We start from the raw sequence: 112,665 nt of genomic DNA on the forward strand, positions 1-112,665 counted from the left end.
ATTACTTCACCACCTTCAAACTTGGCCGACCGCTGGGCCGCGGCGGCTCGCTATCCGGCGGTGGCAGATCGTCATCCGGCTCGATGTCATCCTCTTCTTCGCCCATAGGCGCTTCCAGATCGAACACCATGCCCTGACCGTTCTCCCGAGCGTAGATGCCCAGGATCGATGCGATAGGCACGTACAGCGTGTGTGGCACGCCACCGAAGCGCCCTTCAAAACTGACCGCTTCATTATCCATGTGCAAATGGCGCACGGCTTGCGGCGATACGTTCAGGACAATCTGTCCATCGCTGGCAAAACCCTGCGGCACCTGCACCGAGGGATACTCGGAATTGACCAGCATGTGGGGTGTGCAGTCGTTGTCCACAATCCACTCGTAGAGCGCGCGGACCAGATAAGGTCGACTGGAGTTCATAGCGGCTCCTTAAGCCTTAGCGCATATCGCGTTCGACACCAGACAGACTCGCCTGGAAAGCCTCACGCGCAAACGAGCGCTCCATGTAATCAAGCAGCGGCTTGGCTGGCCGCGGCAGTTCTATACCCAGAATCGGCAATCGCCAGAGTATTGGCAATAGGCAGCAATCCACCAGGCTTTGTTCCTCACTGAGGAAAAATGGCTTGTCAGCAAACAGTGGCGACACGCCCGTCAGGCTTTCACGCAGCTCTTTACGCGCCACCACACGCGCCGCTTCCTTGGTCCGTGAATCCAGGATCAGATCCACCAGACCACACCAGTCACGCTGAATACGATGAATCAGCAGACGGCTGTTGGCACGCGCCACCGGATAAACCGGCAATAGCGGCGGGTGCGGGTAACGCTCATCCAGATACTCCATCACCACCGTTGACTCCCACAACGCCAGGTCACGATCGACCAGGGTGGGCAAGCTGCCATAAGGGTTCACTTCGATCAGTTTAGGCGGCTGACGGCCAGCTTCCACGTAGATGATCTCGGCGCTGACACCCTTCTCTGCCAGTACAATTCGCACTCGGTGGGAATAGTGGTCGGCGGGGTCGGAGTAACAGGCCAACCGATTGGTCACGCCCATGGCGATCCTCCTCGCTTGTAGAAATTATCGGGAGCGGAAAAACGAGCGCGCCCAGAGGACGCCTCCCGTAACGCCTGGATCACCAGGCTCGTTACACCTTCAGAGGCGCCCTTGGGCGCGCGCGATTAACAGCAATTGCTTGAAGCTTTATCAGTGCACATCTTTCCAGTATTCGCGCTTGAGCAAATAAGCGAATACGAAGAAGAACGCCAGGTACAACAATACGTACGTACCGATGCGCTGATGTTGCAGCTTAACCGGGTTAGCCGAGTAAGCCAGGAAGGTTACCAGATTCTTGACCTTCTCATCGAACTGCTCTTCGGTGAGGGTTCCGCTTTTCGGCACGATGGTCAGTTGATCGCACGCTTCATGAGTCAGCGCAGTACCGGTCAACGGATCATATTGCTTCTTGCCGTCTTCGACGATCTGAACCTGTTTGCATCCGACAACCTGACGACCTTGCAGGCCCACCAGGACGTTAGGCATACCCACGTTCGGGAAGACCTTGTTGTTCACACCCCATGGGCGCGACGGATCTTCGTAGAACGACTTCAGGTAACCGTAGAGCCAGTCAGTACCGCGGACGCGAGCCACCAGGGTCAGGTCGGGCGGTGCAGCACCGAACCAGGTCTTGGCGTCAGCCGGCTGCATGCCGATGTTCATGTGGTCGCCGATCTTGGCGCCGGTGAACACCAGCTTCTCCAGCATCAGTTCGTGAGGAATACCCAGGTCATCGGCAACACGCTCGTAACGCTGGAACTTGGCGCTGTGGCAGCCCATGCAATAGTTGGCGAAGGTACGCGCGCCGTCCTGCATGGCAGCTTTATCGGAAACGTCGATGTCGACTTTTTCCAGCTCCGGCCCACCGTGTTCAGCAGCGAAAGCGAACACCGGCAGCGCAGCAAGCATCAATACAGCAAATAGTTTTTTCATCAGCCAGTCACCCTTTCCGGAACCGGTTTGGTCTTCTCGAGCCTGGTGTAGAACGGCATCAGAATGAAGTAGGCGAAGTACAGGAAGGTACATACCTGCGACAGCAGCGTACGGCCCGGAGTCGGAGCCAGAACACCCAACACACCCAGGATCACGAACGAGATGCAGAATACCCAGAGCCAGATCTTGCTCAGCCAGCCTTTGTAGCGCATCGACTTGACCGGGCTACGGTCCAGCCACGGCAGGACGAATAGCACAGCAATGGCCGCACCCATGGCAATAACACCCAGGAGCTTGTCCGGAACCGCGCGCAAAATCGCGTAGAACGGGGTGAAGTACCAGACCGGAGCGATGTGCTCGGGGGTCTTGAAGGCGTTCGCCACTTCAAAGTTCGGCTTCTCGAGGAAGTAACCACCCATCTCCGGGAAGAAGAACACGATCGAGCAGAAGATGAACAGGAACACCACCACGCCGACGATATCTTTCACGGTGTAGTACGGGTGGAAGGCGATGCCGTCCAGCGGAATACCGTTTTCGTCTTTGTGTTTCTTGATGTCCACGCCGTCAGGGTTGTTCGAACCGACTTCGTGCAGCGCCAGGATGTGCAGCACCACCAGACCGAGAATCACGATCGGCAAGGCAACGACGTGCAGGGCGAAGAAGCGGTTCAGGGTGATACCGGAAATCAGGTAGTCACCACGGATCCACTGGGTCAGGTCGTTACCGATGACCGGGATCGCACCGAACAGCGAGATGATCACCTGGGCACCCCAGTAGGACATCTGGCCCCATGGCAGCAGATAGCCCATGAAGGCTTCGGCCATCAACGCCAGGTAGATCAGCATGCCGAAGACCCACACCAGCTCACGCGGCTTCTGGTACGAACCGTAGAGCAGGCCACGGAACATGTGCAGATAGACCACGATGAAGAACGCGGAAGCGCCGGTGGAGTGCAACAGACGCAGGATCGAGCCGTACTCGACGTCGCGCATGATGTATTCGACAGAAGCAAACGCTTCTTCCGCCGACGGGGTGTAGCTCATGGTCAGCCAGACACCGGTGACGATCTGGTTGACCAAAACGAGCAGCGCGAGGGATCCAAAGAAATAGAAGAAGTTGAAGTTCTTCGGGGCGTAATACTTGCTGAGATGGTCTTCCCACATTTTGGTGGCGGGAAAGCGCGCATCAACCCAATCCATGAACTTGCTCATCACGCTTTCTCCGTATCGACGCCAACGACAATGATGTCATCGGTCTCATAGGAATGCGGGGGAACTGGCAGGTTCAAAGGCGCAGGTTGCGACTTGTAGACGCGACCAGCCAGGTCGTAGTGGGAGCCGTGGCAAGGGCAGAAATAGCCACCTACCCAGTCCTTGCCCAGGTCAGCGGGGGCGACTTCAGGACGGAATGTCGGCGAGCAACCGAGGTGCGTGCAGATACCAATCAGCAGCAGAACCTCAGGTTTGATCGAACGGGTTTCCGGATCGACATAGGTTGGTTGAGTCGAGTTCTTGGAGGTCGGGTCAGACAACTGGCCCTCGATCTTCTTCAGATTCCCCAGGATTTCCTGCGTACGGCGGACGATGAATACCGGCTGGCCGCGCCACTCAGCAATCATCTGCTGGCCTGGCTCGATTTTGCTGACATTCACTTTCACCGGTGCACCTGCGGCTTTCGCCTTGGCACTGGGAAACCATGACCCCACGAACGGGACCGCAGCCCCCACCGCTCCTGCAGCACCCACCACGGATGTGGCTGCTACCAAGAAGCGACGCCGGCCTGCATTCACGCCGTCATTGCTCATTCAGTCCTCTCCCATCAGCTTTGTGGCCTGTTAAATCAGGCATCTACTAAGTAAATCTATGTACTTATAAAAATTTTGCCGAATGGTAATGAAAAGCCCCAATTCTGACAAGGTAATTACCCCGAGGCGCCACTCCCAAGCCTTGCAGTATAGGGGCTCTGCGCGTGTGGCAAGTTGTCACAGCGCAATTCTTTGATAAATCGCACGCATAAAAAAACGCCCAGCTCCGTGAGGAAACTGGGCGTTCTTTTTTTGAACGTGGAAACGAATTAACGCTTCGAGTACTGCGGACGCTTACGCGCTTTACGCAGACCAACTTTCTTACGTTCAACTTCACGTGCATCGCGGGTTACGAAGCCGGCTTTACGCAGAGCGCTGCGCAGAGTCTCGTCGTAGTCCATCAGAGCGCGAGTGATGCCGTGGCGGATTGCGCCAGCTTGACCACTTACACCACCGCCGATCACGGTGACGTAGATGTCGAACTTCTCGACAGTCTCAGTCAATTCCAGCGGCTGACGAACTACCATGCGGGCAGTTTCGCGGCCGAAGAAATTATCCAGCGAACGGTTGTTGATGGAGATGTTACCAGTACCCGGACGCAGGAAAACGCGTGCGGTTGCGGTCTTGCGACGGCCAGTGCCGTAATTTTGAGTCGCCGACATAATGTACTATTCCGTTAAAACTTCAGTTCTTGGGGCTGCTGAGCAGTATGTGGGTGTGCAGCGCCCGCATAGACTTTCAGCTTACGGTACATGTCGCGACCCAGTGGGTTTTTAGGCAGCATGCCTTTAACCGCGGTCTCGATCACGCGCTCAGGGGCCTTGGCGATCAGCTTTTCAAAGTTGATCGACTTGATGCCGCCCGGGAAACCGGAGTGGGAGTAGTACATTTTGTCAGTGGTTTTAGCACCGGTAACACGGATCTGCTCGGCGTTGATTACGACGATGTAGTCGCCGGTGTCAACGTGAGGAGTGTACTCAGGCTTGTGCTTGCCACGCAGACGGCTCGCGATTTCGGTGGCCAGACGACCCAGGGTCTGACCAGCAGCGTCGACGACAAACCAGTCGCGCTTTACTGTTTCTGGTTTAGCAGTAAAAGTTTTCATTCTTTATAGCCTCAGGGGCCGCCCTGTAAATTAGACGGCGGATCTTACTGAATAGTGCGTACTTTGACAAGTCAAAGGCAGCCGGATACAGACGCTTTCGGGGGCTCGGGTCGGCGCGTCCGTTCAACGGCAAGATTCTTCGGCGGCGGCGCATCACTTCCACTGCAGAAAGAGGTGCGCAATTATGCAGATTGCGAAAAATAATTCAACCTGCTTTTATGATTGTTTTGCCCAAGGAGCACCCGATGGACTATCGCCAGCTAGGCCGGACCAACCTCAACGTGAGTGCCATCTGCCTCGGAACCATGACCTGGGGTGAGCAAAACACGGAGGCTGAAGCCTTCGCCCAGATCGAACGGGCCAAGGAAGCCGGGATCAATTTCATCGACACCGCCGAAATGTATCCGGTGCCGCCCAAGGCCGAAACCTACGCCACCACCGAACGCTACATCGGCAATTACTTCAAGAGCCGTGGTGATCGTGCCGACTGGATCCTGGCCAGCAAGATCGCCGGACCCGGCAACACCATCGACTACATCCGCGACAAGAACCTTCGGCACAATCGACAGCACATCACCGAAGCGGTGGACGCCAGCCTCAAGCGCTTGCAGACCGATTACATCGACCTGTACCAGTTGCACTGGCCGGAGCGCAGCACCAATTTTTTCGGCCAGTTGGGCTACAAGCACAAGATCGAATCCAACCTGACGCCGCTGGAAGACACTCTCGAAGCGCTCGACGAACAGGTCAAAGCCGGCAAGATCCGCCACATCGGCCTGTCCAACGAAACCCCGTGGGGCACCATGCGTTTCCTCGCCCTGGCCGAAGCCCGTGGCTGGCCGCGCGCGGTGTCGATCCAGAACCCGTACAACCTGCTCAACCGCAGTTTCGAAGTCGGCCTGGCGGAAATCGCCATTCGCGAACAATGCGGCCTGCTCGCTTATTCGCCGCTGGCGTTCGGTTTCCTGTCGGGCAAGTACGAAGGTGGCGCCCGTCCGCCGAAGGGGCGCCTGAGCCTCTACAGCCGCTTCAGCCGCTATTTCAACCCGCAGTCGGAAGCTGCCTGCAGCCGCTATGTGGCATTGGCCCGCGAGCACGGCCTGGACCCGGCGCAGATGGCACTGGCCTTCGTGACGCAGCAGCCGTTCGTGACCAGCAACATCATTGGTGCAACTACGCTTGAGCAGCTGGACAGCAACATCGCCAGTTTCGACTTGAAGCTGTCGGAGGAAGTGTTGGAAGGGATTGAGGCGATCCACAAGGATCATCCGAATCCTGCGCCGTAAGCCGTACCTGTAGGAGCCGGCTTGCTGGCGATCAAGCCGACGCGGTGCCCATTCGGACCGCGCCGCCCCAATCGCCAGCAAGCTACCTTCTACAGAGACCTGGCAATAATCTCCTTCATGATTTCATTGGTCCCCGCATAAATCCGCTGCACTCGCGCATCCGCCCATGCCCGGGCAATCGGGTATTCCCACATGAAACCGTAGCCGCCATGCAACTGCACGCACTCGTCGAGCACCTTGCATTGCAGGTCGGTGCCCCAGTATTTGGCCATCGCCGCCGTCGGCACGTCGAGCTTGCCTTGCAGGTGCAGTTCCAGACAGCGGTCGACAAACACCCGGCCGATCTGAATTTCCGTTGCCATCTCCGCCAGTTTGAATCGAGTGTTCTGGAAGTCCGCAATCGCTTTGCCAAACGCTTTGCGCTCACGGGTGTAATCCAGCGTCCATTGCAGCGCAGCTTCAGCTGAGGCCAACCCGCCAATGGCCACGGTGAGGCGCTCCTGGGGCAATTCCTGCATCAGATAGGCGAAGCCCATGCCTGCCTGCCCCAGCAGGTTTTCCTTGGGCACGCGGACGTCCTGAAAGAACAACTCCGACGTGTCCTGGGCTTTCATGCCGACTTTTTCCAGACGCTTGCCCTTGTCGAAGCCCGGCGTGTCGGCTTCCACCAGAAACAGACTGGTGCCCTTCGCACCCGCCTTCGGATCGGTCTTGGCAACGACAATCATCAGATCGGCGAGGAAGCCGTTGGTGATAAAGGTTTTCGAGCCGTTGATCACGTACTCGTCGCCATCCAGCACCGCCGTGGTCTTCACCCCTTGCAGGTCGGAACCGGCGCCCGGCTCGGTCATGGCGATAGCGGTGACCATCTCCCCGGAGACCAGTTTCGGCAGGTACTTGTGCTTCAGGGCTTCACTGCCGTAATGCAGGATGTACGGCGCCACGATGTCCGAATGCAGGGAGAAACCGATCCCGGTCAGCCCCAGGCGCCCCACCTCTTCGATCACCACCGCGCTGTAAAGAAAGTCCGCCCCCAACCCGCCGTACTCTTCCGGCAAGTGCGAACACAACATCCCCGCCTCCCCTGCCTTGTTCCACAGTTGACGGTCGATGTAGCCCTGTTTTTCCCATTGCGCATGAAACGGCACCGCCTCTTTTTCGAGGAACGTTCGCACGCTGTCGCGAAAAAGTTCGTGCTCGGAACTGAACAAGGTTCTGGGAATCATGCGGCACCTGTCGTTATTTTTAGAAGAAGTGGACCTTCAGAGACTAAGCCCCGCGTCCGATACAGGACACTGGACACATCCGACAAAAAATAAGACGATCCAGCCGTCTGGTGACCACTTTCCCCTATAAGAATAAAGTTGAATTATGTCTAACCAAGCCTCCACGCCCCTGCGGCGCGTCTGCATCCTGGCCTTCGACCGGGTATTCGCTTCCACCCTCATGCAAGCCAAGGATTTCTTCCATCTCGCCAGCCTGCGCTACGGCAAACAACTGGGTCACGGCCTGACTCCGGCGTTCGAAACACGGCTTGTCAGTCCCGACGGCAAACCCGTGAACACCTTCAGCGATGTCGTTATCCCCGTGGACGGCGGACTGGAGAATGCGGACATCATCGTCATCCCCGCGTTCTGGGACGACTTTGAAACCCTGTGCCAACGTTATCCACAAGTCCTGCCTTGGCTGCGCCAGCAACATGCGCGCGGCGCGGTGCTGTGCGGCGAGGCCACTGGCGTGTTCTGGCTGGCCGAGGCAGGGTTGCTCGACGGCAAGGAAGCGACTACGTACTGGCGCTTCTTCAACGCCTTCGCCGAACGCTTCCCACGGGTTCAGCTCAATCAGGACAAACACCTGACCGACGCCGACAACCTGTATTGCGCCGGCGGCACCACCTCGGCATGCGATCTGTACGTCTACCTGATCGAACGTTTCTGCGGTGCCAATGTGTCCCAGGCCGTAGCGCGGGACATTCTTTACGAAGTGCAGCGCAGCTATTCGCCGGGACGAATCGGCTTCGGCGGGCAGAAGCTGCACCAGGACGTGATCATCCTGCAGATCCAGCATTGGCTCGAAGAGCACTTCGCCGACAAGTTCCGCTTCGAAGACGTCGCCCGCGAACACGGCATGAGCATCCGCAACTTCATGCGGCGATTCCAGACCGCCACCGGCGACAAGCCGCTGCACTACCTGCAACGCCTGCGTATCGAAACCGCGAAGGGCCTGTTGTCCGGCAGCCGCAAGAGCATCAAGACCATCAGCTATGAAGTCGGCTACGACGATGCCAGCTTCTTTGCGCGGCTGTTCCGCCAGCACACGGAACTGTCGCCGAACCAGTATCGGCAGCAGTTCCAGCAAGCGGCATAAACACATAGCCCGCCTCCTGTAGGAGCGAGCCTGCTCGCGATAGCGATTTATCAGAAATATTAGTGTCGACTGACACACCGCTATCGCGAGCAGGCTGAACTCCTACAGGGGCCTCGGTATTGCTCACTTTCCTACGCAAAAAACCGAATGCGGAGGCCTGAAGAAGCCGATTTGGCTCATGTACGCCAACCCGCAAAATCTCCAACATTTCTCCCTGCAAACACCATCAGTGCTGACAGGGAAGATCAACAGTGACCATCGGATCAAGCTACAACTACCCCGCATACGTGACCAGGGACGGCGCGCGCATCAAGCGTTCGACCACCAACAAATGGGCTGCCCGTTTCCCCAACCCTCCAGACTTGTGCTTCGACTATCGAGCACTGGTCGAGCAGGAAAACGGCATCGCCAGGGCAACGGACCCAAGCCATAGGATCTGCATCATTGGCGCCGGTGTAACCGGCCTGACCGCCGCCAGGGAACTGTATCGCTGCGGTTTCACCCATATCACCCTCATCGAACAATCGACGCGCATTGGCGGCAGGCACCTGACCGTTCCTGGCAGCCCACACTCCACGCAAAGCCATACTCCGTTCGAGATGGGCGCCATGCGCATGCCGTTCTTCAACCGTGCGGACGAGCCACCGACCGAAGGCCGGTCGCTGATGGCTTACTACGCCAAAACATTCGACCTGGCGTTCTCAGACTTTGCCAACCCCGGAAGCCAGTGGGTCCACTCGACCGGCATTTATCTTCGGGAGGGCAGCATGGGCGGCGGAGCGACGCCGCAGATGTTGATCTGGAAGAACGCCGATGGATCTACCCCGCCTCCCGGCAAAGAATTGCAAAGGGTCTACGCCAAATGGAAGGCTTTTGCCGATCGCATGACCCGGCACGTGGCCGAGCTTTACGCCAGTCAGGAATGGGAAGCCATGTGGGCCGCCATCGTCAAAAAATACGAGAGCGTTTCGTTCCGCGACCTGGTCAGCATGCCGGCCCTGGAGGCCTGGGATAAGCATTCACCCGGCGACTTTGGCGGCATGGGTATGTCCGCAGAAGAGTCAGCGATTTTCTATGCGATCGGCATTGGTGACGGCAGTTGGGGAGCCTTTTACGACGTCTGCTGCCTCTATCCGTTGCGCACGGCCATTTTTGGCTTCAGCAGCCAGTTGCAACTGATACACGGCCGGGTCGACACCAACGGTGATCCCCTGACCTCACCGCACCTGCACAGCGAAGCGGTTTTTGATTCGACAGGGAGGAGTTTCGACAAGCCCCGCTACATCGGACTCGCCGCGCTGGATGAATGTTTGCTATTCATGAATCTCGACGAAACCGGAAAGTCCGTCTACGACCATAGCCGCGAACGAAGCAACGGATTGCTCACCGACTCATCCGTCACCAAACTAAAGAAACTGAGCAACCAGAAAACACGCGTCTACTTCAACTGGAAACACAGCCAACCCGAGCAAACCCAGGAACACTTCGATGACTTTGATTCGGTCATAGTGACGCTTCCCTCCTGGCTGATCGAAACACGAATCACGCTGGAAAACTTCACCCAGGAAATGCTGCCGTTCGAGACCATCAATGCCTATAAAACCGCTCACTGGGAGACCAGCTGCAAAGTCTATGCACCGCTGAAAAAATCATTTCTGTCTAAGAACACCAACATCCCGCAAGCCATCGTCACCGACAGTTTCATTCACGACGTCTACACCTACCGCTACAACGAAAACTACAGCTATGACTGCATCCTCCTGAGTTACACCTGGGAGGACGACGCCACCAAACTCGCCTCATTCAGTGACAAGGAACTCGTGAGCAAATGCGCCAAAGAGCTGGATCGCATCCTCATGAACGCCGCCAATATCCGGGAGAAAATCTCGCCTTACATCGGCATTGATCAAGCTGTGGTCCAGCGCTGGATCACCGATAAAAATGCGCTGGGCTGCGCAAAGCTGTATCGCCCCGGCACCTACTTCGACGCAGTCAGCCTGATGAAGTACAACCGGGACTTCGCGCATGTTTCAGGCCTGTATTTTTCCGGCGAATCATTTTCAGTCGACGCCGGATGGACCGAGCCGTGCTTTCGCGGCGCCGTCGATGCGGTCATTCACATTTGCAACAAAACCGCTGCGACGTTCAACGGCGGGTTTTCCATGAGTGACTACCCGCACTACCAGCTCAAAGCCTGACCCATCACCTGTCCAGAGCCATGCACGACGTGCATTGGCTCTACCTGCGCGCCTCTTCTAGGCGACCCCTTCAAAGCGCCCGCCGATGCATCTTCGGATAAGGACTACAGCCTTACCGGAAGCTGCTGACTTACGCGCAACACCCGATTCAACTCTTATAAACAGGCAGTTCAACAGCGTGAATAACAATAAAAAAGAGGTTATCGGGAATGAGTGAGCCAACAAGCCCTGTTCGTGTAGCAGTCGTGCAATTCGATCCACAAGTCGGCGTTGAAAAACGTGAAGGCAACCTGCGTCGCAGCTTGGAATTGGCGCTGGAAGCCGTAAACGGCGGCGCTAATCTCATCGTGCTCCCCGAGCTCTCCAGCACCGGGTATTTCTTCAGCAATCGGCAGAATGCCTTTGACCATTCGGAGGCCGTCCCCGGCGGGCCGAGCGTAAAGGCCTGGATGGATTTCGCCCGCGAGCACAGTGTCTACCTCGTGGCCGGTCTGACTGAGCGCGATGGCATGCAGCTCTTCAACACCGGCGTTCTGGTCGGGCCGGACGGGTTTATCGGCAAGTACCGCAAAGCCCATTTGTGGAACCTGGAAAAGCTCTGGTTCACCCCGGGCAACGTCGGTTTTCCGGTTTTTGACACGCCCATCGGCCGTATCGGTTTGTTGATCTGCTGGGACATCTGGTTTCCGGAAGTGCCACGGATCCTCAGCCAGCAGGGCGCCGACATCATTTGCAGCCTGAACAACTGGGTCTGGACACCGCCGCCGCTGTTCGACGATGCCGGCAAGTGCATGGCGTCGTATCTGACGATGACCGCCGCCCACGTCAACAACGTGTTTATCGCGGCGGCGAGCAGGATTGGTGAGGAGCGCGGCGCTCGGTATCTGGGTTGCTCGCTGATCGCCGGGACCAACGGCTGGCCGATTGGCGAAGTGGCCTCGGCAGATCAGCAGGAAATCCTGTTTGCCGATATCGACCTGACCAGCTCCCGCAGCGCCCCGATCTGGAACAACCTGAACGATCTGCATCGCGATCGCCGGGCCGATCTCTACGATCAAATGCTCGGTTACACCCAACACCCATGTCTCCCACGTTGAAACAGGAGACATACAACATGGACATCACCTCCGAGAAAAACCGGCTCGCGCACCGTTCGCCCGTTGATACGGCGATCATCCTGCTGATGATTGGCACGGTTCTGCTGATTGTCTGGCTGTCTTTCAGCAACCGTTCTTTCTGGTCGGCCCACTGGCCAGGCTACAGCGACATGGTCTCAGCATTTCCCGAGCCGAGCGCCTGGTTACGCTGGGTACTGGGCGACATCAGCGAAGTTGCTTTCTACAAACACGAGTTCGCCTCTATCGGGTTGTTGGCGGGCGCCTATCTGGCCTACTGGGCGAACCGCACGGGAAAACCCTGGCAAGGTTTTGCCATTTGCTACGGGACCGGTTTGTGGCCATGGCTGATCACCAGCTCACTGCTGGGCCTGCTGCTGAGCAATCTGCTGTGGGGCTGGACGATGACGGCCAACAGTTGGCAACCGACCTTTGTCGCGTTTGTTTCACTGCCAGCGGCGATGGTGCTGATGTTTGGCGGTGGCTGGAAGGTCACGATCAACGGCGCAATCATGGGTGCCGTTCTCGTCACGCCGATGTGTTTGCTGATCGTCAACTACGTGTGCAACCCGCTGGGTTTGCCCGTGGTGATCGGCAATGTCACGGGCATGGCGGTCGCCAGCGTGTTTGCCTTTCTGCTCTGTCGTTACCTGCCGAGCCTGGTGAAGTCCGTGCATTCAGACCTTGCCGAGAAGCCTTCCGACCCGGCCCCCACGATCACCCGGACGCCAGACTACGGCGTGTTCTGGACCCTGCGCCGGATCCTCGCCGACTTTTCCGAGGCGCCGTTCTTCGGCAATGAGCTGGCCAGCCTCGGATTGATATTGGGTGCATTACTGGCTTACACCTTGAACCCCATGAGCCCGGTTTACGGCTCGGGCCTGCTGCCCCAACTGATCGGCGCCCAGGCGCTGACCTCGGCCATCGGCATCATGATCTGGCGTCGACAGTGGATGTTGCGTGGCTGGTATCCCACCTACATTCCACTGGTGTCAGTAGTACCGGCGGCGCTGTTGACCCATGGCGGCAGCTGGCAGGTCATCGCTTCAAGCGCACTGCTGGGAGCGTTGATCGCCCCGCCCCTGGCGTGTGCGATTGCCAAGCGACTGCCGGCCGACATGCATGCCTACATCGGTAATGTCCTGTCGATGGCCATCAGCACGTTGCTGATCATTCCACTGATCGGATGGCTGATCGCCAACTGACGCACCCTGCCCTTCGGCTGTATCGCAGCCTCATCAGCGGATACAGCCCTTTTTCATCACAAACATGCGAGGTATCAAATGGACCTGCCCAAACTGGCGATCGCGGCGCTCGGCGGTACGGTGAGCATGCAAGCCAGGAATGCCGGTGAAGGCGTAATTCCCACCGTCAGCGGCGAAACCCTGCTGGCCGCCGTACCAGAATTGTCGGCGCTGGCCCGGGTCACCGTCGAAACACTCGGCCTGCTGCCTAGCGCTTCATTGAGTTTCGAGATACTGCTCAGCGTCCTGTCCTGGGCGAAATACCAGGTTGAGCAAGGCGCTCGTGGCGTTGTCATCACCCAAGGCACCGACACCCTCGAAGAAACAGCGGCGTTTTTCGATTATCTGTGGGACTGCGACGAACCCTTGGTTCTAACCGGCGCCATGCGTTCAGCCAAACAGGCAGGCGCCGATGGACCAGCGAATCTGCTGGATGCTTGCCGTGTCGCCCTGGCTGATTGCAGTCGACAACGCGGTGTTCAGGTCGTGATGAACGGGCAAATTCATCAGGCTAGCCACGTTCGCAAAACCGATTCCCTGGCGTTGCAGGCGTTCTCTTCGCCCGTTTTCGGCCCCGCCGGCCTGCTCGTGGAAGACGTCGCGCGCTATTTTCGGCAGCCCGCCGAGCGCATCTGTTTACCCTTGCCGCAATACGCCATTCAGAAAGTCGCGCTGCTGGAGGCGTCGCTGTCCGCCGATACGCTGATATTGGAAAACATCCCCGAACTGGGTTACGACGGACTGGTAATCGCCGGCTTCGGTGCCGGGCACGTCTCGCACAAATGGGCCGAAGTGATCGAGCACATCGCCGAAAAAATCCCCGTGATCATTGCGTCCCGCACCGGCTCCGGCTCTACCGCGCAATCCACCTATGGTTTTGTGGGCAGTGAGATGGACCTGAGTCGCAAGGGTGCACAAATGGCGGGATTTCTGTGCCCGCGCAAAGCAAGAGTGCTGCTTTGGTTGCTGCTTGGCTGTCAGCGGCAGCATGAGGTGGCACGCTTTCTCAGCCATTCTCTGTAGGAGCAGGCTTGCCAGCGATGGCGGTGTGACTGACACACCGCGTCGTTGAAATCGCCAGCAAGCCGGCTCCTACAGTTGCGGTCGAGTTAGCAGCAAGGGGGACAAGGCATAAAAAAGGCCTGCAATCGCAGGCCTTTTCATTTTCCGAATTATCCTACGGCTTATGCGCCCGGGACAGGAATTCGTGGGACTGCATTTCCAGCAGACGGCTCAGGGTACGCTGGAACTCGAAGTTCAAGCGGCCACCGGTGTAGAGGTCCTTGAGCTCGACTTCAGCAGAAATGATCAGCTTCACGTTACGGTCGTAGAACTCGTCGACCATGTTGATGAAGCGACGGGCGATGTCGTCAGTGGTGACGCTCATCTGCTCGACGCCGCTGAGCAACACGGCGTGGAAAATCTTGCCGAGTTCGATGTAATCGTTCTGGCTGCGCGGGCCATCGCACAGTTCGCGGAAGTCGAACCAGGCCACGTCATCGCAGGTGCGCACGGCGCGGATTTCGCGGTTTTCGATCATCAGCACGTCGTTTTCGACCGCAGCGGTGCATTCCGGCGTCAGTGCGCGGAAGCTCTTGCGCAGGCTTTCGTGGGAAGCTTCATCGAGCGGAAAGTGGAACAGTTCCGCTTGTTCGAGGTGACGCAGACGATAATCGACGCCGCTGTCGACGTTGACGATCTCGGTGTTCTGCTTGATCAGCGCAATGGCCGGCAGGAAGCGCGCACGTTGCAGGCCGTCCTTGTACAAGCCGTCCGGCACGATGTTCGAGGTCGCGACCAGGGTCACGCCGTTCTTGAACAGCTCTTCCATCAGCGTGCCCAGGATCATCGCGTCGGTGATGTCGGAAACGAAGAATTCATCAAAGCAGATCACCCGGGCTTCGGTGGCGAAACGCTTGGCGATGATGGTCAGCGGGTTTTTCTCGCCGCCCAGGGTCTTCATCTCTTCGTGCACGCGCTTCATGAAGCGGTGGAAGTGAGTACGGGACTTTTCCTTGAACGGCAGCGCCTCAAAGAAAGTGTCGACCAGGTAAGTCTTGCCGCGACCTACGCCGCCCCAGAAGTACAGGCCCTTGACCGGGGTCTGATCCTTCTTGCCAAACAGTTTGCCCAGCAGGCCCGGTTTGTTCTGCTCGGCCGCGACCAGGTCGTCGTACAGGCGCTGCAAATGACGCACAGCCGTTTCCTGCGCAGCGTCATGGAAGAATTCCGGGCGTTTCAGATCAGCTTGATATCGTTCTAGGGGCGTCATAATTCGTTAGCAAGGCAACAAAAACGGGCCGTCACTGTAGCGATGGCCCGTGGGAATGGCAATCAGCCCTTGGTCGGGCCGAGCCGTTGATTATTCCTGAACCGGTGTCAGAGCAATCCGCAAGGCTTCGATTGCAGCATCACGGGCGGTGCTGTCAGCGAACGCCGGGCTGTCGCCGACGCACTCGCCTTCGAGCCAGACGCTGAAGCTCAGGTCTTCACTGCGTACGTCCAGTGGCTGGCCCGATTGCAGTTGTTTGGTCACCTGGCCTGCGGTTTTGCCGTCGGCAAAGTTGCGCGACAACAACAGTTGCTCGCCATCAGCCGCCAGCAGACGGAAGCGGAAACTGCCGTCGTCTTCGCGGAAGCTGACGAAACGCGCGGCTTTCACGGCTTTCTTCTTAGTCGTGGCAGCGACTTGGGCCTGGGCCACGAAAGAACGCAGGCCCACCGCCTCGCGCAATTCGTTGAGGAACGGCGTCGCGACCGCACGGGCCTTTTTCGCACCGTGTTGCAGGATGTCTTCCAGGTCTGCCGGACGCTCGATCAACTGGTTGTAGCGCTCGCGGGACTCGCCCAGTTCGTTATCCAACAGTTGGAACAGACGGTTCTTCGCCTCGCCCCAACCCAGACCACCCAACAATTCACTGCGGAACTCGTCAGCCTGAGTCGGGGTGGCGAACGCCTGGAACAGGGTGAACAGGTGCGAGTTGTCCGGATCTTTCGCTTCGCCTGGTGCACGGGAGTCGGTGACGATCCGCGAAATCGCGTCCTTCATCTCTTTGGCGCTGCTGAACAACGGAATGGTGTTGTCGTAGCTCTTCGACATTTTCCGGCCATCGAGACCCGGCAGCGTGGCCACGCTTTCTTCGATCAGCGCTTCAGGCATGGTGAAGAATTCTTTGCCCTGACCGAACAGGTGGTTGAAGCGCTGGCCAATGTCCCGGGCCATTTCCACGTGCTGGATCTGGTCGCGACCGACCGGCACCTTGTGCGCGTTGAACATCAGGATGTCCGCGGCCATCAGCACCGGGTAGCTGTACAAGCCCATGGTGATACCCGCATCCGGGTCTTCGCCGGTTTCGACGTTCTTGTCCACCGAAGCCTTGTAAGCGTGGGCGCGGTTGAGCAGGCCTTTGGCGGCAACGCAGGTCAGCAGCCAGGTCAGCTCAGGGATTTCCGGGATGTCGGACTGGCGGTAGAACGTCACGCGGTCCACATCCAGGCCACCGGCCAGCCAGGTCGCGGCGATTTCCAGGCGCGAGCGCTGGATGCGCAGCGGGTCATCGCATTTGATCAGGGCGTGGTAGTCGGCCAGGAAGTAGAACGAATCGGCATTGCTGTCACGGCTGGCGACGATCGCCGGGCGGATGGCGCCAGCGTAGTTGCCCAGGTGCGGCGTGCCGGTGGTGGTGATGCCGGTGAGGATACGGGTACGAGTCGTCATGGGTAATCGCTTGTCAGACTGCAATCAATTCGAGAGACGCGGCAGGATCAGATCCTTGAGATCGGTCAGCTTGCCATGAAAAAAGTGTCCGCATTCTGCCACTTTCAGCAGCTCATGGGGACGTTCGAGCTTGTCAGACCATTCGTAAACCAGCTGCGGATCGATCACTTCGTCGGTTTCCGGCTGGATCAAGGTCAGTTCGCCCTGCTGCGGCAGTTGGTCCTGATCCCCCAGGCGCATGACCGCCGGCGCGACCATAAACAAATGCTTGAGCTGCTCGCCCTGCGCTTCCAGACGTCCGCCGAGACTTGCTGCAACAAATCCGCCGAAGGAAAAACCGAACAGCGTCAGCGGCAATTGCGGGTGTTTGGCGCGAATCCACTCGGCGACAGCCTGGGCGTCATCGACTTCACCGGTGCCCATGTCGTGCGAGCCTTCGCTGGCGCCGACGCCACGATAGTTGAAGCGCAGGGTGATCAAACCGGCGTCGCGCGCGGTGCGCTGCAGGGTCGAGACCACTTTGTTGAGCATGGTGCCACCTTGCACCGGGTTCGGATGGCAGATCAGCGCGAGGCCGCGCGGTTGTTCACTGTCCAGGTAAAGTGCTTCCAGTTGGCCGACCGGGCCATCAATCACTACAGGGGTTTCGCGCATAAGCAAGGAAGGAACTCCGTGACCTCGAATCGGGTCGACTCGTCTAGCAAATTGTCTGTAGCTGTCTATTGCGAGTGAATCGCGGTATACAGCGCAGGTTCGAGCCGTTAACGTAAAGCAAAGCCGTTTATAGAGGAAGGACTCGTGGAACACTCGCTCTTAGTTTGGTTGTTGCCGACTCTTGCCCTGGTTGTGGGTGTCGCCATTGGATTCCTGATCGCTCGCCTTGCGCCGAATGCCGCGCCTAGCAGCACGCAACGTCAGCTGGACGATATTCAGGAACGTTTCGACAGTTATCAGAACGAAGTGGTGACCCACTTCAACAGCACAGCAACACTGGTCAAGAAACTGACTGCGAGCTATCAGGAAGTGCAGGATCATCTCGCCGAGGGTGCCAACCGCCTGGCTCTGGACGAGCAGACCCGCCAACGCCTGCTGGCCTCCCTGCACGCCGACGCGACGCAGGCTCCACGGGAACGCCTGACGCCGCCGCGCAATCAGGAACCGCCGCGCGACTACGCGCCAAAAGCCCCGAACGCTCCGGGCATGCTCGATGAGCATTATGGCTTGAAGAAGTAAAAGCCCCTGTAGGAGCTGTCGAGTGCAACGAGGCTGCGATCTTTTGATTTTTAGAAGCTCAAGAACAAAAGATCGCAGCCTGCGGCAGCTCCTATAGGAAACGCGAGCATGTCCCGACACAAAAAAACCGCCCGATCTGTGAAGATCGGGCGGTTTTTTTACGGCTGAAGCTTATGGGTACTGCTTAACCGAACCTTACTGCTGAGCACCGTACTGCTGACCAGGAATCGCCTTGAGGTTGACCTCGACGCGGCGGTTCTGCGCGCGGCCATTGACGTCACCGTTGCTGGCAACCGGGTTATCCGGCCCGGCGCCACGGGCGCTCAGGTTGGTGCCGCTCACACCTTGCGAGGTCAGGTAGGTCGCCACGCTCTGGGCGCGACGCTGCGACAGGTCCATGTTGTGCTGGCGGGCGCCGGTGCTGTCGGTGTAGCCGACGATTTCGATCTGGTTCTGGTTGAACTCTTTCAACGAACCGGCCAGGTTGTTCAGCGGCTGGTAAAAGCTTGGAGCGATATTCGCCGAGTCGGTAGCGAACGTGATGTTACCCGGCATGATCAGCTTGATCTGATCGCCTTGGCGTTGAACTTCAACACCAGTGTTGGCCATGCTGGCGCGCAGTTTCTTTTCTTGCTGGTCAGCGTAGTAGCCGTAACCGGCAGCGGAAGCACCGACGACGGCAGCACCAATCAACGCCCCCTTGCCACGGTTATCGTGGTTGATGGCCGCACCGGCCAAAGCACCGGCGAGAGCGCCGAGGCCACCGTATTTGGCAGTTTTGCTCATACCTTGGGAGCCGCCATCAGCTTGACCCTGGTTGTCGTAAGGGTTAGGCGAGGCGCAGCCAGACAGCAAGGCCACAGCGGTAGCGACAATAATCAAACGACGCGTGGTGAACATGAAGAGCTCCTACTTTTTGCATTCTATGGTGCAAGGGACTTAAGCATTGGCCCTTTGCGGGCGTTGGATCGCTTTGCAGGTCAAAAATTCCGCCCGTTACAAATCAGGCGCGAACAAACGGATTCTCACGCATTTCATCGCCAAGACGGGTGTCTGGACCGTGGCCGGTCACCACGGTCGCCTCCTCGTCGAGCGTGTATAAGCGCTGCTTGATCGAGCGCACGATGGTGGCCTGATCCCCACCCCACAAATCCGTACGCCCTACCCCACGTTTGAACAGCGTGTCACCGGCAATCAGCAGCTTGGCGTCGGAAAACCAGAAGCTCATGGAGCCCGGTGTGTGACCCGGCGTGTGCAATGCCACGCCGCAACCGCACGCCAACTCTTCATCGTCCGCCAGCCAGCGGTCCGGCGAGGGCACCGGCGTATAGGGCACACCGAACATCTGGCACTGCATTTCCAGATTGTCCCAGAGGAATTGATCTTCCTTGTGCAAGTGCAGGGTCGCGCCGGTTTTCTCTTTCAGTTGGCCGGAGGCGAGGAAATGATCGAGGTGCGCATGGGTATGGATGATGCTGACCACTTTCAGGCCGAGGGCATCGAGCCGAGCGAGGATCAGTTCGTGATTACCACCCGGATCGACAACGATGGCCTTTTTCGTTACCGGATCGCCGATGATCGTGCAGTTGCACTGCAACGGGCCGACGGGGAAGGTTTCGCGGATAAGGGCGGGTTGCTGAGACATCGGTGGGTGCTCGATAAACAGGGATGGGCAATGTTCGCACAAATCGGCACCCGACTATTTATCGCAATCTGTAACTTAAATTTCACCCCTAGCCCAACACCCCCAACTCTTTGGCCCGCGCCACCGCCTGCGTACGCCGCTCGACCCCAAGCTTGCTGTTGATGTGGCTGGCATGGGTTTTAACCGTGTGCAGCGAAATAAACAGCTGATCGCTGATTTCCTGATTCGAGCAACCTTGGGCGATAAGGCGCAGGACGGCCAATTCCCGGGTGCTGAGTTGTTCGGTCGCCGCAGCCGGTTCCATCGCCTGGCGCGCCGCCACGGTCGGAAGTTTTTCTGCGAGATCTTGGGATACGGTGCTCGCTGCACAGATTTGAAGTTGCCCACGCAACCAGTCCGGATGCTCGGTCAACAAGCCGTCAAACGGTTGCAATACGCCGCCGGCGGCGGCATCCAGTGCCAGAGCCAGCGCCTTGCGCGCCTCGGGTTCACGACCGCTGCCCAGTAACAGCGAGACTTTTTGCGTGAGCGCCATCGCACTGAGCAATTGCCGGCCACTTTTCTGACCCTGTTCGAGCAGCGCATTCAGACGCCCTTCGGCCAGCATCGGTTGCGCCTGAATAACCTCCAGCAACGCTTGTTGCAATTCGATATGCAGCGGCAATTGCGGGTGGAATTCCGGAGGCGCTGCCGGGTGTTCGCCGTTATACGTCTGACCTAATCGTGTCAGCCAGGCTTCCGCCAGGTCCGTACGCCCCTGGGCCAACCAGAGCTCGCATTTGACCAGGGTGATCATGGCCAGATAGTAGATCGGCGGCACGTCCCAGATGTGCATCAGCCGTTCGGCTTCGGCGAGCTCGGCGAAGGCCTTGGCGAATTCGCCGCTGCTGCCTTCCAGCCGTGCGATCACGCAATGGCCGATTAGCACGCTGATGTCACGACAGGCACGCGCTTCGCTCAATCCAGCCTGCAAACGCACTCTCGCCGCTTGAGGCTGCAAACGCAGCGCCAGCAAAAACCCTTCGTACAAGGTGAGGCGGGCGCGCACCGCATAGAGCCTTTGCGGGGATAACCCGTGCAAGCGTTGCAGTCCCTGTCGGACTTCATCCAGCGAACGAAGGATTTCCCCACGGGCTTGCAACACGCGCGCGCGGTCATAATGGGCCAGCGCTTCGAACAACGGGTTGCCGACCCGTTGCGCCAACTCCAGGGAATCACGGTTCAACCCGCGCGCACGCCACAAATCGCCATCGGCAATGGCCAGGTTGGACAGGGTCGAGAGGCACATCAATCGCTGGCCGTAACGCTTGCACGGAAGGCTATCCAGCGCTTCGGTGCAATAGCGCAACGTGAGTTCGCGGTTGCCACGCCCGCGAGCGATGATCCCGCTCAAGGCCAGCCACTGCGCCAGCATCGACTTCTGCGCAGTGGCCGACGGGGCCGGCAGGAAGCGACTCAAATGGCTGGCCAGCTCCTCGGCGGCATCCAGTTGGCAGGCCAGTCCCAACGCCCAGCTGTAGAGCACGATCAACCGTGGTGTGCTGATCAGCAAGCTGTCGGGCAAGTCCATTTTCCAACGCAGCAACATGCCGACGTTTTGTTCGGCCAGCAGTTGTTCTTCGGAAAGGTTTTGCACCAGGTTCGCCGCGACGTCCAGATGCCCGGCACGCAACGCCTGCTCTACCGCTTCATCGAGCAACCCTTGGGCGTTGAACCAGCGACAGGCGCGCAGGTGCAGGCTGGCAGCCGGCACCATTGTCTGAGCGGTCGGTCGAGTGCGCAAAAGATCGGAAAACAAATGGTGATAGCGATACCAGTGGCCATGTTCGTCCAGCGGCACCAGGAACACTTGGTGAGCCAACAGGAAACGCAGAATCTCGGCGCTGTCATGGGCGTCGCGAACGGCGTCGCACAATTCGCTGCAAAAACGCTCCTGGGGTGCGGTGTCGTAGAGAAACGATTGCACCTCGGCGGGCAGACAATCGATCACCTCTTCAAGCAGGTAATCACGAATCAAACCTTCCCCGCCGTGAAGTGCCTGCGGTAACTCGCCGTGGTTGCCCGCCTCCGACGCCGCCAGTAACCAGAAGCGCAGCCCGGCGACCCAACCTTCGCTACGCTGGATCAGGCTTTCCAGTGCTTCACCGCGCAACGAACTGCTGTGCCGGTCGAGCAGGCTCAACGCTTCATCGTGGGTCAGGCGCAAGTCCTGCTCGTGAAGCTCCAGCAATTGTCGCGACAGCCGTAGCCGCGCCAGATGCCAGTCCGGACGCTGTCGACTGGTGACCATCACCAGCAAGCCATCGGGAAGGTGATTGAGGAAAAATTGCAGACAGCGATCGAGAACCGGCCCTTGGGCCAGATGATAATCATCGAGTACGAGTAACAGTGGTGTCGCCGTCGACAGGTGTACGGCCAACTCGTCGAGCAAACCATCGAGCCATTCTTCGAAGGCAAATGGCTGATGCCGCTGGCGCATTTTCAGCAAGCCGAGGGACTGCCTGCCCAGTTGCGGAAAAAAGTCCTGAAGGCCTTCAAGTAACCGCTCGAGGAATCGGCCGGGGTCACTGTCTCGTGGACTCAACCCCAGCCAAAGACTTTGCCAATGCGCCGGTAGTGACTGGCAAAATTCCACTGCCAACGAACTCTTGCCGAAGCCCGCCGGTGCACTGACCAACAACAGCCTGCCACCGAGCCCCGCACTCAAGCGCTCGCACAAACGCGGCCGCAGCACATGGCCGTCGGGCAATGGCGGTCGGAAAAAGCGCTCGTCCAGCGCCGCGACAGCAACGCTTGCAGGACCTGGTAACGGGGACAGATCAGTCATGGCCGGCTCTTGTTTGAATTGCGGGTGGCGGCGTTGCAGATGTCCGCAGACTAGCGGTAAACGGCGAGGGAATGAAGGTTATTGCTACAAATGGCTACAAAAAGTCTACGAACAAAAAGATCACAGCCTCCGCAATACCTGTAGGAGCCGGCTTGCTGGCGATGGATGCGCCGCGTTTAACCAGACCACACGCGTTATCGTTAACGACCATCGCCAGCAAACCGGCTCCTACAGCGTGTAAAACGCAAAAAAAACGCCCCGAACCAGTCGGGGCGTTTTAGAGGATGCGGCCTCAGCTCAGTAAGCGTTAGCGAACGCCCTCCTGACGCAATGCTGCCGGGGTGAAGTCGCTGGTGGTGGCAGTGAAGCCGAAGTCATACGCCGACTTCTCTTCGTTCTTCATCCCCAGCGCCAGGTAACGACCCGACTGCAAGTCGTACAAGGCTTCGAGGGCGTACCACGGCACTTGCTTGTCGTAGTAGTTCTCGGCATGCGCCTCGGCAACGCGCCACAGCTGGTTGCGACCGTCGTAATGGTCGATTACCGCTGCTTGCCAGGTGTCTTCATCGATGTAGAAATCACGCTTGGCGTAGATATGGCGCTGACCTTCCTTCAGGGTTGCAACCACATGCCAGACGCGACGCAGCTCGTAACGAGCCAGGTCCTGGTTGATGTGACCGGCCTTGATGATGTCGGTGTACTTGAGGTTCGGATCGTCGAGCTTGTAGGCGTCGGAGGCGATGTACATCTCCTTCTTGCCTTCGAGTTTCCAGTCGTAGCGATCCGGTGCACCGTTGTACATGTCCAGGTTGTCGGAGGTACGCAGGCCATCGGCGGCGGTACCCGGCCCGTCATAGGACACTTGTGGTGCACGACGCACACGACGCTGACCGGCGTTGTAGACCCACGCCGAACGCGGCTCTTTCACCTGGTCGAGGGTTTCGTGCACCAACAGCACACCACCGGCCAGACGCGCCGGCGCGGTCACTTTCTGCTTGAAGTAGAACAGGATGTTGCCCGGGTTCGCCGGATCGTAATCCTTCATCTTGTCGCGGAACACGAACTGGTCCTGGAAGTAAACCAGGCTGAACGAGCCGTTCGGCTGCGGCGTGGCCTGGGTTACCAGGCGGGTCACGCTGCCACCGCGATAGCGGGTGATGTGGTTCCAGATAACTTCAACGCCGCTTTTCGGAATCGGGAACGGCACGGCGGTTTCGAAGTTTTCCAGGCCGTTACCGCCGGACACCAGGTTGGTGTTGGTGGCGTTCTTTTTGATAGCGGCAAACACGTCATCCGGCACGGTAGCGCCGCGATGGGACGGGTAAACCGGCATCTTGAAGGTTTCCGGGTAACGCTTGAACATCGCGTACTGGCCCGGGGCGAGTTTGTTCTTGTACTGATCGACGTTCTGCGCCGTGATGGTGAACAGCGGTTTTTCGCTGGCGTATGGATTGGACAGGAAACCCTTGCTGTCAACGGTACCGGCGTTCTTCGGCAATGGCTTCCAGGCCGGGATCGAACCGTCGGCGTTACCCGCCATTTCGGCGCCCATCGGTGTCAGGCTCTTGCCCAGTTTGTCCGCTTCGGCCGCAGGAACCGCTGCCATGACGCTGGTCGCCAGCAGCGACAACCCCAGGACACCGGCGTGGAACAGACTCTTTGTTATTTTCATGTGTGTGATCGTCCTGAAAATACAGTGCTTAGAAGTTCACGCCGAAGCTGAGCGCAACGAAGTCGCGGTCATCCACGGTGGTGTACTTGCCGTCGAAGAAGTTGGTGTACGCCAGGCTTGCGGTGTAAGTGTTCTGGTACTCGGCGTCGACACCCAGGCTGACCGCTTTGCGACCTTCCTCGAAGTTGCCGCCAGGACCAGGCGAGTAACCTTCCACGTCATGGGACCAAGCCACGTTCGGCTTGAGGTTCACACCGGCGAATACGTCGTTGTATTCCCAGATGGCGCGACCGCGGTAGCCCCAGGAGTTTGCGGTGGTGAAACCGTCGTTTTCGCAGTAACGGCTTACGTTGTTTTGCGCGCCGCCCGCCAGGGTGGAGGTGTTCAACGCCACACACTGGTTGTTCGGCAATGGGCCAGGGCCGTAGCTCGGGTCACGGCCATAACGCGCCTTGGAACTGTTTTCCAGGCCGCCGACGTGGGTCCAGCCAACCTCGCCCACCAGGGTCAGACGCTCGGCGCCCATCACTTGGTCGAAGAAGTGAGTCAAAGTGGTCTGGAGCTGGGTGACTTCCTTGCGGCGATAGCCTTGCTGGTCTTGCCCAGGCGCACCCTGGAGCACGGAAACGCTTGGGTTCAGTGGCGTCAGGCCAGAGTAGAGGATATCGGTGGTGTTGAGCTGAACCGGAGCATTCGGCCGATAGCTGAGTTCACCACTCCACGCAGTACCTGTAGGCAACGTGGTGGAGAAGCTCAGGCCATACAGGCGAATGTCTTCAGGGTATTCGACGTAGTAGCTGGAGTTACCCGCCACTACCAATGGCAGCAAGGTTGGAGCAAGGCCCGCCGCGACACCGACCGGAACGCCGGCACCGACCAATCCGCCCACCAGGCCAGCGCCACTGTAGGCGCTCGCCGGTGCGCCGTGACCGCTGAAAATCGGCGCACGGCTGTGGTAGTTCATGAAGTAGGCACCGAACTCGGTGTCCAGCGGATCGAACATGTACTTGAACGACACACCAAACTGACCGCTGTCACGGGCATCGCGGTCCGGGCCGCGACGAACGATCACGCCTTCATCCGGGTTACCCCAGGTCACGCCGCGGGCGGCGAGGGTGTTGAGGGTCGCGTTGCGCAGTCCGGCCGGCAGACCCGCCGCCCCGAGTGCACCGTTGAGCCCGTTACGGGTGCGCAGTACCGCGAGGTTGTTGTCGCAGCCATCGGCGATGACGTCCGGTTGCGAGAAGAAGGTGCCGCAGTTGTCGGCGACGGTCTGGTCCCATTCAATCTGGTAGAACGCTTCGGTCGAAAGGTTCTCGGTCAGGCTCTGGGACACGTAGAACATGTTGACCGGGATCAGGCCTTCCTTGATCTCGGCGCCAGGACGACGGAACGCGGACACGTCGATCGGGTTGATCGAGTTGATGCCGCCGCCGATGAAGGTACTTTCACCCCAGCTCACTACCTGCTTGCCCAGACGCACGGAGCCCGGCTGATCGGCAATGGCGTAGTTGTGGTAGACGAAGGCGTCGAGGATCTGACCACCGGAGGATTTGGCGCCTTCCTTGCGATTGTCGTCGCTGATGTCCTTGAACGGACGGCTTTCGTCCTTCAGTTCAAAGTCGTACCAGTATTTGCCTCGAACGAAAATGCCGGTGTCGCCGTACTTCAACTCGAGGTCATGGATGCCCTTGAAGATCTTCGAGAAGGTATCGCCGCTCTTGAAGTTCAGGTGACCGTCATCGGAGGTCTGGGACAGGCCGCGGCCGCCGTTGTTGACGCCGATGAGGTTCTTGTTGGCACTTTCAGTAGACCAACTGGCACCGATCGACAGGGATGAGTCGAACTGACCTTCGATTTCACCAACGTTGAAACTGACGCCGAATGCTGGCCCGGCGAGCGTAGAGGCAAGACTGACGGCCAAAGGCAGTTTCGCCCGGCGCCAGAACTGGTTTACTGAAGTCATCGACGCTTCTCCATGTGCATTATTTTTATGGCAGTGAGCACTTCTAAAAACGTTGTGGATGACAGGGAGCCAAGGCTTCCCAAAATCATTCCAAAATTGCATCGCCCCGTTTTGTGCGTTTGCTCCGTTCTTAAAAATCCTTGAGCGGACTATAGCCAGCAGGTAGTAGTGCTTGATCCCTCTAAAGTGTGATTTGCAGCTGCCAGCCACTCTGGAACAGTCCTTTCGCCAGGCCGACAACCGTCGGCGCGACAAGGATGGCTGAAAATTCGGATTTGACAAGCCAAGCGCTTGCTTGGTGGGGCTGGCGTGCCTTTTTGGGCACGCCAGAAGGCACTTAAAGCGTCGAAAGGAAGGTGCTGTTGTTGGCCTGCCATTCGGTGATGTCGACGCGAATCCGCTTCTTGTCGAGTTTGCCGACACTGGTCTTGGGAATTTCAGTAACAAGGGCGATCTGGCTCGGGATGGCCCACTTGCTCAGGTGCCCCAGCTCCACGAATGGCTTGAGGTGTTCCTTGAGTTCTTTGGCCCCAATCTCATGGCCTTCGCGAAGCACCAGCAAGGCAAATGGCCGTTCGCCCCACTGCGGATCGGCGATCCCGACCACTGCTACTTCGCGTACCGCCACGTGACGACTGATCAGGTCTTCGAGGTCGAGGGAGGAGATCCATTCGCCACCGGTCTTGATCACATCCTTGATCCGGTCGCGGATGTCGATCACGCCCATGCTGTCCAGGGTCGCCACGTCGCCGGTGTGCAGCCAGCCTCCGGCCCAGAGCTCGGCGCCCTTCTGCGGCTCGTTGAAATAACCTTCGGTGAGCCACGGCGCTCGCAGCACCAGTTCACCCTGGGTCTCACCATCGGCGGGCAGGAAGTTGCCGTCAGTGTCGACGATCGCCGCCTCGACCAATGGCCCCGGCACGCCCGCCTTGATCCGGTACGTAGTGCGTTCGTCTTCGGTGCCGGCCATGAGTTCATCGTTGAGGTGCGCGCACGAAACCAGCGGCCCGGTTTCCGACATGCCGTAGGCGGCGGTCAGTTGAATGCCTTTGGCCTTGGCCGCTTCATATAGGGCCCGATTTAGCGCACTGCCGCCGATAACGATTTTCCAGCCGCCGAAATCGGTGCTTTGTGCGGCCTTGGCGTTGAGGACCATTTGCAGGATGGTCGGCACGCAGTGGGAGAACGTAACCTTTTCCTTGCGCCACAGCTCCACCAGGTATTCCGGGTCGTAGCGACCGGGATAGACCTGCTTGAGCCCGAGCATGGTCGCCACATAAGGCAGGCCCCAGGCGTGCACGTGGAACATCGGTGTGATCGGCATGTACACGTCGCTGGTACCCAGCAGGCGCACGCTGTCGATCGAACCCATGATGGTCGACACACCCATGGTGTGCAGCACCAGTTGCCGATGGGTGAAGTACACGCCCTTTGGGTTACCGGTGGTGCCTGTGGTGTAGAAGGTCGTTGCGACCGAGTTTTCGTCGAAATCCTGAAAATCGTACTGCGGGCTCGCGGCCGCCAGTAGTTGCTCGTATTCACCGATGAGGTTCGGCAGATCAGCGGATTTTTCCGGCAGGTCGGTCAGTAGGAGGGTTTTTTCAACCGTGGTCAGGTGCCCGGCAATCGCGTTGTAGAGCCCCACGAATTCGCTGTTGACCAGCACGAAGCGGTCCACGGCGTGATTCATGGTGTAGAGAATCTGTTCTGGCGACAGCCGCACGTTGATGGTGTGGATCACCGCACCGATCATCGGAATGGCGAACATGCATTCCAGATAGCGATGGCTGTCCCAATCCATCACCGCCACAGTATCCCCGGGCTTGACCCCGGCCGCGGTCAGCACATTGGCCAACCGCGCGACCCGTTCGATCAGGGTCGGATAGCTGTAGCGCAACTGGTCGCGGTAAACGATCTCGCGGGTTTTCTCATAACGCGCGCCGGACATCAGCAGCCGTTTGATCAGCAGCGGATACTGGTAAGCGCCTTCGGCTGGGGGGATAACGCGAGTCTGCAACATAAGAATCCCTTTTCTGACTGCACGGTCGTGGCTGAAAGCAAGCACTGTAGTGCCCTTGATCGCCCGCCAAATCAGCCAAAGGAATGATTTGTAGAGCCGCGCAAATACTAGCTTTGCGCCATCATCACTTACCTTTCAAACACAATCTTGTGATGGATGCTGCAACCTCTTTCGTGCGAGCCTGTGTATCCTTTCCGAAATAATGAGCCTGACGGCAGGCTGCCCCTGACCAGTCTGCCGCTTCCCCTCAGCGTCGGATACTGTTCAAGGCATGTCTCGTCAATTGCGATCGGTACTGCGAACAACAATGAACACTCAAGTGACGTCCCCTACAGATAACCCCAAGACGCAAGTGCCTCTGGTTTCCATCGTGGCGCCTTGTTACAACGCGGAAAAGTATCTGGAAGAGGCCATTCAAAGCATTTTTGGCCAGGAATATCCGAACTTTGAAGTGATCGTTGTGGACGACGGGTCTACCGACAACAGTGTTGCCTTGCTCAAGCAACTTCAGAAAACCTATGACTTCCAGCTGTACACGCAACCGAATCAGGGCGTGAGTGCAGCGCTTAATCACGGCTTGCGGTACGCCAAGGGTGACTACGTCTCGACGCCCGATCTGGACGACATCATGCTCCCGCAATCCCTGCGCATTCGAGTCGATTATCTGAACCCACGCCCGAACGTCGGTTGCGTCGGGGCGCTGATCATTTACATGGATAGCGATGGTAAAACCATCAAGCAGCAACAGCGCGATCAAATTCGTACGTACAACTTCGATCAGATTCTCAGCCAGGCCGTGGTGATTGGTGCTCCTGTGGCGCTCTATCGCATGAGTGCAATGCGCAGTGCCGGTTTCTATGCGCCGCACCTGCGGGTCCAGGATTTCCAGATGACTTTGCGGATTGCCCGCCTGGGTTATGAAGTCCATGAACTGCCGGTGTGCGTGACCCGTTATCGCCGACACCCCAACAATCTGTCGAGAAAGTACAAGGTATTGCTGCAGGCGGACCTTGAGGCCATCGAGCCGTACCTCAGCCATCCTGCCTATCAGAGCGCCCGCACCCAATTGTTGAACAAGGCGCTCAAATATGCGGTGGTCGAAGACAAAAAAGAGGCCTGGAAACTACTGCGTTCCATCCCCTGGCGTCACATGAACCGAACCAGTTTCAAACGCCTGAAGCGATTGTTGTTTCATCGCTAGGACGCCAGCTACCCGGTATTAACTTTCCTGTTTCCCAGGCCTTGCCAATGAAATTTCTCGAAAAACTCAAAGAACGAAAAACCAGAAAACACCTGAAACGTCTGGAGAAACTGCACAGGGCTCCGGAGAAAATCCGTTTGCGTTACCCCCGGTATGAAATCGGCGTAGGCACTTACGGTATCCCGGAAGTCGTAGAGTTTGGCGATGACACGATTCTGAAAGTCGGCTCCTACACCTCGATTGCCGAAGGCGTAAAGATTCTGTTGGGCGGTGGCCATCGCACCGATTGGGTCAGCACCTATCCTTTCCCATTGATGATTGATGAAGCCCGAGACATTCCCGGCAGCAATCCGACCAAGGGCGATGTCGTGATCGGCAGTGATTGCTGGATCTGCGCCGACGTCATGATTCTGTCTGGCGTGACCATTGGCCATGGGGCGGTGGTGGCGGCAGGCGCGGTCGTGACCCGCGATGTCGAGCCCTACGCGATCGTTGGCGGCAACCCCTGCCGTCACATCCGCTGGCGGTTCGAGGAAGACGTGCGCCGTGAGTTGCTGGCGTCCGCGTGGTGGGACTGGCCCATGGAAGAGGTCAAGGCTGCGTCGCGCATTTTGAGCAGCAGCGACATGCAGGGTTTTCTGGAATACGCCCGCCAACGCCAGTCGTCGACTGTAGCGGTCGGATAATCCCGAGTTCTGGCCGCGACGGGGCATGTCGCGGCCATCTCAAGCAGGACTCAATGCATCTCGGTCAACGCGAGTTTCACACCGATAGCGATCAGCACCGCGCCCATCGTGCGATCGAACCAGTGGCCCATGCGGGCAAAACCGGCGCGCACGCGCTGTTGGCTGAACAGCATCGCCACCAGGCAAAACCAGACAGCCGTCGCTACTGCCAGGTAGACCCCGTAGCCCGCCTGCACCGCCAACGGCGTGTGCGGGTTGATCACTACGGTGAACAGCGACAGGAAAAACAGGGTGGCTTTCGGGTTCAGCCCGTTAGTCACGAAGCCTGAGGTAAAGGCACCACGCGCCGTGCGTTCACCCGCTTCTTTGTGCAGGTCATCGGTCACCGGTTTGGCGGGTTGCGCACGCAATGCCTTGAAACCGATGTACAGCAGATACGCGGCAGCCGCCCATTTCAGGGCGTTGAACAGCACAATCGATTGCGACACGATCAAACCAATGCCCAGCAACGAATAGCCGACATGCAGGAAAATCGCCGTGCCGACACCGAGCGCCGTCCAGGTGCCGGCGCGACGACCGTGGGTCACGCTCTCGCGCACCACCACGGCAAAGTCCGGGCCGGGGCTGGCTACGGCCAAAAGATGAATCAGGGCAACGGTCAAGAATTCTGTCCAGTACATGAGGGCTCCTTCAGGCCAAGCGTAACTTTTTATTTCATCTGGTAGGCTCGGCAGATTACGCCTTCAGTTCATTGCACAAAAGGTACAGTTGATGACGAACTCTCGCCGCGCCGTTTTCCTCGACCACCCCTCCCTGGACCTGGGCGACCTCGACCTCACCCCGTTGCGCGATTGTTTCAGCGAACTGCAGCTGTACGCCCAGACCCTGCCGGACCAGGTGATCGAACACCTCAAGGGTGCCACCGTCGCCATCAGCAACAAAATCCTCATCGATGCCGCCGCCATGGCCGCCAGCCCCGAGCTGAAGCTGATACTCATCACCGCTACCGGCACCAACAACGTCGACCTCGCTGCCGCCCGTGCCCACAGCATCACGGTCTGCAATTGCCAGGGCTACGGCACGCCGTCGGTGGCGCAGCATACGATCATGTTGCTGCTTAACCTGGCCACGCGCCTGGCCGATTATCAAAAAGCCGTCGGTGAAGGTCGCTGGCAACAAGCCAGGCAGTTTTGCCTGCTGGATTACCCGATTGTCGAACTGGAAGGCAAAACCCTTGGATTGCTCGGTCACGGCGAATTGGGTGGCGCCGTTGCGCGACTGGCCGAAGCTTTCGGCATGCGGGTGCTGCTGGGGCAGATTCCGGGACGCCCTGCCCGGCCGGATCGCCTGCCGCTGGATGAGCTACTGCCGCAAATCGACGCACTGACCCTGCACTGCCCGCTCAACGAACACACCCGGCATTTCATTGGTGCGCGTGAATTGGCGTCGATGAAACCCGGAGCATTCGTAGTCAACACTGCGCGCGGTGGTTTGATCGACGAACAAGCGTTGGCCGATGCCTTGCGCAACGGTCATCTGGGCGGCGCCGCCACTGACGTCCTGAGCGTTGAACCGCCATCCAACGGCAATCCACTGCTGGCCAACGACATCCCACGGTTGATCGTCACCCCGCACAACGCCTGGGGCAGTCGCGAAGCGCGGCAGCGAATCGTTGGCCAGGTCACCGAAAATGCCCAGGGTTACTTCAGCGGTAAGGCGCTGCGGGTCGTCAGTTGATAAACTGCGGCACTTTTTTTCACAGGAGCAGTTATGGATCCGCGCAGTGAAGTACTGCTTCGTCAGGCTGAGTTATTCCAGGGTTCGTTGTTGCTGGCCGGTTTGCCCGCCGACGACTTGCTCGGCCGCCTCCCCGCCGCCCATGGCTGGTGCTGGCATGCCGGCGATCAAGCCGCGCTCGACGCCCGCTTTGCCGAGCGCAGCCATTTCGGCGTGAACGTCCCGGAGCGCGAGTTCGACAGCGCGGTGGTGTTTCTGCCCAAGTCCAAGGACCTGACCGATTACATCCTCAACGCCGTGGCCTCGCGCCTGGAAGGTCGCGAGGTGTATCTGGTTGGCGAGAAAAAAAGCGGCATCGAAGGCGCGGCCAAGCAACTCAACCCATTCGGCAAGCCACGCAAACTCGACAGCGCGCGGCATTGCCAGCTATGGCTGGTCACCGTGGCCAATGCACCAGCCGCCAAGCCGCTGGAAAGTCTGGCCCAGGAGTATGAACTGCCACTGGCTGAAGGCCCGCTCAAAGTCATCAGCCTGCCGGGCGTCTTCAGCCACGGTCGACTGGATCGCGGCAGTGCGCTGTTGCTGGAACATCTGGACAAGTTGCCAAGCGGTCACTTGCTGGATTTCGGTTGTGGCGCGGGTGTTTTGGGTGCGGCGGTGAAACGCCGTTATCCGCACAACCAGGTCACGTTGCTGGACGTGGATGCGTTTGCTGCCGCCAGCAGCCGGCTGACGTTGGCTGCCAATGGTCTGGAAGCCGAGGTAATTACCGGTGACGGGATCGATGCCGCACCGATGGGTTTGAGCGCGATTCTGAGTAATCCACCGTTCCACGTCGGCGTCCATACCGACTATTTCGCTACCGAAAACTTGCTGCGAAAAGCGGCCAAACATCTGAAAAACGGTGGCGAACTTCGTCTGGTAGCGAACAGCTTCCTGAAGTATCAACCGCTGATCGAAGAGCATCTGGGCGTCTGTGCGATCAAGGCTGAAGGGCAGGGGTTCAGAATCTACCGGGCTAAACGCGGATAGAAATTTGTACTTGCCGAATGGATTTTGCCTAGGCAGAATCCGCTCCGTCCTAGGGGAGTAGTCTCCCACGAGCGCCATGCTCGTCCGGCATACGTCAACATACTTGGTCCTCAGACCATGGCGTATGCGACCCCAGCGTCCGCATCAGACGGATCGCAGGGTTTGACAAGACCTATGACACGAACACCTTACCCGGGGCGGGAAGGCTGTACGTGTCATAGCCGTGTCGACCCGCCCCTTAGGAAAACCCCTGATGCTGGATTCACTACTCGTACCTACCGCAATCGTTGCCTTGGCCGAAATCGGCGACAAGACGCAACTGCTCGCGCTCATTCTCGCTGCCCGCTTTCGCAAACCCTGGCCGATCATCGCCGGCATCGTCGCCGCGACCCTGGCCAACCACGCGGCAGCCGGTGCGGTAGGCGCCTGGGTCGGTAGTTTCTTCTCGGACACGATGCTGCACTGGATTCTTGCCGCGAGCTTCGCAGCAACTGCGCTTTGGACTCTGGTGCCGGACAAGATGGACGATGACGAAGCCAGCACGGCACGCAAGTTCGGACCGTTCCTGACCACGCTGATTGCGTTTTTCCTCGCGGAAATCGGTGACAAGACCCAGATCGCGACTGTGATGCTGGCGGCGCAATATCCGGAACTGTGGCTGGTGATCATCGGCACCACCCTGGGCATGTTGATTGCCAACGTGCCGGTGGTTCTGGCGGGTAACTTTGCCGCGGACAAACTGCCATTGACGTTGATCCGTCGACTGGCAGCGTCGGCGTTCTTCATCCTGGCCATTGTCGCGGTGTACAAGGCGATGCAGGCAAGCGGCTGGGTTTGATTGGTTAAATAAGTATTCAGGAACTGTGGCGAGGGAGCTTGCTCCCGCTCGGCTGCGCAGCAGCCGTAACATTGCATCCGCGTCCTAACTCAGGAAATGCGGAGGCTGTTTTGGGGTTGCTGTGCAACCCAGCGGGAGCAAGCTCCCTCGCCACAAAAAGCTGAAAGTGTTCAGCTTTTACTGATTCCAATCAGGACTTCTTGGCCTGCTCGTAAAGCGGCATCACTTTCGGAATCGCCGCCTGCAACGAAGCAATACGACTCGACGAAGCCGGGTGGGTACTCATGAACTCCGGCGGCGAACCTTCCGATGCCTTGGCCATCTTGTTCCACAAGGTGATCGCGGCGTTCGGGTTGTAGCCGGCACGCGCGGCCAGTTCGAGGCCGATCAGGTCTGCCTCGTTTTCATTGGCCCGGCTGTTCGGCAAGGTCATGCCGTAGTTGGCCACGGTATCGGCCAGCGCCAGGGTGTCCGAGCCGAGGCCGAACAAGGCACCGGCGCCCTGCTTGGCCATTTCGATGCCATAGGCCTTGGACATCGCTTCGCGACCATGCTCGCGCAAGGCGTGGGCGATTTCGTGGCCGAGGATGGCGGCGATTTCGTCATCAGTCAGTTTCAGGCTGTCCATCAGGCCGGTATAGAAAATGATCTTGCCGCCAGGACCGCAGTTGGCGTTGAGCTCATCGCTCTTGATCAGATTGACTTCCCATTTCCACTGAGCCGAATCCGGACGGAAAACCGGAGCCTGTGCAATCAGCCGGTCGGAAATCACTTGAATGCGCTTGGCATCGCTGCTGGTCTTGTCCAGCACACCCTTGCCGCTCGCCTCGCCCACGGTCTTTTGATAAGACTGGGCATACATCTGATTGACCTCATCAGTGGACAGCATGCTGAACATGTATTGCTTGCGTTCAACACCTACCGCGCCACCGCTGGTGGTGTTGACCGACTGACAGCCGGCGAGCAGCAGCGCTGCGCCCAGTGCACCCACAACCAAAATCTTGCTCATCGAAAAACTCCATGAAAACTGCCGCCTATCCTAGGCGTGGAAATGTATCGACGCCAGATACACAAGAGATAAGACGCCTATTTCAGGCAAAGCTCTCACCAACGCAGGAAAAATTAAAAGATCGCGGCTGGATGTACGCCGATCCATTGCAGGAGCTGTCGCAGGCTGCGATCTTTTCAACCGGGGGTCAGACACTCCGGCCCGTTGAGCTTCGGATCGTTCACCATGTTCGCCAGCACCCGCTCACGCAACGCAGCGGGTTCACTGGCGAGCAAGGCTTGCAAGGCATGCAGCGGCGTGTCGGGGTTTAGCCAGATTTCCTGCGCCGCCGCATCGAGAATCAACGGTCGACGCTGACTGGCGGCTGGTTGCGTAATCACGGCCGTACTCAGCCACACCTGCTCTTGCACCGGATACGCTTCCCAGATGGCCGCGAAAAACAGCGACGAGCCTTCCCCCGGTGTCAGCCAGTACGGTCGTTTTCGCGTGGTGCCACGCCATTCATAGAAACCATTGGCCGGCAGCAGGCAACGGCGTTCGCGCAGGGCCTGGCGAAACATCGGTTGTTCGGCAACGGTTTCAGCCCGAGCATGGGCCGGGGTGCGAGACAAATCGGTCAGCCACGGCGGTGTCAAACCCCAGCGCGCCCGCGCCAGTTCGCGCTGACCTTCCGCACCGGCTCGCAGCATCAACACCGAATCATTGGGGGAAATGTTCCACTGCGCCTGCTGATCGGCGGGAAAACCGGGCAGGGCCGCGAAGGCGGGGTTCCAGCGAAACAGGGCATAACGTCCACACATGGGGTAGCACGACTCTTGATCAAACGAACGCCAGCCTAACAGACCAGCGTGCCGGGAAAGCTTTCCGGTTCATCGCCGGACACGGGCAGTGCCGCATTGTACGCACTGATCAGCTCACGGGCGTATTGCGCCTTATCGTTATCCACCGCCAGGCCCAATAACCCGTAGATCGGCAGTTCGCCGGTGCCGCCCACCAGATCACGGCCGACCAGATGCGCTTCGATGCCTTCGCTGGCGAGCATGCCTTGCAGCAACTCGCCCTCCATCAGGTTTTCCGGCTCGTAGATTCGCTGCATATACGCCCCTCATTCGTTTTCGCTGAAGACTTCCAGGAACCAGTCCTCTTCGTGAACCTGCAGCACGAACGTAATCGGCCGACAACAGACCTGACAGTCCTCGATATAGGTCTGATCGCCGCCAGACAAGTCGACAGTCGTTTCGACTTCCTCACCACAATACGGACATTCATACTGCGCAGTTTCCAGCATCGCGGTCTCCCAGGTGACTTGTGCGTATAATCGCCGGTCTATTTGCAGGGCTATTTTTGTCTGGCTACTTTTTTCAGACCGTACCCCGCCGGTTTTCGATCAAAACCTTTACTTACCCTAGCCGTTTCTAACAAGAGAGCATGATGGGCGAATTCGATGCCATCCGACCTTACGACGACAGCGAAGTCCCAGCGGTGCTGGCACGACTGCTCAGCGACAAGGCGTTTCTAGATATCCTCACCCACTTCCGCTTCCCGCGTTTCGCTGGCGCTTTAGGCTGGGCGCTCAAACCTCTTATAGCCCATCGACTGCGTCGTGAGTTCGCCGGCGTCCATTCGGTCGCCACGCTACAGGACAAAGTCGAGGTTTACGTCGACCACACCATCGAGCGCGCCACCGACGGCGTGACGTACACCGGCGTCGAGCAATTCAAGTCCGGCAGCGCCTATCTGTTCATCGCCAACCACCGCGACATCGTGATGGACCCGGCCTTCGTCAACTACGCCGTGTATCACGCTGGCCTGCCGACCCCGCGCATTGCCATTGGTGACAACTTGCTGCAAAAGCCCTTCGTCAGCGATTTGATGCGCCTGAACAAGAGCTTCATCGTGCACCGCTCGATCACTGGCCGCCGTGAGAAGATGGCGGCGTATCAGCTGCTGTCGGCGTACATCAACCATTCGATCCGCAACGATTGCGCTTCGATCTGGATCGCCCAGGCCGAAGGTCGGGCCAAGGACGGCGACGACCGCACCGAGTCGGCGATCCTCAAGATGTTCCACATGAGTCGCAAGGACGAGCCGTTTGGCGAAGTCATCCGCTCGCTGAACCTGACCCCGGTGTCGATCAGCTACGAATACGACCCGTGCGATCAGGCCAAGGCCCGCGAGCTCTACATCCGCGCCACTACCGGCAGCTACACCAAGGTGCCGGGAGAGGATGACGTGAGCATCGCCAAAGGCATCACCGGCTATAAAGGCCGGGTGCATGTGCACTTTTCCGCGCCGATAACCGAGCTGTTCGATGACACCAAGCAATTGGCGATCGAGATGGACAAGCAGATCCTCGGCGGCTACCGCTTGTTCCCGGTGCATTACCTGGCTTACGCGCAATGGAAAGACGCTGACCCGCAATTGCAGGTGCCGAACGCCGCGCAGGTGTTTGCCGCCGATGAATTGGCCAAGGCCAAAGAGCAATGGCAGCAACGCCTGGATGCTTGCCCCGAGGAACACCGTCCGTTCCTGGTGCTGCAATATGCGACGCCGGTGCGTAATCAGTATCGGGTGAAGGCGGGATTGCCGCTTTAACGGCTGATACGAAAACGGCGCCTTCAGGCGCCGTTTTGGTTTTTCCGATCACCACACAACCCGTGGCGAGGGAGCTTGCTCCCGCTGGGCTGCGAAGCGGCCCCAAAACCTGCCATTGCGGCTGCTGCGCAACCGAACGGGAGCAAGCTCCCTCGCCACAGGATTTTGTCAGCTTCAGACCCGCGTGCTGATCCACGACACGAGCAAAGCCAATCCCAGGCAAGCAAAACCGAAACCGTAGAAAAACCGGTTCATGCGCAAGGTCGCGCCATCGAGCATCAACGTGGGCTCGTCGATGCGACGGCTCTGGCTCTGCGCCTCCAGGCTGGCCATCGCGCGCTGCTCACGGCGACGGGTGGCGTGCAGCAGCCATCCGCCGGGGCATGCAAAGAGCAGGGCCAGCAGGTTGATCAATTTGGCGGGATGGGCGGTTAACAGCGTCATCAAATGCAGCGACATCACAAACCTCGAACAAAACCGGTGTGGCAGCCACCGAACCGGCGACTGCGGCGCGGATTCTACCGAAAGCCTCTACGCCTGCCCTCTCCTTTGCGACAAATAACGAGGGATTTGACCAGTGGTTGTCCTGCGTCACGGCTCCGTCATCTGAATACGTCACTCTGGCGCCCCTCGAAACCGACACGGACCTCGTCATGTTGCACGCCGAAAACCAGGATCGCCTCTACCTCATTGCCCACAACGATGAACAACAAACCCTCGTCGGCAGCCTCGCCTTCAACGTTCAGGATCGGCATTGGCTGGTGTATTGCGCACTGGGTGGTCATCAACACGCAGATTTGCCGGAAGCGGATTTGCTGACCGGGGTGAGTGTGCTGGATTTCTACTCCCAAGCCGCCTGAAATCCCCACTCCCCCTGTAGGAGCTGCCGCAGGCTGCGATCTTTTGATCTTGATCTTCGGCGTGCTTGGATCAGTCAGAACGCAAGATCAAAAGATCGCAGCCTGCGGCAGCTCCTACAGTTACGGTGCAGGCATTAAAAAGCCCGGGACCATCGCTGGTGCCGGGCTTTTTAACATCTGGCAAAAGCTTACTCGGCGAGCACCTGACCTACGGTCGGGTCCTTGAACAGACGGGTCAAGGCATCGCTCAACACGTCGCTGACCAGTTTGGTGTTGGTTTCCTGGTTCGGCGCCATGCCGAAACGCTGGTCCAGGGATGCACCGTAACGACCGCTGTAGCGACGATTGGCGTTCTGTACATCGGAGCGGAACGTCGCGCCGATGGTTGCCTCGGTCACATACATGCCTTCTTTAGGTGACTGATACTTCAGTTCGGTCAGGGTCACGGTGATTTGCGGTGCGTTCGCCGCATTGGACGTCGGGGTGAAGCCCAGCAAACGCACGGCCGCTTCAGCCTGAGCCTGCAACTTCGGCAGGATTTGCGCGCCCTGCACGGTAATTGCGCTGGTTTCCGGGTACAGACCGCCGCGGGTGCCCAGGGTTGGCGACGGACGCCCGTCCACCACACGCACCACCACAGGCTGGCCGCGACCGACCGGCGCCAGTTGAGCCGTCAACTTGGGTTCCGGGTTCAGTTGTTGCGGGCTGTGGGCGCAGCCGACCAGCGTCAAGGTGGTCACAGTGATCAAACCGAACAACAGGCGTTGCAACATGCTCTTCTCTCCAGAATCAGGCACAAACAGGCCGGCAGTATAGCGGTGCGCCACTGCTGCGAACCAGCGCAACAATTTCAGAAAAATCTGACAAGGCTTTCAGACCGCGGTTCCTGTCACACACCTGTCACCCCTCATACACTTGCGCGTCACGGCTCACTGGCACTCTTCACAGCAGTCACCCCACACGGTACTTACCCATGCGTTTTCTCATTTCCTTGTTCACACCACGCCCACTGCATCGCTGCTTCGCCCTGCTCGACCACAACGGCCATTGCCAGGCATTCAAACAGTGCAGCCTGCAGCCGATGGGCGATGGCTGGGTAGAAATCGAAGAAATCCGCCTGAACTGGCTGCATCAACCGCTGCCTGCCAGCGCCCGCATCAGCCAGCGTCAACCTCGCACGCGCGTGCAACAACTGCTGACCACCTGACCGAACGCCTAATAAAAGTCATTAAACACGACCAATTCCCTGCGTTTCTTCGCTACAATCTCCCCCCGATTATAAGGACGTCTCCTGATCGGGCCTCGCAGCATCGTCAATGCCCCGGTATTGACACCCCGCACCGCCCACAGAGAGCCGCCCACACAGATCGAGTGAAGCTGGCGCGCTTGCTGTTCCTTTGGCAAAACCTCCACTTTTCGCGAATCTGCAGAGCTGTCATTACGCTCGGTCACTGAGCTGTTTGCCCGTTTTGCCTGCCTTGTTTTCCTGGCGGCAAACCATCCGGGCACGGTGCCAGGCTGGGACAGCCCTTTTTTGAGGTTCACGTCTTCAAAAGAGCGTGAAAAAAACGGGTTTTCACAACTTCACAAGAGTGTGGCGAGCAAATGAATAGTTTTGCGTCTGAACATGCACCATTAGCGTCTAGTACAGCCCAACGACACAGGACCGAGTACTCCTCGAACACCGGAGCCTGAAGCCTGTCCGCTACGGATTTGGTTGCACAAACGGATGTATCGACCATAAGTCGAATTGCCAGCCGCCCGTTGAAATGAGTTCATATGACTCTGAATAGACCCGGCCGGTAGCGTCCGTCGAAGTTGCAAAAAATTGCGAAGATTCGGACATGGCGATCCTGCCATGGGTATTTGGGGCAACACTGACACGCCCCGTCACTCCTGGCAGCCATGCCGTCAATTTGGTGCTGCAGATTTTGGAGACGCGTTAAATGGCGCATAACGAAGCAGTCGACGTAGTACTGGTTGGGGCCGGCATCATGAGTGCCACCCTTGCAGTGCTGCTCAAAGAGCTCGACCCCGCGATCAAGCTGGAAGTCGTCGAGCTGATGGATTCCGGTGCCGCGGAGAGTTCCAACCCGTGGAACAACGCCGGTACCGGCCATGCCGGCCTGTGCGAGCTGAACTACACGCCGCAGGCTGCCGATGGCGCCGTCGACATCAAGAAAGCCGTGCACATCAACACCCAGTTCGAGGTGTCGAAGCAGTTTTGGTCGTACCTGACCAAAAAAGGCACGTTCGGCTCGTGCAAAACGTTTATCAGCCCGGTGCCACACCTGAGTTTCGTGCAAGGCGACAGCGGCGTGTCCTTCCTCAAGGAACGCTTCAAGGTGCTGAGCAAGCACCACGCCTTCGCGGACATGGAATACACCGAAGACAAGGCCACTATGGCCGAGTGGATGCCGCTGATGATGCCTGGCCGCGATCCTGGCGAAACTCTCGCCGCAACCCGCGTGATCAACGGCACCGACGTCAACTTTGGCGCACTGACCAACCAGTTGCTCAAGCACCTGACCAGCGCACCCGATGCCCAGGTCAAGTACTGCAAGCGCGTGACCGGTCTGAAGCGTAACAACGGTGGCTGGACTGTCAGCATCAAGGACGTCAACAGCGGCAATACCCGTGAAGTCGACGCCAAGTTCGTCTTCCTCGGCGCTGGCGGCGCGGCATTGCCGCTGCTGCAAGCTTCGGGCATCGAAGAGAGCAAAGGCTTCGGCGGCTTCCCGATCAGCGGCCAGTGGCTGCGTTGCGACAACCCGGAAGTGGTCAAGCACCACCAGGCCAAGGTCTACAGCCAGGCTGCCGTGGGTTCGCCGCCGATGTCCGTGCCACACCTGGACACCCGCGTGGTCGATGGCAAGAAGTCCCTGCTGTTCGGACCTTACGCCGGTTTCACCACCAAGTTCCTCAAGCACGGCTCCTTCATGGACCTGCCGCTGTCGGTTCGCGCCGGCAACATCGGCCCGATGCTGGCGGTGGCGAAAAACAACATGGACCTGACCAAGTACCTGGTCAGCGAAGTGATGCAATCGATGGAGCAGCGACTGGAGTCCCTGCGTCGTTTCTACCCGGAAGCGAAAGCCGAAGACTGGCGCCTGGAAGTGGCCGGCCAACGGGTGCAGATCATCAAGAAAGACCCGAAAAAAGGCGGCGTTCTGCAGTTCGGTACCGAGCTGGTCGCGGCCAAGGACGGTTCCCTTGCCGCCCTGCTCGGCGCTTCGCCTGGTGCCTCGGTGACCGTTTCGATCATGCTGGAACTGATCGAAAAATGCTTCCCGGGCAAAGCCAAGGGCGAATGGGCTACCAAACTGGCGGAAATCTTCCCGGCCCGTGAAAAAGTCCTGGAAACCGACGCTACGCTGTATCGCAAGATCAACGCGCAGAACAACGTCGCGCTGGAACTGGTTGAAGCCAGCAGCGAAACCGAAAGCTACGCTTGATTTAGCCGCATAAAAAAACGCCCCGTCCTCATTGAGGGCGGGGCGTTTTTATTATCGCTGAAAATCTTCTGTGGCGAGGGAGCTTGCTCCCGCTGGGCTGCGCAGCGGCCCCAACATCTTGTGAGCGCTGCGCACTCAAGCGGGAGCAAGCTCCCTCGCCACAGGGAAAACGTAATCAGCCGCGAGCCTTCTCGATCAACTCGATGTATTCCGGCGCATTGCGCTGATCCTTGATCAGGGCAACGAAGTCATTGCCGTGCTCATCCTTGCCGTTCACATCGAAACCAGCCTCGACAAAGAACGTCAGGAAACGCTCGAAGTCATCGATACGCAGGCCACGGTAGGCCTTGATCAGTTTGTGCAACGAAGGCGAAGTGGCGTCGACCGGTTCGAAATCGAGGAACAACTTGATCTGCTCATCACCGATCTCGTCACCAATCACTTGTTTCTTATCTTTACGCATTGCCGACTCCAGCTCGCAGACATTTCACGGGGCGGGCAGTTTACCCCCGCGCGGGCGTCGCACTCAACGCGGACGAACGCTGCCAGTGTGCAGATCAGCCCAGACATGGCCGTTGGCGTAGCTGAGGAACTGGCAATACACCGTGTCATTGCGTAGCAAGTCGATCACCACCCGGTATTGAGCCAGCGGGTAAAACATCGTCAAGGTCTTGCTCTTGTCGTCGTAGACCGGTTTTTTCAGGCTTTTGCTTTCGCCATCGAAGTTGACCAGCACCTGAGTGATCGTCGCGCCCTTGTTCAGGGATTTGCCCTTGAGGCGGATCATCAAAGGTGACGTGACCGGAATCGGCTGTTGATTGGATTGACGTTGAGCGCCAACCACCACCGAATACTCGGTGACCTGCAAGAGTTGTTGCTGCTCGGGCTCGGCGTCACGCAGGGTCAGGTCATCCGGCGGCAGGAATTGCCCATGCATCGGCGCCGGTGCAGCGGCCAGTGGCAGGCTGAGGGTCAACAACAGGGCGGCGCAGCTGCGGATCAAAAGGCTCATGACGGGCTCCGGAGGGCGGGGCCGAGCACTGTAGCAGCCATCAGGTACTTGTAGGAGCCGGCTGCTGGCGAATAGTCGTCGCGGTTTATCAAATAAACCGCGTCGTCTTTTCGCCAGCAACCCGGCTCCTACAAAAGGCATTACAGGGGTCTTACATGCCTTTAACGGCAAAAATCCCGTTGGCGTTACGCCAGTAGCCTTTGTAGTCCATGCCATAACCGAAGATGTAACGGTCGATGCACGGCAGACCGACGAAATCGGCTTTCAGATCCGGGCGAGCCTTGCGGTCGTGGTCCTTGTCGATCAGCACGGCGGTGTGCACCTTGCGCGCGCCGGCGTGTTTGCAGAAGTCGATGATCGCGCCCAAGGTGTGACCTTCGTCGAGGATGTCGTCGATGATCAGCACGTCACGGTCGATGAACGACACTTCCGGCTTGGCTTTCCAGAACAGCTCGCCGCCGCTGGTTTCATTGCGATAGCGGGTGGCGTGCAGGTAGGACGCTTCCAGCGGGAACTGCAGATGGGTGAGCAGCTTGCCGGCGAAAATCAGCCCGCCGTTCATCACACAGAACACCACCGGGTTGCTGTCCGCCAGTTGATCGTTGATGTGTGCACCGACGCGGGCGATGGCCGCCTCGACTTCAGATTCGGTGTACAGGCAGTCAGCCTCTCGCATGATTTGACGGATATGCTCGAGATCAGCGGACATGGTGCTCTCCAGGGGATGGCGGATTCAGGAAAAGCGGGCAAAGGTACGCATCAAGCGAGGCCAGATCAAGCGTTTGTGGACTAACGTACTGTATGTCTATAGGACAACACCCTCGGATAGATTAATCTAGGCCGGTTTTTTTGCCCGCCGCCGGAGCCTTTCCCATGCCCATCCTCGAGATCCGCCACCCGCTGATCCGTCATAAACTTGGCCTGATGCGCCGCGCAGACATCAGCACCAAGAATTTCCGTGAGCTCGCTCAGGAAGTCGGCGCCCTGCTGACCTATGAAGCCACCAAAGACCTGCCGCTGGAAACCTACGATATCGAAGGTTGGTGCGGCACGGTGTCGGTCGAGAAAATCGCCGGCAAGAAGATTACTGTAGTACCGATCCTGCGCGCCGGTATCGGCATGCTTGAAGGTGTACTGAGCCTGATCCCGGGCGCCAAAGTCAGCGCCGTGGGCGTGGCGCGCAACGAGGAAACCCTCGAAGCCCACACCTACCTGGAAAAACTGGTCCCGGAAATCGACGAACGGCTGGCCATGATCATCGACCCGATGCTTGCCACCGGTGGTTCGATGGTCGCTACCATCGACCTGCTGAAAAAGGCTGGCTGCAAGGACATCCGCGCCATGGTGCTGGTCGCCGCGCCGGAAGGCATCGCCGTGGTCGAGAAAGCGCACCCGGACGTGATCATCTACACCGCTTCCATTGATCAAAAACTCAACGAACACGGTTACATCATCCCGGGCCTGGGCGATGCTGGCGACAAGATCTTCGGCACCAAGCAGAAGGACGCGTGAGCATGCAGCAAGAGTTCAACGATCCGCTCTGGCGCACGGTGCTGTCCGGCGCGCAGATGCTGTTCGTGGCCTTCGGCGCCCTGGTGTTGATGCCGCTGATTACCGGCCTCGACCCGAACGTGGCGCTGTTTACCGCTGGCCTGGGGACGATCCTGTTCCAGATCGTCACCGGGCGTCAGGTGCCAGTGTTCCTGGCATCGAGCTTTGCGTTCATCACCCCGATCATTCTCGCCAAGGGCCAGTTCGGCCTGGCCGCGACCATGGGCGGCGTGATGGCGGCCGGTTTCGTCTACACCTTCCTCGGCCTGGCCGTGAAGATTAAAGGCACCGGTTTCATCGACCGCCTGCTGCCACCGGTGGTGATCGGTCCGGTGATCATTTCCATCGGCCTGGCCATGGCTCCGATTGCCGCCAACATGGCAATGGGCAAGGCTGGCGATGGTAGCGAGCTGATTCATTACCAGACCGCCATGCTGATCTCGATGCCAGCGCTGCTGACCACCCTGATCGTCGCGGTGTTCGGCAAAGGCATTTTCCGCCTGGTGCCGATCATTTCCGGCGTTCTGGTAGGGTTTGGAATGGCGTTCTATTTCGGCGTGGTCGACACGGCGAAGATCGCCGCTGCACCGTGGTTCGCCATCCCGAATTTCACCGCGCCGGAATTCAACTGGCAGGCGATTCTGTTCATCGTTCCAGTAGCCTTGGCCCCGGCCATCGAGCACATCGGCGGTGTGATTGCCGTGGGGAGCGTGACCGGTCGCGATTATCTGAAAAAACCCGGCCTGCACCGCACGCTGCTCGGCGATGGCATTGCCACCACCGCAGCCGGCCTGTTCGGCGGTCCACCCAACACCACTTATGCCGAAGTGACTGGCGCGGTGATGCTGACCAAGAACTACAACCCGAAAATCATGACCTGGGCGGCGATCTTCGCCATCAGCCTGGCGTTTATCGGCAAGTTCGGTGCGCTGCTGCAAAGCATTCCGGTGCCGGTGATGGGCGGGATTCTGTGCCTGTTGTTCGGTTCGATTGCGGCGGTGGGGATGAACACGCTGATCCGCCACAAGATCGATCTGGGCGAAGCACGCAATCTGGTGATCGTCTCGGTGACCCTGGTGTTCGGGATTGGCGGCGTACTGGTCGGCACCGGCACCGGTCCGGACGACTTCGGCCTCAAAGGCATCGCGCTGTGCGCGGTGGTGGCAATTGCGCTGAACCTGATCCTGCCGGGCAACGACAGCTGGAAGCACAAGAAGGCGGATGAGCCGCTGCTGTAAAAGGTGATCCCCTGTGGCGAGGGAGCTTGCTCCCGCTGGGTCGCGAAGCGGCCCCAAAATTCTCGCAGTCAATGAAGATTTTGTGAGTGCTGCGCACTCAAGCGGGAGCAAGCTCCCTCGCCACGGGTTGTATCCCTACAGGGCCAACGGCGCTCGCTCACACAACGTGTTCAACGCCCGCGCCCAATGCGGGTCATCGTTGAGACACGGCACCAGCACCAACTCCTCTCCTCCCGCTTCGCGGAACTGTTCCTTCCCGCGATCACCAATCTCTTCCAGTGTCTCGATGCAATCGGCCACGAATGCCGGGCACATCACCAGCAGCTTTTTCACACCACTTTTAGCCAATTCGTCGAGGCGCGCCTCGGTGTAGGGTTCAATCCATTTGGCGCGACCCAGACGCGACTGGAAAGACACCGACCACTTGCCGTCCGGCAGGCCCATGCGCTTGGCAAATTCAGCCGCGCTACGCAGGCATTGGGCGCGATAACAGGTCGCCAGGGAGGCAGGCGAAGCATTCTTGCAGCAATCCTCATTCTTGAAGCAATGCTGGCCGGTCGGATCGAGCTTGGTCAGGTGCCGCTCAGGCAACCCGTGAAAGCTCAACAGCAGATGATCGAAATCCTGTGCCAGATGCGGTTTGCTGGTGGCCACCAAAGCGTCGAGGTATTCCGGTTGATCGTAGAACGGCTGGAGGATCGACAACTTCAAGTTGAGTTTCTTCTCCCGCAGTACGCGTTTGGCTTCTTCGATCACCGTGGTTGTAGTGCTGTCCGCGAACTGTGGATAAAGCGGCGCCAACGTGACCTTCTTCACGCCCTGCGTCACCAGACGCAACAGCGTCGATTCAATCGACGGTTCGCCGTAGCGCATCGCCAGTTCAACCGGGCCGTGATGCCACTGGGAAGTCATGGCTTGTTGCAAGCGACGACTGAGCACTACCAGTGGCGAGCCCTCCTTCCACCAGATCGAGGCGTAGGCATGGGCCGACTGCTCGGGGCGCTTGATCAGGATCAGCGACACCAACAGACGCCGCACCGGCCAGGGCAGGTCAATCACATGCGGGTCCATCAGAAACTGATTGAGGTAGCTGCGCACATCCGCCACCGAGGTGGAGGCAGGTGAGCCCAGGTTGACCAGAAGCAACGCGTGATCTGTCATGCAACGTCCTATTTCAGAGGCGGCTGGACAGGTCGTCCAGGGCCGCGCGCAAATCAGTGAACTGGAAAGTGAAACCCGCTTCCAGCAGCCGCGCCGGAACAGCCTTCTGGCCCCCCAGCAACAACAGTGACAACTCACCCAGAGCCACTTTCAAGGCCAGGGCCGGCATCGGCATGAACGCCGGGCGGTGCAGTACGCTGCCCAGGGTTTTGGCAAACTCGCTGTTGCGTACCGGCTTCGGTGCGCACGCATTATATGGACCGCTGGCGTCATTGCGATGCAGAAGAAAATCAATCAGGGCGATTTGGTCGTTGATATGGATCCACGGCATCCACTGCCGACCATTGCCAATCGGCCCGCCCAGCCCCCACTTGAACGGCAACAGCAGCCGCGACAAAAAGCCGCCCTCGGCTGACAACACCAACCCGGTGCGAATCAGAATGACACGAATGCCCGAGGCCTCGGCACGCTGCGCGGTTTCTTCCCAGGCGATGCACAACTGGCTGGCAAAATCATCGATGACGGGCGGCGATTGCTCGGTCAATTCCCGTTCGCCACCGTCGCCGTACCAGCCAACGGCGGAACCTGAAATCAGCACCTGAGGTTTTTGCTCGCGGCTTTCCAGCCACGCCAGGAGGTTTTCAGTCAGCGTGATCCGGCTGCTCCAGAGCAGTGCTTTGCGCTTGGAAGTCCAGGGTCGATCGGCGATCGGTGCACCGGCCAGATTGACGACTGCATCAACCGCCTCCTGCCCTACATCTTCCAGCCGGGCGATTCCTCGCACCTGTGGGTCACAGATTTTCGCGACTTTTTCTGGCGTCCGACTCAGGACCGTCAGGCGATGCCCCTGGCCCAACCAGTGTCGACAGAGCTGACGTCCTATCAAACCAGTACCGCCGGTCAGCAATATGTGCATGACTTCTTCCTCGCGTGGCGTTTTACCCTGATCACTAGTCTATTTTTATAAGCAAGGGATCTTTTGGTATCGGGCAGGCTCTGTGTTTAACAATAGGCCAAGCTGCCAGAACAAGAACGCTAAAAGTTATACCAAAAAACAATATTGTACAGGTTTCAACCCCGGCGTAGTCTGTACAGAAAGGTAAACGAGGCCCTTATGACTGTACCTATCGCAATCATCGGCACCGGCATAGCCGGGCTCTCAGCCGCGCAAGCCCTGACAGATGCAGGGCATGTCGTGCAACTTTTCGATAAAAGCCGCGGCAGTGGCGGACGCATGTCGAGCAAGCGCAGCGATGCGGGTGCCCTGGACATGGGTGCGCAATATTTCACCGCTCGCGATCGCCGCTTTGTGACCGAAGTCCAGCGCTGGCAAGCCAATGGCTGGGTCGCCGAATGGACGCCGCAGCTTTACACCTTCCATGGCGGCCAGCTCAATCTGTCGCCGGACGAACAGACGCGCTGGGTCGGCACGCCCCGCATGAGCGCGATCACCCGCGCGTTGATCGGCGACCTCGAAGTACATTTCGCCTGCCGGATCACCGAGGTCTATCGCGGCGAAGAACATTGGCATTTACAGGACGCCGAAGGCTTCACCCACGGGCCGTTCAGTCATGTCGTGATCGCGACGCCCGCCCCACAAGCGACTGCCTTGCTGGCCTCTGCGCCAAAACTCGCCGGTGCCGCCGCCGGGGTGAAAATGGATCCGACCTGGGCCGTCGCACTGGCGTTCGAAACGCCGCTGGACACTCCCATGGAAGGCTGCTTCGTGCAAGACAGCCCCCTCGACTGGCTGGCCCGCAACCGTAGCAAACCCGGGCGCGACAACACCCTCGACACTTGGGTGTTGCACGCCACCAGCGCCTGGAGCCGGCAACACATCGACCTGCCGAAAGAAGCGGTGATCGAGCAACTGCACGGCGCATTCGCCGAACTGCTGCACAGCGCCATGCCAGCCCCATCCTTCAGTCTCGCCCACCGCTGGCTCTACGCCCGCCCCGCCACCAGCCACGAATGGGGCACCCTGGCCGATGCCGATCTGGGACTGTATGCCTGCGGCGACTGGTGCCTGTCCGGGCGTGTCGAAGGGGCTTGGCTGAGCGGTCAGGAAGCCGCCCGCCGCCTGCATGAGCACCTGCAGTGAACCGCATCAACCCGAGCAAATTGCTGCTGTCGAAATGGACAGCAGCCCACCCGCAAAACCGCGAAAAACACTTTTTGGTGACCGAGTTGTTCCGCGATGAGGAAGGAACAGTCGTGGACATCGAATTGCAGGCGGTGCTGACCAAACGCAGTGAGCGATTGGCATGGCAAGACCTCTCCAATCACGAGCACTGGAAGTTCGGCTGGGTGTAGGAGCTGCCGCAGGCTGAGATCTTTTGATCTCGTTTTTAAAGTAACCTCAAAAGATCGCAGCCTGCGGCAGCTCCTAAAGGTACGCCGAAACCTATACAAATAATTTGACACGTACACCTTTGAATCTATGATGAACCTATGTTGTACAGACTTATCAGTCTGTACAGGTTTAGATTCCGAGGTTCCTCAATGTCTCTACCACCCGCCAAACCGAAAATCGCCATCAGCGCCTGCCTGATGGGCGCCGAGGTTCGTTACAACGGCGGGCACAAGGCATCGCGACTGTGCAGCCAGATTCTCACCGACTACTTCGATTTCGTTCCGGTCTGTCCGGAGGTCGCCATCGGCTTGGGCATTCCGCGCGAGCCGATTCGACTGGTGGGTGATCCGCATCAACCCGAAGCTGTCGGGACGGTGGACCGCGAGCTAAATGTCACCCGTCCACTGGCCGATTACGCTCGGACAATGGCGGCGGAGCTGGGCGATATCTGCGGTTACATCTTCATGCAGAAATCCCCGTCTTGCGGGTTGGAACGAGTCAAGGTCTATCACGCCAACGGCGCACCGGTGGACGGTGGTGGCCGAGGCATTTATGCCCAGGCGTTCTGCGCCTTGCAGCCTGATTTGCCAGTGGAAGAAGACGGCCGACTCAATGACCCGGTGCTGCGGGAGAACTTCCTCACCCGCGTATTGGCCTACAGTGCCTGGCAGCAATTGTTGCAAGAAGGCCTGAGTCGCCGCGGCCTCACTGACTTTCACTCGCGCTACAAATACTTGCTGATGGCCCACAACCCGCTGCAATACAAAACCCTGGGTAATTTATTGGGCAACATGGGCAGCAGCGACCCGAAAGAACTCGGCCCACGCTACTTCAGCGAATTGATGGCCGCCCTGAAAAAGTGCGCCACCCGCCGCACCCATACCAACGTCTTGCAACACATCAGCGGCTACCTGAAACAGGCGATCAGCGCCGAAGACAAGCAGGAAATGCAACACGTGATCGGCCAGTACCGCCACGGCATCGTGCCGCTGGTGGTGCCGCTGACGCTGCTCAAGCATCACTTTCGCCAGCACCCGGACCCGTACATTGCGCAACAGGTTTACCTGCAACCGCATCCGGAAAATCTCAGCCTGCGTAACGCCATCTGATGAAAGCCACACTCGACGCCAGCGCCAGTGAAGACCTCGGCAGCGACTTCAAGAAAGCGCTCGACGAAGGCTGGTTGCCGATCCGTGAAGTGGCGCGGCAGACGGGCGTCAACGCCGTCACCTTGCGCGCCTGGGAGCGGCGTTATGGCTTGATCGTGCCGCAACGCACGCCCAAGGGGCATCGACTGTTCTCGGTCGAACATGTGCAACGCATCATGACCATCCTTACCTGGCTCAACCGTGGCGTCGCTGTCAGCCAGGTCAAGCAACTGCTCGACACCCCGCAAGCCTTTGACCAATCCGGGGAAAACGACTGGCAACTGCTGCGCCGGACGTTGCTGCAAGCGGTCACCCAACTGAATGAACGCACCCTGGATGACACCGTCAACCAGGCCATGGCGCTGTATCCGCCGCGGACCTTGTGCGAACAATTGCTGATGCCAATGCTGACGGATCTGGAGCAACGCTGGCAGGGCCAGTTCGGCGCGCAGATGGAGCGAGTGTTTTTTTACTCCTGGCTACGCAGCAAATTTGGCGCGCGCATCTACCATAACAATCGTCAGTTACACACCGCGCCACTATTGCTGATCAATCAGTCGGACCTGCCACTGGAACCCAATCTGTGGCTGACCGCGTGGCTGATCAGCAGCGCCGATTGCCCGGTGCAGGTGTTCGACTGGCCACTGCCCGCCGGCGAACTGGCGATGGCTGTCGATCATCTGCAAGCCCGCGGCGTACTGCTGTATTCCAGCAAAGCCATCAACCTTACGCAGCTGACGAAACTTTTGAATGGCGTCAGTTGCCCAAAAATGATCGCCGGCCCAACGGTGCGCATCCACCACACCGAGTTGTCCGTCAAAACATTCGTAATTGCTGATTTGTATCTCGCTGAAGATCCCTTGTCGGCCCACCAGGTCCTGATTCAGCGAGAGTTAATTTAACGTGGAAACCACCATGCAACTGATCTGGCTGCGCAGCGACTTGCGCCTGAATGACAACACCGCCCTCTCGCACGCTACAGCGCGCGGGCCGAGCGTCGCGGTGTATCTGGTGAGTCCGGAGCAATGGCTGGAACACGACGATGCGCCGTGCAAAGTGGATTTCTGGTTACGCAACTTGAAAGAGTTGAGCCAGGCGCTGGCTGAACTGAACATTCCCCTGCTGATTCGCACGGCCCCGCGCTGGGATGATGCGCCGAAGGTGCTGCTCGATCTGTGCCGGCATTTGAAGATTGGCGCTGTGCATTTCAACGAAGAATATGGCGTCCATGAAGCCCGCCGTGACGCGGCAGTAACCGAGGTTCTGCACGCCCAGGGCATTGAGGTTCAGAGCTACCTTGATCAACTGTTTTTCAAGCCTGGCAGTGTGCTGACCAAAACCGGCACTTATTTCCAGGTTTTCAGCCAGTTCCGCAAGGTCTGCTACGAACGCCTGCACCGGTCGTTGCCGCGCCTGGTCAGCACGCCAACGGTTCAAGCACCCTTGAACATCACCAGCGACGCCATCCCGCTACACATTCAGGGTTTCGATACACCGACCGAAAGCCTGCGCGCGCTGTGGCCGGCCGGCGAGGTCGAAGCCCGGCGCCGCCTCGACATCTTTACCGACGCGCAAATCGACTATTACCAAAGCGAACGAGACTTCCCGGCGAAACCCGGAACCAGCCAACTTTCGCCTTACCTCGCCGCCGGGGTGATTTCCCCCCGACAATGCCTGCATGCCGCTCTGCAAGGCAATCAGGGCGAATTCGACAGCGGAAATGTCGGAACCGTGACCTGGATCAATGAATTGTTATGGCGCGAGTTTTATAAACACATTTTGGTGGGTTACCCACGGGTTTCCCGGCATCGTGCTTTCCGCCCGGAGACAGAAGCCCTCGCCTGGCGCGACGCTCCTGAAGAACTCGCAGCCTGGCAGCAGGCACGCACCGGCCTGCCGATCATCGATGCGGCCATGCGCCAATTGCTGGAAACCGGCTGGATGCACAACCGTTTGCGCATGGTGGTGGCGATGTTCCTGACCAAGAACCTGTTGATCGACTGGCGTGAAGGCGAACGCTTTTTCATGCGGCACCTGATCGATGGCGACCTCGCGGCGAACAACGGTGGCTGGCAATGGAGTTCATCCACCGGCACCGATTCGGCACCGTACTTCAGGATTTTCAATCCGTTGAGTCAGTCGGAAAAATTCGACGCCGAAGGCGTGTTCATCAAACACTGGTTGCCAGAACTCAACGAGTTGAATAAAAAAGAAGTGCATAACCCGGCGAACATGGGCGGGTTGTTCGGCGTTACCGATTATCCTTCACCCATCGTTAATCTAAGTGCGTCTCGCGAACGCGCACTGGCTGCCTTCAAGAATCTGCCGTCACGGCAAAATGCCGGAGGTGACTTTGAATAGCCTACGGCTTGAGTTCAGCCCGGATCACTTCAATATCGGGGCAATTTATCAACATCTACAGGAGTTGGGCCGGACGATTGCCTGGCTAAAAAGGAGAATGGAATGAGCCTAACACCGCCACGACGTTATTGGCTGACCGGTGCAAATAACGGCATTGGCGCTGCGCTGGCCGAAGAAATACTGAAGACCGGCGCTCATGTTGCCGTGAGCTCACGATCGGTGGCGCCGCTGAAAACATTGGCCCAACGCTTTCCTGGACAAGTGCTGGTCGTGGCAGGCGACTTGACCAACAGCCAGACCGTGCGTGAAATAGGTGAGCAGATTGCCGAGTGCTGGGGTTCGCTGGACACGGTCATCATCAATGCCGGCACCAGCGACTATGTGGATGCCAAGCAATTCGATGCCTCTTCTATTGTCGAGCACGTGGTGCGTACCAACTTGCTTGCCAGCAGCTACTGCATAGAAGCCTCCCTGCCGTTGCTGCGACATGGCGTTGCACCGCATCTGGTCGGCATGGCCAGCTCGGTCACTTATCTGCCGCTCCCTCGTGCAGAATCCCCGGGCGCCGCGAAGGCCGGGATGCGTTATCTGTTCGAGTCCCGGCGTATTGATCTGGCACCGGAAGGCATCGAAGTCACGGTGGTCAGCCCCGGTTTTGTCGATAAACCACTGACGACGGAAAATGATGCGCCCATGACCCTTAACTGGGCCGCGGATGAGGCTGCAAGGCTGATCTACGCAAGACTCAAGGATCGACCGCTGGAAATCGCGTTTCCGGCGCTGTCCACCGCGACCCTGTGGCCACTTTCGCAAACGCCCGATCAGGCTAAGCAGGCAATCGGCACGCCCGAGGTGCGCAAAAATCCGCCAATCACGGATCAACCATAAAACCATATAGGCACGACAATCGGGTCGATGCCCTTGCTAACCCACTGAGTAGCAATCAAGCGTCCGTCAGACCTTTCACACAGCAACAACCGACTGCCTTACACTGCGCGCCATGAAAACCATCCCCCATACGCAAATCGCCACACCGGCGGTCACGTGCTCGACCTGTGCAGCCTGCTGCTGTCAGCTTGAAGTCATGTTGATCACCGACACAGGCGTGCCCGAACGGTTTATCGATACCGACGATTGGGGCGGGGAAGTCATGTTGCGCCTGGATGACGGCTGGTGCGCCGCGCTGGATCGCAACACGATGATGTGCACCATCTACGAAAAACGCCCATTGATCTGTCGGGAATTCGAGATGGGTGCGCCGGAATGCATCGAAGAACGCCAAGGGATTTCGACGGCGTATCGCTGAAAGAGAAACACATACCCCAGTAGGAGCAAGCTTGCTCGCGATGGCGGCCTGTCAGTCAACATCGAGTTGAATCCGGAACCGCTATCGCGAGCAAGCTCGCTCCTACAGGTATGTGGTAAATCGCTTAGGCAGTATCCTTACAACGGCATCGTGTAATGCAACGCGTAACTTTCTACGCCTTGGTTGGGACTGGCGATCCCGGCGTTGGAATAGTGGGTGGCGCGAATGCCGACTTCATGCCCGCCAGCAAAGCGCAGGCCGACACCTAGGCGGTCCTCGAACTGAAACGCGCTGCCCATGTCGTTGTTTTCCACTTCGGTAGTGGCGAACACCGCCACGCCAACCCCGAGTTCCACATAGGGTTTAACGCTCTCACCGGCAAACTCGTAAACAAGCACTGGCGAGAACGACAGGCTGTGGTTGCTGGATTTCTCGTCGCCATCCCAGTAGGTGTAGGCGCCGCTCCAGTAACCGGTCAGGCGACCCACGTCGCTCTGCCACCAACTTTGGTCCCAATCGAATTGCATACCCAATCGGTAAGTCATGGTCGATTCACCGGTCTGGCCGACCGCGAACTCCACGCCTGCCGCTTGTGCAGTGTAACTATGCCCCATCAACGCAGCCGCAATCGCGGCCAAACAGAATAGTCGCTTCATTAGAAACTTCCCTTTCCGAACGATTTCGTTTGGTTTTTTTATTGCTCGACACACACCGCTATAGAAGTCGACGACTTATCAGAAGTTCACTCCAATTACTCGCTTGCCCCAAGACTTTCTATCCTTCAAAGCTTCGCACATCGCCAGCGGTATTCCACAATATCGGCAATATATTTCTGAAGTGAGCCGGATCGGCACTGGTCCAGAATTGCGCCGCTCGCGCCGGCCCTTGCGCGAACAAGTTGCGCTCGGCCAAAAGACGCTGAAGTTGGCGTGCGACCGCCGCGCCGGTGTCGATCAGGCTGATGTCATCAGGGATCATCTGCTTGAGCAGCGGCCTGAGGAAAGGGTAATGGGTGCAGCCGAGAATAATGGTGTCCGCACCCTCGCCGAGCAGCGGTGCGACGTAACCGGCCAGCAACTGACGTAACGCAGGGCTGTGCAGATCGCCGTTTTCAATATGCTCCACCAACCCGGGGCAAGGTTGAGTGATCACCCGCACGTCGGTAGCGAAGCGGTCGAGCAATGCGGCGAACTTGGCACTCTGCAACGTGCCGGTCGTGGCCAGCACGCCGACCACCCCGCTACGGGTCGCGGCGGCTGCGGGCTTGACGGCCGGCTCCATGCCGACGATGGGCCATTCGGGATAGTCGCGTCGCAAGTCCGCTACACCGGCCACGGTTGCGGTGTTGCAAGCCAACACCAGCGCCTTGGCGCCCTGCCGTTGAAAAAAGTCGGCCATCACACTGCAACGCTGGCGGATAAATTCCGGGGTTTTCTCGCCGTAGGGGATGTTCCCGCAATCAGCGACGTACAACAGGGATTCGTTGGGCAGCAAACGCTGGATCTCGGCCAGCACCGACAGCCCACCGACACCGGAGTCGAACACGCCAATCGGCGCTTCACGCATGCGTGGGCCCACAAATGCTGCAACCCGGATCGCGCTTGACTCGAAGTTCACGGAAGCGCGTGCCCAAGGCATCAATCAACAACAGGCGGCCCACCAGCGGCTCGCCGAAACCCGCCAGCAACTTCAGTGCTTCGAGCGCTTGCAGGCTGCCGACCAATCCCACCAGCGGCCCCACTACACCCGCTTCGCTGCAAGTCAGTTCGGCCTCGCTGCCGTGCCCGTATAAACAGTGGTAGCACGGACTCTCCGGGCGACGCGGGTCGAACACCGACAACTGCCCTTCGAGACGAATCGCCGCGCCACTTACCAGCGGTTTAACGGCAGCCACGCAAGCGGCGTTGACCGCTTCGCGGGTGGAAAAGTTGTCGGAGCAGTCGAGCACCAGATCCACCCCGGCCACCGCAGCGGCCAAGGAGTCTTCATCCAGCGCAGTGCGATGGGCGATCAGTTGAATTTCGGGGTTGATGGCCGTCAGGCGCTTGATCGCCGAATCCACCTTGCTCATGCCGACGCTGTCGGTGTCGTGAATGATCTGGCGTTGCAGGTTGGTCAGATCAACCGTATCGAAGTCCGCCAGATGCATTTCACCCACACCCGCTGCCGCCAGGTAAAGCGCCACCGGCGCACCGAGACCGCCGAGGCCGACGATCAGCACGCGGCTTTCCTTCAACCGCAACTGGCCGTCGATATCGATGTGCTGCAACAGAATCTGCCGGCTGTAGCGCAGCAATTCCTGATCATTCAGCATGGCAGGCGTCCCAGACTGATGCGTTGATGACCGCCCAGATCGATGCGACTGTGGACTTCTTCAAAACCACTGGTAAGCAGCAGATCGCGCACTGCCTCGGCCTGATCGTAACCGTGTTCGAGCATCAGCCAGCCACCGGCCTCAAGATGATCCGGCGCCTGGGCGACGATCAAGCGCAGATCGTCGAGTCCGTCGACACCGGCCACCAACGCACTGGCGGGCTCGAAGCGCACATCGCCTTCCACCAGATGCGGATCGGCTGCTGCAATGTACGGCGGATTGCTGATGATCAGTTGAAAACGCTGGCCCTGCAGGGCACTGAACCAATGACTGCTCAGCACCGTGGCGTTGTTCAGGTGTAAGCGTTGGCGGTTGCGTTCGGCCAAAGCCACGGCTTCCAGCACGCGATCCACGGCGGTGACTTTCCACGCCGGACGCTCGCTGGCCAGGGCCAGGGCGATCGCGCCGCTGCCGGTGCCAAGGTCGAGAACGTTGGCCGGCGTGGCGGGCAACAACTCAAGCGCCGCCTCCACCAAAAGCTCGGTGTCCGGACGCGGGATCAAAGTGTGCGGTGCGACTTCCAGATCAAGCTTCCAGAAACCTTGCTGACCCAGAATGTAGGCCACCGGCTCACCGCCGCGACGGCGCTGCAAATACTCGGCGAAAGTCAGCGCCGCTTCGCTCGGCACGATGCGTTCCGGCCAGGTGTGCAGAAAACTGCGGGACTTGCCCAACGCCGCCGCCAGCAACAACTCGGCGTCCAGACGCGCCGTGGGCGAATCAGGCAAATCGGCGGCGCGCAACAAACTGGCAATGATCGTCATTTACTCACCTATCGCCGCCAGTTGATCGGCCTGGTACTCGGCCAACAACGGCTCGATCACCGCATCGACGCCACCGGCGAGGATTTCGTCGAGGGAATACAGCGTCAGGTTGACCCGATGGTCGGTGACCCGGCCCTGGGCAAAGTTGTAGGTGCGGATGCGTTCGGAACGGTCGCCCGAACCCACCAGCAATTTACGTTCGCTGGCGATGGCATTGGCGGCGGCGCTGGTTTGCTGGTCGTTAAGCTTGGCCGACAACCAGGACATCGCACGGGCACGGTTTTTGTGCTGCGAACGTTCTTCCTGGCACTCAACCACGATGCCGGACGGCAAGTGCGTAATGCGGATCGCCGAGTCGGTTTTGTTGACGTGCTGACCGCCGGCGCCGGAGGAGCGATAGGTATCGACCCGCAAATCCGCCGGGTTGATCTCGATCGCTTCCTGCTCGTCCGGCTCGGGCAACACCGCCACAGTGCAGGCCGAGGTATGGATGCGACCTTGGGATTCGGTGGCCGGCACTCGCTGAACGCGGTGAGCACCGGATTCGAATTTCAGCTTGCCGTAGACGTTGTCGCCTTCAACCCGCGCGATGACTTCTTTATAGCCGCCGTGTTCGCCCTCGTTTTCCGAGAGAATCTCCACACGCCAGCCGCGGCGCTCGGCGTAACGCGAATACATGCGGAACAGGTCACCGGAAAAAATCGCCGCTTCGTCACCACCGGTGCCGGCACGGATTTCGAGGAACACGTTGCGCCCGTCGTTCGGGTCCTTGGGCAGCAGCATGCGTTGCAGATTGGCTTCCAGTTCGACCAGGCGTTCCTTGGCTTCGCGGACTTCTTCCACGGCCATTTCACGCATGTCCGGGTCGCTGTCCTTGAGCAATGCCTGGGCGCCTTCAAGATCGCCCTGCACTTTCAGCAACTGTTTATAGGTTTCGACAATCGGCTCGACTTCCGCGTATTCCTTGGAATAAGCACGGAATTTGTTCTGATCGGAAATGACCTCGCCATCGCCAAGCAAGGCGGTCAATTCCTCGAAACGGTCCTGGAGGATGTCCAGCTTATTGAGCAGTGACGCTTTCATTGCGGTTTCTTATCCGAAAAGCTTTCCGATGAGCCCTCACCGAGGGCAAAGAGTTCCTGAGCCATCGCCAGCGCATCGAGGCGACCTTCGGCAGAGAGCTTTTTCAACTGCACGCTCGGTGCGTGCAACAGTTTGTTGGTCAGTCCACGCGCCAGTTGCACCAGCACGTCTTCGGCACTGGCACCGTTGGCCAGCAGGCGTTGGGCCTTTTGCAATTCTTCGTCGCGCAGGCGTTCACTTTGTTGACGATAGGCCTTGAGCACATCCACCGCCGCCAATTCGCGCAGGCGCACCATGAAATCTTCAGCACCGACCGAGACCATCTCTTCGGCCGCTTGCGCGGCACCCTGACGGCTCTTCAGGTTTTCGGCGACCACTTCGTGGAGATCGTCGACGCTGTACAAGTAAACGTCGTCCAACTCGCCGACTTCGGGCTCGATATCCCGTGGAACAGCGATATCCACCATAAAAATCGGCTTGTGCTTGCGCAACTTCAAAGCGCTTTCTACCGCACCTTTGCCGAGAATCGGCAACTGGCTGGCGGTGGAGCTGATGACGATGTCACTGCGCACCAGTTCCGCCGGAATGTCCGATAGCAGCACCGCGTGGGCGCCGAACTGTTCGGCCAGGGTGCTCGCCCGTTCCAGCGTGCGATTGGCCACGACGATGCGCTTCACACCAAGGTCATGCAGATGGCGGGCGACCAGGGTGATGGTCTCGCCGGCGCCGATCAACAGGGCCTGGCTGCGTTGCAAATCGCTGAAAATCTGTTTCGCCAGGCTGACCGCGGCAAACGCCACGGACACCGGGTTTTCCCCGATGGCAGTATCAGTGCGCACTTGCTTGGCGGCATTGAACGTCGCCTGGAACAAGCGCCCGAGCAGCGGGCCGATGGTGCCGGCCTCACGCGCCACGGCGTAGGCGGATTTCATCTGGCCGAGGATCTGCGGCTCGCCCAACACCAGCGAATCGAGCCCGGAAGCCACCCGCATCATGTGACGAACTGCCGCATCATCTTCGTGCACATAACTGCTCGCGCGCAGTTCTTCGAGGCTCAAATGATGATATTCGGCCAGCCAGCGCAACACGATATCCGCCGACAGGTGATCCTGTTCTATATAGAGCTCACTGCGATTGCAGGTGGAGAGGATCGCAGCTTCGCGGCTGTCGGTGAGTCGGCAGAGCTGCTGCAAGGCCTCCACCAGCTGCTCAGGGGTAAAGGCCACGCGCTCGCGGACGTCTACTGAAGCAGTCTTGTGGTTAATACCGAGTGCAAGGAAGGCCATTCAAAGTCGCTGATGGTGACGTGAAGCCGGCAATTGTCCTACTTCGTCAGATTCAGAACAACTACTCGATCTCTATCACCCTGGTAGATGACGTCCGAGCTTGCGAGCGGTTCTCGTTTACACAACTTTTGATCCACACACCGCCCTTTGTAGAAGCCGGCTTGCTGGCAATGGTCGTAAACGATGACGCATTTATTCTGGAAAAGACGCGACGCCTGCAAGTCCATCGCCAGCAAGCCGGCTCCTGCAGGAGCGCGCGCTCGTTTGAAATCAGTTCGGCGGTTATGTTTGCCACAAAGCTTGTGTCATGATGATCCGACCGCAGGTTAGTCGTCCTTTTCCTATATGAATAGATCCTCCGCGTTGCTCCTCGCCTTTGTCTTGCTCAGCGGCTGCCAAGCCTTGGCGCCCGTGTCGACGGACGACCCGTCGCCGGTCGAAAGCAGCACTCCGGCACCTGAAAAGCCCAAGGTTTACAGCTCGTTCAGCGAAGACACGGTCTTCAGCCTGCTGAGCGCCGAGCTGGCTGGTCAGCGCAATCGTTTCGACATTGCCCTGGACAACTATGTCACCCAGGCCATCAATACCCAGGATCCGGGCATCTCCGAGCGCGCATTCCGCATTGCCGAGTACCTGGGCGCCGATCAGGCTGCCCTCGATACCGCGCTGATCTGGGCGAAAAACGCCCCGGACGACCTCGAAGCGCAGCGGGCAGCCGCCGTGCAACTGGCACGCGCCGGGCGCTATGACGACTCCATGGTTTATATGGAGAAAGTCCTGCTGGGCAAGGGCGACACCCATTTCGACTTTCTCGCCCTGTCCGCGGCCGATACCGACCAGGACACGCGTGATGGTCTGATGAAAAGTTTCGACCGCCTGCTGCAACGCCACCCGAACAATAGTCAGCTGATTTTCGGCAAGGCTTTGTTGATGCAACAGGATGGCGACGCAAAAGGCGCGCTGACCTTGCTGGAAGATAATCCGCCAGACGACGGCGAAATTGCTCCGATCCTGCTGCGCGCACGCTTGCTGCAAAGTCTCGATCGCGGCGACGAAGCCTTGCCCCTTCTGCAAAAAAGCATCAAGAAGTACCCGGACGACAAGCGTCTGCGCCTGACTTACGCGCGCATGCTGGTCGAACAGGACCGCATGGACGACGCCAAAGCCGAATTCTCCAGCCTGGTCCAGCAATACCCGGACGACGACGAACTGCGCTACTCCCTGGCACTGGTATGCCTGGAAGCCAAGGCTTGGGACGAAGCCAAAGGCTATCTGGAAGACCTGATCGCCCGGGACAGCCACGTCGATTCAGCACATCTGAACCTTGGCCGCATTGCTGAAGAACGCAATGACCCACAAGGCGCACTCATCGAATACGGCCAGGTCGGCCCTGGCAACGATTACCTGCCGGCGCAGCTGCGTCAGGCCGACATCTTGATGAGTAACGGCAAGACCGCCGAAGCCCAGCGCAAGCTGGCGGCAGAACGTGACCAGCAACCGGATTACGCGATTCAGCTGTACCTGATCGAAGCCGAAACCCTGTCCGCCAATAAACAGGGCGACAAGGGATGGCAAGTCCTGGACCAAGCCCTGCAAAAATACCCGGACGACCTGAATCTGCTCTACACCCGGGCCATGCAGGCGGAAAAACGCAATGACCTGGCGCAAATGGAGAAAGACCTGCGCCTGATCATCAAACGCGACCCGGACAATGCCATGGCGTTGAACGCCCTCGGCTACACCCTCTCCGACCGCACCACGCGTTACGCTGAAGCCAAGGCCCTGATCGAACAGGCACACAAGATCAATCCGGAAGACCCTGCTGTCCTCGACAGCCTCGGCTGGGTGAATTACCGCCTGGGCAATCTCGATGAGGCCGAACGTTACCTGCGCCTGGCGCTGGAGCGTTTCCCCGATCAGGAAGTCGCCGCACACCTGGGCGAAGTCCTCTGGGCCAACGGCAAGCAACGCGAAGCCAAACAAATCTGGGGCAAGTTCCTCAAGGAACAACCTGACAGCCCAACCCTGCGCAGCACCATCAAGCGCCTGACCGGATCAGAGACTCTTTAAGATTATGTTTTTGCGCCACATCATCGTTTTCAGTTTCATCGCCCTGCTTGCTGGTTGCGCAGGCTTCGGTGCCCGCGAATCGGTCGAAGGGCACGGCAACCCCGCCCAATGGCGCGAGCACAAACAGCAACTGACCAACCTTGATGGTTGGCAGATTGACGGCAAGATCGGCATTCGCGCACCAAAGGATTCCGGCAGCGGCACGCTGTTCTGGCTGCAGCGCCAGGATTATTACGACATCCGCCTGTCCGGCCCGTTGGGTCGCGGCGCGGCGCGCCTGACCGGACGTCCGGGCAAGGTTTCTCTGGAGGTCGCCAACCAGGGGCGCTATGAAGCGGCGTCCCCGGATGCACTGCTTGAAGAGCAACTGGGCTGGAAACTGCCTGTCGCCAATCTGGCCTGGTGGGTCCGCGGGCTGCCGGCTCCGGACAGTAAAAGCCGTCTGACACTCGACGCCGACAGCCGCCTGGCCAATCTCGAACAGGACGGTTGGCAAGTCGAATACACCGGCTACACCGAGCAAAACGGCTACTGGCTGCCCGAGCGGATCAAACTGCACGGCACCGACCTTGATGTCACGCTAGTGATCAAGGCCTGGCAACCACGCAAATTGGGGCAATAAAATGCCAGCCAGTCGCCTGACCCTGCCATCCCCGGCCAAGCTTAATTTGATGCTGCACATTCTGGGTCGTCGTGAAGACGGTTACCACGAGTTGCAAACGCTGTTTCAATTTCTCGACTACGGCGATGAGATCACATTCGCCGTGCGCGACGATGGCGTCATTCATCTGCATACCGAATTCGACGGCGTCCCGCACGACAGTAACCTGATCGTCAAAGCCGCAAAAAAACTCCAGGAGCAATCGGGCTGCTCGCTCGGGATTGATATCTGGATCGACAAGATTCTGCCCATGGGCGGTGGAATCGGTGGCGGCAGTTCGAACGCCGCGACGACCCTGCTGGGCCTGAACCACCTTTGGCAATTGGGCTGGGACGAGGATCGACTGGCCGCTCTGGGGCTAACGCTTGGCGCCGATGTCCCGGTTTTCGTACGTGGCCATGCGGCTTTCGCCGAGGGTGTGGGGGAGAAACTGACCCCTGAATACCCGGAAGAACCGTGGTATCTGGTGCTCGTACCGCAAGTCTCTGTAAGTACGGCAGAAATTTTTTCAGATCCGTTGTTGACACGTAACACGCCGCCCATTAAAGTGCGCCCCGTTCCCAAGGGAAACAGTCGAAACGACTGCTTGCCGGTAGTAGCAAGGCGTTATCCAGAGGTACGTAACGCATTGAATTTGTTAGGTAAATTTACCGAAGCAAAACTCACCGGAACTGGAAGTTGTGTGTTTGGGGGCTTCCCAAGCAAAGCTGAAGCTGATAAAGTCTCGGCCCTTCTTACAGAGACCCTTACAGGTTTTGTAGCAAAAGGAAGCAACATCTCGATGTTGCATCGCAAGCTCCAGAGTCTGCTCTAAAGGAATCGATTACTGGGTAATCGTTGCAACAGATACAGGGGCGTCGCCAAGCGGTAAGGCAGCAGGTTTTGATCCTGCCATGCGTTGGTTCGAATCCAGCCGCCCCTGCCATTTTCTATACTCATCCAGGTTACCCTCAGCCTCTAGGTACTGCGCGTGTCCAAGATGATGGTCTTTACGGGGAATGCTAACCCCGATCTGGCTCGACGTGTCGTACGTCAGCTGCATATCCCTCTCGGTGACATCTCCGTCGGTAAATTCTCCGACGGCGAAATTACAGCCGAGATCAATGAAAACGTTCGCGGTAAAGACGTTTTCATTATTCAGCCGACTTGCGCTCCGACCAACGATAACCTGATGGAACTGGTAGTGATGGCTGATGCCTTCCGCCGCTCCTCGGCTACTCGTATCACTGCTGTTATTCCTTACTTTGGTTATGCCCGTCAGGATCGCCGTCCGCGTTCCGCACGTGTGGCTATCAGCGCGAAAGTCGTTGCTGACATGCTTACCGTAGTCGGCATCGACCGTGTTCTCACGGTTGATCTGCATGCTGACCAAATCCAGGGTTTCTTCGATATTCCGGTAGATAACATCTACGGCTCCCCGGTTCTGGTGGATGACATTGAAGATCAGCGCTTCGAAAACCTGATGATCGTGTCCCCGGACATTGGTGGCGTCGTGCGTGCACGTGCTGTTGCCAAGTCGCTGGGCGTGGACCTCGGGATCATCGACAAACGCCGTGAGAAAGCCAATCACTCTGAAGTGATGCATATCATCGGTGATGTCGAAGGGCGTACCTGTATTCTGGTCGATGACATGGTCGATACCGCCGGCACCCTGTGCCACGCGGCCAAGGCCTTGAAAGAGCATGGCGCTGCCAAGGTTTTCGCCTACTGCACGCACCCTGTGCTGTCGGGTCGGGCGATCGAAAACATTGAAAATTCCGTGCTGGACGAGTTGGTGGTGACTAACACCATCCCGCTGTCCGCTGCAGCACAAGCCTGTGCGCGTATCCGCCAACTGGATATCGCACCGGTAGTTGCCGAGGCGGTCCGCCGCATCAGCAATGAAGAATCGATCAGCGCGATGTTCCGCTAAGGGCCCTGCCCTTCTCGAAATGTCTCGTTGACGAAAAGCGCCCCGCCCCGGCATTCCTGTCGGGGCGGGGCTTTTTTGCCCATATCGCCTTTAGCGCTGGTCGCAAACGCTGGGGCGAGTGTGGTTATTTTGGAGATACAACATGAACGATTTTACTCTGAATGCTGAAGTGCGTTCCGACCTGGGGAAAGGTGCGAGCCGCCGCCTGCGTCGTCTCGCAAGCCTGGTTCCAGCTGTAGTTTACGGTGGCGAAAAAGCCCCTGAATCCATCAGCATGCTGGCCAAAGAAGTTGCCAAACTGCTCGAAAACGAAGCGGCTTACAGCCACATCATCGAGCTGAACGTTGGCGGCACCAAGCAAAACGTAATCATCAAGGCTCTGCAGCGTCACCCGGCCAAAGGCCACGTGATGCACGCTGACTTCGTACGCGTTGTAGCTGGCCAGAAACTGACCGCTATCGTGCCTGTACACTTCGTTGGCGAAGAAGCTCCGATCAAGAAAGGCGGCGAAGTTTCGCACGTTGTTGCCGAGATCGAAGTGACCTGCCTGCCAAAAGACCTGCCTGAATTCATCGAAGTCGACCTGGCTAACGCCGAAATCGGCTCGATCATTCACCTGTCTGACCTCAAAGCCCCTAAAGGCGTTGAGTTCGTTGCTCTGGCACACGGTGATGACAAGGCTGTTGCCAACGTTCACGCTCCACGTGTTGCTCCAGAAGCTACCGAAGGCGCTGCAGAGTAATTCACTCTGTGAAGCCGGAGTGATCAAGTAACATCGCGGACTGGAACGTAGCGAGAAAGCGGGCGAGAACGCGGAGTTTACATCATGGTAAATGAGCATTTTTCGTCCACTTTCGCCGCTCTCCCTGATTGCGGCGATGTTATCCAACACTCCAAGGAAGGGCCCCTATCGTGACTGCCATCAAACTGATCGTTGGCCTGGGAAATCCAGGTGCTGAATACGAACAGACCCGGCATAACGCAGGGGCCCTTTTTGTTGAGCGCATCGCGAACGCACAAGGCGTCAATCTTGTGGCCGATCGCAAATATTTCGGCCTGACCGGGCGCTATTCGCATCAGGGTCAGGATGTTCGTCTGCTGATTCCCACCACGTACATGAACCGCAGCGGCCAGGCTGTAGCGGCTCTCGCTGGTTTCTTCCGCATCAAGCCTGAAGAAATCCTCGTGGCGCACGACGAACTCGATCTGCCTCCGGGCGTTGCCAAGCTCAAACAGGGCGGCGGCCATGGCGGTCACAACGGGTTGCGCGACATCATTGCGCAACTGGGCAATCAGAATACTTTCTACCGTCTGCGGCTTGGCATCGGCCACCCGGGCGTCGCCAGTATGGTTTCAAATTTCGTCCTGGGTCGTGCGCCACGCGCCGAACAGGAAAAACTCGATGCCAGCATCGACTTTGCCCTCGGCGTGCTGCCGGATATCCTCGCCGGTGAATGGAACCGCGCGATGAAAAACCTGCACAGCCAGAAGGCCTGACTCTTATCCGAGGGGAAACACCATGGGATTCAATTGCGGCATCGTCGGCCTGCCTAACGTCGGCAAGTCCACCCTGTTCAACGCCCTGACCAAATCCGGGATCGCGGCCGAGAACTTCCCCTTCTGCACCATCGAACCCAACAGCGGTATCGTGCCGATGCCGGATCCGCGCCTGGAAGCCCTGGCCGCCATCGTCAATCCGAAGCGCATCCTGCCGACCACCATGGAATTCGTCGACATCGCGGGCCTGGTTGCCGGCGCGTCGAAAGGTGAAGGCCTGGGCAACAAGTTCCTGGCCAACATCCGTGAAACCGATGCCATCGCCCACGTGGTCCGCTGCTTCGAAGACGAGAACGTGATTCACGTCTCCAACAGCGTCGACCCGAAACGCGACATCGAAATCATCGACCTGGAACTGATCTTCGCCGACCTCGACAGCTGCGAGAAGCAACTGCAGAAAGTCGCGCGTAACGCCAAGGGTGGTGACAAGGACGCCGTGGTTCAGAAAGGCCTGCTGGAGCAATTGATCGCTCACTTCACCCTCGGCAAGCCTGCGCGCAGCCTGATGAAAACCATGAGCACCGACGAAAAAGCGGTGATCAAGGGCTTCCACCTGCTGACCACCAAACCGGTCATGTACATCGCCAACGTTGCTGAAGACGGTTTCGAAAACAACCCGCACCTGGACGTGGTCAAGGCCATCGCCGAAGAAGAAGGCGCCATGGTTGTTCCGGTCTGCAACAAGATCGAAGCGGAAATTGCCGAGCTTGATGACGGCGAAGAGAAAGACATGTTTCTCGAAGCCCTGGGCCTCGAAGAGCCAGGCCTGAACCGTGTGATCCGCGCCGGCTACGAAATGCTGCACCTGCAGACCTACTTCACCGCTGGTGTCGAAGAAGTCCGCGCCTGGACCGTCCGCGTCGGCGCCACCGCACCACAAGCCGCTGGCGTGATCCACACCGACTTCGAAAAAGGCTTCATCCGCGCCGAAGTGATCGCCTACAACGACTTCATCCAGTACAAGGGCGAAGCCGGTACCAAGGAAGCCGGTAAATGGCGTCTGGAAGGCAAGGACTACATCGTCAAAGACGGCGACGTGATGCACTTCCGCTTCAACGTGTAAGCGACACGCCAAACAAAAAGCCGCGTTTGATACGCGGTTTTTTTTGCCTGAAATTCCTGTAGGGGCCGGCTTGCTGGCGAAAAACGATAACGCGGTGTATCAGACAGACCGCAGCGCCTTTATCGCCAGCAAGCCGGCTCCTACAAGGTGGGTCAGGCCTTTTTGGTCCGTGGCAGGAAGATCGCCAACACACCCAACAACGGCAGGAACGAACACAGGAAATACACGTACTCAATCCCGTGAATATCCGCCAGGTGCCCCAGCAACGCCGCGCCAATCCCGCCGAACCCGAACATCAAGCCGAAGAACACCCCGGCGATCATCCCCACATTGCCCGGCACCAACTCCTGCGCGTAGACCACGATGGCCGAGAATGCCGAGGCCAGGATGAAGCCGATGACAATGCTGAGAACAGTCGTCCAGAACAGGTCGACATGGGGCATCAGCAATGTGAACGGCGCAACGCCCAAGATCGAGAACCAGATCACCGCCTTACGGCCGATCTTGTCGCCAATCGGCCCACCGAAGAAGGTCCCCGCCGCTACCGCACCGAGAAACAGGAACAGGTGCAGCTGCGAACTGGCCACCGACAGGTCGAATTTCTCGATCAGGTAAAAGGTGAAGTAACTGGTGAGGCTGGACATGTAGAAATACTTGGAAAACACCAGCAACCCGAGCACCACCAGTGCGCTGGTCACTCGCCCCTTCGACAACCCATGAGTCGCCGCCTGACCTTGCTTGAGCTTGAACAGGTTCAGGTGATTGGCGTACCAGCGGCTGATCCGGTAGAGCACAAACAGCGCAAACACCGCGAACAAGCCGAACCACGCAACATGACCCTGACCGAAAGGAATGATGATCGCTGCAGCCAGCAACGGACCGAACGCCGACCCCGCATTTCCACCGACCTGAAAGGTCGATTGCGCCAGCCCGAAGCGTCCACCCGAAGCCAGTCGCGCCACACGAGAAGCTTCCGGGTGAAAGGTCGAGGAGCCAATACCGATCAAGCCCGCCGCCAGCAGGATCAGAGGAAAAGTGCCGACCACCGACATCATCAAAATCCCGATCAAGGTGCAGACCGTTCCGGCCGGTAGTAGCCATGGCTTGGGATGACGGTCAGTGTGATAACCAACCCATGGCTGCAACAGCGAAGCCGTCAACTGAAAGGTCAAGGTGATAAGGCCGACCTGGGTGAAGGTCAGGCCGTAGTTGGCCTTGAGCATTGGATAGATCGACGGCAGCACCGACTGAATCAGGTCGTTGATCAGATGCGCCAGTGCCACCGCGCCGATAATGCGCATGACCAGTGGACTGCTTTGCGAAGCTGCGGGCGCCGCCGTGGTGGCGGGCTGGGCGTTGGTGATAGCCATGAGAATTTCCAGACAACAGGTAGGTGCACGCGGGCAGGTGCGTCAATGTGCCATTTTTCGGTGCAACAGCGCCATCCCCTTAGCCTGCTAACGACTTCGAAATTCATCGCTTTTTCGGTGATAGCGCAAAGCCATGGTCTGAATCTTGCCTTGCTTATCCGCTTCAACGCGCCCCCCTTACAAAGGGGACCGAGAATGGGAAGTTTCACCACAGAGCCGGCCTACAGAGCGGGCAAAGGTGAACTTTCGAGGCCTTTTAGAAGGGCACAGGTCGGGGTCGCAATGGCCTTGATGCACGCCAATGGTGCGTGGTGTCCAAAGGAGTCATGGGGCATGCAGGCTTTTTTATCACCGGGGATCGCGCTGCTGGGGCGTTTTGGTTTCGCACGCAAGTTTCAGTTGTTGTTTCTGCTGTTTATCCTGCCACTGGCCGGCAGCCTGTGGATGATCGGTCAGGACTACCGCGACAAACTCAACCTTATTTCCGGCGAGCGTGCCGGGGTACGTCAACTGCTCGCCCTCGATGCGCTCGACAACCTGCTCGCTGCCCAGCGTGACCGTGCAGCGCGTTGGCGCGCAACCGAAACCAATCGCCAGCCGACGCCAGCCACACTCACCGCCATGTCCGCGTTTGATGCGGTTCAGCCTGCGATCGCCCAAGCCACCTCGGACCTCGGCAACGCGCTGAAAACCGAAGGCGCCGGGGGCGAAACCCTGGCTCGTTATCAAACGCTGCAAAGCGCTCTCAATGGCCTGGACTCGAAAAGCCTGAGCAGCGTCGGTTGGTGGCCGGACGGTTACGATCGCTTCACCAATGCCTTGAGCGCCCTGCAAGCCTTGCGCGAACAGATCGCCATGGACAATCGCCTGACGTTGGCACCGTGGCTCGAAACCTACTTGCTGACGCAGATTTCCACGCAGCACGCACCAGACCTGATCGAGCGGGTCGGTCGTCTGGCCAGCGTCGGGCAGGCGTCGGTGGTGTCCGGGCAATTCACCCTGCAAAGTCGCCTGCAATTGCGCGACTTACGCAGCCGTATCGGCGATGCCCGTGAACAGCTGGTCAAAACCGCAGGCCTGCTCGAAGCGCGATTGCCCAGCGCCTTGCAAACCTGGGCCGGGCAATACCACGACAGCCTCACGCACCTCGATGCCGGCCTGAAAGTCCTGGATGACGGTGTATTCGGCGGCAGCATCAATCTCAAGCCAGAGGACTTCGAGCGCAGCCTGGACGCCCTGCTCGCTGACCTCGCCTCGCTGCGCCAGCAATCATTGGTGTCACTGGATCTACGTCTGGATTACTACCACGATTCGGCGATTCGCCAGTTCATCGTCGTGGCGGCCATTTTTAGCGGCCTGTTGCTGGCCGCGCTGTACCTGTTCATCTGTTTGCAGGCCTCCATCCGCCGCAGCGCCAGCGGCATCACTCTGCTGGCCGAAGCGTTGCGCGACGGCAATCTGAGCCTGCAAGTGCCGGTTCAGGGCCGGGACGAACTGGCGGCCATCAGCACTGCTCTCAACGTCGCGGTGGTGCAGTTGCGCACCAGTTTGCTGGGGGTCGATCACGAGACCCTGCAACTGAGCGATGCGGTGCAAACCCTCAATCATCATTCCAGCGGTGCCTTGGGCGAAGTCGAAGCCCAGCAACTGCAGATCAGCCAGATCGCTGCTGCAGCGACGCAATTGGCCGCGACCTCCCAAGGGGTGGCCAAGAGCTGCGAACAGGCTTCAGGCAGCGCTCAGCACACCCAGCGCATCGCCGCCGACAGCAGCCGCGACAGTCAGCGCACGACGGCGAGCATTCAGCAGCTCAATCAGCGCTTGAATGACACGGCAGCGGCGCTCGGGCGGGTCAGTGAACAAGGGCAACAGATTCAACTGGTGGTCGATACCATTCGCGGAGTCGCCGAGCAGACCAACCTGTTGGCACTCAATGCCGCCATCGAGGCCGCTCGCGCTGGGGAGCAGGGTCGCGGATTTGCCGTGGTGGCCGATGAAGTGCGCAGCCTGTCGCAACGCACCCAGTCCTCGACCGCACAAATCGCCGGCACGGTGGATAGCCTGCGCAGCACCGTGAACGAAGCTGTCAGCCTGATGGAAGCCGCTTGCGGCCAGGCACAATCAGACGCACATGCCGTCACTGGCCTGGGCGAACGACTGGGAGAGATTGCCAGTGCGGTACAAGGCGTCACCGACACCCTGGCGCAGATCGCCACGGCGGTGGACGAGCAAGCGAGCACCGCCGACGAAGTCAGCGGCAACATCCAGCAAGTCGATCAGGCGGCTGTCCGCTTGCTCGAAGGCGCGCGGGCAGTGAACCTGGCGGCAGACACCTTGAGCCAGGGAAGCAAGGCCTTGAGTGCCAATACCGGCCGCTTTCAGCTCAATTGACGCCCTCCTCCGACCCGTTTTTTCGGGTTCGGAGGATAAGCGGTTGAAAGTGTAGAGAAATATTTTAGATTTACGCTTGACGCATCTGCATTACCGGTGAATAATGCGCGCCACTTGGCTACATAGCTCAGTTGGTTAGAGCATAGCATTCATAATGCTGGGGTCCGGGGTTCAAGTCCCTGTGTAGCCACCAAGTACCGATTTACAGATGTCTCAGGATGTCTATAAATCAAAACAAGAAGCCCGCCTCGTGCGGGCTTTCTTGTTTCTGGCTGTTCCTCCTTGTATCCCCCTATACCTTCCCTCCTTGTATCCCTCTGTGTATCCTCGACAAATAATTGAACCGAAGGGATACAGGTCAAATGAAGCGTTCAGAGATAAAGCGCCGCCCCCTCTCCGACACCGCGCTGGCCGGGCTAGAGCCTGACGCCAAGGAGTACCGCGAGCTCGATGGGAACAGTCTTTATTTCCGCGTGAAAACTGACGGTCAGAAGTCCTGGCAGCTCCGATACAAGAAGCCCGACGGGAAATGGTCATGGCTAGGGCTGGGCGGTTATCCCGATGTGAGCGGGTCGGTGGCCAGGCAGAAAGCTGCCGAGCTGCGCGCCGACGCTGCTGATGGAAAGAACCCGATCGTCACAAAGCAGGCTCGCAAGAAAGCGGAAAGGAACATTGCCGCCGAAACATTCGAGCCGCTGGCAAGGGAGTGGTACACCTCACGACTCACCAACTGGGACGCAGGCACGTCGAAGCGAATCATGGGCGCCTTCGAGCGGCATGTTTTTCCCGTGTTCGGTAAGCGTCCCTATGCAGACATCACCCCGCTCGAATGGATGGAGTTTCTTCGGGGCATGGAGCAGCAGGGAATCCTCGAGCAGATGAGCCGGGTTCGCTCGTATTGCAGAGACGTCTACGACTTGGCCAGGGTGACCGGCCGCGCAACTCATAACCCGCTTGAAGGCCTTCAGAAATACCTCCAGTCAGGCAAGGCAGAGAACTACGCCAACGTGTCGCCGGACGAACTACCGGGCCTGATCCGCGCCATAGCAGCCTACCCTCATGCCCACGACGTGCGTCTCGGCCTGCGACTGCTGAGCCTCTTCGCCGTGCGCCCCAGCGAGTTGCGTGAGGCACGGTGGTCAGAGTTCGACTTTGCCAAGAAGATTTGGACAATTCCCGTCGAGCGTAAAGGCCGCAAGAAAGGGCTGGAGCATCTGGTTCCACTTTCATCTCAGGCGATCGAGGCGCTTGAAGAGTTGCGCCAATACACCGGCAGCTATCCCCTTCTCTTCCCAGGTCGCAGCGATCACACCAAACCGCGGAGCGACACAGTGTTCCTGATGGCACTGCGTCGGATGGGATATGAAGGCCGGCAAACAGGCCACGGCTTCCGCCATATCGCGTCAACGGTGCTCAACGAAAACGGATTCGACGAGAACCATGTCGAGGCCCAGCTTTCGCACAAGAAGCCTGGCGTCGCTGGCGTCTACAACAAAGCCCAATACCTACCGCAGCGCACGACGATGATGCAATGGTATGCCGACCATCTGGACACCTTGGCCAAGGGCAATGTCGTGTCGATCAAGCGGGCCTGATGCGGGCCTTCCAATGTTCGCATAGACAGATATAGACTGATGCCATCACTGTTCGAATAGCCAGTATTCGCACGGATAACAGTTTTGGCTGACCTAGCTCGACGGAGCGAAAAGCGGACTTCCCAGCCGCCTGGCCAGCCGATCTATTCAGTACGGGAACGCCTTGGGAGGCGTGAGATGGAAAAACTTTATAAATTCAAAGAGTTCATTACAGGCAAAGATGCAAATAGCTGGCTCCAAAAATTGACCTCTACCCCTATAAGCGGAATGGACTTTGCCCAACTTTGGTATGACGGGCACATTGATGTTTATCTAAGTTGCTTAGGTGCAAAGGGGTACCTGAACACTCCTGGTGAGGCGACCGAAACCACAGAGGTTATAGGGGGGGGTGTAGCTCGGGTAGATGAAGGGTGGCGATTTACACAATTTGAGGGAGTCTGGGTTGTTGGGACACTACGCGATAGAGGTGAAGAGGAGGTGCTTTGGTTTGCAACTATAAATCCAGAGATGCGAACCCCGCTGTTCAAGCCTTCTGATATCCAGGCCTTTGCTGACGTCATGAATGGAACTGCAAACCAAGCTACGGAGCTGGAGCGTTTACGCGAAGATCTTGAACGAGAGCGAGCGAGCAACGCCGAACTGCAGCGCCAATTAAAAATTACCGAGGGTGTATGCGAGGTTGCAGAACGAGAGGCGGACGAACTGCGATCTCAGTGGCAAACATCTGAAATGGTCGATCATCTGGCCCGTGAGGAGCTGAAGGAGAAGCATCAGGCTGAACTGGCAAAACTACGAGCGGAAGAAGACAAGCCTTTTGATAAGCGCTCTCGGAGAACAATAGAGAAATTGATCTATGTGCTTGCTATGGAGGGGAAGTACAGCCTCGAAAAGCCCTACTCCGATGCAGAGGACATTCAAAAGGCAGCATCCGCTATCGGTGTAATGTCGCCTGGCACCACGGACACCATCGTTAAATATTTGGAGGCCGCAGCAGCAAGAATCGCGCAAGATCGTAAGGATGCCTCAGCCTAAAACTCGACCCTATTAGGGTTGTCTGAAACCCTATTAGGGCACGCATGAGCGCCCACTCGGCATTCTGTTTTCCGTCTAAACCAATAACGGGAAACAGAATATGCAAACCACCGAAGTCGCTCCCCTCACATCGATCGCGACTATCCGTCAGTTCGACCCAGCCAATACCCTCATCCGTATGCCAGACGTCGAGGCCATCACCGGGCTTGCTCGTCCCACCGTCTACAAGCGCCTCAAAGACGACCCGTCATTCCCTCGCCCAGTGCCGCTGAGTAACAGCAAATCACGCGGATCACCTGTTGGATTCGTGTTGGCGGAGGTTCAGGCCTGGGTTCGCCAACGCATCGCACTTCGTGGGGAGGCTGCGTAAATGACAGACAAAAAAATGGCCGACCAACAGGCCAGCCACGAAAATACTCACGTAGAGAATACCAGCGGAAACGCACAACGTGTTCGCCTTTTGGCGCGCCTGAAAGTCGGGCCGATTGACACCTTCACCGCCATTCGCGAGCTGAACATCGTTCGACCTGGTGCTCGTATCAACGAGCTACGCGCCATGGGCCACAAGATCCTCACACACCGCCTGACCTTGACCGATGACCAAGGCCGTAGTCACGGTCGCGTGGCGCTGTACTACCTCAGCACCAATCCGCCTGCCGGGGTGACCGTATGAGCGCCCGCATTATTCCCTTCGCCTACGAAGGCCAGGCTGTGCGCTTCAATGCAGACGGCTGGATCAACGCCACTGAAGCTGCCGCGCGCTTTGCCAAGCTCCCACACGAATGGCTGCGCCTTCCCGAAACTGCTGCCTACCTGGAGGCCTTGGCTAAATGCGGGAAGATCCCGCAATTAGTCCGCACTCAGCGCGGACGCAACGGCGGCACCTGGCTCCATCCCAAGCTGGCAGTAGCCTTTGCCCGGTGGCTTTCTGTCGACTTCGCCGTCTGGTGCGACGAGCAGGTAGACGCACTGCTGCGCGGCGAATCCAAGCCGTGGGCCAGTGCTCGCCGCGAGGCTGCGATCGGGCACAAAGCCGTCTGTGACGCCATCGCTTTCAACTGCGAAGCCCAAGGCAAGACGCCACAGCGTCACCACTTCATTAACGAGGCGAGGCTTATCAACGAGGTCATCACGGGGGCTTTCACTGGCCGCAACCGTGACCTGCTGAGCGCAGGGGAGCTGGATTTAGTCACGATGGTAGAGATCCGCGACGTAATGCTCATGGGACAGGGCCTGAGTTTTGCCGGACGCAAAGTGGCATTGCTTCAATACGTTCGCGTCCTGCAGGGCAAGAGCCAACGGAGGATTGCCGCATGACGACTATGCTCATGTCCAGCGATAGTCGGCCAAAAACTCCGCTTGCTCAGATTGGGCGTCGGCGTTATGGTTCAAGGGTCATGGTAAATCCCGTGACCGACCTTGGCCGGTCGAGTATCGTTAGGCGCACAAGCGCCCACCATCCGATTGCTGGCGCTTTTTTTGCGTCCGCACAATCGTTTTATGGCGGCTGTGCGTGGGACACCTTCGGGTGTGCCGGGTGCCTAACGTCCCGGTCGGCCAACCCGCGTACAGCTGCCACCCATCCTCGCTTGGCCGCGAAAAGTGGCAGCTCCTCAACGTTAGGAGCTACTCCCATGAAACACGCCATCATTCCGTCCGCAATTCGCGCTTTTGCTCACCGCCGTTTGGCCCTGAGCGCCCTCCGCACCGACTCATCCCTAATTGTCCGTCTTGCCCGCTACAACGCTCACATGGCAATCGTCCGTACCCTGGAAAGTGTCGGGGGTGATGTATGAATCTGCAGACCCATTCCACCCTCGATAACAGCTCGCTGGACGACCTGCGTGACGTTCACGGCATCCTCGTAATGCTCTCCGTTGCGCTCGCCGTCATTGCATCGCCGGCCACCCCTGTTATCTGCTCTCGTGTGCTCGCTGTTGTTGCTCAGCACTCCGCGACAGCCTGGGCATTGGTGCTAGATGACGCTATTGAGTCGATGGGAGGTGACCAATGAGCCGTGCAAATAAGCTCCCCACTAAACTTACCGAGCGAGCCCAGCGCTACCAGGCCATCAGCTCCGCCTCCTCTCACGCCAATGTCAGGCTTACCGGAGCACTCTGCCCATTGCTGCTATCAGCAACGCATCGCTCGCAATCTAATAATTGTCGGAGGTGTGAAATGAACATGGCTCTGAATTGCAATTCCGCTGAAAACCACTCGCGCAAATTCCAACCTGGTGTACACAAACAGGATTTGGAAAGCTCGACTGAAGAAGTCGACATCTCCCGCCAGTCCTACTTCAGCATCTGCGCACCACTGCCAGACATGCCTACTGGGAATCGTTTTCCTTACGGTGTCTGTGGCCCATTCCTAGACGAAGATGAAGCTTTCGATGCACTGCAAGCGCTCCGGGCAAAAATGCCAAAACGGAAGCTTGCTGTCATGTACGGCCAGAACTTCTTTGAAACGCCGTACACGGGTTTAGAAAGCGATCAAGAACTAGCTAGAGCCAAGCTCGTAGCGCTGCTGACAGCGGAGTAAACGATGGAAAACCTTCAACAACGCTCTTCAGCGTTGACGGGATCGGCTTGCCCTAAGAAAGCCACTGAGTTGTTTTACGTGACTCACCCAAAGGTGCCCAAGGCGTTGCTGGGCCCATTCTTAACCGAGGCCGACGCCGAGTGTGGCCGCGTAGTTATGCGTAGTGATGAGGCCCAGGTGACCGCGTGCTTAGTGGAATCAATCGACGAAATTACCCGCTGGCACGCGCTGAATAATGGGCAGGTTTGTCGGGCCTTTGCTGGCGCTAAACGCGCGGGAGAGGCCTGATGAAAGACGTTACGATCATGTTCCATGAAGCCCTCCAGGCTAGCTATGGGCCGCTCGACTGGATGCCAGTGCCGGATGGCGCAATTCATCGTTTCCGCGCGCCAGGCGACAAACCAAACAGCCTCAATGGTTGGTACGTTCTTTTTCTGGATGGCATCGCATCCGGGGCCTATGGGAGTTGGAAAGACGGCAGCTCCCACACGTGGAGCAGTCGAGAGCCAAAAGACGCACATGAAGCCGCGCGAGTGCGCGAACGAATCGAGCAAGCGCGCCGCCAGCGCGAGGCCGAACAGAATCAGCGCCAACAGCAGACCGCCGAGTGGGCCCAACGCTGGTGGGGGGATGCTCGCCGCGCCGACCCTGAACACGCCTATTTGATCGCCAAGAGCGTTCGCTCCCACGCTCTACGCCAGCGCAGCGACGAACTGCTGGTGCCGCTGTACTCCGGCGGCGTGCTGGTCAACCTTCAGCGGATCGCCTTGGACGGCAGCAAGCGCTTTCTGTATGGGGGCCGAATCAAGGGCGCCTATTCGCCGCTGGGGCGTATGACGCCGGGCAAACCGCTTTGCATCTGCGAGGGCTGGGCCACCGGCGCAACGCTGCACGAAAGCGGCTACACGGTTGCCTGCGCCATGAATGCCGGAAACCTAAAGCCGGTGGCGCTGGCGCTACGGGCTGAATACCCCGAAACGGAAATCATCATCGCATCAGATGACGACCGCCAGACGGAAGGCAATCCCGGACGCACCGCCGCCAATGCCGCCGCTGCCGCTTGTGGTGGGCTGGTGACGTTTCCCGAGTGGCCCGCCGACGCCCCGCTGACCCTCACCGACTTTAACGACCTTGCAGCTTGGAGCCGCCACCATGCGCACGCCTGAAAACAACGTAATCAACCTGCGCCCAGAGGCGCCTACGGTCGAGCCTGAGCGCCCGTGCTGGGGTGTTTACGATCACTGGGTGACGAATGAGAAAGGCCGCAGGCTGCGCCCCGGCGTGTACTGGCATGGCTTTAAACGCTCCGCCACCGACGATGACAGCGACGACGACAAGACAGAACGCCCTATCTCTGACGAGTGGATTGCCACCCCCGTGACGGTCGTCGCTCGCACCACCAATAGCGATGACGGCAGCGAGGGGCGTTTCCTGCGCCTGATCACCGAGAGCGGCACCAAGGAGTGGATCATTCCCATGGAGGTGTTCGGCGGTAGCGGCGAGGACGCCAGACGCCAGCTGTTCGGCATGGGCGTCATCATCGCCCTCAAGAAGCGGGGTCAGTTCATGGAGTACCTGTTGGAGCAGCGCCCCGCCGAAGTGTTCGCCACCACCTGCCGCCCGGGCTGGCATGAGTCGGGCGCCTTTGTACTGCCAGGCCGCACCATTGGCAGCGATAAGGTGCGTTATCAGGCCAGCGGTAAAGGTCAGAACCTGTTCAGCCAGCGCGGTGATCTGGAGGGCTGGAAAACCGAAGTAGCCGCCAAGTGCGAGGGCAATCCGGTACTGACCCTAGCCATCGGATGCGCACTGGCTGGCCCGCTACTGAGTTTGGTGGGCGTGCTAGGTGGCGGTGTTCATCTGGTGGGAGACAGCTCGAGCGGCAAGTCGCTGGCGCAACTGATTGGCTCGTCGGTATGGGGCGATCCGGGCGTATTCGCCGCCAGCTGGGACATGACCAAGGGGGGGCTTGAGATCGAGGCGTCGAGCCGCAACGACACCATTCTGCCGCTGGACGAGATCAAGCGCGCCGACCCCAAGCGCGTGCAGGAAATGGCCTACTCCCTCGCCAACGGCCAGGGCAAAGGCACCATGACCCGTGAGCGTGAAGGTCGGGCCAAGCTGAGCTGGCGCCTGCTGACGCTATCCAGCGGTGAGCGCTCCCTCTCCGAGCACGCCGCCATTTCCGGGAATGCTGCCCACGCTGGCGCCGAGTTGCGCATGGTGGACGTGAACGCAGGTAATCGCACCCACCGCGCCTTCGATGAATTGCACGGCCTAGCGGGCGCAGACTTCCACCGACTGCTGACCGTTGCTGTCGGCGCCCACCATGGGCACATCGGGCCAGCCTTAGTGGAAAAGCTGCTCGCCCGTGACGATCGCCCCGGCCTGCTGGAAGATTTCGCCGGTATCCGCGCCAGCTTCACTGAGGACAACGCTCAAGCCGGACGTGTAGCCGATCGCTTCGCAGTTATTGCCTTGGCGGGGGAAATGGCCATTGCCTTCGGCCTGCTGCCCTGGACGCCGGGTAGCGCCCTCACTGACTGCCAGTTGCTCTATGGCGAGTGGTTAAGCCGGGTTGGCAGTGGTAATGCCGAAGACCGTCAAATCCTGTCCAGCATCCTGGACTTTATCGACAAGCACGGCAGTAGCAGGTTCTCCGATGTGGACGATCAGACGCCCGACACCAAGGTATTCAACCGGGCTGGGTACTGGGCGCTAGCAGCAGGAAAACGGCTCTACTTGTTCAACAAGTCTGCACTGATCGAGGCCGCGCACGGGCACGGCCTGACTCGCATTATTAAAGCGCTTGAGGGCGCGAATGCTCTCGCAGACCGCAACAACGAACGCAAAACCAAAAACTACCGGCTCCCCGGTGGCGGACAGGCTCGACTTTATGTGGTCGATCCAGATGCCTTAGACACCGAGGCGCAAAACGCATGATCACCATCAAAGCGCCGCTTATCGAGTTTGCCCAAGTTCACAGGAACTTAGAATCACTGGCAACGCTGGCAACACCGGCAACAGCCTTGTGGGACGTGGCTTTCAGCCGTTGCCACCCTATAAAAAAAGTGGCAACAACTGGCAACACACACATCAGTTTCAATATAAGAGGCTGGCTAGAGGCTTCCATTTTGTTATCACCGTTGCCAGTAAAAAGGCGGTGGCAACAATTTGGAGGCGTCGGCAACGCCTGGAAGCCACGGTTTACGGGGTCGTTGCCACTGTTGCCGCTGTTGCCGCTGTTTTTGAAATCACAGGAACATTGGATCATGAGCAATTCGGGCGAGGTGGCGCAATGAGCCTCCTTTCCAGCCTGCTCGATAACATCCCGCCGAGCATCACTGCGGCCGCAAAACCGACCATGAAGAATCACCCCACAGATCATCCACGTCGTTTGGTGCTGGTCGAGCGTACTCCAGAAATACCGGCAACCACCTACACCAACGCCGCCTCAGCCACTCCAGAGTGGCGACAAGCCCGCGACCAATATCTCAGCCATATCATGATTTGTCGTTCCTGTTACGCGCCTGCAGCCCGGTACTGCCTGGATGGTGCCGACCTGCGCGCCAGTTACGACAGCACACCAATGAATTCGTCACAAAAACCGGACGGCTGACACGCCAAACTACTGGTTAAATATACAGATAAGGTCAATTCTGCTAATATTAGGTTATAACCTTGCATCGGAGAATGAGTATGAGCTCAAGCACCAAGACCCGAGGCCATCAAACCAAGCCAACCCGCGCAGAGATCAGCGCCGCATATGAGCGCCTGCGCATTGCGGCGAACTCGGGAAGCGTACAAGCGAACGCCGCACTGATCGCCCTAGCGGAACGCCGTCCTCTCCTTCCTATGGAGGTTTTGGTCGCATGAACTTTTCTCTACTTACCCACGGCCCTCAAGCCTCCCCTCTTCCGCGCCGCCAGCAAATGACGGCCCAGCATCGCACCGCGTGGAGCTGATATGGACGGACTACTCGATTTTGCAAAATCCCCGGAAGGCCAAGGCCTGTTGGCGGCTGCTTTTGGTGGGCTGGCCGGCGCGCGCCGCGGCGCCCCAATAAACACACTCGGCGTTGCTGGTCTGGCGGGTATCGGCGGTTACAGCAATGCGTTGCAGCGACAATCCACAGATCAGTATCGAGGCATGCAGGCGCAGCAGATCCAGGCCAATCTGAAGAAACAAAACATGGCAATGGACATGGCTCAGCGCATGTTCGGCGGCCAGTCGGCACCAGGAGCGCCGCAAGATGGCGCCATGCCGCCAGACAGCATGGCATCGTCCGGCGCCGCGCCAAGTTCAATGCCGCAGTCCCAGGGTCGTCAACCTCAAGGCGCTTTCCCGCTCGGCCTGAACGACGTCGCGGCTTACAACATGCTCGACTTGCCGAACGGCTCGACGATCCTCGATCTGTACAAGCAGGCGAACAACCCGCAAGAGCGCAAGAGCGGCAACTACTACGTTGATCCGCGCTCTGGTCAGCAGACCTACATGCCGAAGATGGCCGAAGGCGTGATGATGAACGAGCAGGGCCAGGCTATGCCGGTACCGGGTGCCGCGCAGGCCAATGCCGGCTACAAAGGCGCTGAAGCTGGCTCCGTGGCTGCTTCGCAGTTCCCATGGGCTGTGGCTCAGAAAGCTGCCGAGCAGCGCGGCGCCGCAGGTTATGACCCAATGAAGGTGGTCGGCCAAGACGGAAACGAGTACTTCGTGCCGCGCCTCAATGTTGCCGCCGGCGCAGGTGGCGCTGCGCCTGGGCAGGGCGGCGGGTTCATGGCCGGCCGCAATCCAGTGTCACAGGATGCCACCAAAGGGCTGAACAACGACTTCATTTCCAACTCATACCGGCCTGCTCTTGATTCCGGGAAAGCTGCTCAGGATATGAACGGAAATATCAGCGCCATGAGGGCTATTCCGATTGAAACCGGCTGGGGGTCTGACGCGAAAGCAGCGGCCGCTAACGTGCTGACTAGCCTTGGGATTGCGCCAAAAAATGCTGAGCTGTTTGGTGCAAACGCTCAAAAATATAGATCAGTTGCGATGTCACAGATCAACAAGCAGTTGCAGGACAACAAGGGCACTCAAACAGAAGGGGACGCGGCGCGCGCACTGCAAACATTCGCATCCATTGAAAAAACGCCCATGGCCAATGCATACATCCTCGATTTGGCGCAGGCGAAGAACAACTCTGCAATCAGAAAAGCCGATTACTACGAGAAGGCCATCAAGATCGCTCAGGAACGGGGAATCCCCCTGTCCGAAGTCGATGCCCAGTACCGCAAGGTTCAGCAGTCAATCTGGGCTGATCCGGTCATGTCCAGTTGGTTGCCACAAGGTAAGCAGTAATGGCCCTCTTCGCGCAGCTTGAGCAGAAAAATGGTCTGCCGCCCGGCTTACTTGATGCCGTGTGGTCTGCGGAATCCAGCCGCGGCGAGAACATGCAATCGCCAAAAGGCGCACAAGGTCATTTCCAGTTCATGCCCGCAACGGCGCAGCAATACGGCCTCGACGACCCGAACAACTTGCAACAGTCCGCCGGGGCTGCCGCCAAGATGCTCTCCGACATGATGCGGCAGACCGGCAGTGTTCCAGGGGCCTTGGCTGCCTATAACTGGGGCATTGGCAACCTGCAGCGCAAGGGCATGCAGGCGGCCCCCGCAGAGACGCGCAACTACATTCAGAAGGTGACCACCAATATGTCTCAGCAAAACGACCCATTTGCCGAATTGAATCAAGCATTCAGCCAGGCTGCGCCGGCTCAGCAGGCGGAAGACCCTTTCGCTGCGCTGAATAATGAATTCTCTGCGCCTGCCCCGCAGCAAGCCGCGCCTGCAGCGAATGCGCCGCAGCCAAATCAGCCTGTCCAGACCGCGCCCCCCGAACAGGCCATGTTGCCAGGGCAATCAGGGGGTGTTCAGCCTCCGCCGCATCAAGCAGGCCGGTTCGGTGGGACGCTGCCGCGCCTACCAGACAATGCTGGGAAAGAACTGATGGCTGACGCAGGCAACCTGTTGGCTGGTGGCGTGCGCGGTGCTGGGTCAATTGGCGCAACGCTCGTGGCGCCTTACGACATCGTGCAGGATGCCATCGCAGGGAAAGGCCTGTCGCTCGAATCGAACCGTCAGCGCCGGGCCGACATGGACTGGGCGTTACAAGACATGGGCGCCAACCCTGATTCCATGGCGTACAAGGGTGGCAAGCTCGGCGCGGAAATCGCCGGTACGGCCGGTATGGGGGGCGCTCTGGCCAACACGGTGCGTGTTCTACCGGGCGCTGCCAAAATCGAACCATTGCTGGAATCGGTCGCGTCTGGTGGCTTCCGCGCTGGTGGACTTACTGGTGCGAAGGCTCTGCCTGTACGGGCAGTAGGCGGCGCGATCACTGGCGGTGCTTCGGCTGGGCTGGTTGATCCTGAAACCGCTGGCACCGGCGCTCTGATCGGCGGGGCATTCCCAGCAGCCACCAGCATGATTGGTGGACTGAGTCGGCTTGCTGGCAATGGGGCCAAGAGCCTTGTTGAGCCACTATACGAAGCTGGTCGTAACCGTATTGTAGGGAGGTCGCTTAAGGAGTTTTCCGGTGGCTTGGCGGATGACGCAATAAACAACCTGCGCAACGCCAAATCTCTTGTGCCTGGGTCAATCCCTACCGTTGCTGAAGCGGCGGGGGTTCCAAGTCTTTCAGCGTTACAGCGTGCCAGTGTCAACGTGTCCCCTGAAGCCGCCAATGCGCTTGAGGCGCGCCTTGCCGGCAACAACCAGGCACGTGTCGATGCGCTACAGGAGCTGGCCGGCACATCTGGAGGCCGCGCGACAGCGGAAGCGGCCAGAGATGACGCGGCGGCGCTGGCTTACAGAACGGCCAGACAGAGTGATGAGATGAGCAGGCAGCTCGCAATAGAGCAGCAGCTTGCAAAAGATGCAAAAAATGTCGGCTTTGAATACCTCGGCAATGTCCCTAAGCGGACAGAGGCCCAGTCTGCCGCATTGGCGATTCGCCCATCTCAAACACTGATTGACCTAGCAAAACGGCCGGCCATGCAGGGCTACATTCAAGACGCGAAAAATCTTGCCGCCAACCACGGGTTCGCCATCGATAACCCGCTGACATCTATCGACGGACTTCATTACCTGAAACTGGCTATGGATGATGCCTTGAAGGGCACTCCAACTACAGCGCTCGGGCGCAACGCCAAAAGCGCTGTAGTTGGCATGAAGGAGATCCTGACAAAAGAGATGGATGCCATCTCCCCGGTGTACGGGTTGGCGCGTAGTGCCTACCAAGAGGCTTCCAAGCCGCTCAACCAAATGTCGATTGCTGACGAATTGCTGAAGTCAGTCAACCCTCTGACGGGCAAGATCAGGGCCAACCAATATGCCAGCAAGCTGTCGGACAAGACCGCGCAGACGGCCACTGGGTTTAATGGCGCGACTCTGGAGAACACCCTCACGCCGGAACAGCTCGGACTTATGAGCAACATCAAGGATGACCTAAGTCGGGCAGAATTTGGGGCGAATGCCGGAAGGCCAGTCGGCACCAATACCATCCAGAATCTGGCATATGGAAATATGCTTGACCAGTTCGGCGTACCAACGCTTTTAAAAAGAAGTGCGCCAGGCCAGGTCGTAGGCGGTCTTTTGGGCAAGGCAGGCGATATTGTCTACGGCAAGGCGAACAACGAAATAGGCGGGCTTCTCGCCCAGATAATGCTCGATCCGATGGAGGCTGCAAAACTCATGGCATACAAAAAACTGCCAAATACGAAGCTTATAGAGGCCACTCGAAAAGGGCTGCTTTCAACGTCCAGGGTCGCGCCGGTGCTTCTTACTCAGTAAACCCGAGCCAGAACCCGTAAATCGCGGCCCCTATAACGACGGCAACTCCTTTCCAGATCATGAAGTCGATCATCGTAAAATTCGAGAAATCCACCAAGACCTCCAAGCCCGCCGTGCGGGCTTTTAACTGAGATGACCAAGACGTCAATCCATGCCTCGATCACCACTGTTCACCGAGGCTTGCACCACCTACCCGACCGGTACCCAGCTCGTCATTGAGTCTAGTCGTTCCACGGCGTCGCATGAGAGGCGCGCCCCTTGAGCATTCCCGGTAACTGGGAACCAGTCGACACCAAACTTCCCAATTGATTTAGGTTCCCTGAATGGGCAGAGCCAAGGAAAAAAACGCGACAGAGGACTACCGTTCCCTCGGCATTCTGGCGCTACACCGTGCCGGGGTGCTGCGCGCTGGCCATGCCGGCGGCTGGGAGTGGAAGCGCCGTGGTGAAGTGGTCGGGACAATCGGCATCGAATCTGAAAGCCAGACCCGGCTGCGTCTTCGGTATCAAGTGACATCGAATGGAGAAGTCGAGTCGAAGGATTACCCCGTCTCGATCACCTGGACACCTTGTCACCTTGGCGGCAATCGTCCGTGGTTCCTGTGTCCCTGTTGTGGCCGGCGAGTCGCCAAGCTGTACCTGCGCCGCGTGTTCGCCTGCCGTCACTGTATGCGCCTCAACTACGCGAGCCAGCAAGCCAACAAGCGTGACCGTGCCGCCGAACATTCGGGGAAGCTGCGCGCTGCTCTGGGTTGCCCCGGAGGCTTCCTATCCATGTCTGCCGAGGCTATTCCGAAGCCAAAGGGCATGCACTGGCGGACATTCGATCGGAAGCTGAAACAGGTCAAGCGTGTAGACGCCCGAGCCTTGGCTGATGCTGGGGCTCTGCTCGTTAGCATCGAGCGGAGCTTGGGACAGGCCTACCGCGCCATCGCCCACTGCTGACTATCTCCGGCGCGAACCTGGCTGGTAGTTGCCAGTGCGGTTGCCACGGAAAGCGGCATGGATGGCTATCAGGCCGATGCTGGCGACCTGTAGCAGGTCAGCCTGATACAGAGGCTGTTACAGCAAAACGTGCTGTTTCACGCAGTGATTTCACGCACTTGGTACGCAGGTCGGTACGCAGAAAAAGTACGCACTCACCAGTGCATGGCCGCAGCAAGTTCGCACTGAGGTTCGCACTAATGGTTCGCAGTGCGGGCGCGAACCTGGCCGGTTACCACTCCGCTGGTTACCAGTTTGGTTACCATGGAAAGCGGCCATTTTCACTGGTAACCAAGATCAAGGTTTCCACTCTGGTTGCCACGGTATCGCAGTGGGTTGCGCTGGAAACATGATCATTCGCAGACCAAGCCATCAAGTCCTGAAGCTATGGAAAAATGGACAGGCCACCACGCGGAGGCCGCGTTTACCCCTCATAGCTTAAAGTTCTTCAGCGATTGCTTTATCGCTGCCTCCGCGACGGTTCTAGCTTGATCATCGATCTCTTTGCGTGAGATAGCCCTTCCACACTTTTCGCATTTAGCACCGACAAAATCGCCTAGAGAGCGAATAGGTTTCGAGCTTTCAAAATTCGTTGAACCACATCTGCATTTCACTTGAGGAGCTGAGCTCATACCGCATCCTTTTGCTTGAAAGTGATTATCCACGCGGCAACTGTAGTTCGGGTTCTGAGTTTAGTCGTTACCCCAATCCGAATTTGGCCCTCGCTGAGGAGGCGGTGCATGAACCATGGGCGCAAGCAGTTTGAGTGTCCAGTGCGGACAGGTTTATGTGTGTAGAAAACTACACTCTGTGTAGGAATCAACACGGAGTCGGCACGGTTGCCAACTACCGGTCTCAATCCCACCCACTCCCCCAAAATGAGAGGTGGTGTGAACGCCTCAGTGTGGCGTTATTGCCACGTCTGCCTCGGGCATTCGCCTAGTCCAGTCGGCGAGCTGATTGGCCAGCCGGTCGGCACGCTCCTTTTCCCGTCCTGCACTCAGAAGCGCTATCTCCAATGCCCGATCAACCTTGCCCAGACTCTCCGCTCGCTTTTCTAACCTGACCTCCAGATCCTCAAGCGCCCGGTGGGCCTCCCTATGTTCAACCCACTGCCGATCCAGAGCCGCCTGCCGCAAATGTAGCGCCTCAGTGGCTGAGCGCAGGAGCTTGTTCTGTATGGCCGAAGTCTTGGCCCTCAGCAGCAGCGCCTTGTAACTGGTCGTCTGTATCCCGACGACCGCAGCGGCCAGATCTGATCGTTCAATAAACGGCTCATCAACAGCGAGCGCCTGGTAATACTGGCTGACCTTCTGGTGGGTGGCTTTCGCTCCCTCGATGCCGCGCAGTAGCCCGAAAGGCTTCCCGCACCAATGATGAAAGTCGGACTGCATCTTGCGCAGCTTGGCGGCACCACCAAGGAAATCACGAGCAGACAGTCTCCCGTCCCGGGTCATCGGCACGGCGTACACGACAAGGTGGGGTGTTCTTTCATCTAGGTGAACCGTTGCACTGACAATGTTATCGCCTCCGTGCCGAGCCTTCAGCCAGGCTATGGCCCGGTCAAAGTAGCCGCCCGTGTCGGACATCGTCCCGCCGTGTCGGGCGAATGCCTCGGGGCTCGCGGTAATCAGATATTCAATGCAGAGCACGGCACCCTTGCGCCTGCGTTCCGGCAGCTTGGCCAAGACCGCATTGGCAAGACCGCCAGCAGTCGACGCGCCACCAACATGCACATTGGCTGCGCCATTGGAGTTCGGTGTGGGCATCTCTCGAAAGGTGTGTCGGCCAGATCCAATAATCCCAGCGACCGACTTCAGCTTTTTTGTTCTTAGTATCGTGTAAGGCATGGCAGCCTCCACCGTGCTGAGTGTTCTCATCTTCAGCGTGCGGGTGGAGCGAAGGCCGGCGCAACTCACCCCAAGCGCAGCTTGTGTACTCACTACACAAACTGCGTTTGTTGTTCGCTTCCTTCGGAAGAAAAGCAGCTCCGTAGCTCACTGCCTTGCGGCCCCTTTCGTGATCGTCGATCAATAACCCTGATCTAAACCCAGCCGGTTATTTCCGACCTCAAACGCCCCAAAAGACCAGTGTTGAATTAACGCCGTGAGCTCCCCCGTTTGAACAGCGCTGCTACGCTTTCGTTTTCTCGAATGGAGTCGAAGCGATGCCTACCCCTGAATACTCTCTCCCGGATGTGCTTGAACGCTTGTATCACAACCAGCTCGCCTTAGAGGCTGCGCTGATGGAACTGACCTTGCTAGTCGAAAGCCAGGGTCATGCTGAGGTCGGGGACAATATTCGGAGTGCGCTGAACGCGATCGGTGAAAACGCCGGACATATCAATCAGGGGCTGGCCAGACTGAAAACGCAGGGCGCGACGTAAGCCAGCACCCAATTCAAGGGGCGATGATGGACGATGACAGCGAAGTAGTATTTGTTGCCGGCCTGGGAAAGATGCTCGGACGCACCGAGGCGGCGGTCAGACAGGGGATGACTCGCGGCGTCGACTGGTTGCCAAAGAGCTTCAGAATGGGCACCAGACACTGCTGGCTGAAGGCTGATGTTCGGGAGTTTCTGCGCGCCTGCCGGGACGGCGAGAACAAAGCGCCGAAGGTTGGTAGACCGCGGCAGACACCGCCAACACTGAGAGATATTAGGAAATGACAGCGGGCATCGATCGCTTCATTCGCCTCGACGAGGTGCTTCACATCACCGGCCTTGGCCGAAACACGGTTTATCGTCGGATCAGGGAAGGCACCTTCCCCAAACAGGTCAGGATAGGGCCCAACTCTGTGGCCTGGCGCCAATCAGCGATCGTTAAATGGATGCATGATCTAGGCCTAGCTGGCGATTGCAGGCTGGATGGTGGCACATAGTTTAAAATTGAAAAGCCCGGCGCTGGGCCGGGCTAATCATTTGTGTTTTCGCTCGGCGTCTACTGGCCCGGGCCTTCAATACGCTCGCGCGAGAGGCGCTACCTCCTGCAATATCTCGAACCCGTCCATGGTCGACGGGATTCTTGATTGCAGATAACGGTACTGCGGAGCTATGAACACCTTTATAGCTAGTGCATGTCCTGGGCGAAAAAAAGTCGAGATCGACACTGCGCAATCTGATGGAGGCTGGATAACCTGAATCAGGTGTTCAGCTGCCATCACTGGATCTGCGCGATCGCTAGACATTATGACCTCCTATCAATGTTGCTCCGAACGCTTCAAGAATCGGCCTTAAGGGCAACATCAATGACTTTGTGCCGCCGGGAGCCATTGAGTCTGGGCCGCCGGCAAAGATTAAACCAACTGCAGCTATTGGCCTTCCGTGATCGTCAACCTGTACAACGAGCGAGCCAGAATCTCCGGAAGAAGAGAAATCAGATTGTAGGCCATGGATCGTAAAAGCATTAGCAAAACGTATGACGCCAGTGAACCCGTAGCTCTGCGCTTGGTAGTTGATCCCAATAGGGCGAAGCTCTTTACTAACGATCTGACCCTTGGTATGCCTAGTGGTTCGGCCTACCTTTTCTACTTTCATCCCTTCGACCGGGTCTGCTACCGCTATCGGTGTGTCAAAAGCATTGCCCTGCATAGAGCTCACAGATGCAACGTTATTGATCCGAAAAATCGCGCCGTCGAGATTACCGGCAATATCAATATTGCCTAGCGATCCGACCTTCATCTCCAGAGCTTTGACGTGAAAGCCGAGGGTAAACGGAGCCAGCACACCGGCCCCTACATCGATTACGCCGGGAGCCAATATTGGAGTTTCTGGCTGAACATGGCTGCACAGAGCGCTTACATGGTTGTTCGTCAAACCGTAGATTAGCCCGTCAGCCAGCTTAACTAGAGCCCCCATGGTTCCCGCCGAAGCGTCGTTGCCCGGCGAGATGGACGAGCCGCAGCTATAAAACTGAACCCCTGTTGCCGCTTTGTGTAACGCATAAGAAGCGCCCTGGGCAGAGCCAAGATGCTTGCCTATTGTGTCAATCTGACCCTGAGGGTACGCAATACCGTTGCCACGAACGTTTGTCGGCAGAGTCTGCTGATCTTTCAGCGTCACTTTCTTCTTCGTATAAATGAAGATCGTCTTGCTTGTCGAATTGTAGGAAATTGACTGAATTTCTTTGTGCCGCAGAATTTGCTCAGCGTCGGCCGATAGCTGTATGGGGCCGACAGCATCCAAATATGTGGCATCAACATCGGGTGGTAGGTGTTCGAGCAGCCCTCGGCTGATCGCCCACTTTGCGAGGCCGCTAGCAACCTGATGCGTCGTAAGCGGTTGAGGCGGTGCCGCAACTGGTGCGAGCGGAATAGGTGCGATCGGGTTGTTCTGGCTCATGCGGCTTACTTCCAACCATCAAGGTAAAAGGCGGAAGGTCGCCAATAGCAAATCCTTCCATGTCTTATTAGGTGCGTCCTTACAAATCGCCGCTTTGCCACACGCTGCGTTGGTGTCAGCTGAAGCAAGTGACGTCCCAGCATTCATTATCGCGAGCCGAAATGTAAACGATCATTTTGAGGAATGCGAAAATATGCGTTATTTGACCATCAGAAAGTTTTCTAGCGAGTCGGGGTACACCGAGGCCGCGATTCGAGCAAAGATCGCTGACGGCACCTGGGAAAAAGATTACGTTTGGCGAAAGGCGCCTGATGGGCGGGTGCTGATCGACGTCGATGGCTACGAAGCATGGGTGGAGATGGGAAAACCGTCGGCGACCAATCGAGCAGATAAACTCCGATCACGACTGAGCCCCGCGCCGCTGATGCGCAAGGCAAAACTCGGAAGCCCGAAACCGCTGGAGTGATGCCGCTCGTCGGATCAATCCGACTTACCAAATGGTCGCTTTCGAGCACCTTCTGGTGAAAAGAAAAAGGCCAAAACCCACCTAGCAGCGAGCGCCATGTATCCCCACCTGTATCCCTCGCACAAAAATAAAGACAAATATTCAATAAACACAGATGGTTAAGCGCTCAGTTCAAATGTCTGTGTAGCCACCAAGTACTAAAAACGGCTTACCGAAAGGTAGGCCGTTTTTTTATGCCCCGAGAAAAGCGGCTCCGAAGTACAGCCCGGTCTTGGCTCACCGGGCCATAGCAAATACCGCTTCAGGATCGCGTCGCTGCCAGCGCCGACAACGCCCGTTCCCATATCTGCCAGGTGCGCAGCCAGACCATGGCCTGCCAGTCGCTGTCCGCAGGATAAAACTGCTCGAGCAGATTCAGTTTGATGTCACGCCCCACAGCATCGTTCGGATTACCGTGCAGGTGTAGCCAGTGGTCATCGCGCAGATGACGATGCACGTCCGGCCCCGGATACGTCCCGCATTCGATAACGAATGGCATCAACCGCACCTGCGGCAACGCATTGATCAAAGCCTGCGAGGTATAACCCGTGGCAGTGGCCGCCACGCCGGTTTCGCTCAGGGTGTCTGCACCGGTTTGCAAGGCGTAGAGCCACGGGCCATAAATCGCCTGGGCGTCGCTCAGCGCCGGATAGGCTGCTTCGGTAATCGTCAGCAACATCGGGTGACCGTAATCCCCTGCACCGGTGTGCAAGTCAAAGCACATGGCGACTTCAGCATGGGCGACGTGCTTTTGAATAATCTGGTGCAACGTACGGTTCGACCAACTCGGCGCCCGCCCGCCGTAGAACAATCCATCGGGATGCGCATGCTGACCACCTTCGACAATCGACATCACCGCCGACCAGCCATGGGCGCGGATTTGCGCATCAAGCAAGGCATCGGCGCGCTCACGCTCGGGACCTTTCAATTGAGCGCAGGCATAGATTTCATGAAGGTCGTTATAAGCCTGGTTGTCCGGCAGCGGCCCATTGAAATTCAGGTGATTGCGGTTCAGGTCGATGTTGTCTTCGTTGACCCGACGCAACCACGCCATGCCCCAGGGGTTGATCGAATGGATCATCACCACTGCGACATCTGCTGGTAACGAACGCTTGCCCAGCTCCTGCAACCATTTGATCTGGCACCCCGAGCCATAGAAGCCTTCCACACCATGGGTGCCGCTAAGCGCAATTAACAGGCGTTTGGCAGCAGGATCGCCGAGTACCGCGACGTCCGTGCTCAGCGGCTCGTCAAAAGGACCGCGGAGCGGGTGCGGGTACTCGGTCAGCGTCGCCCCTGCCGCGCTCGCTGCCGCGAGGAATTGTTCACGCTGGGATCGGTAGCTGGGCTGGGTCGGGAACTCGGTCTGCATGATTGCCTCTTGTTGAATTTCTGGCTTTGCTGATAGCAACGACCCTACAGAAAATCCCTGCGCTGAAGAAGGACAAAAGCCTCTTGGAGCCGGGACCCGGTTTGCGTCACTCGGTGGTGGCCGATAAAGTCCACGAACCCTTTTCCAACGGACGGAGTGCCCCGCGTGTTCTCAGCCTTCCACTTGAGCCGCTATCGCCTGTCAGCGTTGTCGCTGATCGCCGCCACATTGACCCTGGCGGCTTGCAACGCCCCGCCCTCTTCACCTTCGGTATCGACGCTGCCCGTCGCGCCGGAAAACGCTTCGGGTTATCGCACCGACCTACAAACCCGTCACGCCTCGAAACACATGGCCGCCGCCGCCAACCCACTGGCGGCCGAAGCCGGACGGGAGATGCTCCGTCGTGGGGGTTCGGCCATCGATGCCGCGATTGCGATGCAAGCTGTGCTGACACTGGTCGAGCCGCAATCCTCGGGCATCGGCGGTGGTGCGTTGATCGTGTTTTGGGACGGCAAAAAGGTGCGCACTTACGACGGCCGCGAAACCGCACCGGCCGGCGCCACCGAGAAACTTTTCCTGCAAGCCGATGGCACACCGATGCCGTTCACTCGAGCGCAGATCGGTGGTCGTTCAGTGGGAACGCCGGGGGTATTGCGAGCCCTTGAACTGGCGCACCAGAAACACGGTCGCCTGCCTTGGGCGCAGCTGTTCGAACCGGCCATCAAACTGGCCGAGCAAGGTTTCGCCATCTCGCCACGCCTGCACCTGTTGATCGCCTCTGATTCGTCGATACGAACATCCCCGGACATGGCGGCTTACTTTCTGAATGCCGATGGCAGCCCGAAAGCCGCCGGCACCTTGTTGAAAAACCCGGCACTGGCTGCCGTGTTCCAGCGCATTGCCAAAGAAGGGCCGGATGCTTTGTACAAAGGCCCCATCGCCCAGGAAATCGTGGCCAAGGTTCAGGGTCACGCCAACCCCGGCAGTCTGTCGCTGAATGACCTCAAGGACTACAAAGCCAAGGAGCGCGCACCGCTGTGTACCGACTACAAGCGCTGGCAGGTCTGCGGCATGCCACCGCCGTCGTCGGGCGGGATTGCCGTGGCGCAGATCCTCGGGACGCTGCAAGCCCTGGAGACACGCGATAACCGCTTCGCCCTGGCGCCGATGACACCGGTCACAACCACCGCCCCCGCGGGCATCGAACCGCAGCCCGAGGCCGTGCACCTGATATCGGAAGCCGAGCGCCTGGCCTATGCCGACCGAGCGCAATACGTGGCCGATACGGACTTCGTGCCGGTGCCGGTCAAAGGCCTGGTGGACCCGGCTTACCTGGCCAGCCGCGCCTCGCTGATCGGTGAGCGCAGCATGGGCACCGCCAAACCCGGCACGCCACCGGGCATTCAAGTCGCCTACGCACCGGATCGTTCGCCACTGCGCATTTCCACCTCACAAGTGGTGGCGGTCGATGACGAAGGCGGCGCGGTATCTATGACCACCACCATCGAATCCGGGTTCGGCTCCCACGTGATGGTTCAGGGATTCCTGCTGAACAACGAATTGACCGATTTCTCGTTCATCCCCGAAGAGAACGGCCAAAAGGTCGCCAACCGTGTAGAGCCGGGCAAACGCCCGCGTTCGTCCATGGCCCCAACGCTGATCTTCGACCGTCAAAGCGGTGAATTCCTCGCCACCCTCGGCTCACCCGGCGGCTCGCAGATCATCGAGTACGTCGCCAAATCCACCATCGGCCTGCTCGACTGGAACCTGGATCCGCAAGCGGCCATCAACCTGCCCAACTTCGGCAGCCGCAACGGCCCGACCGAGCTGGAACGCGGCCAGTTCAGCCCGGCGCTGATTCAGACGCTGAAGGACAAAGGGCACAGCGTGAACGAAATCGATATGACCAGCGGCACACAGGCGATTGTTCGGATCAAGGATGCGCAGGGGAAAGCGTCACTGGCCGGCGGGGCCGATCCTCGGCGTGAAGGGGAAGCGCTGGGGGATTGAGTCGCAAACACGGTGAACCTGTAGGAGCTGCCGCAGGCTGCGATCTTTTGATCTTGCTTTTACAAATCAAAGTCAAAAGATCGCAGCCTGCGGCAGCTCCTACAAGGTGACAAATCAACCTACAAAATCATTCTGCCGGAGCGGGCATGACGCGATGTCCCGTCCCGCTCAACGACTGATCTTCAGTGCCTGCCGGGCCCGATGTTTTTCCAGGGCCAGCTCAATCAGCCGCGTGACCAATTCACTGTAGGTCATTCCGGCAGCCTGCCACAGTTTCGGGTACATGCTGATGCGGGTAAAACCGGGCAGCGAATTGATTTCGTTGATCAGCACTTCGCCGCTGTCGGTCAGGAACACGTCGACTCGCGCCAGCCCGGAACACCCTAGGACCTGGAACGCCTCGACAGCCATGGATCGAATGCGCTCGCTGGCCTCGACACTGATGTTGGCCGGGACCACCACTTCAGCCGCATTGTCGTCGATGTACTTGCTGTCGTAGGAATAGAACCCGCTTTTCACCACGATTTCACCGCAACCGCTGGCGATGGCGTCTTCATTACCGAGCACCGCGCATTCGATCTCGCGGCCGCTGACCGCAGATTCGACCAGCACTTTCTCATCGAAGCCCAATGCCAGTTCGACCGCTGCCACATATTCGGCTTCGTCGGTGACCTTGCTCACGCCCACGGAAGAGCCCTGGTTCGCCGGTTTGACGAACAGCGGCAAACCCAGTTTGTCGCTAACCTTTGCGAATCCGTGACGCGCCGCCGTGGCGCGGGTCAGGGTCACGAACGGAGTGACCGCCAGCCCGGCGTCACGCAACAGACGCTTGCTGATGTCTTTGTCCATGCACACTGCCGAGCCGAGCACATCGGAGCCGACAAACGGCAGATCGGCCATGCGCAGCAGACCTTGCAAACAGCCATCCTCACCCAGAGTGCCGTGGACAATCGGAAAGATCACATCGACGTGCCCCAGCAATTCCTGACTGGAAGTTTCGACCAATTGCTGACTGGCCTTGCCCGGCACGACAGCCAGTTCACGGTTGGATTGATTGAGAGCGATCAGCGCCGGGTTCTCCTGGTTCAGCAGGAAATTCGACGGGTCGTTGAGGTGCCAGTGACCTTGCTTGTCGATACCGATCAACACCGGCTCGAAGCGCGAACGATCCAGTGCATCGACAATGTTTTTCGCCGATTGCAGCGACACTTCATGCTCCGCCGATCGGCCACCAAAGATGATGCCTACACGCAGTTTGCTCATTCAAATCACCTTAACGATTGGCCACCAGATGCGCGCCGAACAGCAGGTAGCAACTCCCTGCGAAGCGATCCAGCCATTTACGGGAACGGACGTACGCACCCGCCACACGACGACTCGAAAACAGTAGCGCGACGCTGCAATACCAGCTGAAAGACAACGTCGCCATGGTCAGCACTGCCAGCGTCAGCAACATGGGAGGCACAGACGCCGGCATGACGGTGGCAAAGATTGTCGCGACGAACAGTGCGGATTTGGGGTTGGTTATGTTGCCCAGAAAACCCTGGCCATACACCGACAGCAAGGTGCGCCGGGCACTGTCAATCGCACCACCTTCGCTCGTCATCGTCGCTGGAGTGCGTCTGAACTGCTTCAAGCCCAGGTAAATCAAATAGCCGCCGCCGGCGATCTTGAAACTCAGATAAAGCGTCGGTGCCGCGCTGAACAACGACTTGATGCCCAGCCCTCCCGCCAGCCCCCAAAGCACGGTCCCCGTCGCCACACCCAGTGCAGCTACTACGCCGTGACGCTTGGAGTGACTGGCGGCCAATTGCGCGATATTGAAAAAATTCGGCCCTGGCGTCACCACCGCGACCGTCCACAACAATGCCAGCGACAACAGCGGTGCGGCGTAGATCAGAAATCCTGTTTCCATGGTTCAGGCGCCTTCTTGGCTGAAGAAAATGCGGGGCATCGACAGGCGTCACCTTACGGCTGCAACATCTTGCCGTCCACCGGCTCGCCGATGGTCAAAAAGTGCCCGCCCGCGACATGGTGCAAGGTGCGCAACGGGTCCTGTCCTTCGAAATGCCAGCGCCCGTCACTGACACGCGCTCGTCCGCTTGTGCGGCAATCACTTCGGCCAGGAACAGGTCGTATTGCTGATGGTTATCAGGCTCTGGCAAGAGTCGGCACTCCAGCCAGGCGACACAGCCGTCGAGCATCGGTGCTTCGACCAATTCGGCAGCGAAGGTCGGCAAGCCATAGACCTGGAATTTATCCAGCCCTTGGTCACGGTTCAGTTCCAGGCCCGACGTCGAGCCCACGGTCTGCACGATATCGGCCTGGGCCGCGCAAGGAACGTTCAACACGAAGGTGCCTGAGGCTTCCAGCAACTCTCGGGTCCAGGTGGACTTGTCGAGTACGACGGCGATTTTCGGCGGTTCGAAATCCAGCGGCATGGCCCAGGCGGCGGCCATGATATTGCGCTGGCCGTCATGGGCCGCGCTGACCAACACGGTCGGCCCGTGATTGAGCAGACGATAAGCCTTGGGCAAAGGGACCGGACGGCGATGGGAGGCGCTCATGGAAGTCTGCTCCTTGGGGAAAAGAGCCGATTGTAGCGATATCCAGATCTGAAAAGATCGCAGCCTGCGGCAGCTCCTACAAAGGAATGTAGACCCCTGTAGGAGCTGCGGAAGGCTACGATCTTTTGACGGTCAGGACATCAAGTCGCTAACTGATTGGCAAACTGCCCCACCGCATTCACCACTTTCTGCGCGCCGTCCTGGATCTCGACGATTACGGTGCCGGCTTCCGCCGCCAACGCCAGGCCCTGCTCTGCCTGGAGCTTGCCGTCAGTCATCAGGGCCACGGCGTTGCGGGCCATGTCCTGGTTCTGACGTACAACGAGGACAATTTCATCGGTGGCCTGGCTGGTGCGCGAAGCCAGTTGCCGGACTTCGTCCGCCACCACGGCAAAACCCCGCCCCTGCTCACCGGCGCGCGCCGCTTCGATGGCCGCGTTGAGCGCCAGCAGGTTGGTTTGCTCGGCAATGCCGCTGATGGTCTTGACGATGGTGCCGATCACCAGCGACTGCTCATTGAGCGCTTCGATGCCGTCGCCGGCGGTTTGCATGTGTTTGGCCAGGTCACGCATCACGTCCACCGCCTGCGTCACCACGGCGTTGCCACGCTGGGCGCTTTGATCGGTTTGTTGAGAGGTGCTGTAGGCAATGTTGGCCGCCTCGGCAACGGCTTGTTCCTGATTGACCTGATCGGTAATCACCGTGGCGAACTTCACCACTTTGTAGAGGTTGTTGCTGGCATCGGTCACTGGGTTGTAGGACGCCTCCAGCCACACCGTACGACCATGGCTGTCTATGCGTTTGAAACGTCCAGCCACGTATTCGCCCGCGTTCAGGCGACGCCAGAAGTTCTGGTACTCGGCGCTGTTCTGCTCTTCCGCCAGGCAAAAAGTACGGTGATGTTTGCCTTTGATCTGCGCCAGGCTGTAACCCATGCCGCTGAGGAAGCGCTCGTTGGCGGTCAGCACGTTGCCATTGAGGTCGAACTCGATCACCGCCGTCGAACGCACCAGCGCACCGATGAGATTTTCATGCTCGCGGGAGGCCTCGATGGTGCGGGTCAGGTCACTGGAGAAAATCGAGAAATGCTTGATCCGGCCGTTTGCGCACCGCACCGGTTGCAAGATTGAACGCAACCACGCCTCTTGGCCATTGCCGCGCAGCAGACGAACAGCGCCAGCAAAGTGCTCACCACGGGTCAGCGCGTTACTGAAGCGCCGCTGGAATTCGTCGGATTTCACATGCTCCGGAACGATATCGTCGATGTGTCGGCCAATCAGGTCACTGCTCTTGTAGAGCATCTCGCCAAGGAAGTTCTGGTTGGCCGATTGCACCTGCCCATCTTTATCGAGGGTCAGCACGAGCATCTCGCTTTCCAGGCTTTCCTTCACTTGCAGAAGGCTGGAGAGTTCTTCGCGAAGAGCCGACAGCTCCTGCTTCAAGCGTTTATTGAACATGGGACGCACCGATGGACAGGGAGAGAAAGCGATATGCAGCCTAACCATCGGCCTTGCGGATTTTTTCTGAAGAGTGATTCAGCTTTGTCCTACAAAAATACTTTCGGCACGCAACACCTGTAGAAGCTGCCGCAGGCTGCGATCTTTTGATCTTGCTTTTATAAATCAACGTCAAAAGATCGCAGCCTGCGGCAGCTCCTACAGGGGGGAACGCGTATTCCTCATGCTTTTACGGTGCATGCGGCCGAACAGCCGTCGATTCTCGGCATCCGGGCACCGAAGTACGCTGCGCTGCTCACACCCACCGCACCCATCACCGCAGCGAAAATCACGCAGATCCATGGGCTCCACGGCATCAGACCAATCAACAGCAGCGGTGTGATACTCGCCCACGCGGCGTAGGCAATGTTGTAGGTGAACGAAATACCCGAGACACGAATCCGTGCCGGGAACAGGCTGACCATCACCGACGGCACTGCGCCCACCACCCCGCAACAGAGGCCGGCAACCGCGTAGGCCAGCCCAATCCAGTCGCCGCCGTTGATCAGGCAGGTGTAGAGCACGCCGATGCCCAGCGGCAGCAGCAGGCTGTACAGCATCACCGTGCGCCAGGCTCCGATACGGTCGACCAGCAACCCGGCGAGCACACAGCCAATGTTCAGAAAAACGATGCCCAACGCGCTCAGTCCGAAGGTGTGGCTGGCGGTCATGCCGAAGGTTTTCTGCATCATGGTCGGGGTGATGACCACGAACACCACCACTGCCGAAGTCAGCACACAGGTGAGGATCATCGCTGGCAATATGGCCAGGCGATGTTCACGCAAGACCGTGCGCAGCGGCAACTCGACGGCGGCATCGCGCCGGGCCTGCATGGCCATGAACACCGGGGTTTCGCTGAGCCAGCGGCGCAACCAGACGCCGATCACACCGAACACTCCACCCAGCAGGAATGGATAACGCCAGGCGTAATCGAGGATTTCTGCCGGAGTGAATGCTTGCGCCAGGAACGTTGCCATCAAGGCGCCAAGCAGGTAACCAAACGTCAGCCCCGCCTGTAAAAAACCCAGGGCATAGCCGCGATGGCCAGCCGGCGCGTGCTCGGCAACAAATACCCAGGCGCTGGGCACTTCACCGCCCACCGCCGCCCCTTGAAGCACGCGCAGGAGCAACAGCAGCAGCGGTGCGAAATATCCGATCTGCGCGTAGGTCGGCATGATCCCGATCAGCAGGCACGGCAGCGCCATCATCAGGATGCTCAGGCTGAAAACTTTCTTGCGACCCAACCGGTCGGCGAAATGCGCCATCAGGATCCCGCCCAGCGGCCGCGCCAGATAACCGGTGACGAAGATGCCGAAGCTTTGCAGCAATCGCAGCCACTCGGGCATTTCCGGCGGGAAGAACAGCTGGCTCAAGGTCAGGGCAAAAAATACGAAAATGATGAAGTCGTAGATTTCCAGCGCCCCGCCGAGGGCTGCTAGCCCGAGGGTCTTGTAGTCCGAGCGGTTGAACGGCGTCGGGCGCGAATCAGTGTTGGCAGTCATGAAAAGAACTCTGGCACAGGCAAAAACCAAGGCGCCCATGGTCTACGCAAACGCGCCGGCGGACAACCCGTTAGACCAAAGTCCCATAGCCGCAAAACAGGCCCGCAAAAAAACTCTTCTTGATTTACTGTAAGCGCCTGTCCAGACGGGCCGCCAACGCCCCGAAGACCACAATAAACATAAAAATCCGAGGTACTCCCGTGGCCGCTGATATCGAAGATAGCCGCTCCGCCCGCTTTGCCCTGCGCTGCTCAAGTTTTGCCGAACGCTGGTTCCCCGACTCCTGGGTGTTTGCCGCGCTGGCCGTGATTATTGTCGCTTTGGCCACCATGGCCATGGGCGCCAAACCCACCGATGCCGCGATGGCGTTTGGTGATGGTTTCTGGAGCCTGATTCCGTTCACCATGCAGATGGCTTTCGTGGTGATCGGTGGTTACGTAGTCGCCAGCTCGCCGCCAGCGGTGAAGCTGATTGACCGCTTGGCCAAGCTGCCGAAGAACGGCCGCTCCGCTGTGGCCTGGGTGGCGCTGATTTCCATGGTCGCGTCGCTGCTGAACTGGGGCTTGTCGCTGGTATTCGGCGGTTTGCTGGTGCGCGCCCTCGCTCGCCGGACCGATCTGAAGATGGACTATCGCGCCGCCGGTGCCGCCGCGTATCTGGGTCTCGGCGCGGTGTGGGCCTTGGGCTTGTCCTCGTCGGCGGCCCAGTTGCAGGCCAACCCGGCCAGCCTGCCACCGTCGATTCTGTCGATCACCGGGGTGATTCCTTTCACCCAGACAATATTTCTCTGGCAGTCCGGCGTGATGCTGCTGGCACTGGTCGTGATTTCGATCATCATTGCCTACGCCACCGCCCCCGGCCCGAATTCGGCACGTGACGCCAAGGCCTGCGGCGTTGACCCGGCCTTCAACCTGCCGCCCCTGCAACCGCGTACCCGTCCGGGCGAATGGCTGGAACACAGCCCGCTGCTGACCATTTTGCTGGTGCTGCTGGCTGCCGGGTGGCTGTTCCATGAGTTCTCGACCAAACCGGCGATCAGTGCGATTTCCGGGCTCAACACCTATAACTTCCTGTTCATCATGCTCGGCGCCCTGCTGCACTGGCGTCCGCGCAGCTTCCTCGATGCGGTGGCCCGTGCGGTGCCGACCACCACCGGCGTATTGATCCAGTTCCCGCTGTACGGCTCGATCGCCGCGTTGATGACCACGGTCAAGGGCGCCGATGCGCAAACCCTGGCCCATCACATCTCGACGTTTTTCGTCAGCATCGCGTCCCACGACACCTATGCGCTGCTGATGGGCGTGTACTCGGCGATCCTCGGTTTCTTCATCCCGTCCGGCGGTGGCAAGTGGATCATCGAAGCGCCGTACGTGATGCAAGTGGCCAATGACCTGAATTACCACTTGGGCTGGGCCGTACAGATCTACAACGCCGCGGAAGCCCTGCCGAACCTGATCAACCCGTTCTACATGCTGCCGCTGCTGGGCGTGCTGGGATTGAAGGCGCGGGACTTGATCGGATTCTCGTTCGTGCAATTGCTGGTGCACACGCCGATTGTGCTGTTCTTGCTGTGGGCGCTGGGGACGACGCTGGCGTATATACCGCCGGTGATGCCGTAACACTAAAATGAATGCACCTGCCGCAAGGCGGGTGCAATCAGGATTGATCGGTGGGCAGCACTTTCAGCAATTCAGGCAATGCCGCTTGAACCGTCTCCCACACCACCTCAAGGTTAATATCGAAATAGCCATGGGCAATGCGGTTGCGCATACCTCGCATGCTGCGCCATGGCACTTGGGGATTTGAAGTGGTGAACTCTGCGTAGCGATCCATGAGTTTGGTCGCTGCCTCACCAATAATTTTGAGGCTCATGATGACCGCTTGCTGCGTCCGCTTGTCATCAAGGAAATCTTCTTTACTCAGCCCTTCGACAAAGACCAGCGCATCGCCAGCAGCCTGGCGCATATGCTCAAGGTAATCGTCGAGCCGGTGATCATTCATACGGGCCGTGCCTGTTCGAGTACTTGTTGACGAAACTTCAATGGAAGGTCTCCGGGCGTCAGCAGATCAACCCCTACGCCCAACAATTCCTCAAGCTCGACCTGCAGCCCGCCAAGATCGAACAGCGTCGCTCCAGGCAGGGCATCGACCAGCAGGTCAAGATCACTCCCTTCATGATCCGTCCCAAGTAATACCGAACCGAAAACTCGAGGGTTGGATGTCCGAAAACGGCTTACAACCTCTCGAACGGCTGCTCGTTGCAAATCAAGCGCGGCAGAGGGCTTCATGGTTCACCTTTGATGAAAGCTATATTGGCCAGTCTAGCAGTGCTCGGGAGTGGCAAACACTGCAATACTCAGACTACGGTTGTTACACACCATGTACGGCCTCCCCTGTCCAAGGCCCCACGCTGAAAAGGATCTGAGCATGCTGAAACTCGCAGGACTCACCCTCGCGGCCCTCACCCTGAGTGCCGCCGCCCACGCCGATATCTACGTGAAGCTGGGCAACACCGAACGCGTCACCCGCCTGTTTGCTTATCCCAACAACTGCAGCGTGATCTGCTTTCGCAACTGGACGCTGGAGCAGACCGTGGAGCATTACCTGACCCAAAGCCTGCAGCGCGATGGTTATGGCGCAGCGAAGGTTATGGTCAAAACCGATAACAATCAGCTCTTCGCCGTACTCAGCGGCGTGCCCAACGGCTATGAGAAACCGCTGGAAGCGCTGCTCGAGGCCGGTGATCTGGCCTACAACGGTGCCAGCAAACTGAATGCCGACGGCAAGTGGGCCTATAGCTGGCATTTTTTCCTGCCCCTGGGCATGCCACTGGAAAATCGCAAAAGCGTAGAGCTGCTGCACTTCCCACCCGATAATTCATTGACCCAGGCCCAGGATTACCTGAAGTCTGCCACGACCGATCGCTGGGCTTCGTTGCTGACAGTCAATGGCGTACCCACCGAGCAGACGCCGAATTACCAGACCATCATCGATATCGCTCCGATTGCCGCACCCGCCAACGCCGGCAAGGATCTACTGTCTGTCTATGGCTACTTCACCGACTACCAGACCAGCATGGTCAAGAGCATCAGCCAAAAGGCCAACGGCGACACATTGCCGATGGTCGCCTTCGGTACACCGGTGCGTGACTGGATCAAGCAGCAGTACGGGCCGACGGTGAACGTATTGGGATTGGTGAGTATCAGCCCGAGCGACGGACTGAAAGTGCCCGTGTTGGGTGCCAACCACCCGAGCTACATTTGGTACGCCGCCGACCCTGCCAATTACACTGGCACGAGCACCGAAGCCAAGGCCAAGGCTGATGCTGCAGGGCTGAAAGTGATGGCACAGGACCTGAGTGCCGCGTGCTGGCAAGCCGCAATGGGCCGCGAAACTGACAGCAATGCTGACATCGAGCTGAGAAGTTGCACGCAAACCTGGCAAGTAGCCCAGAAAGACAAAACCTGTGCGCTGTTCTACACCTCGATCCGCAACCTGACACCTGGACAAGCCGCAGGTAAATGCCTATCAGCAACGATCCAGGCCCAGCTCAAACAACTCAAGGCACCCGCGCCAGCGACTACGCTTCTCGCTCCATGGCTGTAAATCGCCTTCAGCTGACGGAAGGCGCCGACGGCCAGATGTTGTTGCAACACTGGCGTCGGCAAAGCCTCGGATGAGGAGGCTTACAACTTCTCGACCGGACGCAGGCGGTACTGCGGCGGCAATTGCTCGAAACCGCTGATGGTGGTGTTCAGGCTTTTCCAGCGACCGTCCTTGATGCCGTAGATGCAACCGTGGATCGACAGGCTCTGCCCACGATGCCAGGCGTTTTGCACAATGCTGGTATGGGCGACGTTGGCCACTTGCTGAATCACGTTCAATTCGCAGAGGCGGTCGACCTGTTCCTCTTCGGTGGCCAGTTTGGCGATCTCTTCGCGTTTCTCGTAGTACAGATCACGTATCGAACGCAGCCAACCGTCGATCAGGCCGAACTGGCGATCCTGCATCGAGGCGCGCACGCCGCCGCAACCATAGTGGCCGGTGACGAGGATGTGTTTGACCTTGAGCACGTCCACCGCGTACTGAATCACCGACAGGCAGTTAAGGTCGGTGTGCAGCACCACGTTAGCCACGTTGCGGTGTACGAACAGGTCGCCGGGCAACATGCCAACAATCTCGTTCGCCGGTACACGAGCGTCGGAACAGCCGATCCACAGGTACTCTGGCGTCTGCTGACGAGCCAGTTTGGCGAAGAAGTCAGGATCTTCTTTGGTGATCGCGTCAGCCCAGCGCTCGTTGTTATCAATCAGATCTTGTAATTCGTTCATGCAATGAAGCCTCGGTAATGATGCGCTGCTTTGACAGTCGACCGTCCGTCGAGGTCACGCGCTTAATGCAGATACCCGTCTGATGCGTTCACTCGCCGCTCCATGCCAGTGGAATTCTCTGATGCCCAGTGGGTCCACCCTAGTAAGGCCCACAGTATGAGGAAATGCCATGACTGATTCACGACGTCCTTACGATGCGGTGCAACCGGAGCCCATCGATGACAACGAAGACCGCATGGGCTCGATGCATGAGCTGGATTTCGACGAGGAAGAACCCAGCGCCAAGATCGGCGACGAACTGCCTGAGAATGAACGCGAACAACTGATGCCGCGGCAGCGCGTGCGTGAAGCCGGGATGACTGGCGCCTCAACCGCCGACCATGAATCCACCGACGATGACCTGACCCCGGAAACCCTGATCCGTGAAGATGGCGCCCGGGATGCCCATGAAGCCGGCAAAGGTGATCAGGCCGATTGGGACTTGAGCGTTGTCGATGAAGATGACATTGGCGGTGGTAACGGGCTGGATGAAGCGGAGATGGCGCAGCAAGATCCGCTGGACCGCAAGCGCTGAGAGTTGCCCCTGTAGGAGCTGCCGAAGGCTGCGATCTTTTGATCTTGCCCTTAAAAAACAAAATCAAAAGATCGCAGCCTTCGGCAGCTCCTACAGGGAAATGACACGCTGCTTAATCCACCAATGTACAGGCCATGACCACCGCATCTTCGCGCCCACCCACCGCCGGGTAGTAATCCCGACGCCGGCCAATCTCATTGAAACCGTACCGCTCGTACAACTTGAACGCCGGAGTATTACTGTCGCGCACTTCCAGAAAACACTCCCGCGCCTCAGCCTTGAAGGCGATCGACATCAAATGCTCCAGCAACGTCAGACCCAGGCCACGGCCCTGATTCTCCGGTTTGACGGTGATGTTCAGCAGATGCGCCTCATCCAGAATGATCTGCACTACACCATGACCGACCTGCTGGTGCCCTTCGAACATCAGCCAGATCTGATACTTGCCCAGGCCGTCGAGAAAAATCCCGCGGGTCCAAGGGTGGCTGTAGGCGGCGTATTCGATTTTCAGTACAGCTTCCAGGTCCGCCTCGGTCATCGGGCGGAACGATACAGCGTCACTCATTCGATTCTTTCCAGCGCGCCATCAGCCGACGCATGGCTTGCCAGACATCAGCCTTACGCTGTGGCTCTTCCATTAATAATTCCAGGCCCGGCAAGGCCCAGACCGAACCCAGGCCTTCAACCTGGAGTTCACGATTGAAGGATTCGGCGTCTGCCTCACCGGCAAAACGCACCGCAGGCAGGCCGATCAGCCACAGGCAGACGCACGGAGCGTCTTCCAGCCGGGCCGAAAGAAAACCTTGCACGAAGTCGCGCGCCGCTTCCGGCCCTTGATCCATGGTGCCCCGTACCAGCAACGGCCAGCGCACCGGCTCGCCGACGATCTGCGGGCTGTCCGGCAGGCCGGCGGCGCGCAGCATGTCCTTGAGCAGCAAATATGCGGGATCGCGGGTCTGGAACGCTTCGCCTGTGGGTAACTCCACCAGCAGCAAGCATCGCCCGGCGCGCAACAGTTGCAGGGCAAAACGCGGTGGCGGTACTGGCGCGACCTTGGCGACGACCGGTGCCTCTTCGACCTCTTCCACCGGTTTGGCCCCGGTGCGCGTGCTCGCCATTGATGGCCGCGGCACCTCGATTTTCACCCGCTCGGCCGGTTTGATCACCGGTTCTACAGGCGCTTGCGCCTCAGGTGCAGGCGCTACCGGCGCAACGATCAACGGCTCGAGCGGCTCCAGCAACTCGGGCCGCGACGGCGCAGCAAAGGGCAATTCGGTGCGCGGCAGCCAGTTGACCACCTGCATGGCGGTCAAATAGGCGCGGCGACGGGACTCGATAAGCAAAGGTCGGCCACTTGTGGATAACTAAAGTGCGGTGATTCTACCGCCCTTCGCTCAAGATCGCCTGCTGTTGATCGATAAGAAAAGCGACACTCCGTCCCGAGAGTGAATCGCATCGCCCCTGATGCAGTACAATCGCGGCTTTTAATCGCCAACCAGCCGGCCATTCCGATGATCGAACCCAAGCGCGTCTTGCGCGCCCTCGCTGAACACTGGGCACTTCTGGAGCCACTGTGCGAGCACTTCGACCAAGGCACATTGAGCCTCAACGAATTGCGTTCACAGTTGGCCGCCCAGCAACTCGACAGTACGCCGCAGGACATCACCAGCCTGCTGGATGTGTGGATTCGCCTCGATATTCTGGTTCCCGTGGCCAAAAGCCCGAACCGTTTCGAGCTCAACGCGCAGATCCACGACTTCCTCGCCTACCTGCGCCGTGAACACCGACTGGGCCTGTGCCTGGAAATCGAAGCCTATCTGCGCCACCTCGAGCGACTGGCCGGCTACATCCAGGATGCCTTCGACATCCGCGACGGCAACGATTTGGCTCGTCAATTGCGCCTGCTCGACATGCGCGTTCGCGACGTATTGAAGAAGCTCGACAACGACGAACAGGCGCTGGTGGCCGTGGCCGAACGCGCCAAGACCAGCGACCGACAGATCCCGTTGCGTCAGCGTTACGCTGAAGTGTTGGCGACCTGGGACGAATACGTCGAACCGATGATCGATCTGGTCAACGCCGACGGCGCCTTCGAACAAGGCGTGCGCAAAGTCGAAACCGTGTTGCTGAAGATGCTCAGCGAACAGCAACGCCTCGGCCACCTGGTCGACGACGACATGCTGCTGCGCACCCACGCGCGCATTCTCGAAATGCAGACCAGCGCCCAGCTGACCCTGCGTCACGCCCGCGAACTGCTGCTGCCGCTGCGTGAAGAAGCGCGCCGCCACAACGCCGTGACCCGTGGCGCAGCGCTGGCCTTGTCGATGATCCGTCGCAAGGGCATCGACGCCGTGCCGCAAGCGGCGATGCCGATGTTCACCCGCCCGCAAAGCACCTTCCTCGGCAGCGCCAGTCAGGTTGAAGCCTACGTTTACGCCCTCGCCCGTTTCGAGCCGAAACCGGCACGATTCCCCAAGGCGCACAAGACCAAGGGCGGCGATGCCCCGCGCGCACCTCGCACGGTTCGCGAGATGCTCGAGCGCTGCGAAGACGCCCTGCCGATGCCGGACCTGATGACCTGGCTGCTGGAGCAGGAACCGGACGGCGCCACCGACGAATTGCTGTACTGGTTCTCGCGCCTGTCCCGGGAAAAACGCTTCACGCGCGAGCGCCTGGAACGTCGCGACTACTACACACACGAGCATCAGGTCAGCCTGCGCTCCTTCGCCCTGCTCTCGGCCGGTGATGACGCCTCCGAGAATTCTGCGAGCACCCCACATGCATCTTGATCTATCCGAACTGTCCCATCTGGCACCGATCTTTCGCGAGCTGTTCAAGGGTTACCACGTCAGCCGCCGCGATCCGGAGTTGTACGCGCAGTTGTCGAACTTCCAGGACCAGTACCGCACGCTGTTCAAGGCCCTGGGCTTTGAACTGGTCTGCGACACCCGTGGTTTCTACTATTTCGTACCGGACCTCGCTGCTGCGGCGGTGAACAAGACTGCCCAGCGTCTGGCGCTGTTCACCTTTATCCTGGTCGAGCACCTGGCCGATCAGGGCCGCGACCCAATCGCCGTACTCGACGGCGGCAGCCTCGGACGCGATGAATTGCCATCGCTGCTGGAGAAGTACCGCGACCTGTTCATCCAGGCCGAAGTACAGACCCAGGACGAGCTCGAAGAAAAGATCATGCGCCGCATGACCCAGCTCGGTTTCGCCAGCGAGGAAAACGGCGTCTACCGTTTCCTGCCGCCGATGCACCGCTTCCTTGATGTGTGCCTGTCGGTGCAGCAAGACCGTGATCTGGCCGCCAGCCTGCACAGCGTCCTGCCATTGCCGGTGCCGGTGCTGATCGACGAAGACAGCGACGAAAAACTGCTGCAGACCGACGATCCGCTGGACCTCAGTGAGTTCGAAGGCGAAAGCGAAGAAGACGCCTTGGCCCGCGCCATCGCCGAAGAACAGGAGCTCGACGCATGAGCAAGGAACGCTACGGCATCCGCCGCTTTGCCCTTTTGAACACCGCCGGCTACAGCCTCGGTTTGTTCCCGCTGGAAGAGCCGCTGTCGGTCTACGGCGCAAACAACCTCGGCAAGTCCGCTTCGATCAACGCCTTGCAGTTCCCGATCCTGGCGCGCATGTCGGACATGAGTTTCGGCAAGTACAGCCTGGAACAATCCCGTCGTTTCTATTTCGCCTCAGACACCAGCTACATTCTGGTCGAAGTCTCGCTGCCCCACGGCCCGCACGTGATCGGTGTGGTCGGGCGCGGCCCGGGCGGTGGTTTTGGTCACCAGTTCTTTGCCTATGCCGGCAAACTGGACCTGGCTCACTACCAGAAAAACGACACCTGCCTGCGCCAGAAAGAACTGTTCACCAACCTTGAGCGCGAAGGCCTGAAAGCCTATGAACTCAAGCCTGATGAACTGCGTCGTCTGCTGGTCGGTGGTCATACGTCCATTCCGCTGGACCTGACGCTGATTCCGCTGCGTTCCACCAGTGAACAGAGCCTGAAGACTTTCCGCGCGCTGTTCATCAACCTGCTGCACATGCGCGAAATCACCGCGGCCAAGCTCAAGCAACTGTTCCTCGATGCGTTCGAACACAGCCTGCGATCCGGCAGTGTCGATTACATCGCCGCGTGTGAAGAAGCCTTCCGCGATGTACGACGCATGGAGCAGGACTACAACTCGCTGGTCGCCGCCGGCCCATTGGTCGAAGCCTTGGCCAACGGGGTGAAGCAACGCGACATCCTGCGCGGCAAACTGCACCGAATCTCGCCATTGCTCGACTCGCTGCTCGGTACCTGGTCGGACTACGCCAGTGCGCGCAAGGAAGAGCTGACCATTCAGGCCGAGCACTACCGCAACGAGCAGGACGCCCTGCAAAACGATCAACGTGGCGGTACTCAAGAGTTGATGCGCCTGGAGCGGGAAATCTCCGGCATCCAGCGCTGGCTCGGCGAGTTGTCGGTGCTCAAGCATCGCTTCGCCCTGGTCGATGACGTCAAGGTGCTGGAGCAACAATTGCTCGCGGCCAAGGACGCTCACGATGAACTGGCCGGTGCGCTGGCACAGTCCCGTCAGTTCAGCGCCGAAGACCTGGAAGAACGCCTGCGCGATCTGGAAAAACGCCTGAAGTCGGTCAAGCAGCAACTCGATCACGCCGACAACAACAGCTATGCCCGCCTGCGCGAGGAGTTCTCGCAACAGGACGTCGAGCGATTGATGCGCCTGTTCAACAGCGCACTGTTTAGCCTGCCGCTGGGCGAGCACGGCATCACCCTGGACGAGAACGGCGATTGGGTGAAATCCGTGGAGCTGATCCTCGACGGCTTCAAGGGCGAGCGTTTCGAAGTGCCAGGGCTGTCCATCGACATCTCGCACATCGAGCCACCGGCTCTGCAAGCACTGGCTGACCGCGCCGCGTTGCGCGACCAGAAAGAGCGCCTGGAAAAAGAACTCAAGCAACTGAAAACCCAGCAAGCCGTGGCCGCCGACCGCGCCGCGAGCAAGACCCAGACCGAAGCGCTGTACCAGCAAGTGCTGGATGCGCAGAAAGCCCTGGAGGATTTCCGTCGCGCACAAACCCTGAGCGCCGAGGAAGGCGACAAGCTGGAACAGCTGGCGCAGATGGAAGCCGCGCAGGACGAATTGAAGCGTTCCAGCGACGCCTTTACCGAACGCGTCCAGCAGCTGTCGGCCAAGCTGCAACTGGTCGGCCGCCAGATCGGCGACATGGAAGCCAAGCAACGCACCCTCGACGACGCCCTGCGCCGTCGCCAGTTGTTGCCGGCAGACCTGCCATTCGGCACGCCGTTCATGGACCCGATCGACGATTCCATGGACAACCTGTTGCCGCTGCTCAACGACTATCAGGACAGCTGGCAAGGGCTGCTGCGCGCCGACGGCCAGATCGAAGCGCTGTACGCACAAGTCCGCCTCAAAGGCGTGGCCAAGTTCGACAGCGAAGACGACATGGAGCGTCGCCTGTCACTGCTGATCAACGCTTACGCACACCGCACCGACGAAGCGCTGACCCTGGGCAAGGCTCGTCGTGCCGCCGTGACCGACATCGCCCGGACCCTGCGCAACATCCGCAGCGACTACGACAGCCTCGAACACCAGTTGGCCCTGTTCAACCGCGAGATCAACAAGCGTCAGGTTTCCAACCTGCAAAGCTTCCGTATCGTGCTCGCGCCGAACAAGGAAGCGCTCAAGCATATCGATCAGATCATCCACAGCGCCGGTCAGTACGAAGAAGGCGAAACCCTGTCGGTGTTCGACCTCAGCCAGAGTGCGGAACAGGACAACAAGAACGAGGAAGCCAAGGAATACCTGGCTCGGCTGGTGGCTGCCAACCACAACCAACTCGGTCTCAAGGACTTGTTTGAACTGGCATTCGAGATCACCAAGGTCAACGGTCAACCGGTGATCCATACCGACATCGACGGCGCCGCCTCCAACGGCACCACCATGACCATCAAGGCACTGACCAACATGTACTTGTTGCTGCACTTGATGGACCGCGACCTGGCCGGGCGCGTGCGCTTGCCGTACTACCTCGACGAGGCCGCGGACATCGACGAGAAGAACCAGGCTGCCTTGCTGGAAACCAGCCTGCAACTGGGCTTCGTGCCGATCCTCGCAAGTGTGAAGCCGCAAGTCTGCGCCAGTGTCGCCATCGACCTGGAAGGCGGCAGCGGCCCGGCCGGCATCTACATCGACGAGGCGGACTGGAAGTACATCCGTCGTCACGATCAGGTGAAGGCAACGGTCATCGAACAAGCAGACGAGCCGGAGCTGGATGCGGTCTGACGCTTGAAGCGAAGGCAATAAAAAGGCCGCGATCCAATGGATCGCGGCCTTTTTCATAGGTGTGTCATTTAGCTTTGCTGTGAACTTCTGGGCCTCTTCGCGGGCAAGCCCGCTCCCACAGGGTTACCGGTTGGTCACAGATTCTGTGTACACCGCAACTTCCTGTGGGAGCGGGCTTGCCCGCGAAGGCGCCATCACAGACGCCAGAAAACTACTTACCGAGTGAAATTTTCGGCGCCCAAGTCAGCCATTCCTCTTCAAACTTGTCGAACAGCGGGAACGTCTGCGCCGGTCGCGCCACAGTGCCCATACGCTCACCGTCCGGCGTGGCAAACGCAACGCCACCCTGAATCATGGTTTCCAGCGATTCGGTCCGCACCGTCGCTCCTCTGAACAGGCCGACATCAAAGTCAAAACCACTGGTGTTCCAGAAACGCGTGCCACTGCGCACCAATGGCGCGTACTTCGGCTCGATCAGGATGTGAATCAGCACCCGGTCCGCGGTCTGGCCCAGTTCATATCCCGTCACCTTGCCCACGGTGATTTCACGATAGGTCACCGGCACACCCGGTTTAAGAGACCCACGGCGGGCAGCGCTCAATACCAGGCTCAGCCCGGCTTCTTGTTTGGCCGACTCTGGTGGATTGGCCAAGGCCACGAATTTTTTCTGCGGCCCCAGGTTCTTCGCTGCGGGCTGCACTTCGATGTATTGCCCGGTCACCAGGGTTTCCAGATTGGAGGTCTTGATCAGACCCAGTTCAGGCTTGACCACCCAAAATTCACTGCCAACCCGCGCAATACGCTCAGGCACTTCGGTGACGCGCACCGTCAACAACACTGATTGCAAATCACCACTGAGGTCGACGCCCTCAATCTTGCCGACATCCAGACCCTTGAAACGAATCGGCGTACCGGCGCGCAAACCATCGGCGCGGTCGACCTTGATCGTGATCACCTCGCCTTTTTGCGTGGCGTCTTCATGGCTGGCGAACAGGCGGAAACGTGGAATGCGCTTCTGCAACGGCGCCTTGGCTACTGGTGTTTCAAAGGCAATGCCGCCGGCCATCAGGCTTTGCAGCGATTCGCTTTTAACTTGAATTCCACCGGTCAGCCCACCCGTCAGCGTGATACCGCTGGCGTTCCAGAACCGCGTCGAACCGTTGACCAGATTTTCATATTCCTTCTCGATGTGGACACCGATCACCAATTGGTTTCGCTTGCGTGAAAATTGATAGCTCTGAACCGAGCCCACCTTGACCTGTTTGTAGAGAATCGGACTGCCGACCTCTAGCGAGCCGAGATTGTCGGTGAACAACACCAGGTGCAGACCCGGCGAGCGCAAGTCCAGCGGCGGCGCCTTGGGCCGAGCGACGAACTCACGTTGCGGCGCAGCACCTTTATCCCCAGGGCGGACGGCGATGTAGTTACCCTTTACCAACGCTTCAAGTCCGGTGATCCCCGCGAGGGAAATAGAGGGTTTCACCACCCAGAATTGAGTGCCGTCGACCAGGTAATCCTCGGCCAAAGGGTCTAGCGTCAATTCAGCACTGGCGGCAGTCAGGTCGGCATCAATCTTGAGCGCCTTGAGCGTGCCGACCTGAATGCCCTTGTACATGACCGGTGTGCGACCGGCTTGCAGGCCTTCGAAGTCACTGAGCTTGACCTTGACCTTGATCCCGGCCGCAGCCGCATCGAAGTCTTCATAGAGACGGAAAGGCAGGCTCGGATCTGTCGGCGGGCTGTCCTTGCGGTTCTCCGGCGTAGCGAACGCAATACCGCCGGCAACGATGCTGGCCAGGGACTCGCTGCGCACTTTCACGCCCGACAGGTTGGCGTCGATGCTGATGCCGCTGGCGTTCCAGAAACGCGTGTGTTTGCGCACCAGTTTGGCGTAGGTCGGCTCGATGAATACTTTAAGTTCGACGGTGCTTTGGTCTTCGGAGAGCACGTAGCTTTTGATCTGACCGACCTTGATTTGCTTGTAGAACACCGGGCTACCACGATTGAGCGAGCCTAGGCGATCGGCCTTGATCGTCAGGTGCAGTCCAGGCTGGGCATCGGACAGCGGTGGTTCTTCGGCCAGCGCCTTGAACTTGCGGGTGGGCTCGCCTTCGCCCGGGCTGATCGCAACGTAGTTACCCGAAACCAGCGTCTCCAGCCCAGTGATACCAGCCAGCGTCACGCTCGGTTTGACCAGCCAGAAGCGCGTACTGGTGCGCAGGTATTGCTCAACGTCCTTGTTCATCTCGACAGTGGCAATCACACCTTTGGAAGTGCCTTCATCATCGAGCTTGAGCGCCTTCACCTTGCCGACCGGCATGCCTTTGTAAACAACTTCGGTCTTGTTGGCTTGAATACCTTCGCCACTTTCGAAACGGACCTGAACTTCGATGCCCGTCTCGTTATAGGCACGCCAGCCGAGCCAGCCGCCGATGATCAAGGCAATCAGGGGTAACACCCAAATGGCAGACCAGTTCGAGGCCGGTCGGGTTTTCGCTGTAGGCAAATCAGTCATGGTCGTCGTCCGACTCCGTGTTATCCCAAATCAGTCGGGGATCGAAAGTTACTGCGGCAAGCATTGTCAGAATCACCACGCTGGCAAAGGCGATGGCGCCAAGATCAGCTTCGATACTGGCGAGCCGTCCAAAATTCACGAGTGCCACCAGGATGGCGATCACAAAAATATCGAGCATCGACCAGCGGCCAATGAACTCGATAAAACGATACATCCATATGCGCTGCCGAGCCGAAAGTGGCTGGCGTCGCTGCACGGAATACAACAGCAGTGCGATGCCCACGAGTTTGAATGTGGGCACAAGAATACTGGCGATAAAGACCACGGCGGCAATTGGAATCATGCCGTGCTGAACCAGTTGGATGACACCCGACATGATGGTGCTGGGGTCACCCTTGCCCAGGGAGCTCACGGTCATGATCGGCAGCACATTGGCTGGTATATAAAGAATGGCGGCAGTGATCAGCAATGCCCAGGTGCGCACCAGACTGTTCGGGCGCCGGGCATGAACCAAGGCACCGCATCGAGTGCAGACCTGTTCATCGGTATCAGCTTCCTGCTTGTTCAATTCATGGCACTCCGCACAAACCAGAATGCCTGCATCAATCGCCCGCATGGGCATCCTCTCCTGATAGAGCCTGCCAGATCTGGTGAGGCGACATCACGACCTCCAACCAGACCTGGACCAATAACAAACCGATGAAACATGCCAGCCCGAAACCTATGGTCATGGCTGCCATATCTGCCAGCTTGACGATCGCTACCAGCACGCCCATGAGGTAAACCTCGAGCATTCCCCAATCTCTTAGATGGTGATAAATGCGGTAGAGCAGCAAACCGTAACTGCGCCCGATATCAAGACGAATACTCAGCAAGACAGCCAGTTGGCA

General features: G+C 58.6%; 111 protein-coding genes, 2 tRNA genes, 2 pseudogenes and 1 riboswitch (1 of these 116 only partly in view). Of the genes and pseudogenes, 61 read left to right on the forward strand and 54 right to left on the reverse strand.

Annotation, left to right across the window (positions count from 1 at the left end; genetic code table 11):
* Window position 1: 1 nt before the first annotated feature.
* The 7 genes from NL64_RS18600 to rplM all read right to left on the reverse strand — a co-directional run bounded on the left by NL64_RS18600 (window position 2) and on the right by rplM (window position 4,894).
* Entirely contained in the window at window positions 2-418 is a 417-nt protein-coding gene (locus tag NL64_RS18600) for a ClpXP protease specificity-enhancing factor (protein ID WP_034149534.1), read from the reverse strand.
* Between the two features lie 16 nt (window positions 419-434).
* Entirely contained in the window at window positions 435-1,052 is a 618-nt protein-coding gene (locus tag NL64_RS18605; RefSeq protein WP_007905304.1) for a glutathione S-transferase N-terminal domain-containing protein, read from the reverse strand.
* Window positions 1,053-1,202: 150 nt separating this feature from the next.
* Window positions 1,203-1,985, reverse strand: coding sequence for a cytochrome c1 (locus tag NL64_RS18610; protein WP_034149535.1), 783 nt, complete (start codon window positions 1,983-1,985; stop codon window positions 1,203-1,205).
* On the reverse strand, window positions 1,985-3,196 hold the full coding sequence (locus NL64_RS18615) for a cytochrome b (protein ID WP_034149536.1): 1,212 nt from the start codon (window positions 3,194-3,196) through the stop codon (window positions 1,985-1,987). The genes NL64_RS18610 and NL64_RS18615 overlap by 1 nt, the downstream gene beginning before the upstream one ends.
* Window positions 3,196-3,789, reverse strand: a complete 594-nt coding sequence (gene petA, locus NL64_RS18620) for a ubiquinol-cytochrome c reductase iron-sulfur subunit (protein ID WP_034149537.1) — start codon at window positions 3,787-3,789, stop codon at window positions 3,196-3,198. The genes NL64_RS18615 and petA overlap by 1 nt, the downstream gene beginning before the upstream one ends.
* Window positions 3,790-4,058: 269 nt before the next feature.
* Window positions 4,059-4,451 (reverse strand): 30S ribosomal protein S9, encoded by a 393-nt coding sequence (rpsI, locus tag NL64_RS18625; protein ID WP_003228056.1) that lies wholly within the window; start codon window positions 4,449-4,451, stop codon window positions 4,059-4,061.
* A gap of 14 nt (window positions 4,452-4,465) precedes the next feature.
* Window positions 4,466-4,894 (reverse strand): 50S ribosomal protein L13, encoded by a 429-nt coding sequence (gene rplM, locus NL64_RS18630; protein WP_007917032.1) that lies wholly within the window; start codon window positions 4,892-4,894, stop codon window positions 4,466-4,468.
* 245 nt (window positions 4,895-5,139) lie between these two features.
* On the opposite strand from rplM, the gene NL64_RS18635 reads away from it, so the two are divergent.
* Window positions 5,140-6,180, forward strand: a complete 1,041-nt coding sequence (locus NL64_RS18635; protein WP_034149538.1) for an NADP(H)-dependent aldo-keto reductase — start codon at window positions 5,140-5,142, stop codon at window positions 6,178-6,180.
* Between the two features lie 89 nt (window positions 6,181-6,269).
* Here the strand turns inward: NL64_RS18635 and NL64_RS18640 are convergent, their stop codons facing one another.
* Window positions 6,270-7,406, reverse strand: coding sequence for an acyl-CoA dehydrogenase family protein (locus NL64_RS18640; RefSeq protein ID WP_034149539.1), 1,137 nt, complete (start codon window positions 7,404-7,406; stop codon window positions 6,270-6,272).
* A gap of 220 nt (window positions 7,407-7,626) precedes the next feature.
* On the opposite strand from NL64_RS18640, the gene NL64_RS18645 reads away from it, so the two are divergent.
* The 5 genes from NL64_RS18645 to NL64_RS18665 all read left to right on the forward strand — a co-directional run bounded on the left by NL64_RS18645 (window position 7,627) and on the right by NL64_RS18665 (window position 14,127).
* A complete protein-coding gene (locus tag NL64_RS18645) occupies window positions 7,627-8,547 on the forward strand; it encodes a GlxA family transcriptional regulator (RefSeq protein ID WP_172668690.1) in 921 nt (306 codons plus the stop codon).
* A gap of 251 nt (window positions 8,548-8,798) precedes the next feature.
* Complete coding sequence (locus tag NL64_RS18650) at window positions 8,799-10,745, forward strand: flavin monoamine oxidase family protein (protein WP_034149541.1); 1,947 nt, start codon at window positions 8,799-8,801, stop codon at window positions 10,743-10,745.
* 209 nt (window positions 10,746-10,954) lie between these two features.
* Window positions 10,955-11,842 carry a nitrilase family protein gene (locus NL64_RS18655; protein WP_034149542.1) on the forward strand — a complete coding sequence of 296 codons (888 nt, stop codon included), beginning with the start codon at window positions 10,955-10,957 and terminating at the stop codon, window positions 11,840-11,842.
* A 17-nt stretch (window positions 11,843-11,859) separates the two neighbouring features.
* On the forward strand, window positions 11,860-13,065 hold the full coding sequence (locus NL64_RS18660) for a membrane protein (protein ID WP_034149543.1): 1,206 nt from the start codon (window positions 11,860-11,862) through the stop codon (window positions 13,063-13,065).
* A gap of 78 nt (window positions 13,066-13,143) precedes the next feature.
* On the forward strand, window positions 13,144-14,127 hold the full coding sequence (locus tag NL64_RS18665) for an asparaginase (RefSeq protein ID WP_034149544.1): 984 nt from the start codon (window positions 13,144-13,146) through the stop codon (window positions 14,125-14,127).
* Window positions 14,128-14,281: 154 nt separating this feature from the next.
* Here the strand turns inward: NL64_RS18665 and zapE are convergent, their stop codons facing one another.
* The 3 genes from zapE to NL64_RS18680 form a co-directional block, all read right to left on the reverse strand.
* Complete coding sequence (zapE, locus tag NL64_RS18670; protein WP_034149545.1) at window positions 14,282-15,376, reverse strand: cell division protein ZapE; 1,095 nt, start codon at window positions 15,374-15,376, stop codon at window positions 14,282-14,284.
* A 90-nt stretch (window positions 15,377-15,466) separates the two neighbouring features.
* Complete coding sequence (locus NL64_RS18675; RefSeq protein ID WP_034149546.1) at window positions 15,467-16,822, reverse strand: tryptophan--tRNA ligase; 1,356 nt, start codon at window positions 16,820-16,822, stop codon at window positions 15,467-15,469.
* Between the two features lie 24 nt (window positions 16,823-16,846).
* The gene (locus NL64_RS18680; RefSeq protein WP_034149547.1) at window positions 16,847-17,476 is read right to left on the reverse strand and encodes an alpha/beta hydrolase; all 630 of its coding nucleotides are present in this window, start codon (window positions 17,474-17,476) and stop codon (window positions 16,847-16,849) included.
* 144 nt (window positions 17,477-17,620) lie between these two features.
* Between NL64_RS18680 and NL64_RS18685 the strand changes: the two genes are divergently transcribed.
* The gene (locus NL64_RS18685) at window positions 17,621-18,055 is read left to right on the forward strand and encodes a YhcB family protein (RefSeq protein WP_008060245.1); all 435 of its coding nucleotides are present in this window, start codon (window positions 17,621-17,623) and stop codon (window positions 18,053-18,055) included.
* A gap of 195 nt (window positions 18,056-18,250) precedes the next feature.
* Here NL64_RS18685 and NL64_RS18690 read toward each other — a convergent pair whose 3' ends face one another.
* The 6 genes from NL64_RS18690 to NL64_RS18715 all read right to left on the reverse strand — a co-directional run bounded on the left by NL64_RS18690 (window position 18,251) and on the right by NL64_RS18715 (window position 28,185).
* Complete coding sequence (locus NL64_RS18690) at window positions 18,251-18,955, reverse strand: OmpA family protein (RefSeq protein ID WP_034149548.1); 705 nt, start codon at window positions 18,953-18,955, stop codon at window positions 18,251-18,253.
* Between the two features lie 103 nt (window positions 18,956-19,058).
* On the reverse strand, window positions 19,059-19,700 hold the full coding sequence (locus NL64_RS18695) for an MBL fold metallo-hydrolase (RefSeq protein ID WP_034149549.1): 642 nt from the start codon (window positions 19,698-19,700) through the stop codon (window positions 19,059-19,061).
* A gap of 88 nt (window positions 19,701-19,788) precedes the next feature.
* A complete protein-coding gene (locus NL64_RS18700) occupies window positions 19,789-22,527 on the reverse strand; it encodes a LuxR C-terminal-related transcriptional regulator (RefSeq protein ID WP_034149550.1) in 2,739 nt (912 codons plus the stop codon).
* Between the two features lie 307 nt (window positions 22,528-22,834).
* Window positions 22,835-24,199, reverse strand: a complete 1,365-nt coding sequence (locus NL64_RS18705) for a DUF1329 domain-containing protein (protein ID WP_034149551.1) — start codon at window positions 24,197-24,199, stop codon at window positions 22,835-22,837.
* A 28-nt stretch (window positions 24,200-24,227) separates the two neighbouring features.
* Entirely contained in the window at window positions 24,228-26,165 is a 1,938-nt protein-coding gene (locus tag NL64_RS18710) for a DUF1302 domain-containing protein (protein WP_034149552.1), read from the reverse strand.
* 337 nt (window positions 26,166-26,502) lie between these two features.
* Window positions 26,503-28,185: a fatty acid--CoA ligase gene (locus NL64_RS18715; RefSeq protein WP_034149553.1), complete on the reverse strand. Its 1,683-nt coding sequence runs from the start codon at window positions 28,183-28,185 to the stop codon at window positions 26,503-26,505.
* 307 nt (window positions 28,186-28,492) lie between these two features.
* Here NL64_RS18715 and NL64_RS18720 point away from each other — a divergent pair, with 307 nt between their 5' ends.
* Both NL64_RS18720 and NL64_RS18725 read left to right on the forward strand, forming a co-directional pair.
* Window positions 28,493-29,386, forward strand: coding sequence for a glycosyltransferase family 2 protein (locus tag NL64_RS18720; protein WP_034149554.1), 894 nt, complete (start codon window positions 28,493-28,495; stop codon window positions 29,384-29,386).
* Window positions 29,387-29,433: 47 nt separating this feature from the next.
* Window positions 29,434-30,072 (forward strand): CatB-related O-acetyltransferase, encoded by a 639-nt coding sequence (locus tag NL64_RS18725; protein ID WP_034149555.1) that lies wholly within the window; start codon window positions 29,434-29,436, stop codon window positions 30,070-30,072.
* 50 nt (window positions 30,073-30,122) lie between these two features.
* On the opposite strand, the gene NL64_RS18730 is transcribed toward NL64_RS18725, so the two are convergent.
* Window positions 30,123-30,752 carry a LysE family translocator gene (locus NL64_RS18730; protein WP_034149556.1) on the reverse strand — a complete coding sequence of 210 codons (630 nt, stop codon included), beginning with the start codon at window positions 30,750-30,752 and terminating at the stop codon, window positions 30,123-30,125.
* A gap of 91 nt (window positions 30,753-30,843) precedes the next feature.
* Here NL64_RS18730 and NL64_RS18735 point away from each other — a divergent pair, with 91 nt between their 5' ends.
* From NL64_RS18735 to NL64_RS18745, 3 genes are all read left to right on the forward strand, one after another.
* Window positions 30,844-31,809, forward strand: coding sequence for a 2-hydroxyacid dehydrogenase (locus NL64_RS18735; protein ID WP_034149557.1), 966 nt, complete (start codon window positions 30,844-30,846; stop codon window positions 31,807-31,809).
* Window positions 31,810-31,842: 33 nt separating this feature from the next.
* On the forward strand, window positions 31,843-32,841 hold the full coding sequence (locus tag NL64_RS18740) for a class I SAM-dependent methyltransferase (protein ID WP_034149558.1): 999 nt from the start codon (window positions 31,843-31,845) through the stop codon (window positions 32,839-32,841).
* Window positions 32,842-32,880: 39 nt separating this feature from the next.
* Window positions 32,881-33,005, forward strand: a riboswitch (yybP-ykoY riboswitch).
* Window positions 33,006-33,094: 89 nt separating this feature from the next.
* Window positions 33,095-33,679 carry a TMEM165/GDT1 family protein gene (locus NL64_RS18745; protein ID WP_034149559.1) on the forward strand — a complete coding sequence of 195 codons (585 nt, stop codon included), beginning with the start codon at window positions 33,095-33,097 and terminating at the stop codon, window positions 33,677-33,679.
* A 190-nt stretch (window positions 33,680-33,869) separates the two neighbouring features.
* On the opposite strand, the gene NL64_RS18750 is transcribed toward NL64_RS18745, so the two are convergent.
* The 4 genes from NL64_RS18750 to NL64_RS18765 form a co-directional block, all read right to left on the reverse strand.
* Entirely contained in the window at window positions 33,870-34,688 is an 819-nt protein-coding gene (locus tag NL64_RS18750) for a M48 family metallopeptidase (protein WP_034149560.1), read from the reverse strand.
* A gap of 176 nt (window positions 34,689-34,864) precedes the next feature.
* A complete protein-coding gene (locus NL64_RS18755; RefSeq protein ID WP_034149561.1) occupies window positions 34,865-35,488 on the reverse strand; it encodes an SOS response-associated peptidase in 624 nt (207 codons plus the stop codon).
* A gap of 35 nt (window positions 35,489-35,523) precedes the next feature.
* Complete coding sequence (locus NL64_RS18760; protein WP_034149562.1) at window positions 35,524-35,784, reverse strand: putative signal transducing protein; 261 nt, start codon at window positions 35,782-35,784, stop codon at window positions 35,524-35,526.
* A 9-nt stretch (window positions 35,785-35,793) separates the two neighbouring features.
* Window positions 35,794-35,976, reverse strand: a complete 183-nt coding sequence (locus NL64_RS18765; RefSeq protein ID WP_034149563.1) for a CPXCG motif-containing cysteine-rich protein — start codon at window positions 35,974-35,976, stop codon at window positions 35,794-35,796.
* A 143-nt stretch (window positions 35,977-36,119) separates the two neighbouring features.
* Between NL64_RS18765 and NL64_RS18770 the strand changes: the two genes are divergently transcribed.
* Window positions 36,120-37,283: a 1-acyl-sn-glycerol-3-phosphate acyltransferase gene (locus NL64_RS18770; RefSeq protein ID WP_172668685.1), complete on the forward strand. Its 1,164-nt coding sequence runs from the start codon at window positions 36,120-36,122 to the stop codon at window positions 37,281-37,283.
* A gap of 174 nt (window positions 37,284-37,457) precedes the next feature.
* On the opposite strand, the gene NL64_RS18775 is transcribed toward NL64_RS18770, so the two are convergent.
* A complete protein-coding gene (locus NL64_RS18775; RefSeq protein ID WP_034149565.1) occupies window positions 37,458-37,742 on the reverse strand; it encodes a hypothetical protein in 285 nt (94 codons plus the stop codon).
* A gap of 194 nt (window positions 37,743-37,936) precedes the next feature.
* Between NL64_RS18775 and NL64_RS18780 the strand changes: the two genes are divergently transcribed.
* Window positions 37,937-38,143 carry a hypothetical protein gene (locus NL64_RS18780; RefSeq protein WP_034149566.1) on the forward strand — a complete coding sequence of 69 codons (207 nt, stop codon included), beginning with the start codon at window positions 37,937-37,939 and terminating at the stop codon, window positions 38,141-38,143.
* A gap of 188 nt (window positions 38,144-38,331) precedes the next feature.
* Here NL64_RS18780 and NL64_RS18785 read toward each other — a convergent pair whose 3' ends face one another.
* Window positions 38,332-38,916, reverse strand: coding sequence for a YajG family lipoprotein (locus tag NL64_RS18785; RefSeq protein ID WP_034149567.1), 585 nt, complete (start codon window positions 38,914-38,916; stop codon window positions 38,332-38,334).
* A 200-nt stretch (window positions 38,917-39,116) separates the two neighbouring features.
* On the opposite strand from NL64_RS18785, the gene NL64_RS18790 reads away from it, so the two are divergent.
* Together NL64_RS18790 and mqo are read left to right on the forward strand one after the other, a co-directional pair.
* Complete coding sequence (locus NL64_RS18790; protein ID WP_034149568.1) at window positions 39,117-39,350, forward strand: hypothetical protein; 234 nt, start codon at window positions 39,117-39,119, stop codon at window positions 39,348-39,350.
* A gap of 739 nt (window positions 39,351-40,089) precedes the next feature.
* On the forward strand, window positions 40,090-41,598 hold the full coding sequence (gene mqo / locus NL64_RS18795) for a malate dehydrogenase (quinone) (protein WP_034149569.1): 1,509 nt from the start codon (window positions 40,090-40,092) through the stop codon (window positions 41,596-41,598).
* Window positions 41,599-41,773: 175 nt separating this feature from the next.
* Here the strand turns inward: mqo and NL64_RS18800 are convergent, their stop codons facing one another.
* From NL64_RS18800 to NL64_RS18810, 3 genes are all read right to left on the reverse strand, one after another.
* Window positions 41,774-42,061: a PA4642 family protein gene (locus NL64_RS18800; protein WP_034149570.1), complete on the reverse strand. Its 288-nt coding sequence runs from the start codon at window positions 42,059-42,061 to the stop codon at window positions 41,774-41,776.
* Window positions 42,062-42,124: 63 nt separating this feature from the next.
* Window positions 42,125-42,610: a hypothetical protein gene (locus NL64_RS18805; protein ID WP_034149571.1), complete on the reverse strand. Its 486-nt coding sequence runs from the start codon at window positions 42,608-42,610 to the stop codon at window positions 42,125-42,127.
* Window positions 42,611-42,761: 151 nt separating this feature from the next.
* On the reverse strand, window positions 42,762-43,319 hold the full coding sequence (locus NL64_RS18810) for a hypoxanthine-guanine phosphoribosyltransferase (RefSeq protein ID WP_034149572.1): 558 nt from the start codon (window positions 43,317-43,319) through the stop codon (window positions 42,762-42,764).
* Window positions 43,320-43,483: 164 nt separating this feature from the next.
* Between NL64_RS18810 and upp the strand changes: the two genes are divergently transcribed.
* Window positions 43,484-44,122 (forward strand): uracil phosphoribosyltransferase, encoded by a 639-nt coding sequence (gene upp / locus NL64_RS18815; RefSeq protein WP_008060213.1) that lies wholly within the window; start codon window positions 43,484-43,486, stop codon window positions 44,120-44,122.
* Window positions 44,123-44,124: 2 nt separating this feature from the next.
* Window positions 44,125-45,399 carry a uracil-xanthine permease family protein gene (locus tag NL64_RS18820; protein WP_034149573.1) on the forward strand — a complete coding sequence of 425 codons (1,275 nt, stop codon included), beginning with the start codon at window positions 44,125-44,127 and terminating at the stop codon, window positions 45,397-45,399.
* A gap of 135 nt (window positions 45,400-45,534) precedes the next feature.
* On the opposite strand, the gene hemH is transcribed toward NL64_RS18820, so the two are convergent.
* Window positions 45,535-46,560 (reverse strand): ferrochelatase, encoded by a 1,026-nt coding sequence (gene hemH / locus NL64_RS18825; RefSeq protein WP_034149574.1) that lies wholly within the window; start codon window positions 46,558-46,560, stop codon window positions 45,535-45,537.
* 13 nt (window positions 46,561-46,573) lie between these two features.
* Window positions 46,574-47,476, reverse strand: coding sequence for a TIGR01777 family oxidoreductase (locus NL64_RS18830; protein ID WP_034149575.1), 903 nt, complete (start codon window positions 47,474-47,476; stop codon window positions 46,574-46,576).
* A gap of 198 nt (window positions 47,477-47,674) precedes the next feature.
* Between NL64_RS18830 and NL64_RS18835 the strand changes: the two genes are divergently transcribed.
* The 7 genes from NL64_RS18835 to NL64_RS18865 all read left to right on the forward strand — a co-directional run bounded on the left by NL64_RS18835 (window position 47,675) and on the right by NL64_RS18865 (window position 53,728).
* The gene (locus NL64_RS18835) at window positions 47,675-48,661 is read left to right on the forward strand and encodes an NAD(P)/FAD-dependent oxidoreductase (RefSeq protein ID WP_034149576.1); all 987 of its coding nucleotides are present in this window, start codon (window positions 47,675-47,677) and stop codon (window positions 48,659-48,661) included.
* Window positions 48,658-48,873 (forward strand): TIGR02450 family Trp-rich protein, encoded by a 216-nt coding sequence (locus NL64_RS18840; RefSeq protein WP_034149577.1) that lies wholly within the window; start codon window positions 48,658-48,660, stop codon window positions 48,871-48,873. The genes NL64_RS18835 and NL64_RS18840 overlap by 4 nt, the downstream gene beginning before the upstream one ends.
* Before the next feature lie 189 nt (window positions 48,874-49,062).
* Window positions 49,063-50,022 carry a YbgA family protein gene (locus NL64_RS18845; protein WP_034149578.1) on the forward strand — a complete coding sequence of 320 codons (960 nt, stop codon included), beginning with the start codon at window positions 49,063-49,065 and terminating at the stop codon, window positions 50,020-50,022.
* Entirely contained in the window at window positions 50,022-50,963 is a 942-nt protein-coding gene (locus NL64_RS18850) for a MerR family transcriptional regulator (protein WP_034149579.1), read from the forward strand. Before NL64_RS18845 ends, NL64_RS18850 begins: the two co-directional genes overlap by 1 nt.
* Window positions 50,964-50,976: 13 nt before the next feature.
* Window positions 50,977-52,422, forward strand: a complete 1,446-nt coding sequence (gene phrB / locus NL64_RS18855) for a deoxyribodipyrimidine photo-lyase (protein WP_034149580.1) — start codon at window positions 50,977-50,979, stop codon at window positions 52,420-52,422.
* 102 nt (window positions 52,423-52,524) lie between these two features.
* Complete coding sequence (locus NL64_RS18860) at window positions 52,525-53,310, forward strand: SDR family NAD(P)-dependent oxidoreductase (RefSeq protein WP_034149581.1); 786 nt, start codon at window positions 52,525-52,527, stop codon at window positions 53,308-53,310.
* A gap of 112 nt (window positions 53,311-53,422) precedes the next feature.
* The gene (locus tag NL64_RS18865) at window positions 53,423-53,728 is read left to right on the forward strand and encodes a YkgJ family cysteine cluster protein (protein ID WP_034149582.1); all 306 of its coding nucleotides are present in this window, start codon (window positions 53,423-53,425) and stop codon (window positions 53,726-53,728) included.
* Window positions 53,729-53,865: 137 nt separating this feature from the next.
* On the opposite strand, the gene NL64_RS18870 is transcribed toward NL64_RS18865, so the two are convergent.
* The 6 genes from NL64_RS18870 to hemA form a co-directional block, all read right to left on the reverse strand.
* Window positions 53,866-54,384, reverse strand: a complete 519-nt coding sequence (locus NL64_RS18870) for an acyloxyacyl hydrolase (RefSeq protein ID WP_034149583.1) — start codon at window positions 54,382-54,384, stop codon at window positions 53,866-53,868.
* Window positions 54,385-54,502: 118 nt separating this feature from the next.
* Window positions 54,503-55,294: a glutamate racemase gene (gene murI / locus NL64_RS18875; protein ID WP_034149584.1), complete on the reverse strand. Its 792-nt coding sequence runs from the start codon at window positions 55,292-55,294 to the stop codon at window positions 54,503-54,505.
* Window positions 55,287-56,042, reverse strand: a complete 756-nt coding sequence (locus NL64_RS18880) for a molybdopterin-synthase adenylyltransferase MoeB (RefSeq protein WP_034149585.1) — start codon at window positions 56,040-56,042, stop codon at window positions 55,287-55,289. The genes murI and NL64_RS18880 overlap by 8 nt, the downstream gene beginning before the upstream one ends.
* On the reverse strand, window positions 56,036-56,866 hold the full coding sequence (prmC, locus tag NL64_RS18885; RefSeq protein ID WP_034149586.1) for a peptide chain release factor N(5)-glutamine methyltransferase: 831 nt from the start codon (window positions 56,864-56,866) through the stop codon (window positions 56,036-56,038). Before prmC ends, NL64_RS18880 begins: the two co-directional genes overlap by 7 nt.
* Window positions 56,867-57,949, reverse strand: a complete 1,083-nt coding sequence (gene prfA / locus NL64_RS18890) for a peptide chain release factor 1 (protein WP_034149587.1) — start codon at window positions 57,947-57,949, stop codon at window positions 56,867-56,869. It abuts the gene before it with no gap.
* Window positions 57,946-59,235 (reverse strand): glutamyl-tRNA reductase, encoded by a 1,290-nt coding sequence (gene hemA, locus NL64_RS18895; protein WP_034149588.1) that lies wholly within the window; start codon window positions 59,233-59,235, stop codon window positions 57,946-57,948. The genes prfA and hemA overlap by 4 nt, the downstream gene beginning before the upstream one ends.
* Window positions 59,236-59,580: 345 nt before the next feature.
* Between hemA and NL64_RS18905 the strand changes: the two genes are divergently transcribed.
* From NL64_RS18905 to ychF, 8 genes are all read left to right on the forward strand, one after another.
* On the forward strand, window positions 59,581-61,305 hold the full coding sequence (locus NL64_RS18905; protein ID WP_034149590.1) for a tetratricopeptide repeat protein: 1,725 nt from the start codon (window positions 59,581-59,583) through the stop codon (window positions 61,303-61,305).
* Window positions 61,306-61,309: 4 nt separating this feature from the next.
* Complete coding sequence (gene lolB, locus NL64_RS18910) at window positions 61,310-61,927, forward strand: lipoprotein insertase outer membrane protein LolB (protein ID WP_034149591.1); 618 nt, start codon at window positions 61,310-61,312, stop codon at window positions 61,925-61,927.
* A gap of 1 nt (window position 61,928) precedes the next feature.
* Window positions 61,929-62,780 (forward strand): 4-(cytidine 5'-diphospho)-2-C-methyl-D-erythritol kinase, encoded by an 852-nt coding sequence (ispE, locus tag NL64_RS18915; protein WP_034149592.1) that lies wholly within the window; start codon window positions 61,929-61,931, stop codon window positions 62,778-62,780.
* Window positions 62,781-62,816: 36 nt separating this feature from the next.
* A tRNA-Gln gene (locus tag NL64_RS18920) sits at window positions 62,817-62,891 on the forward strand.
* Window positions 62,892-62,936: 45 nt separating this feature from the next.
* A complete protein-coding gene (locus tag NL64_RS18925) occupies window positions 62,937-63,878 on the forward strand; it encodes a ribose-phosphate pyrophosphokinase (RefSeq protein WP_003171603.1) in 942 nt (313 codons plus the stop codon).
* Between the two features lie 142 nt (window positions 63,879-64,020).
* The gene (locus tag NL64_RS18930; protein WP_034149593.1) at window positions 64,021-64,620 is read left to right on the forward strand and encodes a 50S ribosomal protein L25/general stress protein Ctc; all 600 of its coding nucleotides are present in this window, start codon (window positions 64,021-64,023) and stop codon (window positions 64,618-64,620) included.
* Window positions 64,621-64,790: 170 nt separating this feature from the next.
* Window positions 64,791-65,375 (forward strand): aminoacyl-tRNA hydrolase, encoded by a 585-nt coding sequence (pth, locus tag NL64_RS18935; RefSeq protein ID WP_008037207.1) that lies wholly within the window; start codon window positions 64,791-64,793, stop codon window positions 65,373-65,375.
* Between the two features lie 22 nt (window positions 65,376-65,397).
* A complete protein-coding gene (gene ychF / locus NL64_RS18940; protein WP_015096822.1) occupies window positions 65,398-66,498 on the forward strand; it encodes a redox-regulated ATPase YchF in 1,101 nt (366 codons plus the stop codon).
* A 152-nt stretch (window positions 66,499-66,650) separates the two neighbouring features.
* On the opposite strand, the gene NL64_RS18945 is transcribed toward ychF, so the two are convergent.
* Entirely contained in the window at window positions 66,651-67,868 is a 1,218-nt protein-coding gene (locus NL64_RS18945; protein ID WP_034149594.1) for an MFS transporter, read from the reverse strand.
* Between the two features lie 333 nt (window positions 67,869-68,201).
* On the opposite strand from NL64_RS18945, the gene NL64_RS18950 reads away from it, so the two are divergent.
* The 18 genes from NL64_RS18950 to NL64_RS30620 all read left to right on the forward strand — a co-directional run bounded on the left by NL64_RS18950 (window position 68,202) and on the right by NL64_RS30620 (window position 84,209).
* Window positions 68,202-70,259, forward strand: coding sequence for a methyl-accepting chemotaxis protein (locus NL64_RS18950; protein WP_034149595.1), 2,058 nt, complete (start codon window positions 68,202-68,204; stop codon window positions 70,257-70,259).
* A gap of 116 nt (window positions 70,260-70,375) precedes the next feature.
* Window positions 70,376-70,452 (forward strand) — tRNA-Met (locus tag NL64_RS18955).
* Window positions 70,453-70,621: 169 nt separating this feature from the next.
* Window positions 70,622-71,854: a tyrosine-type recombinase/integrase gene (locus tag NL64_RS18960; RefSeq protein ID WP_034149596.1), complete on the forward strand. Its 1,233-nt coding sequence runs from the start codon at window positions 70,622-70,624 to the stop codon at window positions 71,852-71,854.
* A 177-nt stretch (window positions 71,855-72,031) separates the two neighbouring features.
* On the forward strand, window positions 72,032-72,886 hold the full coding sequence (locus tag NL64_RS18965) for a hypothetical protein (RefSeq protein ID WP_034149597.1): 855 nt from the start codon (window positions 72,032-72,034) through the stop codon (window positions 72,884-72,886).
* Between the two features lie 100 nt (window positions 72,887-72,986).
* A complete protein-coding gene (locus NL64_RS18970; RefSeq protein WP_034149598.1) occupies window positions 72,987-73,256 on the forward strand; it encodes a helix-turn-helix transcriptional regulator in 270 nt (89 codons plus the stop codon).
* Window positions 73,257-73,559, forward strand: coding sequence for a helix-turn-helix domain-containing protein (locus NL64_RS18975; RefSeq protein ID WP_034149599.1), 303 nt, complete (start codon window positions 73,257-73,259; stop codon window positions 73,557-73,559).
* The gene (locus NL64_RS31000) at window positions 73,556-74,203 is read left to right on the forward strand and encodes a KilA-N domain-containing protein (RefSeq protein ID WP_034149600.1); all 648 of its coding nucleotides are present in this window, start codon (window positions 73,556-73,558) and stop codon (window positions 74,201-74,203) included. The genes NL64_RS18975 and NL64_RS31000 overlap by 4 nt, the downstream gene beginning before the upstream one ends.
* A 317-nt stretch (window positions 74,204-74,520) precedes the next feature.
* On the forward strand, window positions 74,521-74,682 hold the full coding sequence (locus tag NL64_RS30380; protein ID WP_172668686.1) for a hypothetical protein: 162 nt from the start codon (window positions 74,521-74,523) through the stop codon (window positions 74,680-74,682).
* Complete coding sequence (locus NL64_RS18985; protein WP_034149601.1) at window positions 74,679-74,900, forward strand: hypothetical protein; 222 nt, start codon at window positions 74,679-74,681, stop codon at window positions 74,898-74,900. The genes NL64_RS30380 and NL64_RS18985 overlap by 4 nt, the downstream gene beginning before the upstream one ends.
* Before the next feature lie 164 nt (window positions 74,901-75,064).
* Window positions 75,065-75,427 carry a hypothetical protein gene (locus tag NL64_RS18990; protein ID WP_034149602.1) on the forward strand — a complete coding sequence of 121 codons (363 nt, stop codon included), beginning with the start codon at window positions 75,065-75,067 and terminating at the stop codon, window positions 75,425-75,427.
* A gap of 3 nt (window positions 75,428-75,430) precedes the next feature.
* Window positions 75,431-75,715, forward strand: coding sequence for a hypothetical protein (locus NL64_RS18995; protein ID WP_034149603.1), 285 nt, complete (start codon window positions 75,431-75,433; stop codon window positions 75,713-75,715).
* Window positions 75,715-76,593 (forward strand): toprim domain-containing protein, encoded by an 879-nt coding sequence (locus NL64_RS19000; protein WP_034149604.1) that lies wholly within the window; start codon window positions 75,715-75,717, stop codon window positions 76,591-76,593. The genes NL64_RS18995 and NL64_RS19000 overlap by 1 nt, the downstream gene beginning before the upstream one ends.
* Window positions 76,580-78,370 carry a DUF927 domain-containing protein gene (locus NL64_RS19005; RefSeq protein WP_034149605.1) on the forward strand — a complete coding sequence of 597 codons (1,791 nt, stop codon included), beginning with the start codon at window positions 76,580-76,582 and terminating at the stop codon, window positions 78,368-78,370. The genes NL64_RS19000 and NL64_RS19005 overlap by 14 nt, the downstream gene beginning before the upstream one ends.
* Window positions 78,367-78,729 (forward strand): hypothetical protein, encoded by a 363-nt coding sequence (locus NL64_RS30160; RefSeq protein WP_155292764.1) that lies wholly within the window; start codon window positions 78,367-78,369, stop codon window positions 78,727-78,729. The genes NL64_RS19005 and NL64_RS30160 overlap by 4 nt, the downstream gene beginning before the upstream one ends.
* Window positions 78,726-79,046 (forward strand): hypothetical protein, encoded by a 321-nt coding sequence (locus tag NL64_RS19010; protein WP_034149606.1) that lies wholly within the window; start codon window positions 78,726-78,728, stop codon window positions 79,044-79,046. The genes NL64_RS30160 and NL64_RS19010 overlap by 4 nt, the downstream gene beginning before the upstream one ends.
* Window positions 79,047-79,393: 347 nt before the next feature.
* Window positions 79,394-80,776: a hypothetical protein gene (locus NL64_RS19015; RefSeq protein WP_034149607.1), complete on the forward strand. Its 1,383-nt coding sequence runs from the start codon at window positions 79,394-79,396 to the stop codon at window positions 80,774-80,776.
* Complete coding sequence (locus tag NL64_RS19020; protein ID WP_034149608.1) at window positions 80,776-83,265, forward strand: lytic transglycosylase domain-containing protein; 2,490 nt, start codon at window positions 80,776-80,778, stop codon at window positions 83,263-83,265. The genes NL64_RS19015 and NL64_RS19020 overlap by 1 nt, the downstream gene beginning before the upstream one ends.
* Before the next feature lie 323 nt (window positions 83,266-83,588).
* The gene (locus tag NL64_RS30620; protein ID WP_253277096.1) at window positions 83,589-84,209 is read left to right on the forward strand and encodes a hypothetical protein; all 621 of its coding nucleotides are present in this window, start codon (window positions 83,589-83,591) and stop codon (window positions 84,207-84,209) included.
* 470 nt (window positions 84,210-84,679) lie between these two features.
* On the opposite strand, the gene NL64_RS31185 is transcribed toward NL64_RS30620, so the two are convergent.
* Together NL64_RS31185 and mobV are read right to left on the reverse strand one after the other, a co-directional pair.
* Window positions 84,680-84,880, reverse strand: a complete 201-nt coding sequence (locus NL64_RS31185) for an ECs_2282 family putative zinc-binding protein (RefSeq protein WP_437176926.1) — start codon at window positions 84,878-84,880, stop codon at window positions 84,680-84,682.
* 267 nt (window positions 84,881-85,147) lie between these two features.
* Window positions 85,148-86,098 (reverse strand): MobV family relaxase, encoded by a 951-nt coding sequence (mobV, locus tag NL64_RS19030; RefSeq protein ID WP_034149609.1) that lies wholly within the window; start codon window positions 86,096-86,098, stop codon window positions 85,148-85,150.
* A 317-nt stretch (window positions 86,099-86,415) separates the two neighbouring features.
* Between mobV and NL64_RS19035 the strand changes: the two genes are divergently transcribed.
* Both NL64_RS19035 and NL64_RS19045 read left to right on the forward strand, forming a co-directional pair.
* Entirely contained in the window at window positions 86,416-86,634 is a 219-nt protein-coding gene (locus NL64_RS19035) for a hypothetical protein (protein ID WP_034149610.1), read from the forward strand.
* Between the two features lie 277 nt (window positions 86,635-86,911).
* Window positions 86,912-87,127, forward strand: coding sequence for a helix-turn-helix transcriptional regulator (locus NL64_RS19045; RefSeq protein WP_034149611.1), 216 nt, complete (start codon window positions 86,912-86,914; stop codon window positions 87,125-87,127).
* 298 nt (window positions 87,128-87,425) lie between these two features.
* Here the strand turns inward: NL64_RS19045 and NL64_RS19055 are convergent, their stop codons facing one another.
* The gene (locus NL64_RS19055) at window positions 87,426-88,586 is read right to left on the reverse strand and encodes a hypothetical protein (protein WP_034149613.1); all 1,161 of its coding nucleotides are present in this window, start codon (window positions 88,584-88,586) and stop codon (window positions 87,426-87,428) included.
* Window positions 88,587-88,779: 193 nt separating this feature from the next.
* On the opposite strand from NL64_RS19055, the gene NL64_RS19060 reads away from it, so the two are divergent.
* A complete protein-coding gene (locus NL64_RS19060; RefSeq protein ID WP_034149614.1) occupies window positions 88,780-89,052 on the forward strand; it encodes a phage excisionase in 273 nt (90 codons plus the stop codon).
* Between the two features lie 301 nt (window positions 89,053-89,353).
* Here NL64_RS19060 and NL64_RS19065 read toward each other — a convergent pair whose 3' ends face one another.
* Window positions 89,354-90,463 carry a DUF2817 domain-containing protein gene (locus tag NL64_RS19065; protein ID WP_034149615.1) on the reverse strand — a complete coding sequence of 370 codons (1,110 nt, stop codon included), beginning with the start codon at window positions 90,461-90,463 and terminating at the stop codon, window positions 89,354-89,356.
* Window positions 90,464-90,628: 165 nt separating this feature from the next.
* On the opposite strand from NL64_RS19065, the gene ggt reads away from it, so the two are divergent.
* A complete protein-coding gene (ggt, locus tag NL64_RS19070) occupies window positions 90,629-92,473 on the forward strand; it encodes a gamma-glutamyltransferase (RefSeq protein ID WP_034149616.1) in 1,845 nt (614 codons plus the stop codon).
* 168 nt (window positions 92,474-92,641) lie between these two features.
* Here ggt and ddlA read toward each other — a convergent pair whose 3' ends face one another.
* The 6 genes and pseudogenes from ddlA to NL64_RS19095 form a co-directional block, all read right to left on the reverse strand.
* Entirely contained in the window at window positions 92,642-93,736 is a 1,095-nt protein-coding gene (gene ddlA, locus NL64_RS19075; protein ID WP_034149617.1) for a D-alanine--D-alanine ligase, read from the reverse strand.
* 10 nt (window positions 93,737-93,746) lie between these two features.
* A complete protein-coding gene (locus NL64_RS19080; RefSeq protein ID WP_034149618.1) occupies window positions 93,747-94,388 on the reverse strand; it encodes a LysE family translocator in 642 nt (213 codons plus the stop codon).
* A 53-nt stretch (window positions 94,389-94,441) separates the two neighbouring features.
* Window positions 94,442-95,040 (reverse strand): annotated as a pseudogene (locus NL64_RS19085) (flavin reductase family protein).
* A 140-nt stretch (window positions 95,041-95,180) separates the two neighbouring features.
* On the reverse strand, window positions 95,181-95,741 hold the full coding sequence (locus NL64_RS31190) for a methyl-accepting chemotaxis protein (protein ID WP_437176927.1): 561 nt from the start codon (window positions 95,739-95,741) through the stop codon (window positions 95,181-95,183).
* Window positions 95,721-96,545 (reverse strand): annotated as a pseudogene (locus NL64_RS31195) (PAS domain-containing protein); the annotation flags it as partial. The pseudogene NL64_RS31195 and the gene NL64_RS31190, both read right to left, overlap by 21 nt.
* 173 nt (window positions 96,546-96,718) lie before the next feature.
* Window positions 96,719-98,038: an MFS transporter gene (locus tag NL64_RS19095; protein WP_034149620.1), complete on the reverse strand. Its 1,320-nt coding sequence runs from the start codon at window positions 98,036-98,038 to the stop codon at window positions 96,719-96,721.
* Window positions 98,039-98,238: 200 nt separating this feature from the next.
* On the opposite strand from NL64_RS19095, the gene NL64_RS19100 reads away from it, so the two are divergent.
* Window positions 98,239-99,657, forward strand: a complete 1,419-nt coding sequence (locus tag NL64_RS19100; protein ID WP_034149621.1) for a short-chain fatty acid transporter — start codon at window positions 98,239-98,241, stop codon at window positions 99,655-99,657.
* Between the two features lie 37 nt (window positions 99,658-99,694).
* On the opposite strand, the gene NL64_RS19105 is transcribed toward NL64_RS19100, so the two are convergent.
* Window positions 99,695-100,039, reverse strand: a complete 345-nt coding sequence (locus tag NL64_RS19105; RefSeq protein WP_034149622.1) for a HepT-like ribonuclease domain-containing protein — start codon at window positions 100,037-100,039, stop codon at window positions 99,695-99,697.
* Window positions 100,036-100,326: a nucleotidyltransferase family protein gene (locus NL64_RS29725; protein WP_080758023.1), complete on the reverse strand. Its 291-nt coding sequence runs from the start codon at window positions 100,324-100,326 to the stop codon at window positions 100,036-100,038. The genes NL64_RS19105 and NL64_RS29725 overlap by 4 nt, the downstream gene beginning before the upstream one ends.
* Before the next feature lie 139 nt (window positions 100,327-100,465).
* On the opposite strand from NL64_RS29725, the gene NL64_RS19110 reads away from it, so the two are divergent.
* Window positions 100,466-101,644: a hypothetical protein gene (locus tag NL64_RS19110; protein WP_034149623.1), complete on the forward strand. Its 1,179-nt coding sequence runs from the start codon at window positions 100,466-100,468 to the stop codon at window positions 101,642-101,644.
* 80 nt (window positions 101,645-101,724) lie between these two features.
* On the opposite strand, the gene can is transcribed toward NL64_RS19110, so the two are convergent.
* A complete protein-coding gene (gene can, locus NL64_RS19115) occupies window positions 101,725-102,369 on the reverse strand; it encodes a carbonate dehydratase (RefSeq protein WP_034149624.1) in 645 nt (214 codons plus the stop codon).
* A 169-nt stretch (window positions 102,370-102,538) separates the two neighbouring features.
* Here can and NL64_RS19120 point away from each other — a divergent pair, with 169 nt between their 5' ends.
* Window positions 102,539-102,943, forward strand: coding sequence for a hypothetical protein (locus tag NL64_RS19120; protein WP_034149625.1), 405 nt, complete (start codon window positions 102,539-102,541; stop codon window positions 102,941-102,943).
* A gap of 112 nt (window positions 102,944-103,055) precedes the next feature.
* On the opposite strand, the gene rimI is transcribed toward NL64_RS19120, so the two are convergent.
* Together rimI and NL64_RS19130 are read right to left on the reverse strand one after the other, a co-directional pair.
* A complete protein-coding gene (gene rimI / locus NL64_RS19125; protein ID WP_034149626.1) occupies window positions 103,056-103,508 on the reverse strand; it encodes a ribosomal protein S18-alanine N-acetyltransferase in 453 nt (150 codons plus the stop codon).
* Window positions 103,501-104,247, reverse strand: coding sequence for a hypothetical protein (locus tag NL64_RS19130; RefSeq protein ID WP_034149627.1), 747 nt, complete (start codon window positions 104,245-104,247; stop codon window positions 103,501-103,503). Before NL64_RS19130 ends, rimI begins: the two co-directional genes overlap by 8 nt.
* Before the next feature lie 207 nt (window positions 104,248-104,454).
* On the opposite strand from NL64_RS19130, the gene mksB reads away from it, so the two are divergent.
* Genes mksB through mksF form a run of 3 tightly spaced genes read left to right on the forward strand, consistent with a single transcriptional unit; the run spans window position 104,455 to window position 109,260 of the window.
* Window positions 104,455-105,732, forward strand: coding sequence for an Mks condensin complex protein MksB (gene mksB, locus NL64_RS19135; RefSeq protein ID WP_172668687.1), 1,278 nt, complete (start codon window positions 104,455-104,457; stop codon window positions 105,730-105,732).
* A complete protein-coding gene (mksE, locus tag NL64_RS19140) occupies window positions 105,722-106,423 on the forward strand; it encodes an Mks condensin complex protein MksE (protein ID WP_034149629.1) in 702 nt (233 codons plus the stop codon). The genes mksB and mksE overlap by 11 nt, the downstream gene beginning before the upstream one ends.
* Window positions 106,420-109,260, forward strand: coding sequence for an Mks condensin complex protein MksF (gene mksF, locus NL64_RS19145; protein ID WP_034149630.1), 2,841 nt, complete (start codon window positions 106,420-106,422; stop codon window positions 109,258-109,260). Before mksE ends, mksF begins: the two co-directional genes overlap by 4 nt.
* Before the next feature lie 211 nt (window positions 109,261-109,471).
* Here mksF and NL64_RS19150 read toward each other — a convergent pair whose 3' ends face one another.
* The 3 genes in view from NL64_RS19150 to NL64_RS19160 are tightly spaced (each overlapping or abutting the next) and all read right to left on the reverse strand, a layout consistent with a single transcriptional unit that may run on beyond the window.
* Complete coding sequence (locus tag NL64_RS19150; protein ID WP_034149631.1) at window positions 109,472-111,775, reverse strand: intermembrane transport protein PqiB; 2,304 nt, start codon at window positions 111,773-111,775, stop codon at window positions 109,472-109,474.
* On the reverse strand, window positions 111,768-112,391 hold the full coding sequence (locus NL64_RS19155; protein WP_034149632.1) for a paraquat-inducible protein A: 624 nt from the start codon (window positions 112,389-112,391) through the stop codon (window positions 111,768-111,770). Before NL64_RS19155 ends, NL64_RS19150 begins: the two co-directional genes overlap by 8 nt.
* On the reverse strand, window positions 112,378-112,665 hold the final stretch of the coding sequence (locus tag NL64_RS19160) for a paraquat-inducible protein A (RefSeq protein ID WP_034149633.1). Its footprint extends 372 nt past the window's final position; the window shows 288 of its 660 coding nt (coding positions 373-660); the start codon falls outside the window, past its right edge; its stop codon occupies window positions 112,378-112,380. The genes NL64_RS19155 and NL64_RS19160 overlap by 14 nt, the downstream gene beginning before the upstream one ends.

This window comes from Pseudomonas fluorescens (assembly GCF_000802965.1).
Lineage (GTDB): Bacteria > Pseudomonadota > Gammaproteobacteria > Pseudomonadales > Pseudomonadaceae > Aquipseudomonas > Aquipseudomonas fluorescens_A.

What these genes read in the sequence shown, in the direction of transcription:
- NL64_RS18600 (WP_034149534.1), bottom strand. Translation starts at nt 418, where the DNA reads ATGAACTCCAGTCGACCTTATCTGGTCCGCGCGCTCTACGAGTGGATT.
- NL64_RS18605 (WP_007905304.1), bottom strand. Translation starts at nt 1,052, where the DNA reads ATGGGCGTGACCAATCGGTTGGCCTGTTACTCCGACCCCGCCGACCAC.
- NL64_RS18610 (WP_034149535.1), bottom strand. Translation starts at nt 1,985, where the DNA reads ATGAAAAAACTATTTGCTGTATTGATGCTTGCTGCGCTGCCGGTGTTC.
- NL64_RS18615 (WP_034149536.1), bottom strand. Translation starts at nt 3,196, where the DNA reads ATGAGCAAGTTCATGGATTGGGTTGATGCGCGCTTTCCCGCCACCAAA.
- petA (WP_034149537.1), bottom strand. Translation starts at nt 3,789, where the DNA reads ATGAGCAATGACGGCGTGAATGCAGGCCGGCGTCGCTTCTTGGTAGCA.
- rpsI (WP_003228056.1), bottom strand. Translation starts at nt 4,451, where the DNA reads ATGTCGGCGACTCAAAATTACGGCACTGGCCGTCGCAAGACCGCAACC.
- rplM (WP_007917032.1), bottom strand. Translation starts at nt 4,894, where the DNA reads ATGAAAACTTTTACTGCTAAACCAGAAACAGTAAAGCGCGACTGGTTT.
- NL64_RS18635 (WP_034149538.1), top strand. Translation starts at nt 5,140, where the DNA reads ATGGACTATCGCCAGCTAGGCCGGACCAACCTCAACGTGAGTGCCATC.
- NL64_RS18640 (WP_034149539.1), bottom strand. Translation starts at nt 7,406, where the DNA reads ATGATTCCCAGAACCTTGTTCAGTTCCGAGCACGAACTTTTTCGCGAC.
- NL64_RS18645 (WP_172668690.1), top strand. Translation starts at nt 7,627, where the DNA reads ATGCAAGCCAAGGATTTCTTCCATCTCGCCAGCCTGCGCTACGGCAAA.
- NL64_RS18655 (WP_034149542.1), top strand. Translation starts at nt 10,955, where the DNA reads ATGAGTGAGCCAACAAGCCCTGTTCGTGTAGCAGTCGTGCAATTCGAT.
- NL64_RS18660 (WP_034149543.1), top strand. Translation starts at nt 11,860, where the DNA reads ATGGACATCACCTCCGAGAAAAACCGGCTCGCGCACCGTTCGCCCGTT.
- NL64_RS18665 (WP_034149544.1), top strand. Translation starts at nt 13,144, where the DNA reads ATGGACCTGCCCAAACTGGCGATCGCGGCGCTCGGCGGTACGGTGAGC.
- zapE (WP_034149545.1), bottom strand. Translation starts at nt 15,376, where the DNA reads ATGACGCCCCTAGAACGATATCAAGCTGATCTGAAACGCCCGGAATTC.
- NL64_RS18675 (WP_034149546.1), bottom strand. Translation starts at nt 16,822, where the DNA reads ATGACGACTCGTACCCGTATCCTCACCGGCATCACCACCACCGGCACG.
- NL64_RS18680 (WP_034149547.1), bottom strand. Translation starts at nt 17,476, where the DNA reads ATGCGCGAAACCCCTGTAGTGATTGATGGCCCGGTCGGCCAACTGGAA.
- NL64_RS18690 (WP_034149548.1), bottom strand. Translation starts at nt 18,955, where the DNA reads ATGTTCACCACGCGTCGTTTGATTATTGTCGCTACCGCTGTGGCCTTG.
- NL64_RS18695 (WP_034149549.1), bottom strand. Translation starts at nt 19,700, where the DNA reads ATGTCTCAGCAACCCGCCCTTATCCGCGAAACCTTCCCCGTCGGCCCG.
- NL64_RS18700 (WP_034149550.1), bottom strand. Translation starts at nt 22,527, where the DNA reads ATGACTGATCTGTCCCCGTTACCAGGTCCTGCAAGCGTTGCTGTCGCG.
- NL64_RS18705 (WP_034149551.1), bottom strand. Translation starts at nt 24,199, where the DNA reads ATGAAAATAACAAAGAGTCTGTTCCACGCCGGTGTCCTGGGGTTGTCG.
- NL64_RS18710 (WP_034149552.1), bottom strand. Translation starts at nt 26,165, where the DNA reads ATGACTTCAGTAAACCAGTTCTGGCGCCGGGCGAAACTGCCTTTGGCC.
- NL64_RS18715 (WP_034149553.1), bottom strand. Translation starts at nt 28,185, where the DNA reads ATGTTGCAGACTCGCGTTATCCCCCCAGCCGAAGGCGCTTACCAGTAT.
- NL64_RS18720 (WP_034149554.1), top strand. Translation starts at nt 28,493, where the DNA reads ATGAACACTCAAGTGACGTCCCCTACAGATAACCCCAAGACGCAAGTG.
- NL64_RS18725 (WP_034149555.1), top strand. Translation starts at nt 29,434, where the DNA reads ATGAAATTTCTCGAAAAACTCAAAGAACGAAAAACCAGAAAACACCTG.
- NL64_RS18730 (WP_034149556.1), bottom strand. Translation starts at nt 30,752, where the DNA reads ATGTACTGGACAGAATTCTTGACCGTTGCCCTGATTCATCTTTTGGCC.
- NL64_RS18735 (WP_034149557.1), top strand. Translation starts at nt 30,844, where the DNA reads ATGACGAACTCTCGCCGCGCCGTTTTCCTCGACCACCCCTCCCTGGAC.
- NL64_RS18740 (WP_034149558.1), top strand. Translation starts at nt 31,843, where the DNA reads ATGGATCCGCGCAGTGAAGTACTGCTTCGTCAGGCTGAGTTATTCCAG.
- NL64_RS18745 (WP_034149559.1), top strand. Translation starts at nt 33,095, where the DNA reads ATGCTGGATTCACTACTCGTACCTACCGCAATCGTTGCCTTGGCCGAA.
- NL64_RS18750 (WP_034149560.1), bottom strand. Translation starts at nt 34,688, where the DNA reads ATGAGCAAGATTTTGGTTGTGGGTGCACTGGGCGCAGCGCTGCTGCTC.
- NL64_RS18755 (WP_034149561.1), bottom strand. Translation starts at nt 35,488, where the DNA reads ATGTGTGGACGTTATGCCCTGTTTCGCTGGAACCCCGCCTTCGCGGCC.
- NL64_RS18760 (WP_034149562.1), bottom strand. Translation starts at nt 35,784, where the DNA reads ATGCAGCGAATCTACGAGCCGGAAAACCTGATGGAGGGCGAGTTGCTG.
- NL64_RS18765 (WP_034149563.1), bottom strand. Translation starts at nt 35,976, where the DNA reads ATGCTGGAAACTGCGCAGTATGAATGTCCGTATTGTGGTGAGGAAGTC.
- NL64_RS18770 (WP_172668685.1), top strand. Translation starts at nt 36,120, where the DNA reads ATGGGCGAATTCGATGCCATCCGACCTTACGACGACAGCGAAGTCCCA.
- NL64_RS18775 (WP_034149565.1), bottom strand. Translation starts at nt 37,742, where the DNA reads ATGTCGCTGCATTTGATGACGCTGTTAACCGCCCATCCCGCCAAATTG.
- NL64_RS18780 (WP_034149566.1), top strand. Translation starts at nt 37,937, where the DNA reads ATGTTGCACGCCGAAAACCAGGATCGCCTCTACCTCATTGCCCACAAC.
- NL64_RS18785 (WP_034149567.1), bottom strand. Translation starts at nt 38,916, where the DNA reads ATGTTGCAACGCCTGTTGTTCGGTTTGATCACTGTGACCACCTTGACG.
- NL64_RS18790 (WP_034149568.1), top strand. Translation starts at nt 39,117, where the DNA reads ATGCGTTTTCTCATTTCCTTGTTCACACCACGCCCACTGCATCGCTGC.
- mqo (WP_034149569.1), top strand. Translation starts at nt 40,090, where the DNA reads ATGGCGCATAACGAAGCAGTCGACGTAGTACTGGTTGGGGCCGGCATC.
- NL64_RS18800 (WP_034149570.1), bottom strand. Translation starts at nt 42,061, where the DNA reads ATGCGTAAAGATAAGAAACAAGTGATTGGTGACGAGATCGGTGATGAG.
- NL64_RS18805 (WP_034149571.1), bottom strand. Translation starts at nt 42,610, where the DNA reads ATGAGCCTTTTGATCCGCAGCTGCGCCGCCCTGTTGTTGACCCTCAGC.
- NL64_RS18810 (WP_034149572.1), bottom strand. Translation starts at nt 43,319, where the DNA reads ATGTCCGCTGATCTCGAGCATATCCGTCAAATCATGCGAGAGGCTGAC.
- upp (WP_008060213.1), top strand. Translation starts at nt 43,484, where the DNA reads ATGCCCATCCTCGAGATCCGCCACCCGCTGATCCGTCATAAACTTGGC.
- NL64_RS18820 (WP_034149573.1), top strand. Translation starts at nt 44,125, where the DNA reads ATGCAGCAAGAGTTCAACGATCCGCTCTGGCGCACGGTGCTGTCCGGC.
- hemH (WP_034149574.1), bottom strand. Translation starts at nt 46,560, where the DNA reads ATGACAGATCACGCGTTGCTTCTGGTCAACCTGGGCTCACCTGCCTCC.
- NL64_RS18830 (WP_034149575.1), bottom strand. Translation starts at nt 47,476, where the DNA reads ATGCACATATTGCTGACCGGCGGTACTGGTTTGATAGGACGTCAGCTC.
- NL64_RS18835 (WP_034149576.1), top strand. Translation starts at nt 47,675, where the DNA reads ATGACTGTACCTATCGCAATCATCGGCACCGGCATAGCCGGGCTCTCA.
- NL64_RS18845 (WP_034149578.1), top strand. Translation starts at nt 49,063, where the DNA reads ATGTCTCTACCACCCGCCAAACCGAAAATCGCCATCAGCGCCTGCCTG.
- NL64_RS18850 (WP_034149579.1), top strand. Translation starts at nt 50,022, where the DNA reads ATGAAAGCCACACTCGACGCCAGCGCCAGTGAAGACCTCGGCAGCGAC.
- phrB (WP_034149580.1), top strand. Translation starts at nt 50,977, where the DNA reads ATGCAACTGATCTGGCTGCGCAGCGACTTGCGCCTGAATGACAACACC.
- NL64_RS18860 (WP_034149581.1), top strand. Translation starts at nt 52,525, where the DNA reads ATGAGCCTAACACCGCCACGACGTTATTGGCTGACCGGTGCAAATAAC.
- NL64_RS18865 (WP_034149582.1), top strand. Translation starts at nt 53,423, where the DNA reads ATGAAAACCATCCCCCATACGCAAATCGCCACACCGGCGGTCACGTGC.
- NL64_RS18870 (WP_034149583.1), bottom strand. Translation starts at nt 54,384, where the DNA reads ATGAAGCGACTATTCTGTTTGGCCGCGATTGCGGCTGCGTTGATGGGG.
- murI (WP_034149584.1), bottom strand. Translation starts at nt 55,294, where the DNA reads ATGCGTGAAGCGCCGATTGGCGTGTTCGACTCCGGTGTCGGTGGGCTG.
- NL64_RS18880 (WP_034149585.1), bottom strand. Translation starts at nt 56,042, where the DNA reads ATGCTGAATGATCAGGAATTGCTGCGCTACAGCCGGCAGATTCTGTTG.
- prmC (WP_034149586.1), bottom strand. Translation starts at nt 56,866, where the DNA reads ATGACGATCATTGCCAGTTTGTTGCGCGCCGCCGATTTGCCTGATTCG.
- prfA (WP_034149587.1), bottom strand. Translation starts at nt 57,949, where the DNA reads ATGAAAGCGTCACTGCTCAATAAGCTGGACATCCTCCAGGACCGTTTC.
- hemA (WP_034149588.1), bottom strand. Translation starts at nt 59,235, where the DNA reads ATGGCCTTCCTTGCACTCGGTATTAACCACAAGACTGCTTCAGTAGAC.
- NL64_RS18905 (WP_034149590.1), top strand. Translation starts at nt 59,581, where the DNA reads ATGAATAGATCCTCCGCGTTGCTCCTCGCCTTTGTCTTGCTCAGCGGC.
- lolB (WP_034149591.1), top strand. Translation starts at nt 61,310, where the DNA reads ATGTTTTTGCGCCACATCATCGTTTTCAGTTTCATCGCCCTGCTTGCT.
- ispE (WP_034149592.1), top strand. Translation starts at nt 61,929, where the DNA reads ATGCCAGCCAGTCGCCTGACCCTGCCATCCCCGGCCAAGCTTAATTTG.
- NL64_RS18930 (WP_034149593.1), top strand. Translation starts at nt 64,021, where the DNA reads ATGAACGATTTTACTCTGAATGCTGAAGTGCGTTCCGACCTGGGGAAA.
- ychF (WP_015096822.1), top strand. Translation starts at nt 65,398, where the DNA reads ATGGGATTCAATTGCGGCATCGTCGGCCTGCCTAACGTCGGCAAGTCC.
- NL64_RS18945 (WP_034149594.1), bottom strand. Translation starts at nt 67,868, where the DNA reads ATGGCTATCACCAACGCCCAGCCCGCCACCACGGCGGCGCCCGCAGCT.
- NL64_RS18950 (WP_034149595.1), top strand. Translation starts at nt 68,202, where the DNA reads ATGCAGGCTTTTTTATCACCGGGGATCGCGCTGCTGGGGCGTTTTGGT.
- NL64_RS18960 (WP_034149596.1), top strand. Translation starts at nt 70,622, where the DNA reads ATGAAGCGTTCAGAGATAAAGCGCCGCCCCCTCTCCGACACCGCGCTG.
- NL64_RS18965 (WP_034149597.1), top strand. Translation starts at nt 72,032, where the DNA reads ATGGAAAAACTTTATAAATTCAAAGAGTTCATTACAGGCAAAGATGCA.
- NL64_RS18970 (WP_034149598.1), top strand. Translation starts at nt 72,987, where the DNA reads ATGCAAACCACCGAAGTCGCTCCCCTCACATCGATCGCGACTATCCGT.
- NL64_RS18975 (WP_034149599.1), top strand. Translation starts at nt 73,257, where the DNA reads ATGACAGACAAAAAAATGGCCGACCAACAGGCCAGCCACGAAAATACT.
- NL64_RS31000 (WP_034149600.1), top strand. Translation starts at nt 73,556, where the DNA reads ATGAGCGCCCGCATTATTCCCTTCGCCTACGAAGGCCAGGCTGTGCGC.
- NL64_RS30380 (WP_172668686.1), top strand. Translation starts at nt 74,521, where the DNA reads ATGAAACACGCCATCATTCCGTCCGCAATTCGCGCTTTTGCTCACCGC.
- NL64_RS18985 (WP_034149601.1), top strand. Translation starts at nt 74,679, where the DNA reads ATGAATCTGCAGACCCATTCCACCCTCGATAACAGCTCGCTGGACGAC.
- NL64_RS18990 (WP_034149602.1), top strand. Translation starts at nt 75,065, where the DNA reads ATGAACATGGCTCTGAATTGCAATTCCGCTGAAAACCACTCGCGCAAA.
- NL64_RS18995 (WP_034149603.1), top strand. Translation starts at nt 75,431, where the DNA reads ATGGAAAACCTTCAACAACGCTCTTCAGCGTTGACGGGATCGGCTTGC.
- NL64_RS19000 (WP_034149604.1), top strand. Translation starts at nt 75,715, where the DNA reads ATGAAAGACGTTACGATCATGTTCCATGAAGCCCTCCAGGCTAGCTAT.
- NL64_RS19005 (WP_034149605.1), top strand. Translation starts at nt 76,580, where the DNA reads ATGCGCACGCCTGAAAACAACGTAATCAACCTGCGCCCAGAGGCGCCT.
- NL64_RS30160 (WP_155292764.1), top strand. Translation starts at nt 78,367, where the DNA reads ATGATCACCATCAAAGCGCCGCTTATCGAGTTTGCCCAAGTTCACAGG.
- NL64_RS19010 (WP_034149606.1), top strand. Translation starts at nt 78,726, where the DNA reads ATGAGCCTCCTTTCCAGCCTGCTCGATAACATCCCGCCGAGCATCACT.
- NL64_RS19015 (WP_034149607.1), top strand. Translation starts at nt 79,394, where the DNA reads ATGGACGGACTACTCGATTTTGCAAAATCCCCGGAAGGCCAAGGCCTG.
- NL64_RS19020 (WP_034149608.1), top strand. Translation starts at nt 80,776, where the DNA reads ATGGCCCTCTTCGCGCAGCTTGAGCAGAAAAATGGTCTGCCGCCCGGC.
- NL64_RS30620 (WP_253277096.1), top strand. Translation starts at nt 83,589, where the DNA reads ATGGGCAGAGCCAAGGAAAAAAACGCGACAGAGGACTACCGTTCCCTC.
- NL64_RS31185 (WP_437176926.1), bottom strand. Translation starts at nt 84,880, where the DNA reads ATGAGCTCAGCTCCTCAAGTGAAATGCAGATGTGGTTCAACGAATTTT.
- mobV (WP_034149609.1), bottom strand. Translation starts at nt 86,098, where the DNA reads ATGCCTTACACGATACTAAGAACAAAAAAGCTGAAGTCGGTCGCTGGG.
- NL64_RS19035 (WP_034149610.1), top strand. Translation starts at nt 86,416, where the DNA reads ATGCCTACCCCTGAATACTCTCTCCCGGATGTGCTTGAACGCTTGTAT.
- NL64_RS19045 (WP_034149611.1), top strand. Translation starts at nt 86,912, where the DNA reads ATGACAGCGGGCATCGATCGCTTCATTCGCCTCGACGAGGTGCTTCAC.
- NL64_RS19055 (WP_034149613.1), bottom strand. Translation starts at nt 88,586, where the DNA reads ATGAGCCAGAACAACCCGATCGCACCTATTCCGCTCGCACCAGTTGCG.
- NL64_RS19060 (WP_034149614.1), top strand. Translation starts at nt 88,780, where the DNA reads ATGCGTTATTTGACCATCAGAAAGTTTTCTAGCGAGTCGGGGTACACC.
- NL64_RS19065 (WP_034149615.1), bottom strand. Translation starts at nt 90,463, where the DNA reads ATGCAGACCGAGTTCCCGACCCAGCCCAGCTACCGATCCCAGCGTGAA.
- ddlA (WP_034149617.1), bottom strand. Translation starts at nt 93,736, where the DNA reads ATGAGCAAACTGCGTGTAGGCATCATCTTTGGTGGCCGATCGGCGGAG.
- NL64_RS19080 (WP_034149618.1), bottom strand. Translation starts at nt 94,388, where the DNA reads ATGGAAACAGGATTTCTGATCTACGCCGCACCGCTGTTGTCGCTGGCA.
- NL64_RS19095 (WP_034149620.1), bottom strand. Translation starts at nt 98,038, where the DNA reads ATGACTGCCAACACTGATTCGCGCCCGACGCCGTTCAACCGCTCGGAC.
- NL64_RS19105 (WP_034149622.1), bottom strand. Translation starts at nt 100,039, where the DNA reads ATGAATGATCACCGGCTCGACGATTACCTTGAGCATATGCGCCAGGCT.
- NL64_RS29725 (WP_080758023.1), bottom strand. Translation starts at nt 100,326, where the DNA reads ATGAAGCCCTCTGCCGCGCTTGATTTGCAACGAGCAGCCGTTCGAGAG.
- NL64_RS19110 (WP_034149623.1), top strand. Translation starts at nt 100,466, where the DNA reads ATGCTGAAACTCGCAGGACTCACCCTCGCGGCCCTCACCCTGAGTGCC.
- can (WP_034149624.1), bottom strand. Translation starts at nt 102,369, where the DNA reads ATGAACGAATTACAAGATCTGATTGATAACAACGAGCGCTGGGCTGAC.
- NL64_RS19120 (WP_034149625.1), top strand. Translation starts at nt 102,539, where the DNA reads ATGACTGATTCACGACGTCCTTACGATGCGGTGCAACCGGAGCCCATC.
- rimI (WP_034149626.1), bottom strand. Translation starts at nt 103,508, where the DNA reads ATGAGTGACGCTGTATCGTTCCGCCCGATGACCGAGGCGGACCTGGAA.
- NL64_RS19130 (WP_034149627.1), bottom strand. Translation starts at nt 104,247, where the DNA reads ATGCAGGTGGTCAACTGGCTGCCGCGCACCGAATTGCCCTTTGCTGCG.
- mksB (WP_172668687.1), top strand. Translation starts at nt 104,455, where the DNA reads ATGATCGAACCCAAGCGCGTCTTGCGCGCCCTCGCTGAACACTGGGCA.
- mksE (WP_034149629.1), top strand. Translation starts at nt 105,722, where the DNA reads ATGCATCTTGATCTATCCGAACTGTCCCATCTGGCACCGATCTTTCGC.
- mksF (WP_034149630.1), top strand. Translation starts at nt 106,420, where the DNA reads ATGAGCAAGGAACGCTACGGCATCCGCCGCTTTGCCCTTTTGAACACC.
- NL64_RS19150 (WP_034149631.1), bottom strand. Translation starts at nt 111,775, where the DNA reads ATGACTGATTTGCCTACAGCGAAAACCCGACCGGCCTCGAACTGGTCT.
- NL64_RS19155 (WP_034149632.1), bottom strand. Translation starts at nt 112,391, where the DNA reads ATGCGGGCGATTGATGCAGGCATTCTGGTTTGTGCGGAGTGCCATGAA.